This window comes from Jeongeupia chitinilytica, from assembly GCF_014652315.1.
GTDB lineage: Bacteria > Pseudomonadota > Gammaproteobacteria > Burkholderiales > Chitinibacteraceae > Jeongeupia > Jeongeupia chitinilytica.
In genome coordinates this window covers 113355-213558 of sequence record NZ_BMYO01000009.1, presented here as the reverse complement: position 1 = coordinate 213558, position 100204 = coordinate 113355, and the positions used below count along the sequence as shown (strand labels likewise).

Annotated in this window: 99 protein-coding genes, 2 tRNA genes, 1 pseudogene and 1 riboswitch (1 of these 103 running past the window's edge); of the genes and pseudogenes, 49 read left to right on the top strand and 53 right to left on the bottom strand. The window is 66.9% G+C overall.

The window, feature by feature from the left end; translation table 11 throughout:
* The coding region (locus IE097_RS16725; RefSeq protein ID WP_229797637.1) for a pyruvate kinase at nt 1–359 on the bottom strand (359 nt) is incomplete at its 3' end.
* A 453-nt stretch (nt 360–812) separates the two neighbouring features.
* Here IE097_RS16725 and IE097_RS16720 point away from each other — a divergent pair.
* Nucleotides 813–2975: a hypothetical protein gene (locus IE097_RS16720; protein ID WP_189462000.1), complete on the top strand. Its 2163-nt coding sequence runs from the start codon at nt 813–815 to the stop codon at nt 2973–2975.
* A 44-nt stretch (nt 2976–3019) separates the two neighbouring features.
* Here the strand turns inward: IE097_RS16720 and IE097_RS16715 are convergent.
* The 3 genes from IE097_RS16715 to IE097_RS16705 form a co-directional block, all read right to left on the bottom strand.
* Nucleotides 3020–3095, bottom strand: a tRNA-Ala gene (locus IE097_RS16715).
* Nucleotides 3096–3149: 54 nt separating this feature from the next.
* Nucleotides 3150–5888 (bottom strand): preprotein translocase subunit SecA, encoded by a 2739-nt coding sequence (gene secA / locus IE097_RS16710; protein WP_189461999.1) that lies wholly within the window; start codon nt 5886–5888, stop codon nt 3150–3152.
* A gap of 149 nt (nt 5889–6037) precedes the next feature.
* Nucleotides 6038–6922 carry a M23 family metallopeptidase gene (locus IE097_RS16705; RefSeq protein ID WP_189461998.1) on the bottom strand — a complete coding sequence of 295 codons (885 nt, stop codon included), beginning with the start codon at nt 6920–6922 and terminating at the stop codon, nt 6038–6040.
* Nucleotides 6923–6947: 25 nt separating this feature from the next.
* Here IE097_RS16705 and IE097_RS16700 point away from each other — a divergent pair, with 25 nt between their 5' ends.
* Together IE097_RS16700 and IE097_RS16695 are read left to right on the top strand one after the other, a co-directional pair.
* Nucleotides 6948–7394 (top strand): DciA family protein, encoded by a 447-nt coding sequence (locus IE097_RS16700; protein WP_189461997.1) that lies wholly within the window; start codon nt 6948–6950, stop codon nt 7392–7394.
* 295 nt (nt 7395–7689) lie between these two features.
* Entirely contained in the window at nt 7690–8514 is an 825-nt protein-coding gene (locus IE097_RS16695) for an undecaprenyl-diphosphate phosphatase (RefSeq protein WP_189461996.1), read from the top strand.
* A gap of 59 nt (nt 8515–8573) precedes the next feature.
* Here IE097_RS16695 and cyoE read toward each other — a convergent pair whose 3' ends face one another.
* From cyoE to IE097_RS16675, 4 genes are read right to left on the bottom strand one after another with little or no spacing between them, the layout of a single operon-like run.
* Nucleotides 8574–9473 carry a heme o synthase gene (cyoE, locus tag IE097_RS16690; RefSeq protein ID WP_189461995.1) on the bottom strand — a complete coding sequence of 300 codons (900 nt, stop codon included), beginning with the start codon at nt 9471–9473 and terminating at the stop codon, nt 8574–8576.
* Nucleotides 9436–10452, bottom strand: coding sequence for a COX15/CtaA family protein (locus IE097_RS16685; protein WP_189461994.1), 1017 nt, complete (start codon nt 10450–10452; stop codon nt 9436–9438). The genes cyoE and IE097_RS16685 overlap by 38 nt, the downstream gene beginning before the upstream one ends.
* A complete protein-coding gene (locus IE097_RS16680; protein ID WP_189461993.1) occupies nt 10437–10940 on the bottom strand; it encodes a hypothetical protein in 504 nt (167 codons plus the stop codon). The genes IE097_RS16685 and IE097_RS16680 overlap by 16 nt, the downstream gene beginning before the upstream one ends.
* Entirely contained in the window at nt 10937–11638 is a 702-nt protein-coding gene (locus IE097_RS16675) for an SURF1 family protein (protein ID WP_189461992.1), read from the bottom strand. The genes IE097_RS16680 and IE097_RS16675 overlap by 4 nt, the downstream gene beginning before the upstream one ends.
* Between IE097_RS16675 and IE097_RS16670 the strand changes: the two genes are divergently transcribed.
* Nucleotides 11622–11819, top strand: coding sequence for a DUF2909 domain-containing protein (locus IE097_RS16670; protein WP_189461991.1), 198 nt, complete (start codon nt 11622–11624; stop codon nt 11817–11819). The two genes, IE097_RS16675 and IE097_RS16670, sit on opposite strands and share 17 nt — an antisense overlap.
* 21 nt (nt 11820–11840) lie before the next feature.
* Here IE097_RS16670 and IE097_RS16665 read toward each other — a convergent pair whose 3' ends face one another.
* Genes IE097_RS16665 through coxB form a run of 6 tightly spaced genes read right to left on the bottom strand, consistent with a single transcriptional unit; the run spans nt 11841 to nt 16255 of the window.
* Entirely contained in the window at nt 11841–12710 is an 870-nt protein-coding gene (locus IE097_RS16665; RefSeq protein ID WP_189461990.1) for a cytochrome c oxidase subunit 3, read from the bottom strand.
* Nucleotides 12707–12892 carry a DUF2970 domain-containing protein gene (locus IE097_RS16660; protein WP_189461989.1) on the bottom strand — a complete coding sequence of 62 codons (186 nt, stop codon included), beginning with the start codon at nt 12890–12892 and terminating at the stop codon, nt 12707–12709. The genes IE097_RS16665 and IE097_RS16660 overlap by 4 nt, the downstream gene beginning before the upstream one ends.
* A complete protein-coding gene (locus IE097_RS16655) occupies nt 12889–13392 on the bottom strand; it encodes a cytochrome c oxidase assembly protein (RefSeq protein WP_189461988.1) in 504 nt (167 codons plus the stop codon). The genes IE097_RS16660 and IE097_RS16655 overlap by 4 nt, the downstream gene beginning before the upstream one ends.
* Nucleotides 13389–13490, bottom strand: a complete 102-nt coding sequence (locus tag IE097_RS19415; protein ID WP_229797636.1) for a cytochrome oxidase small assembly protein — start codon at nt 13488–13490, stop codon at nt 13389–13391. Before IE097_RS19415 ends, IE097_RS16655 begins: the two co-directional genes overlap by 4 nt.
* Nucleotides 13483–15126, bottom strand: coding sequence for a cytochrome c oxidase subunit I (gene ctaD / locus IE097_RS16650; RefSeq protein WP_189461987.1), 1644 nt, complete (start codon nt 15124–15126; stop codon nt 13483–13485). The genes IE097_RS19415 and ctaD overlap by 8 nt, the downstream gene beginning before the upstream one ends.
* Before the next feature lie 28 nt (nt 15127–15154).
* Nucleotides 15155–16255, bottom strand: coding sequence for a cytochrome c oxidase subunit II (coxB, locus tag IE097_RS16645; protein ID WP_229797635.1), 1101 nt, complete (start codon nt 16253–16255; stop codon nt 15155–15157).
* A gap of 224 nt (nt 16256–16479) precedes the next feature.
* Here coxB and IE097_RS16640 point away from each other — a divergent pair, with 224 nt between their 5' ends.
* Nucleotides 16480–17247: a DUF2189 domain-containing protein gene (locus tag IE097_RS16640; RefSeq protein ID WP_189461986.1), complete on the top strand. Its 768-nt coding sequence runs from the start codon at nt 16480–16482 to the stop codon at nt 17245–17247.
* A gap of 103 nt (nt 17248–17350) precedes the next feature.
* On the opposite strand, the gene IE097_RS16635 is transcribed toward IE097_RS16640, so the two are convergent.
* From IE097_RS16635 to IE097_RS16615, 5 genes are read right to left on the bottom strand one after another with little or no spacing between them, the layout of a single operon-like run.
* Nucleotides 17351–18640, bottom strand: coding sequence for an NAD(P)/FAD-dependent oxidoreductase (locus IE097_RS16635; protein WP_189461985.1), 1290 nt, complete (start codon nt 18638–18640; stop codon nt 17351–17353).
* A gap of 11 nt (nt 18641–18651) precedes the next feature.
* Nucleotides 18652–20112 (bottom strand): NADP-dependent succinate-semialdehyde dehydrogenase, encoded by a 1461-nt coding sequence (gene gabD, locus IE097_RS16630; RefSeq protein ID WP_189461984.1) that lies wholly within the window; start codon nt 20110–20112, stop codon nt 18652–18654.
* Nucleotides 20113–20151: 39 nt separating this feature from the next.
* Nucleotides 20152–21438, bottom strand: coding sequence for a 4-aminobutyrate--2-oxoglutarate transaminase (gabT, locus tag IE097_RS16625; protein ID WP_189461983.1), 1287 nt, complete (start codon nt 21436–21438; stop codon nt 20152–20154).
* 25 nt (nt 21439–21463) lie between these two features.
* Nucleotides 21464–22792, bottom strand: a complete 1329-nt coding sequence (locus IE097_RS16620) for a glutamine synthetase family protein (RefSeq protein WP_189461982.1) — start codon at nt 22790–22792, stop codon at nt 21464–21466.
* Nucleotides 22789–23553 (bottom strand): gamma-glutamyl-gamma-aminobutyrate hydrolase family protein, encoded by a 765-nt coding sequence (locus IE097_RS16615; protein WP_189461981.1) that lies wholly within the window; start codon nt 23551–23553, stop codon nt 22789–22791. The genes IE097_RS16620 and IE097_RS16615 overlap by 4 nt, the downstream gene beginning before the upstream one ends.
* Nucleotides 23554–23827: 274 nt before the next feature.
* On the opposite strand from IE097_RS16615, the gene IE097_RS16610 reads away from it, so the two are divergent.
* From IE097_RS16610 to IE097_RS16600, 3 genes are all read left to right on the top strand, one after another.
* Nucleotides 23828–24373, top strand: coding sequence for a cupin domain-containing protein (locus tag IE097_RS16610; protein ID WP_189461980.1), 546 nt, complete (start codon nt 23828–23830; stop codon nt 24371–24373).
* Between the two features lie 47 nt (nt 24374–24420).
* Nucleotides 24421–25905 carry an aldehyde dehydrogenase gene (locus IE097_RS16605; protein ID WP_189461979.1) on the top strand — a complete coding sequence of 495 codons (1485 nt, stop codon included), beginning with the start codon at nt 24421–24423 and terminating at the stop codon, nt 25903–25905.
* Nucleotides 25906–26042: 137 nt separating this feature from the next.
* Nucleotides 26043–26118, top strand: a tRNA-Met gene (locus tag IE097_RS16600).
* Nucleotides 26119–26199: 81 nt separating this feature from the next.
* Here IE097_RS16600 and msrA read toward each other — a convergent pair.
* The 13 genes and pseudogenes from msrA to IE097_RS16535 all read right to left on the bottom strand — a co-directional run bounded on the left by msrA (nt 26200) and on the right by IE097_RS16535 (nt 37478).
* Complete coding sequence (msrA, locus tag IE097_RS16595; protein WP_189461978.1) at nt 26200–26697, bottom strand: peptide-methionine (S)-S-oxide reductase MsrA; 498 nt, start codon at nt 26695–26697, stop codon at nt 26200–26202.
* Nucleotides 26697–27134 (bottom strand): annotated as a pseudogene (msrB, locus tag IE097_RS16590) (peptide-methionine (R)-S-oxide reductase MsrB); the annotation flags it as partial. The gene msrA and the pseudogene msrB, both read right to left, overlap by 1 nt.
* 97 nt (nt 27135–27231) lie before the next feature.
* The gene (locus tag IE097_RS16585; protein ID WP_189461976.1) at nt 27232–27966 is read right to left on the bottom strand and encodes a LytR/AlgR family response regulator transcription factor; all 735 of its coding nucleotides are present in this window, start codon (nt 27964–27966) and stop codon (nt 27232–27234) included.
* Complete coding sequence (locus IE097_RS16580) at nt 27963–29015, bottom strand: sensor histidine kinase (protein ID WP_189461975.1); 1053 nt, start codon at nt 29013–29015, stop codon at nt 27963–27965. The genes IE097_RS16585 and IE097_RS16580 overlap by 4 nt, the downstream gene beginning before the upstream one ends.
* Before the next feature lie 4 nt (nt 29016–29019).
* The gene (locus IE097_RS16575; RefSeq protein ID WP_189461974.1) at nt 29020–30273 is read right to left on the bottom strand and encodes a hypothetical protein; all 1254 of its coding nucleotides are present in this window, start codon (nt 30271–30273) and stop codon (nt 29020–29022) included.
* Nucleotides 30270–31046 (bottom strand): outer membrane lipoprotein-sorting protein, encoded by a 777-nt coding sequence (locus IE097_RS16570; protein WP_189461973.1) that lies wholly within the window; start codon nt 31044–31046, stop codon nt 30270–30272. The genes IE097_RS16575 and IE097_RS16570 overlap by 4 nt, the downstream gene beginning before the upstream one ends.
* A complete protein-coding gene (locus tag IE097_RS16565) occupies nt 31036–31215 on the bottom strand; it encodes a LiaI-LiaF-like domain-containing protein (RefSeq protein ID WP_189461972.1) in 180 nt (59 codons plus the stop codon). The genes IE097_RS16570 and IE097_RS16565 overlap by 11 nt, the downstream gene beginning before the upstream one ends.
* Nucleotides 31216–31242: 27 nt before the next feature.
* A complete protein-coding gene (locus tag IE097_RS16560; RefSeq protein ID WP_189461971.1) occupies nt 31243–32637 on the bottom strand; it encodes an ABC transporter permease in 1395 nt (464 codons plus the stop codon).
* 18 nt (nt 32638–32655) lie between these two features.
* Nucleotides 32656–33045 carry a DUF2306 domain-containing protein gene (locus IE097_RS16555; protein WP_189461970.1) on the bottom strand — a complete coding sequence of 130 codons (390 nt, stop codon included), beginning with the start codon at nt 33043–33045 and terminating at the stop codon, nt 32656–32658.
* Nucleotides 33042–33743 (bottom strand): ABC transporter ATP-binding protein, encoded by a 702-nt coding sequence (locus IE097_RS16550; RefSeq protein WP_189461969.1) that lies wholly within the window; start codon nt 33741–33743, stop codon nt 33042–33044. The genes IE097_RS16555 and IE097_RS16550 overlap by 4 nt, the downstream gene beginning before the upstream one ends.
* Nucleotides 33744–33896: 153 nt before the next feature.
* Nucleotides 33897–34739: a methylated-DNA--[protein]-cysteine S-methyltransferase gene (locus IE097_RS16545; RefSeq protein ID WP_189461968.1), complete on the bottom strand. Its 843-nt coding sequence runs from the start codon at nt 34737–34739 to the stop codon at nt 33897–33899.
* A 147-nt stretch (nt 34740–34886) separates the two neighbouring features.
* Entirely contained in the window at nt 34887–37214 is a 2328-nt protein-coding gene (locus IE097_RS16540) for an extracellular solute-binding protein (protein ID WP_189461967.1), read from the bottom strand.
* A 36-nt stretch (nt 37215–37250) separates the two neighbouring features.
* Nucleotides 37251–37478 carry a hypothetical protein gene (locus IE097_RS16535; protein ID WP_189461966.1) on the bottom strand — a complete coding sequence of 76 codons (228 nt, stop codon included), beginning with the start codon at nt 37476–37478 and terminating at the stop codon, nt 37251–37253.
* Nucleotides 37479–37491: 13 nt separating this feature from the next.
* On the opposite strand from IE097_RS16535, the gene pncB reads away from it, so the two are divergent.
* Both pncB and IE097_RS16525 read left to right on the top strand, forming a co-directional pair.
* The gene (pncB, locus tag IE097_RS16530) at nt 37492–38700 is read left to right on the top strand and encodes a nicotinate phosphoribosyltransferase (RefSeq protein WP_189461965.1); all 1209 of its coding nucleotides are present in this window, start codon (nt 37492–37494) and stop codon (nt 38698–38700) included.
* A 127-nt stretch (nt 38701–38827) separates the two neighbouring features.
* Nucleotides 38828–39595: a pseudouridine synthase gene (locus IE097_RS16525; protein ID WP_189461964.1), complete on the top strand. Its 768-nt coding sequence runs from the start codon at nt 38828–38830 to the stop codon at nt 39593–39595.
* Between the two features lie 91 nt (nt 39596–39686).
* Here IE097_RS16525 and IE097_RS16520 read toward each other — a convergent pair whose 3' ends face one another.
* Nucleotides 39687–40277: a Maf family protein gene (locus tag IE097_RS16520; RefSeq protein WP_189461963.1), complete on the bottom strand. Its 591-nt coding sequence runs from the start codon at nt 40275–40277 to the stop codon at nt 39687–39689.
* A gap of 254 nt (nt 40278–40531) precedes the next feature.
* Between IE097_RS16520 and IE097_RS16515 the strand changes: the two genes are divergently transcribed.
* A complete protein-coding gene (locus IE097_RS16515; protein ID WP_189461962.1) occupies nt 40532–40906 on the top strand; it encodes a hypothetical protein in 375 nt (124 codons plus the stop codon).
* Nucleotides 40907–41077: 171 nt separating this feature from the next.
* On the opposite strand, the gene rlmH is transcribed toward IE097_RS16515, so the two are convergent.
* Nucleotides 41078–41548 carry a 23S rRNA (pseudouridine(1915)-N(3))-methyltransferase RlmH gene (gene rlmH / locus IE097_RS16510; RefSeq protein WP_189461961.1) on the bottom strand — a complete coding sequence of 157 codons (471 nt, stop codon included), beginning with the start codon at nt 41546–41548 and terminating at the stop codon, nt 41078–41080.
* 54 nt (nt 41549–41602) lie between these two features.
* Here rlmH and IE097_RS16505 point away from each other — a divergent pair, with 54 nt between their 5' ends.
* Nucleotides 41603–42331, top strand: coding sequence for a pseudouridine synthase (locus tag IE097_RS16505; protein ID WP_229797634.1), 729 nt, complete (start codon nt 41603–41605; stop codon nt 42329–42331).
* 96 nt (nt 42332–42427) lie between these two features.
* Nucleotides 42428–44389, top strand: coding sequence for a glycoside hydrolase family 19 protein (locus tag IE097_RS16500; protein ID WP_229797633.1), 1962 nt, complete (start codon nt 42428–42430; stop codon nt 44387–44389).
* A gap of 66 nt (nt 44390–44455) precedes the next feature.
* Here the strand turns inward: IE097_RS16500 and IE097_RS16495 are convergent, their stop codons facing one another.
* Nucleotides 44456–45637, bottom strand: coding sequence for an MFS transporter (locus IE097_RS16495; RefSeq protein ID WP_229797632.1), 1182 nt, complete (start codon nt 45635–45637; stop codon nt 44456–44458).
* Nucleotides 45638–45738: 101 nt separating this feature from the next.
* On the opposite strand from IE097_RS16495, the gene IE097_RS16490 reads away from it, so the two are divergent.
* The gene (locus IE097_RS16490; protein WP_189461959.1) at nt 45739–46623 is read left to right on the top strand and encodes a LysR family transcriptional regulator; all 885 of its coding nucleotides are present in this window, start codon (nt 45739–45741) and stop codon (nt 46621–46623) included.
* Nucleotides 46620–47189 carry a bifunctional adenosylcobinamide kinase/adenosylcobinamide-phosphate guanylyltransferase gene (gene cobU, locus IE097_RS16485; RefSeq protein WP_189461958.1) on the top strand — a complete coding sequence of 190 codons (570 nt, stop codon included), beginning with the start codon at nt 46620–46622 and terminating at the stop codon, nt 47187–47189. The genes IE097_RS16490 and cobU overlap by 4 nt, the downstream gene beginning before the upstream one ends.
* 69 nt (nt 47190–47258) lie before the next feature.
* Here cobU and IE097_RS16480 read toward each other — a convergent pair whose 3' ends face one another.
* The 7 genes from IE097_RS16480 to IE097_RS16450 form a co-directional block, all read right to left on the bottom strand.
* Nucleotides 47259–47687 carry a GNAT family N-acetyltransferase gene (locus IE097_RS16480; protein ID WP_189461957.1) on the bottom strand — a complete coding sequence of 143 codons (429 nt, stop codon included), beginning with the start codon at nt 47685–47687 and terminating at the stop codon, nt 47259–47261.
* 76 nt (nt 47688–47763) lie between these two features.
* Nucleotides 47764–48405, bottom strand: a complete 642-nt coding sequence (locus tag IE097_RS16475) for a M15 family metallopeptidase (RefSeq protein WP_189461956.1) — start codon at nt 48403–48405, stop codon at nt 47764–47766.
* A gap of 73 nt (nt 48406–48478) precedes the next feature.
* Entirely contained in the window at nt 48479–48742 is a 264-nt protein-coding gene (locus IE097_RS16470; RefSeq protein ID WP_189461955.1) for a DUF7683 domain-containing protein, read from the bottom strand.
* A gap of 29 nt (nt 48743–48771) precedes the next feature.
* Complete coding sequence (cobS, locus tag IE097_RS16465; protein WP_189462010.1) at nt 48772–49515, bottom strand: adenosylcobinamide-GDP ribazoletransferase; 744 nt, start codon at nt 49513–49515, stop codon at nt 48772–48774.
* Nucleotides 49515–50114 carry a histidine phosphatase family protein gene (locus tag IE097_RS16460; protein ID WP_189461954.1) on the bottom strand — a complete coding sequence of 200 codons (600 nt, stop codon included), beginning with the start codon at nt 50112–50114 and terminating at the stop codon, nt 49515–49517. The genes cobS and IE097_RS16460 overlap by 1 nt, the downstream gene beginning before the upstream one ends.
* Complete coding sequence (gene cobT / locus IE097_RS16455; RefSeq protein WP_189461953.1) at nt 50111–51163, bottom strand: nicotinate-nucleotide--dimethylbenzimidazole phosphoribosyltransferase; 1053 nt, start codon at nt 51161–51163, stop codon at nt 50111–50113. The genes IE097_RS16460 and cobT overlap by 4 nt, the downstream gene beginning before the upstream one ends.
* Nucleotides 51164–51213: 50 nt before the next feature.
* Nucleotides 51214–51465: a hypothetical protein gene (locus IE097_RS16450; protein WP_189461952.1), complete on the bottom strand. Its 252-nt coding sequence runs from the start codon at nt 51463–51465 to the stop codon at nt 51214–51216.
* 77 nt (nt 51466–51542) lie between these two features.
* Nucleotides 51543–51754: riboswitch (cobalamin riboswitch) on the top strand.
* Nucleotides 51755–51891: 137 nt separating this feature from the next.
* On the opposite strand from IE097_RS16450, the gene IE097_RS16445 reads away from it, so the two are divergent.
* Nucleotides 51892–53712, top strand: a complete 1821-nt coding sequence (locus IE097_RS16445; RefSeq protein ID WP_189461951.1) for a TonB-dependent receptor domain-containing protein — start codon at nt 51892–51894, stop codon at nt 53710–53712.
* A gap of 55 nt (nt 53713–53767) precedes the next feature.
* Here IE097_RS16445 and IE097_RS16440 read toward each other — a convergent pair whose 3' ends face one another.
* Entirely contained in the window at nt 53768–54370 is a 603-nt protein-coding gene (locus tag IE097_RS16440) for a GGDEF domain-containing protein (protein WP_189461950.1), read from the bottom strand.
* An 82-nt stretch (nt 54371–54452) separates the two neighbouring features.
* Here IE097_RS16440 and waaC point away from each other — a divergent pair, with 82 nt between their 5' ends.
* From waaC to IE097_RS16400, 8 genes are all read left to right on the top strand, one after another.
* Nucleotides 54453–55415: a lipopolysaccharide heptosyltransferase I gene (waaC, locus tag IE097_RS16435; protein WP_189461949.1), complete on the top strand. Its 963-nt coding sequence runs from the start codon at nt 54453–54455 to the stop codon at nt 55413–55415.
* Nucleotides 55412–56677, top strand: coding sequence for a lipid IV(A) 3-deoxy-D-manno-octulosonic acid transferase (gene waaA / locus IE097_RS16430; protein ID WP_189461948.1), 1266 nt, complete (start codon nt 55412–55414; stop codon nt 56675–56677). Before waaC ends, waaA begins: the two co-directional genes overlap by 4 nt.
* 176 nt (nt 56678–56853) lie before the next feature.
* Entirely contained in the window at nt 56854–59418 is a 2565-nt protein-coding gene (locus tag IE097_RS16425; protein ID WP_189461947.1) for a bifunctional diguanylate cyclase/phosphodiesterase, read from the top strand.
* Nucleotides 59419–59446: 28 nt separating this feature from the next.
* Complete coding sequence (locus tag IE097_RS16420; RefSeq protein ID WP_189461946.1) at nt 59447–59800, top strand: 2Fe-2S iron-sulfur cluster-binding protein; 354 nt, start codon at nt 59447–59449, stop codon at nt 59798–59800.
* Nucleotides 59801–59889: 89 nt separating this feature from the next.
* Entirely contained in the window at nt 59890–60903 is a 1014-nt protein-coding gene (locus tag IE097_RS16415) for a sulfate ABC transporter substrate-binding protein (protein ID WP_189461945.1), read from the top strand.
* Nucleotides 60904–60956: 53 nt separating this feature from the next.
* Nucleotides 60957–61592 carry a peroxiredoxin gene (locus IE097_RS16410; RefSeq protein WP_189461944.1) on the top strand — a complete coding sequence of 212 codons (636 nt, stop codon included), beginning with the start codon at nt 60957–60959 and terminating at the stop codon, nt 61590–61592.
* 114 nt (nt 61593–61706) lie between these two features.
* On the top strand, nt 61707–62519 hold the full coding sequence (locus tag IE097_RS16405; RefSeq protein WP_189461943.1) for an EAL domain-containing protein: 813 nt from the start codon (nt 61707–61709) through the stop codon (nt 62517–62519).
* Nucleotides 62519–63109 carry an RBBP9/YdeN family alpha/beta hydrolase gene (locus tag IE097_RS16400; RefSeq protein ID WP_189461942.1) on the top strand — a complete coding sequence of 197 codons (591 nt, stop codon included), beginning with the start codon at nt 62519–62521 and terminating at the stop codon, nt 63107–63109. The genes IE097_RS16405 and IE097_RS16400 overlap by 1 nt, the downstream gene beginning before the upstream one ends.
* Nucleotides 63110–63198: 89 nt before the next feature.
* Here IE097_RS16400 and IE097_RS16395 read toward each other — a convergent pair whose 3' ends face one another.
* A complete protein-coding gene (locus IE097_RS16395) occupies nt 63199–64677 on the bottom strand; it encodes a methyl-accepting chemotaxis protein (protein ID WP_189461941.1) in 1479 nt (492 codons plus the stop codon).
* A 238-nt stretch (nt 64678–64915) separates the two neighbouring features.
* Here IE097_RS16395 and ssuE point away from each other — a divergent pair, with 238 nt between their 5' ends.
* The 8 genes from ssuE (at nt 64916) to IE097_RS16355 (ending at nt 72080) form a co-directional block, all read left to right on the top strand.
* On the top strand, nt 64916–65512 hold the full coding sequence (gene ssuE / locus IE097_RS16390; RefSeq protein ID WP_189461940.1) for an NADPH-dependent FMN reductase: 597 nt from the start codon (nt 64916–64918) through the stop codon (nt 65510–65512).
* Between the two features lie 39 nt (nt 65513–65551).
* Nucleotides 65552–66484, top strand: coding sequence for a sulfonate ABC transporter substrate-binding protein (locus IE097_RS16385; RefSeq protein WP_189461939.1), 933 nt, complete (start codon nt 65552–65554; stop codon nt 66482–66484).
* A gap of 5 nt (nt 66485–66489) precedes the next feature.
* On the top strand, nt 66490–67419 hold the full coding sequence (locus tag IE097_RS16380) for a sulfonate ABC transporter substrate-binding protein (RefSeq protein WP_189461938.1): 930 nt from the start codon (nt 66490–66492) through the stop codon (nt 67417–67419).
* A gap of 23 nt (nt 67420–67442) precedes the next feature.
* Nucleotides 67443–68594, top strand: coding sequence for an FMNH2-dependent alkanesulfonate monooxygenase (gene ssuD / locus IE097_RS16375; protein ID WP_189461937.1), 1152 nt, complete (start codon nt 67443–67445; stop codon nt 68592–68594).
* A gap of 9 nt (nt 68595–68603) precedes the next feature.
* Entirely contained in the window at nt 68604–69371 is a 768-nt protein-coding gene (gene ssuC, locus IE097_RS16370) for an aliphatic sulfonate ABC transporter permease SsuC (RefSeq protein WP_189461936.1), read from the top strand.
* Nucleotides 69372–69961: 590 nt separating this feature from the next.
* Nucleotides 69962–70765, top strand: a complete 804-nt coding sequence (locus IE097_RS16365) for an ATP-binding cassette domain-containing protein (RefSeq protein WP_189461935.1) — start codon at nt 69962–69964, stop codon at nt 70763–70765.
* A 108-nt stretch (nt 70766–70873) separates the two neighbouring features.
* A complete protein-coding gene (locus IE097_RS16360; protein ID WP_189461934.1) occupies nt 70874–71089 on the top strand; it encodes a TOBE domain-containing protein in 216 nt (71 codons plus the stop codon).
* A 25-nt stretch (nt 71090–71114) separates the two neighbouring features.
* A complete protein-coding gene (locus IE097_RS16355) occupies nt 71115–72080 on the top strand; it encodes a porin (protein WP_444542877.1) in 966 nt (321 codons plus the stop codon).
* 71 nt (nt 72081–72151) lie between these two features.
* On the opposite strand, the gene IE097_RS16350 is transcribed toward IE097_RS16355, so the two are convergent.
* On the bottom strand, nt 72152–73216 hold the full coding sequence (locus IE097_RS16350; protein WP_189461932.1) for a tetratricopeptide repeat protein: 1065 nt from the start codon (nt 73214–73216) through the stop codon (nt 72152–72154).
* Nucleotides 73213–74613, bottom strand: a complete 1401-nt coding sequence (locus IE097_RS16345) for a GGDEF domain-containing protein (protein ID WP_189461931.1) — start codon at nt 74611–74613, stop codon at nt 73213–73215. The genes IE097_RS16350 and IE097_RS16345 overlap by 4 nt, the downstream gene beginning before the upstream one ends.
* 247 nt (nt 74614–74860) lie before the next feature.
* Here IE097_RS16345 and IE097_RS16340 point away from each other — a divergent pair, with 247 nt between their 5' ends.
* From IE097_RS16340 to IE097_RS16325, 4 genes are all read left to right on the top strand, one after another.
* On the top strand, nt 74861–75862 hold the full coding sequence (locus tag IE097_RS16340) for a sulfate ABC transporter substrate-binding protein (RefSeq protein WP_189461930.1): 1002 nt from the start codon (nt 74861–74863) through the stop codon (nt 75860–75862).
* Nucleotides 75863–75926: 64 nt separating this feature from the next.
* Nucleotides 75927–76760, top strand: coding sequence for a sulfate ABC transporter permease subunit CysT (gene cysT / locus IE097_RS16335; RefSeq protein ID WP_189461929.1), 834 nt, complete (start codon nt 75927–75929; stop codon nt 76758–76760).
* Between the two features lie 2 nt (nt 76761–76762).
* Nucleotides 76763–77641: a sulfate ABC transporter permease subunit CysW gene (gene cysW, locus IE097_RS16330; RefSeq protein WP_189461928.1), complete on the top strand. Its 879-nt coding sequence runs from the start codon at nt 76763–76765 to the stop codon at nt 77639–77641.
* 13 nt (nt 77642–77654) lie between these two features.
* Nucleotides 77655–78701 (top strand): sulfate/molybdate ABC transporter ATP-binding protein, encoded by a 1047-nt coding sequence (locus IE097_RS16325; protein WP_189461927.1) that lies wholly within the window; start codon nt 77655–77657, stop codon nt 78699–78701.
* 149 nt (nt 78702–78850) lie between these two features.
* Here IE097_RS16325 and IE097_RS16320 read toward each other — a convergent pair whose 3' ends face one another.
* Nucleotides 78851–79219, bottom strand: coding sequence for a hypothetical protein (locus IE097_RS16320; protein WP_189461926.1), 369 nt, complete (start codon nt 79217–79219; stop codon nt 78851–78853).
* 284 nt (nt 79220–79503) lie between these two features.
* Here IE097_RS16320 and IE097_RS16315 point away from each other — a divergent pair, with 284 nt between their 5' ends.
* Nucleotides 79504–79908 carry a YidB family protein gene (locus IE097_RS16315; protein ID WP_189461925.1) on the top strand — a complete coding sequence of 135 codons (405 nt, stop codon included), beginning with the start codon at nt 79504–79506 and terminating at the stop codon, nt 79906–79908.
* Between the two features lie 47 nt (nt 79909–79955).
* On the opposite strand, the gene IE097_RS16310 is transcribed toward IE097_RS16315, so the two are convergent.
* From IE097_RS16310 to IE097_RS16295, 4 genes are read right to left on the bottom strand one after another with little or no spacing between them, the layout of a single operon-like run.
* Nucleotides 79956–80978 carry a glycosyltransferase family 2 protein gene (locus tag IE097_RS16310; protein ID WP_189461924.1) on the bottom strand — a complete coding sequence of 341 codons (1023 nt, stop codon included), beginning with the start codon at nt 80976–80978 and terminating at the stop codon, nt 79956–79958.
* A complete protein-coding gene (locus IE097_RS16305) occupies nt 80968–81363 on the bottom strand; it encodes a GtrA family protein (protein ID WP_189461923.1) in 396 nt (131 codons plus the stop codon). The genes IE097_RS16310 and IE097_RS16305 overlap by 11 nt, the downstream gene beginning before the upstream one ends.
* Before the next feature lie 13 nt (nt 81364–81376).
* Nucleotides 81377–83416, bottom strand: a complete 2040-nt coding sequence (locus IE097_RS16300) for a DUF2298 domain-containing protein (RefSeq protein WP_189461922.1) — start codon at nt 83414–83416, stop codon at nt 81377–81379.
* Nucleotides 83413–85431 carry a DUF2298 domain-containing protein gene (locus IE097_RS16295; RefSeq protein WP_189461921.1) on the bottom strand — a complete coding sequence of 673 codons (2019 nt, stop codon included), beginning with the start codon at nt 85429–85431 and terminating at the stop codon, nt 83413–83415. Before IE097_RS16295 ends, IE097_RS16300 begins: the two co-directional genes overlap by 4 nt.
* A 211-nt stretch (nt 85432–85642) precedes the next feature.
* On the opposite strand from IE097_RS16295, the gene IE097_RS16290 reads away from it, so the two are divergent.
* From IE097_RS16290 to IE097_RS16265, 6 genes are all read left to right on the top strand, one after another.
* The gene (locus IE097_RS16290; RefSeq protein ID WP_189461920.1) at nt 85643–85903 is read left to right on the top strand and encodes a YkgJ family cysteine cluster protein; all 261 of its coding nucleotides are present in this window, start codon (nt 85643–85645) and stop codon (nt 85901–85903) included.
* Between the two features lie 602 nt (nt 85904–86505).
* Entirely contained in the window at nt 86506–86763 is a 258-nt protein-coding gene (locus IE097_RS16285) for a hypothetical protein (RefSeq protein WP_189461919.1), read from the top strand.
* Nucleotides 86763–87020 (top strand): hypothetical protein, encoded by a 258-nt coding sequence (locus IE097_RS16280; protein ID WP_189461918.1) that lies wholly within the window; start codon nt 86763–86765, stop codon nt 87018–87020. The genes IE097_RS16285 and IE097_RS16280 overlap by 1 nt, the downstream gene beginning before the upstream one ends.
* A 4-nt stretch (nt 87021–87024) precedes the next feature.
* Entirely contained in the window at nt 87025–88575 is a 1551-nt protein-coding gene (locus IE097_RS16275) for a PepSY-associated TM helix domain-containing protein (RefSeq protein ID WP_189461917.1), read from the top strand.
* A gap of 73 nt (nt 88576–88648) precedes the next feature.
* Nucleotides 88649–90763 carry a TonB-dependent siderophore receptor gene (locus tag IE097_RS16270; RefSeq protein ID WP_229797631.1) on the top strand — a complete coding sequence of 705 codons (2115 nt, stop codon included), beginning with the start codon at nt 88649–88651 and terminating at the stop codon, nt 90761–90763.
* Nucleotides 90764–91077: 314 nt separating this feature from the next.
* The gene (locus IE097_RS16265; protein ID WP_189461915.1) at nt 91078–92367 is read left to right on the top strand and encodes an L-cysteine desulfidase family protein; all 1290 of its coding nucleotides are present in this window, start codon (nt 91078–91080) and stop codon (nt 92365–92367) included.
* A gap of 234 nt (nt 92368–92601) precedes the next feature.
* Here IE097_RS16265 and IE097_RS16260 read toward each other — a convergent pair whose 3' ends face one another.
* Nucleotides 92602–94230: an EAL domain-containing protein gene (locus tag IE097_RS16260; protein WP_189461914.1), complete on the bottom strand. Its 1629-nt coding sequence runs from the start codon at nt 94228–94230 to the stop codon at nt 92602–92604.
* 267 nt (nt 94231–94497) lie between these two features.
* Between IE097_RS16260 and IE097_RS16255 the strand changes: the two genes are divergently transcribed.
* The 6 genes from IE097_RS16255 (at nt 94498) to IE097_RS16230 (ending at nt 99890) form a co-directional block, all read left to right on the top strand.
* Nucleotides 94498–95232 carry a MotA/TolQ/ExbB proton channel family protein gene (locus IE097_RS16255; protein ID WP_189461913.1) on the top strand — a complete coding sequence of 245 codons (735 nt, stop codon included), beginning with the start codon at nt 94498–94500 and terminating at the stop codon, nt 95230–95232.
* Nucleotides 95232–95645 (top strand): ExbD/TolR family protein, encoded by a 414-nt coding sequence (locus IE097_RS16250; RefSeq protein ID WP_189461912.1) that lies wholly within the window; start codon nt 95232–95234, stop codon nt 95643–95645. The genes IE097_RS16255 and IE097_RS16250 overlap by 1 nt, the downstream gene beginning before the upstream one ends.
* Nucleotides 95646–95742: 97 nt before the next feature.
* Nucleotides 95743–96639 carry a fructosamine kinase family protein gene (locus IE097_RS16245; protein ID WP_229797630.1) on the top strand — a complete coding sequence of 299 codons (897 nt, stop codon included), beginning with the start codon at nt 95743–95745 and terminating at the stop codon, nt 96637–96639.
* A gap of 48 nt (nt 96640–96687) precedes the next feature.
* Nucleotides 96688–98763 carry a site-specific recombinase gene (locus IE097_RS16240; protein WP_189461911.1) on the top strand — a complete coding sequence of 692 codons (2076 nt, stop codon included), beginning with the start codon at nt 96688–96690 and terminating at the stop codon, nt 98761–98763.
* Nucleotides 98726–99313: a 2OG-Fe(II) oxygenase gene (locus IE097_RS16235; protein ID WP_229797629.1), complete on the top strand. Its 588-nt coding sequence runs from the start codon at nt 98726–98728 to the stop codon at nt 99311–99313. The genes IE097_RS16240 and IE097_RS16235 overlap by 38 nt, the downstream gene beginning before the upstream one ends.
* 70 nt (nt 99314–99383) lie before the next feature.
* On the top strand, nt 99384–99890 hold the full coding sequence (locus IE097_RS16230; RefSeq protein WP_189461910.1) for an outer membrane lipoprotein: 507 nt from the start codon (nt 99384–99386) through the stop codon (nt 99888–99890).
* Nucleotides 99891–99951: 61 nt separating this feature from the next.
* Here IE097_RS16230 and IE097_RS16225 read toward each other — a convergent pair whose 3' ends face one another.
* Nucleotides 99952–100204 carry the end of a Na/Pi cotransporter family protein gene (locus IE097_RS16225; protein WP_189461909.1) on the bottom strand. The gene runs 1436 nt beyond the window's last position, so only the last 253 of its 1689 coding nucleotides appear in the window; its start codon lies off the right edge, out of view; it ends in the stop codon at nt 99952–99954.

Here is a 100204-nt window from a genome sequence, read left to right as displayed (position 1 = left end):
GTGCCCTTGACCGCGTTGACTTCGAGCTGGATCTCGCCGTCGCCGAGCAGCAGGATCGCGCCCGGTTCGACATCGTTGGGCAGTTCCTTGTAGTCGAGGCCGACGCGTTCGGCGTTGCCGAGTTCGCAGGCGGCGTCGAGGATGAAGGGGGTGCCCTTCTTCAGCTCGATCTTGTTCTTCTCGAACTTGCCGATGCGGATTTTCGGGCCCTGCAGGTCGGCGAGGACGGCGACGGCGACGCCGAGCTTGTCGGCGATGGCGCGGACGGTGTTGGCGCCGGCCCGGATCAGCTGTTCGAGGACGGCCGGGTCGGTCGAGGCGGGGCCGAGGGTGGCGACGATCTTGGTACCGCGGGGCATGGAATCACTCCTAGTCATCATCGGGCAATCGGGTCGAGCACTGCCTCTGGCGGGCGTGCGTTCGGCCAGACTGCGGCAAGGCTACCAGTGTCGCGACCGCGCCGCTTTGATCTGGCGTAGAAAAACGCGAGTTTCGCCACGCTCGTTCCACTGCAGGCAAACGGGCGGGTGAGCGGCATGGCCGCTGCCGCCGATTCTTCGTGAATACGGGCTTTCCTGATGTTTTTTGTTGGTTTGGCTTGTAAGCTGTATTAGCTTTCAGAAAACGGTGAATTCAGTAAGCGATGCGACGTGGCCGCTGGCCAAACCCGCTCGATACGCCGTTTTGCTGCACAACCGCTGCGGCTCTGCCTGTGCGGCATCCCGGTTTCGGAATGCACCGCTGCGCACTGTCCGCACCCGTTGGCTGCCGTCCTTGCGGCACGCCGCTGACCTTTTGCAGAAGCGCCGTCCATGAACAAGCATCCCCTGACCCTCTCCGCGCTCGCGTTTGCCCTGGCTTGCGCCTTGCCCGCGGCCAACGCCGCCAGCCCGGTGGCCGAGCAGTTTGCCCGCTGGAGCAGCGAGCCGAACGTCGTCCGCCGGATCACCCTGGCGGATCTCGGCATTACCTCGCCGCTGATCCTCAGTGCCGACAGCCAGCGCAACCTCTACCTGCCGGTTCCGGCATCGGTGGAAGTCCGCAATGCCACGCTGCAGTTCAATGCGAACTACCTGCGTGGCAACGGCGGCCGATCGTCGCTGCTGTTGAGCGCCGATGGCGATCCGCTGCTGTCGAACCGTCTGGTCGACGATCGCGGCGATCTCACCCAGCAACTGGCCATCAACGGCGCTCCGCGCAGCAACGGCTTCGTGCGGGTCGATCTGGCCTGGTCGTCGGTGCTGTCGGATCTGGAGTGCGCCGACCAGCGTGCTCCGGGCAATGTCCTGCGCGTTACACCGGATTCGGCGCTGAGCTACAGCTTCGATCCGCGCGGTGTGCGCGATCTGGCGACGGCATGGACGGCATTGCCGCTGGCGCCGACGCTGCTGGTCAGCCAGAACAAGCTGTCGCAGCCGGCATTCGATACGGCATGGCGGTTGGGGCTGGCGCTGGAACAGGGCGGCAAGCGGGTGAAGATTCGCGCGCTGCCGGCCATTGGCGAAACGATCGATCTGGGGAAGCTGGTCGTCCCCGAACGTCTGCTCGGTATCCCGGCCTTTGCCGCGCTGGCCAAACGGGACGGGCCGTACCGGCTGGGGAGCGATGCCGAACTGGGCGCATTGCTGGCTTTGGGCAGCGCCGGCCCGCTGGCCGCCGATGTCGTTGTGCGTGACGACACGCTGGTCCGGCGGGTCCAGGCCGCATTCGACGCCCTGGGCCAGCAGGTGAAGGCCGTCGCCCCCGATGCGGCGGATGCCTACGCGACTTGGCGCGCGCAGGTGGTGCCGCTGGCGCAGGGACCGTCGATCCGGCTGGCGAGTCTGGGTAGCAATCTGGCGATCGTGGTCGAGCAGGGGAGCGGGGCTCAGGCCGCGGGCCTGTTTGCCACGCAGTGGCGCAGTGTCGCGGTCGCCAAGGCGCTGAACGTGCGCGCGGCCTCGGAGCCGGTTCCCGATGCGGACATGGTGCTGTTGAACCGCTTCGGGACGCTGGCCGGCACCGTGGACGTGTTCGGCCGCAGCGACCGCAGCGTGCTGTTCGATCTGGGGGTGGTCGCAGGCAACAACCGGCTGCCGGTCGAGGTTGGCATCAACGTCACCGCGGCGCCGAACGTTGCCGGCGAAGCACCGGTCGCGTCGATTTTCCTCAACGACTTCCTGATCGGTTCGGCGAACCTCAACCCCGACGGCAAGCCGCAATGGATCCGGGCGGAAATCCCGCGTCACGTGCTGGCGGCGCGCAACGAGGTCAAGGTCAGCTTCCTGCGCCAGCCGACGCAGCTGCGCTGCCATGACCAGCCGATCGGCTATCCGGTGAGCATTCTGCCCGGCAGCTATCTGCGTCTGGCCAAGGGCAGGCCGGCAGCCGACTTCGTCGGTGTAACGGCGGGGTTCGGCACGCGGCAGCAGGTTGCGGTGCCTGCCGCCTGGCTCGATGCTGCTCCGCTGCAGCTGCAACAGCTGATCCGCGTCGCCGGCGCAGCGGGGATGTCGGCACAGCAGGCGCAGCTGCAGGTCGTGCCGAGCGGTCAGGCGCCGAAGTTCTCTGCGCCCTTCCTGGCGATGGACGTGCCGGTCGAGGGGACCGAGCTGACGTCGGTGGCGAACGGCCATCTGGTCATCAACGGCAAGGACCGCTCGCCGGTGCTGGACATAGCGACGCTCGACCATCTGGCCGTGGTCGAGGTGGCGAAGAAGGATGATTTCCTGGGCATCGTCTACCGCAACATCGGCAAGACGCCGCCTGCGCCAGAGCAGGCCTACCGGCTGACTCGCGGCGACGTGGCAGTGATCGGCGATGCGGGATTGATCCTGCAGGTCGACAGCCACGCGGCCGCCGAGAGCGATGCCGCACAGCTGCAACCCTGGTGGCAGCGCTGGCTGACACCGGGCCGGATTGCCCTCGGTGCCGGTGCCTTGCTGGTACTGATCGTCGTGCTGCGCCGCGTGTTCCGCAAGCAGCCCAAGACCTGAGCGCCGGGCAAATGAAAAAGCCAGACGAAAGTCTGGCTTTTTATTGGTGGACCGAATGAGGATCGAACTCACGACCTCCGCATTGCGAACGCGGCGCTCTCCCAGCTGAGCTATCGGCCCAATCGCCGATCAGATTAGCCAAGGCGGCCGGGCAGCGTCAAGCTGCCCGCCGGCTTACGACAGCTGGCCGTGGCAGTGCTTGAATTTCTTGCCCGAACCGCAGGGGCAAGGGTCGTTGCGGCTGACGCCGGCGTACCTGACGTCGGTCGGCGCCTGCGCCGTCATCGCCGCAATTGCGGCCTTGATCTGGTCCTCGTCGCCGCTGGCCAGCAGGGCCTCGATGTCGGCATGCTGGAACTGCAGTGCCGACTCCGGCAGCGCCTGCGGGGCAACGGCGTCGACATCGGCCTGGCTGCGGACTTCGACGTTCATGACGATCTGCACGACGTCGCGCTTGATCCGCGCCAGCAGGTCCGAGAACAACTCGAACGCTTCGCGCTTGTATTCCTGTTTCGGGTTCTTCTGTGCGTAACCGCGCAGATGGATGCCCTGACGCAGGTGGTCGAGTCCCGACAGGTGCTCGCGCCAGTTGTGGTCGAGGTGCTGCAGCAGGACCGAGCGCTCGAACTGGCGGAAGGTGTCGCCACCGGCTTCGGCAACCTTGGCGTCGTACGTACTGCGGGCCAGCTCCTGCACGCGGGCCTTCACGCCGACGTCGTCGAGGGTGCTGTCGGCCTTGAGCCAGTCGCCGACCGGCGCGCTCAGGCTGTACTCGCCCAGCGCCTTCTCCAGCCCGGCGATGTCCCACTGCTCTTCCATCGCCTGATGCGGGATGTACTGGGCGACCAGATCGTCGAAGAAGCTGTCGCGCATCGCGGCAATCGTCGCCGAGATGTCGGTCGATTCGAGCAGCTCGTTGCGCTGCGCGTAGATCGCCTTGCGCTGTTCGTTCGAGACGTCGTCGTATTCGAGCAGCTGCTTGCGGATGTCGTAGTTGCGGCCTTCGACCTTGCGCTGTGCCGATTCGATCGCCCGCGAGACGATGCCGGCCTCGATCGGTTCGCCTTCCGGCAGCTTCAAACGCTCCATCACCATGGCGACGCGGTCGCCGGCGAAGATGCGCAGCAGCGGATCTTCCAGCGACAGGTAGAAGCGGCTCGAACCCGGATCGCCCTGGCGGCCGGCACGGCCGCGCAGCTGGTTGTCGATCCGGCGCGATTCATGGCGTTCGGAGCCGATGATGTGCAGGCCGCCGGCTGCGAGCACGGCATCGTGGCGCTGCTGCCATTCGGCCTTGAGCGCGGCGACCCTGGCTGCCTTGGCGGTCTCGTCGAGCGATTCGTCGTGTTCGATGTCCTTGATGTCACGTTCGATGTTGCCGCCGAGCACGATGTCGGTACCGCGGCCGGCCATGTTGGTCGCGATCGTCACGACACCGGCTGCGCCGGCCTGGGCGACGATGTCGGCTTCACGGGCATGCTGCTTGGCGTTCAGCACGTTGTGAGCGATGCCGTCGTTCTTCAGGATGCCCGACAGCAGTTCGGACTGTTCGATCGAGGTGGTGCCGACCAGCACCGGCTGGCCGCGCGATACGCAGTCCTTGATGTCGGCGATGATCGCGTTGTGCTTTTCGTCGGCGGTCTTGTAGACCTGGTCCTGACGGTCGTCGCGCACCATGGGCTTGTTGGTCGGGATGATCACGGTTTCGAGACCGTAGATCTGCTGGAACTCGTACGCCTCGGTGTCGGCGGTACCGGTCATGCCCGAGAGCTTCTCGTACATGCGGAAGTAGTTCTGCAGCGTGATCGTCGCCAGCGTCTGGTTTTCCTGCTGGATCTCGACGCCTTCCTTGGCTTCGACGGCCTGGTGCAGGCCTTCGGACCAGCGGCGGCCCGACATCAGCCGGCCGGTGAACTCGTCGACGATGACGATCTCGCCGTCGAGCACGACGTAATGCTGGTCGAGGTGGAACAGCGTGTGCGCGCGCAGTGCCGCGTACAGGTGGTGCATCAGGCTGATGTGCTGTGCCGCGTACAGGCTGTCGCCCTCCGGCAGCAGGCCCATTTCGGTGAGGATCTGTTCGACCTTCTCGTGGCCGGCTTCGGACAGCAGCACCGAGTTGGCCTTTTCGTCGACCCAGTAGTCGCCTTCGCCTTCTTCGGTTTCCTGCTTGACCAGCTTCGGCGGTACGGTATTCATCGCCGTGTACATGTCGATGCTGTCGTCGGCCGGGCCGGAAATGATCAGCGGCGTCCGTGCCTCGTCGATCAGGATCGAGTCGACTTCGTCGACGATCGCGTAGCTGAGCTTGCGCTGCACGCGTTCGCTCGCGGCGAACACCATGTTGTCGCGCAGGTAGTCGAAGCCGAATTCGTTGTTGGTGCCGTAGGTAATGTCGCAGGCATAGGCCTGCTGCTTGGCATCGTGCGGCATCTGGCCGAGGTTGACGCCGCAGGAGAGGCCGAGGAAGTTGTACAGCTGACCCATGATGCCGGCGTCGCGCTGTGCCAGGTAGTCGTTGACGGTGATGACGTGCACGCCCTGGCCGGTGATCGCGTTCAGGTAGGCCGGCAGCGTGGCGACCAGCGTCTTGCCTTCGCCGGTCCGCATTTCGGAAATCTTGCCCTGATGCAGCGTCAGGCCGCCGATCAGCTGCACGTCGAAGTGACGCATGCCGAGCGAGCGTTTGGCGCCTTCGCGGCAGACGGCAAAGGCTTCGGGCAGCAGCGCGTCGAGCTTTTCGCCGTTCTGGTAGCGTTGCTTGAATTCCTCGGTTTTGGCCCGCAGCGCGTCGTCCGACAGCGCCTGCGTTTGCGCTTCGAGCGCGTTGATCTGCCGGACGATGGCGCCGTACTGTTTCAACAGGCGGTCGTTGCGGCTACCGAAGACTTTTTTCAACAATGTGGAGATCATTTTCCTGCTACCAGCTGTTCCGCTGCGAGCCTTGCGGCGCACGCGGGCGTGATTTTGTTACGAGAACGGCGGACAGGTTACCCCATCCGCCGTCTGCGTCGTTTAAGGCTTCGCCCAATTGTGGGGACGATGCCGCAGTTTATCCATCCCTAGTCGCTTGATGCGGTACTACTTGCGAGCACATCTTGCGTCGTACTGACAAAACGCAAGGGATTCTGTGCAATCTGCTTGTAGCGGATCTCGAAATGCAGATGGGGACCGGTGGAGCGCCCGGTACTCCCCAGCAAGGCGATCGTCTGGCCGGCCGTCACGCTGTCACCGGGCTGCACGAGAAGGCGGCTGGCGTGGGCATAGCGGCTGGTCAGGCCGTAGCCGTGATCAAGCTCGACCATATTACCATACTGGGGGTGGGCCGCCGCGTAGGCGACCTTGCCGGCCGCGGCCGCCCGGATGGGCGTACCGATCGGGCCGACGAAGTCGATGCCTTCGTGGAAAGTCTGTCTCCCGGTGAACGGATCGAGGCGCCAGCCGAAGCTCGACGACTGCAGGCCGCTCTCCATCGGCGCCCGTGTCGGCAGCGTGTCGCCGGCCGGTGCGGCCAGCCGGAGTTGCGCCAGCGAGAACTGGTCGAGGTAGGCGTCGGCACGGGTGTCGCTGTCGCCGAGCAGACGGGCAAGCTCGCCGGCGTCGAGGGCGCGGCCGGACTGGGCCAGCCCGCCACGTGGCGCCGGTTTGTCGGACAGGAACGGTGAGACGTCGATGCCGGTGCGACTGCCGAGCTGCTTGGCGAGGCCGTCGAGCCGCGTCAGTTTGGCCTGCAGCTCGCCCAGCCGCACGGCCAGCGCGTCGACATTGGCGTGGACCGGCCGGGCCAGGGGCCAGCGCGGTTCGATTCGTTCGCTGCGGGCCAGCAGCGTCATCCCTGCACCGGCGGCCAGGCCGAGGCCGAGCATGCCGAGCAGGGTAAGCACCATGGCGGCCGGACCGAGCGAAATTGCCCTCGCGAAGCGGCTGGAAACCAGAATAATATTCATATGTCCCCTGAATCCGGAGTCCGGTATGTCTTTGTTCGGCCATTCGGGCTTTGTCGGCAATGACCGCGAGCTGTTGCGCCTGGCCGCGCGGGTCAGCGAGCTCAATCATCTGCTCGACGCCGTCCGGCGGCACGTGCCGCAGGAACTGGCGTCGTCGTGCGTGTCGGTGGCCTGGGGGCCGGAGCAGGTGCTGCTGGTCGGCGTGCGCTCGTCGGCCGCTGCTGCGCGCTTGCGTGTTGCGGCGCCGCAGCTGCGTGACGCGCTGAACGCTGCGGGATGGCAAGCTAGCGCAATCCGTCCGCGGGTGCAAGTTGCGCTGCAGCAGGAAAAATCGAGAATCAACAAGGACTTGCGGCTTTCTGATTCGGCCTGTGCGGCATTCGAACAGCTGGCCGATACGCTGGACGCCGGGCCACTCCGTGATGCGGTGGCGACGCTGGTGGCGCACCAGCAGCAGCGCAAGACGCGCTGAATTCGTCCGTCGCTGATTGTCGGCGCCATACCGGAAGCGGGCAAAAAAAAACGGGCGCCTTGGTCGCGGCGCCCGATATCAGGGAGGAGATGAGCAAAATGCGCGTCGTCGCTAGACGTCCATCGCATAGTGGATCAGAGCCCCGCCGGCGCGTCTAGTTCCCGGCATGACGGAAAAATTGTTTGCGACCGACAGGCGGCGCGTGCTGTCGACGCCGTCCGTTAATCCCTCGTTAAACCTGCGATAGCTATAATGCGCGCTCTTGCCGACCTGCACACAAGGGCATTGCCACCGTATGGACATCGTTCTGCTGCTCAAATCGCTGATCATGGGCGCCGTCGAAGGGATCACCGAGTTCCTGCCGATTTCGAGTACCGGCCACCTGATCCTGACCGGGGACCTGCTGAACTTCCTCGCCAAGGACAAGCGCGACGTTTACGAAATCTTCATCCAGCTCGGTGCGATGCTCGCGGTGGTCTGGGAGTACCGTGCCAAGATCGGCGAAACGCTGAGCGGCGCAGTGCGCCCCGGCGCGGCGCGGAATCTGGCGCTGGCCGTCGTGATCGGCTTCATTCCGGCGGCGATCATCGGGCTGCTGCTGAACAAGACGATCAAGGCGCACCTGTTCGCGCCGATTCCGGTTGCGACGGCCTTCATCGTCGGCGGCCTGATCATCCTGTGGGCCGAGAAGCGTCAGCACACGGTGCGGGTACAAACGGTCGACGAGCTGAGCCTGAAGGATGCGCTGATTGTCGGTTTTGCCCAGTGCCTGGCCCTGATTCCGGGGACCAGCCGTTCCGGTGCGACGATCATCGGCGGGCTGTTCCTCGGCCTGTCGCGCAAGGCGGCAACCGAGTTCTCGTTCTTCCTCGGTATTCCAACGCTGGGTGCGGCGTCGATCTACAGCCTGCTCAAGTACCGCCACGCGCTGGAAATGGCCGATTTCGGCGTGTTTGCCGTGGGCTTCTTCGCCGCGTTCGTGTTCGCATTCATCGCGGTTCGTGCGCTGCTGCGCTTCATTTCGACGCATACCTTCATTCCGTTCGCCTGGTACCGGATCGCGTTCGGCCTGATCGTGCTTGCAACCTGGTACACCGGCGTCGTCGACTGGACGGTCTGATCGGGGTTGGCAGGTGAAAAAAAGCGCCCGGGCAGGGCGCTTTTTTTATTGCGGATTGCTCACCAGAGCCATTGCACGACCCGATCGGCGAGCAGTGCGGCGAACAGCCAGGTGAGGTAGGCGATCGAGAAGCGGAACAGGCCGCGGGCCAGTGCATCGCCTTGTGCGTCGTCCGCGCGATACAAGCGCCAGGCGCGCAGCGCAAAACCGGCGTTGAGCCAGAGCGCCGCAGCCAGATAGAGCCAGCCGGACAACCGGATCACGAACGGCAGCAGCGTGACTGCGAACAGCATCAATGAATAAAGCAGGATGGACAGGCGTGTGAAGGCCGCGCCGTGCGTGACCGGCAGCATCGGCAGTCCGGCGCGCGCGTAGTCGTCGCGCCGGTACAGCGCCAGCGCCCAGAAATGCGGTGGCGTCCACGTGTAGATGATCAGGAACAGCACGGCTGCTTCGGCCGGAATCGTCCCGCTGACTGCTGCCCAGCCCAGTACCGGCGGCATCGCACCGGCTGCGCCGCCGATGACGATGTTCTGCGGCGTCGCCGGCTTGAGCCAGCGTGTGTAGACCACCGCATAGCCGAAGAATGTCGCCAGCGTCAGTCCGGTCGCCAGCGGGTTGGCAAACTGCAGCAGCAGCCAGAGGCCGCCGACCGTCAGCGCTGCGGCGTAGCCGGCGGCCTCGAACTGGCCCAGCCGCCCCCGCACCAGCGGACGGGCCGCGGTACGCCGCATGACCGCGTCACGATCACGTTCGAACAGGCAGTTGGCTGCGGCTGCGCCCATCGCGACCAAGCCGATGCCGCAGAGCGCCAGCAACAGGCGCGGCCAGTCAGCCGGTGGCGGTGCGGCCAGCAGGATACCGACGGCGGCGCAGAAAACGATCAGGGCAACGACGCGCGGTTTGCCGAGTTGCCAGAAATCAGCGAGCGAAGGAAAGGTGAGCGAGCGGCTCAACATGGCGGGTCTCCTGACGGCAACGAACGACAAGGGTGGTCAGTACGCTCAACAACAGTGCTGCGCCGCCGTTGTGGGCGACAGCCAGCGGCAGCGGCAGGCCGAGTTCGACGTTGGCGATGCCCAGTGCGGCTTGCAGCAACAGCGTGGCCATCAGCAGTGCGGCGTGCTTCGGTGCCACTGGCCAGGCGCGCCAGACGGTCAGCCCGACGGCCAGACTCAGCAGCAGTGCGCCGAGCCGGTGCAGCCAGTGGATGGCGGCAAGGTGATCGATGCTCAGCGCTGTCCCGTCGGCGGTCAACCCCAGTGCGCGATCCGGCCGGAGCGCTTCGAGCAGACCCGGCGGTGGCGAGAAACCGCCCCTGCACGCGGGAAAACCGTCGCAGGCCAGTGCCGCATAGTTGGTGGAGACCCAGCCGCCCAGCGCGATCTGGCCGATGCAGAGCAGCAGGGTCAGTCCGGCTAGCGCGGTGAGTCCGCGGCGGGTTGGCAGTGCCGGCAGGGTGGTGCGTGCAGCCAGTGCGGCCAGCAATGCAATCAGGCTCATCCCGCCGAGCAGATGGGTGGTCACGACGACGGGCATCAGCTTGAGCGTGACGGTCCACATGCCGAGCAGCGCCTGGAAGACCAGAATGGCGAGCGGTGCAAGCACCAGCCAGACCGGCAGCGCGTACCGGCGGCGCTGGCGCCACAGTTGCACACAGGTCAGCAGCAGCAGCAGACCGTAACCGCCAACGGCGTAGCGGTGAATCATTTCCTTCCAGCCCTTGTCCGGATCGACGTCGCCACCGAAATGGCGCTCGGCATGGGCAATTTCATGCGCAGCCTCCGGCGGCGTGAGACGACCGTAGCAACCGGGCCAGTCTGGGCAGCCCAGCCCGGCGTCGTGCAGCCGGACCCAGGCGCCCAGCATGACCAGGGCCAGCGTCCACGCCAGGCTCAAGAGCAGCAGCGCACGGGTGAAATTCAGGTGCTTTGCCATGCGTCCTTCCCTCCGAGACCGCGGTTCTGCTTGAGCAGCTTGCCGATTTCCTGCAGCGCGCGCTTCCGGCCGACGGCATCGGCCAGTTGCTCGGGCCGGTAACGCAAGACGGCGTTGCCGTTCGGATCGATCAGGTACAGGCCGGCCTCGGTCAGCAGCGGGTGGTCGCCGAGCGTGATTGTCGATGCGCACGGCGCAGTGGTTGCGGTCTCGATTCGGGTCGCGGCTTCGCCCTGCGCGCGCTGGAGTTGGCCAGCCGAGAACAGCAGCGAGCGTGTCCGCGCACCGCAACCGTCGGCGCCAACGGCGGCAAGCCGCCAGCGTGCGGCATTGCCGGTGACCGGGCTGGCGATCAGTTCGCCGAAACTCTCCCCGCCGGCGGGGCGCCAATGGTCGTAAACGAGCTGGGCCGCGACGATGGGCAGTGCGCTCATGGCGAGCAGGGCCAGCAAGACACGGCGTCCGTGCCGTTGACGGTTCGGCTTCATCGGATCCCCTTTCGAAAGCGCCACCACAGTGCGGCCCCGGCCAGCGTCATGCCCCACCAGCTGGCCATGTAGGCGAAATGCCGTTCGGCATTGAGATAAGGCTGCGGAATGTCGACCACCAGCCCGTCTGATGCGACCGCATAGGCGTAACCGACCGGCCTGTCACTCCCAGCCCAGTGCGCGTAGGCCTCTGCGTCGACATGCTGGAAGCGGTTCCCCTCGGGCGGTGTCGGGCCGAGCGTGATGAAACGCGGCCAGTCGGCGACCTCGACCACCGGTGCTGCCGGCAGCCGGACCGGAAGCGCCCGGCCCTCGGCCTGCCAGCCGCGATTGACGAGCAGGGTCCGGCCATCGGCGAGCCGGAACGGTGTGACCACTTCGGCGCCGGCCTGTCCGTTCCGCGGGCGCGGCGTCACCGTGAAGGTCAGGGCCGGCAGCCAATGACCGGCCAACAGGGTCCGCGTTCCGGGTGAGGGGACCGCCGCCGCTGGCCAGGTTCCGATCGGTTGCTGACGTGCTTCGGCGACGGCGCTGGCCAGTTGCTGCTTGGCCAGTCCGCGCCGGCACTGCCAGATGCCCAGCGCCAGAGTCAGCAGGACCAGTGCGCCAAGGACGAGCAGCGCCGCACTGTGACGTCGTGTGCTAACGTCAGTGGATTGCGTTGCGTGCGCCGGAGAGTTCATGAAGGTCGTTGCCATCGTGCTGTTGCTCGTCATCCTGCTGGTGCTGGGTCGTGCCATGCTGCAGCTGGTCCGCGGTCCGGCCGGATCGCCGAAGCTGGTGCGTTCTCTGACCTGGCGCGTGGCCCTGTCGGTCGGACTGTTCGTGCTGCTGTTGATCGGCTACCACTTCGGCTGGTGGCGGCCCCATGGCGCGTGATCCGAAGGGGGGCCACCGGTCCTAGAGCCAGTAGACGAAGACGAACAGCAGCAGCCAGACCACGTCGACGAAGTGCCAGTACCAGGCGGCAGCTTCGAAACCGAAGTGGTGCTCGGCATTGAAGTGGCCGCGCAGGACGCGGACCAGCATCGTTGCCAGCATGATCGTGCCGACCAGCACGTGCATGCCGTGGAAGCCGGTCAGCATGTAGAACGTCGCACCATAGGCGCCCGAGGCAAGCGTCAGCCCCATCGTTTCCCAAGCGTGGTGGTATTCGTAGGCCTGGAGGCACAGGAAGATCGCTCCGAGCAGCACGGTGAACGCCAGACCGAGCTTCAACTGGGTCCGGCGGTTTTCCACCATGCCCCAGTGCGCCCAAGTCAGCGTGATGCCGGAGCTGAGCAGAATCGCGGTGTTGGTCGCCGGAATGCCGACGGCCTCCATGGCCCGGTAAGGCGCGTCGAGTTTCGGGGCCGTCGCGGCGGGCCAGTCTGCGGAAAAACCGGGCCACAGCAGCTCGTGCGTACCCGAAAAGAAACCGAGTTCGGGCACCGAGATCACCCGGGTGTAAAACAGCGCGCCGAAAAAGGCGGCAAAAAACATCACTTCGGAAAAGATGAACCAGCTCATTCCCCAGCGGAACGAGTGGTCGACCTGCAGTCCGTAGGAGTGCGCTTGCGATTCGCGGATGACGTCGCCGAACCAGCCGAACAGCATCCATGCGAGCACGATCACACCGGCCAGCAGCGCCCAGTTGCCACCGGGTACCTTGTTCATCCAGAACGCTGCGCCCAATGCCATCAGGAACAGTGCCAGCGAGCCGACGATGGGCCAGCGCGATGGCGCCGGCACGAAATAGTGCGCGTCGTGCACCCCGTTTTCGACGTTCATCCTCCACCTCCTTGGCTTGCCACCAGTACGCGGACCAGCAGCAGAATCAACAGGATCATCACCAGCGCGACGATCAGGGCCGTTGCAATCACGGTGCCCGGTTTGAGCTTGGCCGACTCGGCGCCCTTGCGACCCCGGACACCGAAAAAGCCGGCCAGAACCGCCTTGATCGCCGCTTTCATGCCGGCTGCAACGTATAGGAAAGCGTGGCTGCACCGAGTTCTTCGGGCAGCGTTTCCGCGACCAGCAGCACGACGGTGACGTCGCGTGTTTCGTGCGGTGCCAGCTTGAGCGCATCGAAACAGAAGCACTCGAGCTTTTGCAGCAGGCCGGCGGCACGCACCGGTGCGAAGCTCGGAATCGCGCGAATCGTCAGTGGCTGGTCGCCAGTGTTCGCAATGCGGAAACGGGCCTTGACGAGGCTGCCTGCCTTGGCCGCGACGACGCGGTCGAGCGTGTCGATCGTGACCGGCAGTCCGTCGGCGACATTGGTGTCGAATTCGAGCCGCAATGCGGTCGGAATCGCGGTGGCGAATTCGGGGCGGGCCCGGTCGAGACCGATGGCCCGGCACAGCACGTCGTAGAACGGCGCCAGCACGTAGCCGAAGCTGAACATGGCCAGCGCGACGAGTCCGAGGCGGATCGCCGTGCGACGGTTGGCGCCGTGCGCGACGGCGTTCATCCCGGCAACCCGTACATGAGCTGCCGGACGATCACGGCCACGAAGAAGGCCAGCGCCAGCGCGGCAAGCCAAAGCGCGGTACGGACGTTCTTACTCATGATCCTGATCCAGCAGTTGCGCCCGCAGGCCTTTCTTCACCAGTGCTTCGTCGGGCGGCGTTTCCCAGGTGTGATGCGGTGCCGGCGAAGCGACTTCCCATTCGAGCGTATGGGCGCCCTCCCATGGCCGTGCCGGCGCACGACCTGCGCCGCCGCGGATGGTATTGATGACGTTGTAGAGGAAGAGCAGCTGGCCGAGGCCGAAACAGAACGCCCCGACACTGGCGACGCTGTTGAAATCGGTGAACTGCAGCGGATAGTCGGGAATGCGCCGCGGCATGCCGGCCAAGCCGAGGAAGTGCATCGGAAAGAAGGTGACGTTGAACCAGATCATCGACCACCAGAAATGCAGCTTGCCGAGCTTTTCGTTGTACATGTGGCCGGTCCATTTCGGCAGCCAGTAGTAGGTGGCGCCGAACAGGCTGAACAGCGCGCCGGCGACCAGTACATAGTGGAAATGGGCGACGACGTAGTAGGTGTCGGTCATCTGGATGTCGATCGGCGCGATCGACAGCACGAGGCCGGAAAAACCGCCGACGGTGAACAGGCAGACGAAGCCGATCGCGAACAGCATCGGCGTTTCGAACGTCATTTCGCCTTGCCACATCGTCGCGATCCAGTTGAACACCTTTACTCCGGTCGGCACCGCAATCAGCATGGTCATGAACATGAAGAACAGTTGCGCGGTGGCCGGCAGGCCGACGGCGAACATGTGGTGGGCCCAGACCATGAATGACAGGATGGCGATCGAGCACACCGCATAGACCATCGACACGTAGCCGAACAGCGGCTTGCGCGCGAAGGTCGGCAGGATCTGGCTGACGATGCCGAATGCCGGCAGCGCCATGATGTAGACCTCGGGGTGGCCGAAGAACCAGAAGATGTGCTGGAACAGGACAGGGTCGCCACCGCCGGCGGCCTTGAAGAAGTGGGTGCCGAAGTGGCGGTCGGTCAGCAGCATCGTGACGGCGCCGGCGAGCACCGGTGCCACGGCGATCAGCAGATAGGCGGTGACCAGCGAGGTCCAGGCGAACATCGGCATCTTCAGCAGCGTCATGCCCGGTGCACGCATGTTCAGCACCGTGGTGACGATGTTGATCGAGCCCATGATCGACGACAGTCCGAGCAGGTGGATGGCGAAGATCGCCAGATCCATACCCATGCCGGCCTGGATCGACAGCGGCGGATACAGGGTCCAGCCGCCGGCGGGGGCGCCGCCGGGGACGAACAGCGAAATCACCAGCAGCGCGGCGGCCGGTGGCAACAGCCAGAAGCTCCAGTTGTTCATCCGTGCGAACGCCATGTCCGGGGCGCCGAGCATCAGCGGCAGCATCCAGTTCGCCAGACCGGTGAACGCCGGCATGATCGCGCCGAACACCATGATGATGCCGTGCAGCGTGGTCAGCTGGTTGAAGAACTCCGGGTGCCAGAACTGCAGTCCCGGCTGGAACAGCTCGGCGCGGATGCCGAGCGCCATGGTGCCGCCCAGCAGGAACATCGTGAACGAGAACCACAGGTAAAGCGTGCCGATGTCCTTGTGGTTGGTCGCATACAGCCAGCGACGCCAGCCGTGGGCACCCGAGTGCGCCTGATGGTCGGCGTGCTGCAGGTGCAGCGTTTCGGTCGAGGCGGTCATTACTCTCTCCATCTGGGTCACGGTGCGCCTACTTCCGGGCGAGCTTCACGTCCTTGGGCTGCAGCAGATCGCCTACGTGGTTGAAGTGATTGCGTTCATAGGTGATCACTGCCGCGATCTCGGTATCCGACAGCCCCTGCCACGCCGGCATCGCGTTCTTGCCGTGCAGCACGATGTGCAGGTGGCCCTGTACCGGACCGGTGGCGATCTTCGAGTTCACCAGTGCCGGGAACGGACCGCTGCCCATGCCGCTGGCCTGGTGGCAGGCCTGGCAGTTGGCCTCGTAGACCTTCTGGCCGCGGGCAACGAGGTCGGCCATCGCCCAGATCTTGTTCGGATCGTCGGCGTTGGCTTTGGCCTGGGCCTGTTTGTGCGATACGTAGTCCTGGAACTGGGCGGCGCTGACGACCTTGACGACGATGGGCATGAAGCCGTGGTCCTGGCCGCAGAGTTCCGAACACTGGCCGCGGAACGTGCCTTCGCGTTCGGCCTTGAACCAGGTGTCGCGGATGAAGCCGGGGATGGCGTCCTGCTTGACGCCGAAGGCCGGCATCGCCCACGAGTGGATGACGTCGTTGCTGGTGGTCAGGATGCGCACCTTCTGGCCGACCGGCACTACCAGCGGCTCGTCGACTTCGAGCAGATAGTGCGGATCCTTGTCCTGGGTGTTGTCGATCTGCTTGCGCGGTGTGGCGAGCTTGCTCTTGTAGCCGAAGCCGTAGTCGACGTAGTCGTAGCCCCAGAACCACTGGTAGCCGGTGGCCTTGATCGTGATCGTTGCGCCACGGCTGTCCTTCTGCGCCAGCACGACCTTGGCCGCCGGCCAGGCCATGACCGCGAGGATCAGTGCCGGGATCACCGTCCACAGCACTTCGACGGTGGTGTTCTCGTGAAAGGGGCGTGCCTTGTGACCGAGCGATTTCCGGTGGCGGAATACCGCGTAGAACATCACGCCGAAGACCGCGACGAAGATCACGATGATGATCACCATGATCCAGGTATGCAGGTCGACGATGTCCTGGGCGATCAGGGTTTGCGGGGTCTGGAAGCTGATACGGCTGTCCGATGCCTCTACGCCGCGCAGGACCAGCGAACAGGCCAGCGCGGCAAGGGTGCGCATTGCACGCATGTGTATCTCCGTGGCGGGTCCACACCGTTTGCACGCCGTCAGGCTTGCCGGTGTATCGATGTTTGCTTTTCAACGTAGCAAAGAAAACCGCAGAGACAAGCAAGACTGCGCGCGCATATCGGGTCCGGACCGACCATTCATCGGTCCGGCTATCGTAGTCGCTGGCTCCTGACTACATCGAGAAGTACCCGTGGAGAACTGCATCAAGCAGCAAGGAGGACCAAATGGACATGCATCTGAACGGTCTGGACGACCATTTTTCGCTGCCGCGCACGCGCAAGGTCGAGGCCTTCCGTGCGTTTTCGTGGATCGCGCGCGGCTGGCAGGATCTGGCTGCCCATCCCTTGCCCAGCCTTGCGCACGGCCTGCTGATCACGCTGTTCGGCTGGCTGGTGTTGTCGCTGGCGTCGCAGTACGCCCATCTGTTCACCACGTCGATCACCGGTTTCCTATTGCTCGCTCCACTCGGTGCCGCCGGGATCTACGAGCTGACCAGCGAGCGTGAAGACGGCAGGACGACATCGTTCGTACAGTCGATCCGCGACCTGATGAAGAACGCCAGCCAGCTGGCCTACTTCGGCGTCGTGCTGTTCATGATCGCGATCGCATGGGAGCGGCTGTCGGCGATCCTGTTCGCGCTGTTTTACGGTGGCGAGGCGATCACCCTGCACAACTTCTTCGGTTCGCTACTCGGCGAATACGCCGGCTTCACGATCGCCTGGGTGATCGGCGGCTTCCTGCTGGCCTGTCTCGTGTTTGCGCTGACGGCGGTGTCGATCCCGATGTTGGCCGACCGAGAGGTCGACACGGTGACGGCGATGATGACCAGCCTGCGTGTCGTCGCCGAGAACCTGCCGGCGATGATCGTCTGGGCTGCACTGATCGTGCTGCTCACGGCGGTCGGGTTTGCGACCTATCTGGTCGGCTTCGTCGTGCTGTTCCCCCTGCTCGGGCATGCCACATGGATCGCCTACAAGGATCTGGTCGAATAGTCGGCGGATTTTTCGGGCGTTGGCACCAGCCGCTTGCGCAAATCCAATCGTGACAACACCCCCGGAATGGGGGTGTTTTGCGTTCGGGGCTGCGACGCGTCAGCTACACGCCCAGACGGTCGCGCAGGTCGTAGTACCACGCCCCAAGGGCGGTGAACGGTACCCGCAGCAGTTGCCCTCCCGGGAAAGGCAGATGCGGCAGCCGGGCGAACGCATCAAAGCGTGCGGCCTGGCCTTGCAGTACTTCGGCCAGCAGCCGTCCGGCGAGATGCGTGAAGGTGATGCCGTGGCCACTGCACCCTTGCGAGTAATAGACATGGTGATCGATCCGGCCCATCTGTGGCATCCGCGACAGCGTGAGCAGGAAATTGCCGGTCCATGCGAAGTCGATGCGGGCATTGGCCAGCTGCGGGAAGACTCTCAACAGCTTGGGCATGATGATGGCTTCGATATGGGCCGGATCGCGCGCGCCATAGACCACGCCGCCGCCGAACAGCAAGCGCCGGTCGGCGCTGAGACGGAAGTAGTCGAGCAGGTAGTTGCAGTTCTCGATGCAGTAATCCTGGGGCAGCAGCGCATCGGCGAGTGCGCCGAGCGGTTCGGTTGCGACGATCTGCGTACCGCAAGGCATCGATTTTGCCGCCAGCTCCGGGACCAAACCGCCCAGGTAGGCGTTGCCGGCGACGATGACGAAGCTGGCCGTCACGGTACCGTGCGGCGTATGCACGACCGGCCGGACGTTGCGTTCGATCCGGATGGCCGGTGAGTGCTCAAAAATGCGTCCGCCAAGCGATTCGAAGGCGGCTGCCTCGCCCAGTGCCAGATTCAGCGGGTGGAGGTGTCCGCCGCTGAGGTCGAGCAGCCCGCCGCAGTAGCGTTCGCTGGCAACCACGTCGCGTGTGTCGTTGTGGTCGAGCAGACGCAGCTGCGTGTGGCCGTAGCGCTGCCACAGGGCTTGCTGTTTCCGCAGGTGGGCAAACTGCCCCGGCGTGATCGCGGCGAAGACGCCGCCGTCCTTCAGGTCGCAGGCAATGCCGTAGCGGGCGATGCGTTCGCGGATGATCCGGCCGCCCTCGAACGCCATGTCGCCAAGGGCGCGTGCGGTGTCTGTGCCGTAGCGGGCCTCGATCACGTCGAGGTCGCGCGAATACGAATTGACGATCTGGCCGCCATTGCGCCCCGACGCCCCCCAGCCGACACGTGCGGCCTCGACGATCGCCACGCTGAAGCCGGCTTCGGCCAGGTGCAGCCCGGCGGAGAGCCCGGTGTAGCCGGCGCCGATGATGCAGACGTCGACGTCGAGTGCCGCGTCGAGCGCGGGCCGCTGCGGTTGCGGACTGGCGCTGGCGGCGTAGTACGACGGTGCGTGGTCGGCAGACGTCGGTTTCGACATGGCGTTCCTGTCTAGCGGTCGATTCCGCCGATGCACAGATACTTGAGTTCGAGATAATCGTCGATGCCGTACCTTGAGCCTTCCCGGCCCATTCCGGATTGCTTGATGCCGCCGAACGGCGCCATTTCGCTCGAAATCAGCCCGGTGTTGATGCCGACCATGCCGTATTCGAGCGCTTCGGCGACGCGCCAGATCCGGCCGATGTCGCGGCTGTAGAAGTAGCTGGCAAGGCCGAATTCGGTGTCGTTGGCCAGTGCGATCAGTTCGTCCTCGGTCTCGAAGCGGAACAGCGGCGCCAGCGGACCGAAGGTTTCCTCGCGCGCGACCTTCATCCGCGCATTGGCGTGCTTGACGATGGTCGGCTCGAAAAAACCGTGGCCGAGTGCATGGCGCCGGCCGCCGAGCACGACTTCACCACCGTGCGCGATCGCATCGGCGATGTGTTCCTCGACCTTGCGCACGGCATTTTCGTCGATCAGCGGACCCTGCGTGACGCCGGGCTCGGTGCCGTTGCCGACCTTCAGCTTCGCGACCGCAGCGGCGAGCCGGTCGGCAAAGGCATCGTAGACGCCGGCCTGTACGTAAAGCCGGTTGGCGCAGACGCAGGTCTGTCCGGCGTTGCGGTATTTCGATGCGATGGCCCCGTCGACCGCCGCGTCGAGATCGGCGTCGTCGAACACGACGAAGGGCGCGTTGCCGCCGAGTTCCATCGACGTTTTCTTCACGGTGGCCGCGCACTGCGCCAGCAGGGTCTTGCCGGTCGCGGTCGAGCCGGTGAACGACAGCTTCGCGACGAGCGGGTTGCCGGTCAGCTCGGCGCCGATGTCACCGGCCGAGCCGGTCACGACGCTGAACAGCCCGGGCGGCACGCCGGCGTCGACGGCGAGCGCCGCGAGCGCCAGCGCCGACAGCGGCGTCTGCGACGCGGGCTTGAGGACCATCGCGCAACCGGCGGCCAGCGCCGGGCCGACCTTGCGGGCGATCATCGCGTTCGGGAAGTTCCACGGCGTGATCGCCGCGGTCACGCCGACCGGCTGCCGGATCACGATGACGCGCTTGTCGGCGCCGTGACCGGGCAGGGTGTCGCCATAGACGCGTTTGGCTTCCTCGGCGAACCATTCGAGATAGCTCGCGCCGTAGGCGATCTCGCCGCGGGCTTCCGCCAGCGGCTTGCCCTGTTCGGCGGTGAGGATGGCGGCCAGGTCGTCCTGGTTGGCGAGCAGCAGTTCGTACCAGCGCCGCAGCACCGCGGCACGTTCCTTGGCGGTCCGGCGCTGCCAGTCCTGCATCGCGGTTTTCGCCGCGCCGATCGCCCGGCGGGTCTCCGCCGCCCCCATGCGCGGTACGGCGGCGATCGCTTCCCCGGTCGCGGGGTTTGTGACGTCCATCGTGCTGCCGTCGTCGGCATCGGCCCAGACGCCGGCGATCAGGCATTGCCGGCGCAGCAGCGCCGGGTTGTTCAGTTGCAGCATGTTCGGTGTCCTGGTGGCGCCCGCCGGGGCGGGACGGAATTACTCGTGCAGTGCGGCGTCATGCAACGAGGTGTCGACGATGTCGAGTGCCTCGTCGAGCACGGCGTCCTCGATCGTCAGCGGGCAGAGAAAGCGCACGACATTGCCGTGGCTGCCGCAGCTCAGCAGCAGCAGTCCGCGTGCGTGCGCGGCAGCCCGGACCCGCGCGGTAAACGCCGGCGACGGCTGGCCGTTCTCGAAAAACTCGACCGCAACCATCGCGCCGGTACCGCGCACTTCGGCGATCTGCGGCACGTCGGCGCGTAGCGCGTTCAGTCTGGCCGTGATTCTGTCACCGATGACGACCGCGCGCTGGCACAGCCCTTCGGCGTCGATCACGTCGAGCACCGCCAGCGCTGCGGCAATACCGATCGGGCTGCCGCCGTAGGTGCCGCCCAGTCCGCCGGGCTCCGCCGCATCCATGATCCCGGCGCGACCGCAGACACCGGCCAGCGGAAAGCCGCCGGCCAGCGATTTGGCCATCGTGATCAGGTCGGCCTCGACATCGTGGTGTTCCATTGCGAACAGTCTGCCGGTGCGGCCGAAGCCGGTCTGGATCTCGTCGGCGACCAGCACGATGCCGTGGATGTCGCAGAGCTGCCGCAGTGCGCGCATGAAGCCGGCCGGTGCCGGGTAGAAGCCGCCTTCGCCCTGTACCGGTTCGACGATGATCGCGGCGACCCGGCCTGCCTCGATCGAGGTCTTGAACAGGCCCTGCAGCCCGGCAAGCGCGTCGTCGACGCTGATGCCGTGCAGCGGGTTCGGGAACGGCGCGTGATAGATCTCGGCGGGGAAGGGGCCGAAGCCGAGCTTGTACGGCGCGACCTTGCCGGTCAGCGCCAGCCCCAGCAGCGTTCTGCCGTGGAAGCCGCCGGCAAAGGCGATCACGCCGGACCGGCCGGTATGGATGCGGGCAATCTTGACGGCATTCTCGACCGCCTCGGCGCCGGTGGTCACGAAGAAGGTCTTGGTCGGTCCGGCAATCGGTACCCGTGCGTTCAGCTTTTCCGCCAGTTCGACATAACCGGCGTACGGCACGACCTGGTAACAGCTGTGCGAGAACTGCGCGAGCTGTGCGGCCACGGCGGCCTGGACCTTCGGGTGCAGATGGCCGGTGTTGAGTACGGCAATGCCGCTGGCGAAGTCGATGTAGCGGCGGCCTTCGACGTCCCAGAGCTCGGCGTTGCGCGCACGCGCGGCGAAAACGGCAGTCCCGACGCCGACGCCGCGCGGGGTGGCCGCCAGCCGGCGCCGGTCCAGTTCGGCATTCGATTCGTTGCTGGGCATGATGGTCCTCTCGTTGGCGCAGGGCTCAGACGTGCAGCAGCAGGTGGCGACGTTCCCACGGGCTGATGACGCGGGCGTACTCGAGGTACTCGGCCTGTTTGACGGCGCAGTATGCGGCAATGAATTCGGCGCCGAGCACGCCGGCAATCGCCGGATCGCGGCCCAGCGTGTCGATCGCGTCGTCGAGGCCGTGCGGGAAGGCAAAAGGCAGGCCGTAGGCGTTGCCGCTCAGCGCCGGCGTCGGATCGAGCTGTTCGACGATGCCGAGGTAGGCGGCGGCCAGTGTGCCGGCCAGCGCCAGATACGGGTTGCAGTCGACGCCGGGCAGGCGGTTTTCGATCCGCCGCGCTTGCGGCGTCGAATGCGGCACGCGGATGCCGCAGGTGCGGTTGTCGAAGCCCCACTGCACGTTGATCGGCGCGGCGGTGTGCCGCACCAGCCGGCGATAGCTGTTCACATAGGGCGCGAACAGCGCGATCAGCCTGGGAAAGTACCGCTGCATGCCACCGATGCAGTGGTGGAACAGCGGGCTCGGGCTGCCGTCGTCGTTCGACAGCACGTTGGCGCCGGTCTGCTTGTCGACCAGGCTCATGTGGATGTGCATGGCCGAGCCGGGTTCGTTCTCCATCGGCTTGGCCATGAAGGTCGCGTACATGTTGTGGCGGATCGCCGCTTCGCGCACGGTGCGCTTGAACAGGAAGACCTGGTCGGCCAGATCGAGCGCGTTGCCGTGCAGGAAGTTGATTTCCATCTGGCAGGCGCCGACCTCGTGGATCAGCGTGTCGATCTGCAGGTGCTGTGCGTCGCAGTAGTCGTAGACGTCCTCGAACAGGTCGTCGTACTCGTTGACCGCGTCGATCGAGTACGCCTTGCGGCCGGTTTCGGGCCGGCCGGTCCGGCCCACCGGCGGCTGCAGCGGCACGTCCGGGTCGCGGTTGACGTCGACGATGTAGAACTCCATTTCGGGCGCCACCACCGGCACCAGTCCGCGCGCCTCGAACAGCTGCAACACCCGGCGCAAGACGTAGCGCGGTGAAATCTCCACCGGCCGGCCATCGTGGTAGAAGCAGTCGTGGATGACCTGCGCGACCGGGTCCTTGGCCCACGGGACCAGCCGGATGCTGGCGGGATCGGGCATCAGCACCATGTCCGGATCGGTGGCCGGGGTGATGTTTTCGGCATATTCGCCGGTCACCGTCTGCACCAGCACCACCTGCGGCAGGCGCATGCCTTCGTCCTCGCTGAACTTCTCGCGCGGAACGATCTTGCCTCGGGCGATGCCGGTGAAGTCCGGCGTGATGCACTCGACTTCGGTGATCCGGTATTCGCGCAGCCAGTCGCTCAGGGTACTCATGCGGGCCTCCGTCCGGGCTGGTCGTGCCGGGCCTGCTGGCGGCGGCAGGCGGCGCCGAACGCCGCAAACAGCGCCCGTGAGGCCGGGTTGTCCGCAAACCGCCATTCGGGATGCCATTGCACCGCGACGGCGAAATCGGCATCGGCGACGCGGAAGGCTTCGATCAGGCCGTCCGGTGCATGCGCTTCGGCCACCAGACCCCGGCCGAGCGTGGCAATGCCCTGCTTGTGCAGCGAGTTGACGCGGAGCTCGTCCTCGCCGATCAGCCGGTGCAGCAGGCCGCCCGGCACCAGCGTCACCGGGTGCGCCGGGCCGTAGCGGACGTCGGCCGCGCCTTTGGGCTCGCGATGATCGAGCAGGCCGGGGCTGTCGTGCAGCGCCGGGTTCAGGCTGCCGCCGAAGGCGACGTTGATTTCCTGGAAGCCGCGGCAGATCCCGAGCAGCGGCACGCCGGCGTCGATGGCGGCACGGATCAGCGGCAGCGTTGTCGCGTCGCGCTGTGCATCGTTGAAGTCGCCGTCGACCGGCATGCCGCCATAGCGCTGCGGTTCGATGTTCGACGGGCTGCCGGTCAGCAGCAGGCCGTCGACACGGGCCAGCCACTCCTGCGGGGCGACCGTCTCGCCGAGTGCCGGGATGAGCACCGGCACACCGCCGGCGCCCAGTGCGGCCGCGATGTACTTTTCGGTGACCAGATGAAAGAACTGGCTGTCGTTCATCCACCAGCGACAGCAGGGAATACCAATGACGGGATGTGCCATATGCATCGTCCAAACGCGTGCGTCCGGGCCCTCGTTTGTCTGCCGGGGCCGCGATCGAAAGGCGGGCCCGATGATTCACTCTAGGAAACGTCAAAAATATTTGACAAGGGCCGATGCGGGTCTATTCCTGAGGACAGGGTGCGGCCTGCCCGTGCCGGGCTGATTTGTTGCTCCGCACCAAAAAGTGGCCCCGGATCAGCCACTTGAACCAAGGCTGTGCCGATGCGGCCGGATTGGCGGTTGTTGAATATTCTTGATGGTGGTGGAGGACGGCATGGACGTTGGCGAACGCCTCAAGCTGGTGCGGTCCCGTCAGGGACTGTCGCAGCGCGAGCTGGCCAAGCGTGCGGGCGTGACCAACGCGACGATTTCGCTGATCGAACAAAACCGCGTCAGTCCGTCGGTCAGCTCGCTGAAAAAGGTTCTCGAAGGCATCCCCATGTCGCTGGCCGAGTTCTTCACCTTCGAGCTGCCTGCCGCGGCGCCAAGCTATGTGTATCGCAGCACCGAGCAGCCCGATCTGGGCCGGCCGGGAGTGCAGATGCACCTGATCGGCTCCGGCCAGCGCGACCGGCAGATCGGTCTGCTCCGCGAACGCTACGTGCCCGGCGCCGACACCGGCGAAACCATGCTGCAGCACGCGGGGCAGGAATGCGGCGTGGTGGTGTGCGGCGAAGTCGAGCTGACCGTCGACGGCCGGGTCCATCTGCTGCATCCCGGCGACGGCTACTACTTTCCCAGCACGCTGCCGCACCGTTTCCGCAACCCCGGCGCCGAGGCGGCAGAGATCGTCAGCGCCAGTTCGCCGCCCGTTTTCTAGTCCGCAGATCGACTGCACCGTCGATTGCACCGTTTCCGGAGAGCCGCATGCCCCGACTTACCCACCGTGACTGGCAGACACTGGCGACGACGCTGCGCATCGAAGGCCGGGCGTTCATCAATGGTCGCCACGTCGATGCCGCCCGCCGGTTCGATACCGTCAACCCGGCGACCCGCCAAGTGCTGGCCCAGGTTGCCGAATGCGGTACCGCCGAGATCGATGCCGCGGTGGCCGCGGCCCGGGCGGCGTTCGACGACGGTCGCTGGGCCGGCCGGTCGCCGGTTGAGCGCAAGACGGTGCTGCTGCGTTTCGCCGCGTTGTTGCGCGCCAATGCCGACGAGCTGGCCCTGCTCGAGAGCCTCGACACCGGCAAGCCGGTGGCCGATGCGCTGGGTGTCGACGTTGCCGCCGCCGCCTATACGGTCCAGTGGTGCGCCGAAGTGACCGACAAGGTCGGCGGCGAGGTCGCTCCGCTGGCCGGCAACCTGCTCGGCATGGTGATGCGCGAACCGGTCGGCGTCGTCGCGGCGGTGGTGCCGTGGAATTTTCCGCTGCTGATGGCCAGCTGGAAGTTCGCACCGGCGCTGGCCGCCGGCAATTCGGTCGTGCTCAAGCCGTCGGAGAAGTCGCCGCTGAGCGCGATCCGCATTGCCGCGCTGGCGCAGGAGGCGGGCATTCCGGACGGCGTGTTCAACGTCGTTCCGGGCGGCGGCGAGGCCGGCAGGCTGCTGGGGTTGCACAGGGAGGTCGACTGCATCAGCTTCACCGGGTCGACCGCGACCGGCCGGCAGATCATGCAGTACGCGGCACAATCGAACCTCAAGCGCGTCTGGCTCGAACTCGGCGGCAAATCGCCGAACATCGTCCTTGCCGACTGCCCCGATCTGCAGGCGGCCGCGCGCGCCGCTGCCGGCGGCGTGTTCTACAACCAGGGCGAAATGTGCTCGGCCGGTTCGCGCGTGCTGGTGCAGCGCGATCTCTACCCGGCCTTCGTCGAAGCGCTGACCATTGCCAGCCGTGATTACGTGCCCGGCGATCCGCTCGACCCGGCGACGCGGATGGGCGCCATCGTCGACGAGATCCAGTACCGGCGCGTCCTCGATTACATCGCCGCCGGGCGGATCGAATCGACGCTGCTTGCCGGCGGCGAGCCCCTGCATGCCGAGACCGGCCTGTTCATCGAACCGACGATCTTCGCCACCGAGGCACACCACCGGCTGGCGCGCGAGGAAATCTTCGGCCCGGTGTGCTCGGTGATCGTCTTCGACACGCTGGCCGAGGCCATTGCCATCGCCAACGACAGCGACTACGGCCTCGCTGCGGCGGTGTGGACGCGCGACCTGAGTACCGCACATCTGGCGGCGCGGCAGCTGCGCGCCGGTACCGTCTGGGTCAACTGCTACGAGGAAGGCGGCGACCAGAACCTGCCGTTCGGCGGGTACAAGCAGTCCGGCAACGGCCGCGACAAATCGCTGCACGCGCTGGAGAAGTACACCGAACTCAAGTCGACGCTGATCAAGCTGCACGATTGAGGGCGGCAACGCCGCCGCCCGTACGCATGTCTTACTGACGCATCCCCCGGCGCTGCCGGCGTGTGCCGGACTGATGGAACATTTTTTGCTAAAGCCGTTGACAGCAACGAAGGGCTGAAATATACTGGCTTCTCTGTCGCGGGATGGAGCAGTTGGCAGCTCGTCGGGCTCATAACCCGAAGGTCACAGGTTCGAGTCCTGTTCCCGCAACCAGAATACTCGACAAAAAGCCCAAGCAAACGCTTGGGCTTTTTGCTTTCCGGCACCCGCCGGCGCAAGGCCGGCATGCTGCGATCACCTTTGCCGCGGCAGCACCCAGTCCGGGCGAGGAAAGTGGCAGGTGTAGCCGTTCGGGAAGCGTTCGAGGTAGTCCTGGTGCTCGGGTTCGGCCTCCCAGAAGTCGCCGGCGGGGGCGACTTCGGTGACGGCCTTGCCGGGCCACAGGCCCGAGGCGTCGACATCGGCGATCGTCGCCAGCGCCTCGGCGCGCTGGGCGTCGCCGATATAGAAGATCGCCGAGCGGTACGACGTGCCGCGGTCGTTGCCTTGGCGGTTCGGCGTGCTCGGGTCGTGGATCTGGAAGAAGAATTCGAGCAGCCGGCGATAGCTGATCTTTTCCGGATCGAAGACGATCTCGATCGCTTCGGCATGGGTGCCATGGTTGCGGTAGGTTGCGTTGGCGACGTTGCCGCCACTGTAGCCGACCCGGGTTGCGGTCACGCCCGGCAGCTTGCGGATCAGGTCCTGCATGCCCCAGAAGCAGCCGCCGGCCAGAATTGCGGTCTCCGACATCAGATGTCCTCCACTTGATCCAGATAATCGCCGTAGCCCTGGGCGACCATGTCCTCGCGCGGCACGAAGTGCAGCGAGGCCGAGTTGATGCAGTAACGCAGCCCGCCACGGTCGCGCGGGCCGTCCTCGAACACGTGGCCGAGGTGGCTGTCGCCGTGGGCCGAACGCACCTCGGTACGGATCATGCCGTGGCTGGTGTCGCGCAGTTCGGTGACGTTGGCAATCGGTCGGGTGAAGCTGGGCCAGCCGCAGCCGGATTCGAACTTGTCCGACGAGGCGAACAGCGGCTCGCCCGAGACCACGTCGACGTAGATCCCGGCCCGGTGGTTGTGCAGATATTCGCCGGTGCCGGGTCGTTCGGTGCCGTTCTGCTGGGTCACACGGAACTGTTCGGGCGTCAGCCGTGCCAGCGCTTCCGGGGTCTTGCGGTACATGGCCATCCTCCTAGCGTTGAAGACGAGTATGTGGGGGCCGTGGCGGATTCGACAATGCCCGCACCCAGCATAGTCGGCACCCGCTGCAAAACATGACGGCTCACATCAGCTTGAACTGGTGCGCATAACTGCGCGACAACGGCAGCACCGCGTCGTGCAGCTTCAGGTGCACCTGCTGCCGGCCGAGCAGGTCGCGCTGGATGTGGGCGACGGCACCGAGGTTGACGATGATGCCGCGGTGGATCTGGGCAAAGCGTGCCGGATCGAGCTGGAGCAGCAACTCCTTCAGCGGCGTGCGGATCAGGTGCCGTTCGCTGCGGGTGACCACGTCGGTGTATTTCTGGCTGGCCTCGAAGTACAGCACCTCGTCGAGCGCGACCAGCCGGGTGGTGTCGCCGTGGCCGACGGTCAGCCAGGACAGTGCCGGTGCCGTGGCCCTGGGGGCGAGTGCCGCCAGCGCGGCGGCAAGGTCGGGTGGTGCGGCGGTCTGACGCTGCAGCCGGCCCACGCATTGCGCCAGCCGGGCGTCGGTGACCGGCTTGAGCAGGTAGTCGATCGCGGCGTGCTCGAACGCGTGCAGTGCGTATTCGTCGTAGGCGGTGACGAAGACGACGCGGGTGTCGCGCGCCGCCTGTGCCACCTGCAGGCCCGTGAGTCCGGGCATGCGGATGTCGAGAAAGGCCAGGTCCGGGCGCCGGGCATGCAGCGCGGCAACGGCCTCGACGCCGTTGGCGGCGATGGCCACGATGTCGAGCCCGGGCCAGAGCGCCCGCAAGCGCTCGGCCAGATTGGCGGCGAGCAGCGGTTCGTCGTCGGCGATCAACGCGGTCGTCATGCGTGTTCCTCCTCCCTGTGCAGCGGCAGCATCAGCTCGGCGATCACGCCCCGCGGCGAATTCGGGTACAGCGCCAGCCGGCCCTGTTCGCCGTACAGGCTGGCGAGGCGCTGTCGCACGTTCGCGAGGCCGACACCGTCGCCATTGGCTTCGGCGGTGAAACCCAGCCCGGTGTCGGTGACGCTGAGCCGCAACAGCCCTTCGGCGCTCACCTCGGCGCGGACGACGATCTCGCCGCCGTCGATCGCGGCCTCGATGCCGTGCTCGAGTGCGTTTTCGACCAGCGGTTGCAGCAGCAGCGGCGGCAATACGGCGTCGTGCAGCGTCTCCGCCACGTCGACACGGTAGCGCAGCCGCGCCTGCAGCCGGATCGCCGCAATCGCCAGCAGTGGTTCGACGATCTGCAGCTCGTCGGCGAGCCGTGCGCGCGGCCGGCGGGTACGGCCGAGACTGGCACGCAGATAGCCGTTCAGGTGATCGAGCATGGTCTGCGCCAGCGGCGGGTTCGCGACGATCAGGCTGCGGACGTTGGCCAGCGTGTTGAACAGGAAGTGCGGTTCGATCTGCGCCTGCAGCAGGGCCAGTTGCGCCGCGGTTTCGGACTGGCGCGCGTCGGCGCTGCGACGCTGTTCGGCGGCCAGCTCGGCACGGAAATTGAGCGCGCGGAAATACAGCACGATCACCACGGTCGCGGTGCCGGCCAGCAGCAGGCAACTGACGATCAGCCGCCAGTTGGCGAGCGGGTCGGCCAGCCGGCCGCTGATGTCGGCGACACCGAACAGCGCGGCCAGCTTGAAACCGCCCCAGATGCCGACGGGCACCGCAATGACGTGGCCGAGCAGTTTGGGCAGGCCCAGCCAGCTCAGCAGCTCGTACTGGGCCCAGATCAGCACGCCGATGGCGTTGGCGATCACCACATTGTCGAACAGGCTGCCCGGGCCGCCGAGCGTGGTCAGCAGCAATGCGACGACCTGATTGACGACGAACAGCAGCGCCAGCTCGTGGCGCAGCGGCCGGTTGAATTCGCAATGGCGACGGAAGACGGGCATGGGATCAGAAATAATGGGTCAGCAGGGCCTGCCAGATCTGCCGCTGCGGCAGACCGCCGTAGTTGCTGCGGGCGTCACCGGCATCGTACTGCCATTGCAGCGCGATGTCGGTGCTGTCGCCGCGCCAGCGCGTTTCCAGCCACGACAGCCGGCTGTCGTCGATCAGGTCCTGACGGACGAAACCGCTGAGGTCGACGCGCGGGATCAGTGCGTCCTGCCATTGCGCGTACAGCATTGCAGCGTGGCGGGTGGTCAGGTCCTGGCGTTGTGCCGCCCGTTGCCGGTAGCCGAGGTAAGGGCCGACCGGACCGGTGCGCAGCGCGCTCCAGCCGGCGTCGTCGAGTGCGGCGCCGTCGTACTGGTATTCGAGCGTCAGCGTCAGCTTGGTCGCGGCGGTCCAGCTCAGCCCGGTGGCAACGGCGTTGCGGAACGCGCTGTCGTCGACACCGGCGACACGCCCGGCAACGCTCGGTTGGCGGCCTCCGGCCCATTCGACGTAGACGATGGTCGCGTCGCCGAGCAGCACGCTCCAGTTCAGCCCGAGCTGGGTGGTGTCGCTGTCGTGGTACAGCAGCCATTGCGGGTTGAGGTTGTCGCAGCCGCTTGCACACAGGGACTGGCTGAGCGTCAGCAGCCAGCGGTCCTGCGGGTTGCTGGCGCCGAGGTCGAGGCTGAACGCGTCGTCGCTGGGCGTATCGGCGAGCTTGGGCGAATACATCGCCGTCAGCGACCCGCCGTCCCACAGCGTCTGGCCGCGCAGCATCACGCTGCCGAGGCGGTTCTCGCGCAGGCTGGCCGGGTTGACCGAGGTGACCGAGCGCAAGGCGCCGACCTTGAAGAAGTCGGTCGGGTTGTAGCCGAAGCCGGCGCCGTAGCGGGTGTTGATCCGGCCCAGATCGAAGAGCAGGTCGGTGTCCGGCTGCCAGCCCAGATAGGCCTCTTTCAGCGTGTTGATGCTGGTCTGGTGGCCGCCGCTGCTGCGCAGGTCGAGCCGGTCGGCGAGCACGAAGCGCCAGTCGTCGTGAAAACGCCGGTCGATCCGGCCGTCGAGCGACAGCCGTGCTTCGGCAGGCTGGTCGTTGAAGCGGTACTGTGCGTCGGCACCGGCCAGCTCCGCGAGAAAACGCCAGTCGCGGGCCGCTTCGACCCGGTCGGCGGTCCGGTCGGCCAGTTGCAGCGCCGCGTCGTCGTCGGCCATGGCGGCAGCCGGGAGAAGGGCACCCAACGCGACGAGCAGCCACGGTCCCGGATGCTTCATTGCGGCTTGAACCTCGGCAGGAAGTCGCGCTGCAGCCAGCTCTCCGGAACGTCGCGCCAGGCGTAGCCGGAAAAGCGCATCACGGTGACCCAGTTCGGGTCGAGGCCGTCGATGATCACCGTCTCGGTCGGCCGGTTGGTGCCGAGCTGCGACTGGTAGCGGCGGTAATACGCGGTCTTGAGCAGGCTGCCGCTCTCGGCGTAAAAGCGCGCCTTCACCGGCTGCTTGTTCGCCGCATCGATCCACATCTCGATCCGGTGGTAGGTGACGTCGGGCGTCTTCGCCTTCAGCTCGAGCCTGTACGTGTGGCGCTGCTGCTTGTCGCCGTCGCTGACGTCCTCCTCGGCGGCGACGCTGGCGCTGTAGTCGCCGGCCAGGTTGACGGTGACGACATCGCCGTTGGCCGCCTGGCCGAGCAGGCGCTGTTGCGGCGAGATGCGGATCGTCGCCTTGCTGGCCGGATCGTAGAACCACAGGTCGTTGCCGCTCTTGAGCATCAGCTTGTCGGCGTCGCGCGCCGGCGCGACGAAGCGCAACAGGCTGCGGAACTGGCCGCTGTTCGCATCGGCCCGCGAATACACGGCCAGCGTACTGGTATCGGTCTGCTTGCCGTTGCGGTATTCGACCAGCGTCGTCGTCAGCCCGAACGGCTTGTCCGGATTGCGGACGGCGTCGCTGGCGGCGAGCAGGGCCTGCGCGTCGACGGCCAGCGCCGGCGCTGCCAGCAGGCCGCCGAGCAGGACCGGAAGCAGGTAGCGCAGGTTACTTCGCATGGTGGCAGCCGTAGTGCGGCCGGAGCAGCCGGAATGCGCCGAAGGCGACCAGCAGCAGCGGCCAGCCGGCGTGCAGCACGGCATCCAGTTGCGGCAGCACGCCGAGATTGCGCAGGAACAGGGCGGTGCCGATGACGATCAGCAGGACGGGAACGAACAGGCGGAACATGGCGTTTCTCCTAGGTGACGATGGCGGTCAGACATGGCGCAGCGCGTCGACGATTTCGAGTCTGGCGGCCCGCCTTGCCGGCCACCACGCCGAGACTGCGGCGATCAGGCTCAGGCCGATCGCGGTCAGCACGATCATGCGCGGCTCGCCCCAGACGCGGACGGTCAGCGGCACCGGTTCGACATTGCCCGGCGGCAGCCAGGTCAGGCCGGCGTGGTTGATCAGCCAGGCCAGCGCCAGCGCGACCAGCACGCCGAGACCGCTGCCGACGAGGCCGAGCAGCAGGCCCTCGAGCACGAACAGCCGCCGCACGCCGCCCCGGCGCAGGCCGATGGCGCGCAAGGTGCCGATCTCGGTGGTGCGTTCGATCACCGCCATGCTCATCGTGTTGCCGACGGTGAACAGCACGATCACGCCGATCAGGAGCGCGATGAAGCCGAAAATCGCGCCGAACATGCCGACGATCTGGCCGTAGCTCGGGTTCAGCGTCGCGAAGTCGAGCACCGCCAGCGGCTGGTCCGGTGCCAGCTGCCTGAGCACGGTGGTCAGCCTTTGCTGCGCGGCCGGCAGGTCGGCCGTATGCTTCAGCTGCACGACGATCGCCGTCGCTTTCGGTGCGTCGGCACCGTAGATCAGCCGTTGCGCCGCACCGAAATGCAGCTGCACGTACAGGTCGTCGAGTTCCTTCACCCCCTGCGCCTCGGCGGCGACGACGTCGAGCCGGGCGACGTTCGGTGCGCCGTGGGCGTTGGCGGCGAGCAGTTCGACCTGGTTGGCCGCGCGCGGCGATCCGGTGTCCGATGCCCCGCCAGTGTCGGCGGAGAGTGCGGCGATGTCGGCCGGTGCGTCGGCGCCGTCCTGTTTCGCCGGTTGCGGCGACGGGCAGTTGGCGACCTTGAGCGGCCCGCACAGCTGCAGCACGCGGGCGACGCCGCGGCCGATGACCGCCGCCTGTTCGGGCGTGCCGGTGAGCTTGAGCGTTTTCGGCGTCAGCACGAAGCCGTAGTCGTTCCAGCGCCGCATCACGTTCTGGTCGTCGATGACGACGCCGTTGCCGATCACCGTGCGCGATACGCCGGCGGCGTAGTTGCCGGCAATGCCGCCGAGGCTCAGCGTCGGCGTCACCACGGTGACCAGCGGTGCCAGCACCGGGTCGGCCTTGATCGCCGCGATCAGCCTGCCGTAGTCGGCGATGCCGTAGGCCGCCGGGTTGCCGGTGCCGAACAGGAAGTAGTCCTTGTGCTGCACCTGCAGGTGGCCGCTGCGCTGGACGAAGCCGGTCTGCAGGCCGAGGTCGATATTGCGGGCATAGCCGCCGAACAGCAGGATGGCGATGGCGCCGACGATCATCGCGAACAGCGTGGTGATCGAGCGGCGGCGGTTGCGGGCCAGATTGCGCGCCGCCAGTTGCAATGTGTTCATCTGTGGTCTCGTCGGCAATCAGAGGGCAAACAGGGTGTGGTGCAGCCAGCGGTCCGGGCCGAAGACCGCGAACAGCCCGGCAACGATGGTGCCGATGTAGGCGCCGATCACGTAGCGGCGGTGCGCGGCGATGTGGCCGGCGCGTACCCGGACGATCGCGGCCCACAAGCACCACAGCACCCACAGCGACAGCAGGTGGATGGGGCCGAAGCCGAAGGCCCGGCCGGGCGCGGCACCCAGACCGAACGACGACAGCGCGACGACCAGCATCGCCAGCACCCAGCTGCGTCCGAGCCAGCGGTGCCGGTCACCGCCCTTGGGTAGCGCCAGCTGCACGCCGCCGGCAAGCATCGCCCAGCTGGCGGTGACGAGATGGAGCCCGCCGATCGGGGTCAGGATCGCGCTCATGCCGCGGCCCCCTGCAGGTTGCGCACGACCCGGGTAATCACGCCGTCGCGGATGTGCACGGCGTCGTCGGCCTGCGCCAGCACCTGCGGGTCGTGCGACGAGAACACGAAGCTGGCCTGATAGTCGCGCTGCATCTGCCGCATCAGCGCGAGGATCGCCGCGCCGGTATGGCTGTCGAGGTTGGCGGTCGGTTCGTCGGCGAGCACCAGCCGCGGGCTGGTCGCCAGCGCCCGGGCGATCGCGACGCGCTGGCGCTGGCCGCCCGAGAGCTGGTTCGGCCGGCTGGCGGCCTTGTCGGCGAGGCCCACGGCCGAGAGCAGTTCGTCGACGCGGCGACGGCGCTCGGGCTTCGCTGCGCCGGTCAGCAGCAGCGGGTACTCGACGTTCTCGAACGCCGTCAGCACCGGCAGCAGGTTGAAGTTCTGGAACACGAAGCCGAGCCGGCGGGCACGGAAATCGGACAGCGCGTCGTCGTCGAGCTGCGCCAGATCCTGGCCGTCGATGACCACCCGGCCGTCATCGGGCCGGTCGATGCCGCCGATCAGGTTCAGCAGCGTGGTCTTGCCGCTGCCCGACGGTCCGGACAGCACGGTGAAACGGTTGGGGTGGATCTCGAGATCGATGCCGGTCAGCGCGGGGATGTCGACCTGACCGAGCCGGTAGCGCTTGCCGACGCCATGCAGCACAACGGGATTCATCACGGTTCTCGCAGCGGTGGATTGGCTTCAATCTAAACGCTGGGCGACGGGATTACATTGTCATGTGACCGGCCGCCGCCGGCTGCGACGAAATGCGGCCGGCGGCGACGGGTTGCCCGGGCGCCGCTGGCGCAAAGCCGGAGACAATCACGGTCAGCCGGCCTGCAGCGCTTCCCGATCCAGCAGCGCTTCCTTGCGCGCCAGTCCCCAGCGGTAACCGCCCAGACCGCCGTCGCTGCGCACGACCCGGTGGCAGGGGATCGCCACCGCAAGCGGGTTGGTGCCGCAGGCGTTGGCGACGGCGCGCACCGCCGCCGGCTGGCCGATGCGCTCGGCGATCTCGGCATAGGTGGCCGTGTCGCCGGGCGGAATCGCCCGCAGTGCCTGCCACACGCGCTGCTGGAAGGCGCTGCCGCGGATGTCCAGCGGCAGGCTGGCGCCGATTTCCGGCGCGTCGATCAGGCCGACGACGCGCGCCATCCAGCCCTCGAATTCGGCGTCGCCGCCGATCAGCGTGGCTTTGGGAAACACATCCTGCAATCGCTGCAGCAGGGTGTCGGCGTCGTCGCCGAGTTCGATCCGGCAGATGCCGGCACCGGTGGCGGCGACCAGCAGCGCGCCGAGCGAGCACTGGCCGATGCCGAAGCGGATCTCCTCGCCGCTGCCACCGGCGCGGAACCGCTGCGGCGCCATGCCGAGCGTGGCTTCGGCACCGGCGTAGAAACGGCTGGTGGCGTTGAAGCCGGCGTCGAACACGGCGTCGGTGACCGATCGGCCGGCCGCCAGCGCGGCCTGGACCCGGCGGGTGCGCTGCGCGGCGGCGTAGGCCTTCGGCGTGACGCCGGTCAGCGCCTTGAACTGCCGGTGGAAGTGCCACGGACTCAGGCCCGCTACTGCCGCCAGCTCGGCCAGCGGCGGCGGCGTTTCGGCAGCATCGATCTGCCGGCAGGCGGCGGCAATCAGGGTTTCGATGGCGGACGACACGTTGGCGGACATGGGGGGCTCCGGGGCGGATACGACGCTTATAGCATCGCGCGGCCGGGTGCTGCGCGCTTCCCGGTTCTTGCGGCCGGATCGCGGCCAAAGAAAAACCCGTCCGGAGACGGGTCTGAAAGCAGTGCGGGGTTGTTAACTGCTTGTTGTTCAGCGGCGCGCTGCGTCGGCCAGCCGGCGGGCGGCGTCGGCGGCGCTCATCCGGTCATCCTTCCAGTACGCCTCGATCACGTCGAAGAAGCCGAGGCGGACGTTGTCCTGCATCGCCATGTTGTGGGCCCACGACGGCACCAGCACGCCCGACTGCGCAGCGCTGGCAAAGTCGCGTGCCGACTGGCGCGAGTAGTCGTCGAAGCGGCCGAGGTCGACGTCGGTGCGCGCCGGAATGTTGCCCTTGTGGAAGTTGAACGCTTCCTGGCCTTCGCGGCTCATCAAGAGCGACACGAAGTCGCGCTGCGCGGCGGCGCGGCGCGGGTCGGTCTGCTTGAACATCGTCAGCGTGTCGGCGGCGAAGCACCAGTCGCCGCTGTTGGTCGGCGCCGGCCAGCACAGGTAGTCGGTCCCCTGTACCTTGCCGCCCTGGGTGAACTCGCTCTTGGCCCAGTCGCCCATCAGCTGCATCGCGGCGCGGCCGTTCATGACGTCGGCAGTGGCAAGGTTCCAGTCGCGGCCGACCGAATCCGGCGTGATGTACGGTTTGAGGCGCTTCAGCGTTTCCAGCGCGGTGATCATCTGCGAGCCGGTCAGCGCGCTCGGGTCGAGCTTGCTGAACGCCGACAGGTAGAACGGCGTACCGCCGGTGCCGAGCGCGACGGCTTCGAACACGGTGCCGACCTGCCAGCTCTGTTCCGAGTGCGCCAGTGCCGGGATGCCGGCGGCCTTGAGCTTGTCGGCCATCGCGAAGAAGTCGTTCCACGTGCGCGGCGCGGTCAGGCCGAGGCGTTTGACGATGCCGGCGTTGACCCAGAGCATGTTGGTGCGGGCGACGCCGAGCGGCACGGCGACATAGCGGCCGTCGTGCTGGATCATCGCGTCGAATACCGCCGGCAGCGAGCTGGACCAGCGTTCGTCGCGGGCGACGCCGGTCAGGTCGGCGCAGACGCCGTCGCGCGCCCAGTTCTGGATCTTCACGCCACCGATGGCCGCCGCAGTCGGCGCGTCGCCCTGGCTGATGCGGCGTTGCAGCGTTTCGGTCGGGTTGGCGCCGCCGCTGGCGTCCTTCCAGTGGTGGCCCTGTGCGTTGAGCAGCGCCTTGATTTCGGACACCGCGCGGGCTTCGCTCGACGCCATCCAGCCGTGCTGGACTTCGATGTCGGCCAGCTGGAAGCGGCCGACGATCTCGAGCACCTTGGCCGCACGTTCGTCGAGCGCGGTCAGCGACTGGCTGGCGTTGTGCAGCGCCGAGTCGGTCGCCTGCGCCATGCTGTTGATCTGCTCGGCCGACTGCGCCATCGTCGTCGTGGCCGACGACTGTTCGCGCGTCGCGTCGGCGATCTCGCGCACCACGTCGACGACGTGGTTCATCCGTTCGGCGATCTGCAGCATGTGGCTGCGGGCTTCGCCGGCACGCTCGACGCTCTGGCCGACGCGCTGCGAGGTGTAGGCCATGTTGTCGACGGCGCTCTGGGTTTCCTTGCCGACGGTTTCGATGCGCTTGGCGATCTCGATCGTCGCCTGGCCGGTGCGTTCGGCCAGCTTGCGCACTTCGTCGGCGACCACGGCGAAGCCGCGGCCGGCTTCACCGGCGCGGGCTGCTTCGATTGCGGCGTTCAGCGCCAGCAGATTGGTCTGGTCGGCGATGTCGCGGATCACGCCGATGATGCTGCCGATTTCCTGCGAGCTCTTCGACAGGCCGTTCATGGTCGTGCCGAGCGAGGCCATCGCTTCGGCGACGTGGCCGACTTCCTCGGTCACGCGCTCGACCGCGTGGGCGCTGTCGGCTGACTGCCGGCTGGTGTCGGCGACGGTGGTGTCGACGTCGTTGGCGTGTTCGGCAATGTGGTTGATGCTGACGGTGATTTCCTCGACCGTCGCCGCCGACGACGCGGCGAAGTCGGACTGCGTCCGGGTGTCCTTGGCCATCTGGCCGGTCAGCGCGGTCAGCTCGTGCAGGCTGATCGCCAGCGCTTCCATCTCGCGTTGCGCTTCGCGCAGCGCGTTCTGCTGGCGGGTGACGAACTGGTTGAACGCCGCGGCAATCTCGCCCGCGTCGCCGGCGCCCTCGGGCGCACGAACCGACAGGTCGCCGTCGCGGTTCAGCGCGGTCAGCGCATCGCGCAGGCCGGCGACCGGGTTGAGCATGCTGCGGGCAAGCCAGAAGGTGACGCCGCCGAGTGCGGCGAGTGCGACGACGGCAATCGTCCAGGCGATGCCGTCCGGCTGGCTGCCGCCGGCAATGCTTTGATAGCCGAGCAGGATGCCGAACCCGGCGATCCCGATGGCGCTGGCGACGCCGGCAATGCGTTGGCACATCGACATGGTGCTTCCTCCCATTCGTCCTTCACCGGACGAATATCAATCTCTGCTTATGCGATTCATTCTAACCCTGTGTTTTGCCGTGGCGCTCAAGGATGTAAGCAATGTTGCGAGAATGTGACCTTGATCTAACTCAAACAGCATAAAAGCGCCGAAATGGTGCGCATTTTGTAAGATTTTTGAAATTAATGCCGCAAAATCAAGACCCTGCACCGGCTTGGCCGTGGCGATCGCAGGGCGGGCGGCATAAAATCCCTGCTCGCCCACACCAGGACTGCCGATGACTGCGCCGGTGATTGTCTCGCTGCTCGACACCGATCTGTACAAGTTCACCATGATGCAGGAGATCCTCCATCATCAGCCGGAAACCCGTGCCGAGTACGGTTTCAAGTGCCGCAACGTGCCCGAAGTGCCGCTGTCGCGCTTCAAGGCCGAGATCGATGCCGAGCTCGACCACCTGTGCACGCTGCGCTTTGCCGAGGACGAGCTGGCCTTTCTCGGTGCGCTGCGCTTCATCAAGGCCGACTTCATCGATTTCCTGCGGCTGTTCCAGCTGCAGCGGCATTTCATCACCGTTTCGGTGCCCGACGGCGATGCGGACGGGCTGGCGATCTCGATCAAGGGGCCGATGCTCCATTGCATGCTGTTCGAGATCTACTGTCTGGCTATCGTCAACGAGGTGTATTTCCGCCATGTCGATCCGGTGGCGGCGCTGGCGGTCGGGCGGGCGCACCTTGCCGCCAAGCTGGCGCTGCTGGGCGAATTCGCCCGCCAGCCGGCGCAGCGTTCCGATTTCGTGTTCTACGACTTCGGTACCCGGCGGCGCTTTTCGCGCGCCTGGCACGAGGAAGTGGTCGCCACGCTGGCGCGCGAGGCGCAGCCGTACTTCCGCGGCACCAGCAACGTGCTGCTGGCCAAGCGCCACGGGCTCACGCCGATCGGCACCATGGCGCACGAATACCTGCAGGCCTTCCAGTCCTTCGGGTCGAGGCTGCGCGATTTCCAGCGCAATGCGCTCGAACACTGGGTGCACGAGTACCGCGGCGACCTCGGCATCGCACTGACCGATGTCGTCGGCACCGATGCCTTCCTGCGCGATTTCGACCTGTACTTCTGCAAGCTGTTCGACGGACTGCGGCACGATTCCGGCGACCCGTTCGTCTGGGGCGAGAAGGCGATCGCCCACTACCGGAAGATGAAGATCGACCCGTGGACCAAGCAGCTGGTGTTCAGCGACGGGCTGGACCTGCCGCGCGCCTTTGCGCTGTACCGGCACTTTGCCGACCGCGCGCTGACGAGTTTCGGCATCGGCACCGACCTGTCCAACGACTGCGGCCACACGCCGCTGCAGATCGTCATCAAGCTGCTGTACTGCAACGGCCAGCCGGTTGCCAAGGTCAGCGACAGCCCGGGCAAGGGCATGTGCGAGGACGTGAATTTCCTCAACTATCTGGGCGACGTGTTCAGCCTGCCCGGCCGCGGCCAGTAGGACCGCTGCCGGCGGCCGGACTCCTGCGGTCGTGGCCGGTGCCTCGCGCGCTATCCATGCCGTTCCGCCGCCGTGTTACCGTTCGCATTTTCCTGCCTTGCCGACCGGCGCTTCGCGCGCCTGCCCCATGCCTGCCCCGATCAAGCCACGTTCCGTTCCCGTCCCGACCTTCGGTCTGGCCCGCACCTTGTCCAAGCTCGGCTTCTGCTCGCGCAGCCAGGCCGAAGCGCTGGTGCTCGAGAAGCGGGTCTCGGTGAACCGCAGGATCGTCACCGACCCCGAGCAGCGCGTGCGTGCCGACGACGAGTTGCGCGTCGACGGCCGGCAGGTCGCGGCCAGGCAGCACGTCTACCTGATGCTGAACAAGCCGCGCGGCCTTGTCACCACCGCGGCGGACGAGGCGGGCCGCGACACGGTCTACCGGTGTTTCGAGGGTGCCGCGCTGCCTTGGCTCGGCCCGGTCGGCCGGCTCGACAAGGCCAGCGAGGGGCTGCTGCTGTTCAGCAACGACACCGGCTGGGCGGCCGGACTGACCGATCCGGCGTCGCACCTCGACAAGACCTATCACGTGCAGATCGACCGGCTGCCGGACGAGGCGCTGCTGGCAGCGATGCGTGCCGGCATCGTCGACAAGGGCGAGAAGCTGGTCGCGAAACGTGTTGACGTGCTGCGCAGCGGCGAGAAGCACGCCTGGCTCGAGGTCGTGCTCGACGAAGGTCGGAACCGGCACATCCGGCGGTTGCTCGAGGCACATGGCGTCGGCACGCTGCGGCTGATGCGTGTCGCGATCGGCACACTGCAGCTGGGCGACACCGCCAAGGGCCGGTGGCGGATGCTGACCGAGGCCGAAGTGGCGATGCTGACCGTGTCAACCAAAGGCCGGCCGGCGCGTTAAGCGCTGACGAACACAGCGGGACGTTGTGTTGAGCAGAGTTGCGGGCGACCTACCGGGTCGCCCTTTTTTCGTCCGTACCGTGCGTGGAGGCTCAGCCGGCCAGATGCCCCAGGCCGTGACGGCCGAGCAGCAGTGCCGTGTCGTGCAGCGGCAGGCCGACGACACCGGTGAAGCTGCCGGCCAGGTCGGCGACGAACAGTCCGCCCAGCCCCTGGATGCCGTAGGCGCCGGCCTTGTCCATCGGCTCGCCGCTTTCCACATACCGGGCGATCTGCGCGTCGTTCAGCGTCATGAAGGTCACCCGGCTGGCCGAGACGATCACGTCGACGCCCGCGCCGGTGCGCAGCCCGACGCCGGTGAGCACGTCGTGCGTGGTGCCCGACAGCAGCTTCAGCATCCGTGTCGCATCGGCGGCATCGGCCGGCTTGCCGAGGATGGCGTTGCCGAGTGCGACCGTGGTGTCGGCCGCCAGTACCGGTCGCGGGGCGAGCCCCTGCGCCAGCATCGCCGCCCAGCCGGCCTCGGCCTTGGCTGCGGCCAGCCGCCGGACGTAATCGTGCGGGTTCTCGCCGTCGAGCGGGGTTTCGTCGATCTCGGCGCCGATGCGCTCGAACGTCACGCCGGTGTGGCCGAGGAGTTCACGGCGGCGCGGGCTGCCGGAGGCGAGGTAGAGGTCGGTCATGCGGTTCCTGAGGGCGGCGCGGGGGAGGTGCGGGCGGGCCGATGGTAGCAAACTTTCGAACGCAATTATATTTGAAAGTTAGAATGGGCTTCTCAATTGATGGATGATTCATTTCCGATAATTGGCAGGGCAATACCAATTGATGCCGAATGGCATTCGCCGGGTCGTGTACTAGAGTGGTTTTGCCGGGAATTGACCGGGCATTGTCCGGCCATTCGAACCGTGCATCTTGATTGACTCGATTGGAGATCGTCATGAGTGGCAGAATCACTTTCTGGGAAGGCAATGGCGCAACGCAGGATCAGGTCGGCAATACGCTGAGCGGTGGCCGGAGTTACAGTATCGACTGCAAGAACGGCGATCAGGGTTTCTCGAACGACGAGGCCCGGTCGATGAAGCTCGAAAGCATTCCGGGCATGACGCTGATCAAGGTTTACGACAGCCCGTCGGCCAGCGAAGGCGACGACTGGTCGAAGATCCTGATCAAGGGACCGATTTCCGGCACGGTTGTCGTGCCGAGCTTCAATAGCAGCGGCAATTACGACAACGGCAATGTCGTTGTTACGACGAAATACGTCAATGGCCTGGACGGCAAGATTTCCAGAATCATGATCGACTATCTGGAATAGCGGCGATTGGCCGATTGTGTCAGACAATTGCCGCGGCCGGATATTAAGTCCGGTCGCGGCTTTGCACGGGTCGATCCGGTTTGTACGGCGTTTTGTATGGGGCGCCAATTGCCCGCGGTATTCCGCGTGCCGATTCCGTGACCGGATGAACCGGATTGCTGTCGGCGTGCCTTATTCCCGGTGGTAGGGATGGTTGTGCAGGATCGAATAGGCGCGGTACAGCTGCTCGGCCAGCAGCACGCGCACCATGCCGTGCGGCAGCGTCATTGCCGACAATTGCAGCAACTGGTCGGCGCGCTGCTTGACGCTGGGGTCGAGGCCGTCGGTGCCGCCGATGATGAACACCGTGTCGCGGCCGTCGACGTGCCACGCCTTCATCTTCTCGGCCAGTGCCATCGTCGTCCAGTTGGCGCCGCGCTCGTCCATCGCCAGCACGCGCGCACCCTGCGGAATCGCGGCGAGGATGCGCTCGGCTTCCTCGGCCATCACCTGCTGCGGGGTCTTGCTGCCAGCGCGCTTGTCGGGCTTGAGTTCGACCAGCTGCAGCGCGAACTCGCGCGGCAGCCGCTTCTGGTATTCGCCGAATCCGTCCTCGATCCAGCCGGGCATCTTGTGGCCGACCGCGATGATGATGAGCTTCATGGCCGTGTTCCGCCGGTAAAATGGGCCGATTTTACGCCTTGCGAGTGCCCGCCGGTGAACCCTGCCAACGAACCGGCCGAAGCCGGACCGACTGCCCTGACCCCGCCCGATCCGTGGCAACCGGCCGTGCTGCACGCGGCGGCCGATTTCATCGTCGCCTACAAGCCGCCCGGCCTGCACTTTCACCGCGATGGTGACGTTCCCGGTCTGGTCGAGTGTGTTCGCGATCTGTATGGCGCGGCGCTGTGGCCGGTGCACCGGCTCGACGCGATCACTTCGGGGCTGATCGTGCTGGCGACTTCAAACGATGCGGCCAGCGCGTTCGGCGAGCGCTTTGCCGCGCGCGAGATGGACAAGCTGTATCTGGCATTGTCCGACCGCAAGCCGGCGAAGAAGCAGGGCGAGATCCGGGGCGGCATGGCCGCCGGGCGCGGCGGCAACTGGCGGCTGACGCGCGAGGATGCGCTGTTCGCCAGAACCCGCTTTGTCAGTGCCAGCGTCGTGCCCGGGCTGCGCCTGTTTGCGCTCAAGCCCTACACCGGCCGCACCCACCAGTTGCGCGTGGCGATGAAAAGCATCTCGGCGCCGATCCTCGGTGACAGCCGCTACGGCGGCAGCGCGGCCGACCGCGGCTATCTGCACGCCACGCTGCTCGGCTTCGACTGGGACGACGGCGCCCATGCCTTCTACTGTCTGCCCTGCGCCGGCGAGCTGTTCGTTTCGGACGCATGCCGCACCGCACAAGCTTCGCTGGGTACCTTACAGCGCATTGGGACCGACTAGGCCGGTTGTCAGCGACGAGCGTTTCGTCCTCCGCCTGCGCATATGCTCGCCGGCATGCCGCCGTACGAGCGGCGCCCAGACAAGAGGATGGAGACGATGCAATTCAACCGTATTGCGGCCGCGCTTGCGGTCGTCGCCACGGCGCAGGCCTATGCCGCCTACCCGGCATGGCAGGAAGGCCAGACTTACAGCGCCGGCACGTACGTGTCTTACAGCGGTAGCGACTATCAGGCGCTGGTGACCCATACCGCCTACGTGGGCGCCAACTGGAACCCGGCATCGACGCCGACCTTGTGGAAGAAGGTCGGCAGCGGCACGCCGACCCCGACGCCTGTGCCGACCCCGGCTCCGACCCCGACGCCTGCGCCGACCCCGGCTCCGACCCCTGCGCCAACCCCTGCGCCGACCCCGGCTCCGACGCCTGTACCGACGCCTGCACCGACCCCCGCGCCGACCCCCGCGCCGACCCCGGCCGGCAGCTGCACTGCCGCAGCCTGGAACGCCGGCACCGCCTACAACGGCGGTGCGACCGTGAGCTACAACGGCCGCAACTACTCGGCCAAGTGGTGGACGCAAGGCAACGTACCGTCGAGCAGCACCGGCGAAGGCCAGCCGTGGACCGATCTCGGCGCCTGCTCCGGCACGCCGACCCCTGCACCGACGCCTGCACCGACGCCTGCACCGACGCCGGCACCGACGCCTGCACCGACGCCTGCACCGACGCCTGCACCGACGCCTGCACCGACGCCCGCGCCGACGCCTGCACCGGCGTCGTACAAGCCGCAGGTGACTTTCATCGCCGCCCCGGCCGGTTATCCGACCGATGCGCAGTTCACCGCCGCCGAGAACGCGCTGGCGTCGCAAGCCGGTACCGATTCGGCCGCGATCGCCCGCATCCGTGCCGCGCTGGCCGTGCTGCCGGACTCCGAAGTCGAAGCCGTCGTGCCGGGCCGCGCCGCCAATCCGGCCAACGTCCAGCGTGTCGAGCGCGTACTCGGCGAAGCGAAGTTCGATTCGTTCTTCCCGGTGCGCAACGTCGCCTACACCTACGTGAACTTCCTCCGTGGCGTCGCCAAGTTCCCGGCGTACTGCGCGACCTACAGCGACGGCCGCGACAGCGATGCGATCTGCAAGAAGCTGCTGGCGACGTCGTTCGCCCACTTCGTCCAGGAAACCGGTGCCAACTGGCCGGCGCTGACCCCGGCGACCGCGCGCACCTACCCGGCGCAGAACAACCCGGTGCTGGCGACGATGGACCAGAACACCGCGATTCCGTCGTACAAGCAGGCGCTGTGGTACCTGCGCGAGAACGGCTACAACGAAGGCTCGGCGGTCGGCGCGTACCAGGACTGCTTCCGCGGTGCCGGCAGCTCGATCTTCTCGGTCTTCTATCCGTGCTCGCAGAACGCGTCGGGCCAGACGATCGACTATTTCGGCCGCGGTTCGAAGCAGCTGTCGTGGAACTACAACTACGGCCCGTTCAGCAAGTCGCTGTACGGTGACGTCAACGTGCTGCTCGACAATCCGGGCCGCGTTGCCGACACCTGGTTGAACTTCGCCTCGGCAATCTGGTTCGCGGTCTACCCGCAATCGCCGAAGCCGCCGATGACCTGGGTCGTCGACGGTACCTGGCAGCCGAACGCGGTCGACGTCGCCAACAACATGAGCCCGGGCTTCGGTGCCACGGTGTTCATCATCAACGGCGGGATCGAGTGCGGTGGCGGTGGTGCCGAGAAGTCGCAGGTGCAGAACCGGATCGCGGCGTACCGATCGTTTGCTTCGGAACTGGGCGTGCCGGTGCCGGCCAGCGAGCAGCTCGGTTGCGCGGCGATGAAGGGCTTCCAGTCGGGCTCGGCGGCGGCGACCAAGACCTACCTCGACAAGAACTGGGGCTACAACGCCAACAACCCGGGCGGCGTGTCGTGGGCGTGCCAGCTGGTCGACTACCAGATGCCGTTCTCGCTGGCCAACCCGGGCGACTACAAGCAGTGCGTCGACTACATGTTCCGTGGCCAGGTGAAGTACAACGGCCAGGTGGTGATCGACAACACCAAGTGATCCGCTGCGGCGGACGTGCAAACGGCGACCCTCGGGCCGCCGTTTTTCATTTGCAGTGCAGAACGGTCAGGCAGCGACCGGTGCACGCCGTGCCGCCAGCAGCCAGACCGCCAGCGCACTGGCGCTCAGCGCGGTGCCGAGCACGACGACGCCGGTCCAGCCGCTGTGCGCGTAGGCCCAGGCCGACAGCAGCGAGCCGCTGGCACCGCCGATGAAGTAGCAGGTCATGTATGCCGACGTCAGCCGGCTGCGCGCTTCCGGACGCAACCGGTAGATGGCGCTCTGGTTGCTGACGTGCACCGCCTGGACCGCCAGGTCGAGCACGAGGATGCCGATGATGAAGGCGATGACCGACGATTCGGCAAAGGCGATCGGCAACCACGACAGCAGCAGCAGTGCGAGTCCGTACAGCGTGGCGTGGTCGCCGCGACCGCGGTCGGCCAGTCGTCCGGCCTGCGTGGCGGCGAGCGCACCGGCGGCGCCGACGAGGCCGAACAGGCCGATGCTCACGTCGGAATAGTGATAGGGCGCACCCGACAGCAGGAAGGCCATCGGCGTCCAGAGCACGCTGAAGATCGTGAACGACAGCGCGCCGAGCAGTGCGCGCAGTCGCAGCACCGGTTCTTCGGCGAACAGCCGGAACACCGACGCGAGCAGCTGCGGGTAGGGCAGGGCCGCGTTCTCGTGGTGTTTGGGCAGCGCGCGCCACAGCGCCAGCGCCGTCAGCACCAAGAGCGGTGCGGCAACCCAGTACACGGTGCGCCAGCTGCCGATGCCGGCGAGCACGCCGGCGACGGTCCGCGCCAGCAGGATGCCGAGCAGCAGCCCGCTCATGATGGTGCCGACGACCCGGCCGCGCTGTTCGGGTGCCGCCAGTGTCGCCGCAAACGGCAGCAGCACCTGCGCCACCACCGAGAACAGCGCCGTCAGCGCGGTGCCGAACAGCACCATGCCGATGTGCTGCGCGCTGGCGGTAATCATCAGCCCGACCGCGCCGAGCAGGGTCATCGACACGATCAGTCCGCGCCGCTCGAGCAGGTCACCCAGCGGCACCAGCAGCACCAGGCCGATCGCGTAGCCGAGCTGGGCGGCGGTGACGATGAAGCCGGCAAGGCCGACCGATACGCCGAAGGTTTCCGACAGCGTGTGCAGCAGCGGCTGGGCGTAATAGTTGCTGGCGACGGCCAGGCCGGTGGCGAACGCCATCAGCGCGACCAGCCCCGGCGTCAGGCGGGCATGTGGGGTCATGGTTTCATCCTGAATCATTCAATTGGCAACCAGTATCACACTGGCATCTTCAATCACGCCAATGTATTGTTTTGATCAAATTGATCGATTTTTGTCATGCAATGAATCTGCGCCAGATCGAATACGCCGTTGCCGTCGCCGAGACCGAACATTTCACCCGCGCGGCCGAGGCCTGCCACACGGTGCAGTCGGCGTTGAGCCACCAGATTGCCCGGCTCGAGGACGAGCTCGGTGCGCCGCTGTTCGAGCGCACCTCGCGCCGGGTGCAGCTGACGCCGGCCGGCCGCGCCTTCCTGCCCGCAGCCCGGCAGTTGCTGCACGATGCGCAGCGCGTCCGCGACGAAGTCGCCGCCGCGACCGGGCAGATCCGCGGCAGCCTGGCCGTCTCGGTGATTTCGGCACTCAATGCACCCGACGCCGTGGCACTGCTGGCCGAATTCCACCGTCGCCATCCGCAGGTCGACATCCGGCTCAATTCCGGCATGAGCGAGGTCATGCTGGCCGACGTGCGCGAGTACCGCGCCGATGCGGCCTTCATCGGCCTGTGGCCCGGCGAGGAGATTACCGGCCTGAACGCGCTGCAGCTGTGCGACGAGGCGCTGGTGGCCGTGTTGCCGCTGGCGCATGCGCTGGCGTCGCGGCCGCGGCTCGACCTGCAGGACATCGCCGGCGAGCACTGGGTCGACTACCGTGCCGGCAGCAGCGCCCGGCGCCAGACCGACGAGGCGTTCGCCCGTGCCGGGCTTGCCCGTCATGTCGGCTTCGAGATCGACCACATTGCGCTGCTCGAGCGCTTCGTCCGTCAGGGACTCGCCATCGGCATGGTGCCGGCGAGCTCGGCCGCCGGGCTGAGCGGCGTGTGCGTGGTGCCGGTGCGCGACGCGCCGGCCCGGCGCGTCTACTGCATCTGGGCCCGCCAGCCGACGCCGGCGGCACAGGCCTTCGTCGAACTGGTCGCCGGTGCGACCCGGGAGGAAACGCAATGAGTGCCACCCTGATCCTCGGCGGTGCGCGTTCGGGCAAGAGCGCGCTGGCGGAACGGCTGGCGATGGCTTCCGGCCGCGATGTCGTCGTGATCGCCACCGCAGCGGTACGCGCCGGCGACGCCGAGATGGCTGCGCGGATTGCCCACCACCGCGAGCGCCGTCCGGCGACGTGGCTGACCGTCGAGACGCCGCTGGCGCTGGCCGACGCGATCCGCCGCGCAGCCGCACCCGGGCGGCTGGTGCTGGTCGACTGCCTGACGGTGTGGCTGGCCAACCTGCTGTTCAGCGACGGTGCCGACCACCCCGACACCGGCGTGATCGCGCTGCCGGCGCGCCTGAACGACGAGCGCGAGGCCTTGCTGGCGGTACTTGCCGAAGTGGAGGGCGATCTCGTGCTGGTCGCCAACGAAACGGGCCTCGGCATCGTACCGCTCGGGGCGATCAACCGGGCATTCGTCGACGAGGCCGGCCGGCTGAATCAGGCGGTGGCCGCGGCGTGCGACAACGCGGTCTTCGTTGCCGCCGGCCTGCCGCTGGTGCTCAAGGGAACGCTGCCGCCGGTTTGAGTCGGCCGGCGCGGCCGGGAGCAAGGGAGTGCCGGCCGCCGTCGCGACCGGCGGTGCGCGGCGAGGCGTTCAGCGCGCCGTGTAGGCGTCGGACACCATGATTTCCATCATCGTGTCCGGACGCGCCGGCGCTGCAAAGCCGTAGTGCGCGTAAAGCCCGTGTGCGCTGCTGGTGAACAGCATGAAACGGCGCAGTCCCTGCAGGCGCGGATGCACCATCACGGCCTCCATCAGCCGCCGGCTGTAGCCGTTGCCGCGATGCGGTTCGAGCACGAACACGTCGAGCAGGTAGGCAAAGGTCGAATAGTCGGTGACGACACGGGCGTAGCCGACTTGCGCGTCGTCGACGAACAACCCGAAGTTCAGCGAATTGGCGACCGACTCGCGCACCAGCGCGAGCGGAATGCCGCGCGCCCATTTCGATTCTTCGGCGAGAAAGCGGTGGATGACGGCAATGTCCTGCTCGGCGGGGTCGGTGGTTATGCGCGGGTTGGGCATGAAACTGGTCGGCTAATCAATCGAATTGGGAAGTTCAATCACGAGCGTTCGCGTAAACATCGCGCTGGTGGAGTCATCAAATGGCGGTGTGTGCTGCAGCGATGATCATCGCCTCGGGACAAGGGCCATAGATTGCATGGGTGTTGCCGGTGAATGTCGCCCAGTGCAGATCGCCGTAGGAAAAGTGCCACCATTCATGGCTATAGCTGGCAAAGCCTTCTTGTGTCATTGCCACCGCGAGCAGTCTGCGATTCGAGGCCGCTTCATCGGAGATATCCGGACACATGGGATCGCAGAGCTTGGGGTCCACGTTGGCCCAATCACCGATCTCCATCGCGAAGTCGATCACCTTTCCGGATTGATCGACGATCTCCACGTCTACGGCGCCACCGGTGCTGTGAGGCGGAATGTTCATGCTCCCGTCGAAATGGGTGACAGGGGCGACGAGGCGCGCTGCGGCGGCATGCGTTTCGCTTGCCGGCGCGTGGGGCATTCTCGAGCGCACTCGTGCATGTTCCTGCTCGAAGAGCCGCGCTTGCACGGCCAGGCTTCGGAGTCCTTCGTACAGCCGCAGGTAGTAGCCTTGAGGCAGCGACTGCTGTACCCGGAGCAGTCGCTGGTAGACGTCGCGCCGGAGCAGACAATAGTGTGGTGCCGTTTCGGGGCATTCTGGAGGCGGGCCATAGCGCAGGGCCGTGCCTTTGCGGATATCGACCAAGGGGTCGCCGCACTCCCGGACCAGAGGCGTTGTGGCGGCGAACAATCCCGGTCCCGCACTCTCGGCACGATGCTCAGTAATCCGGTTCGCCGTGCGCACTCAGGATGTAGTCGTAGCGCGTCGGATCGAACTGGTCGGCGACGTAGGGCTGCAGCGCGGCGAAGTGGTCGGCGTTGAGGATGTAGGAGAGCTGCATGTAGGGATCGGGCTTTTTCTGTTCTTTGGCGAACAGGCCGAGCAGGAAGGTCGTCGAGATGGTGTCGGCGACCGGCAGTTCGCCGACGAGGGCGCCGTCGAGGCCCTTTTCCCAGACTTCGATGATGCGGACGATTTTCATGGCGGCTTCCTGTTTCAATGAGGCGGCGATTATATCGCCAGACCATGCAGAAGAACGGCGAGTACGCCGAGCAAGAGTAGTGCAGTTTCGGTGAGTTCGACGCCGGCGCCGAGACAGTCGCCGCTGACGCCGCCAAGCCGGCGCTTCAACCAGTACCGGTAGGCCCAGACGATCACCGGCGCGGCCAGCAGTGCCGGCGCCAGCAGCAGCGACATGGCCAGCAGCAGGCCGGTCCAGAACCACTCGGCGTTGCCGCGTTGCCAGCCGAACTGTTCGGCCATGCCGGGCGCCAGCGGTGGCAGCGTCTGCCAGCGGAACACGCCCCAGCGCGCCCACGCCGGGGCGAGGACCAGCAGCCACCAGTGGCCGAGTCGCGCGATCAGCATCAGCAGCACCAGCTTGGCGGCGCACTGCAGCAGCAGCGTCAGCACGCCAAAGCTGCCGAGGTGCGGATCCTTGACCACGGCGAGGAAGCGTTCCGGGTCGCGGTGGGCGGCACCCAGACCGTCGGCCAGGTCGGCGAGGCCGTCGAGGTGCAGACCGCCGGTGATCCATGCCCAGCCGACCAGCCCGACCAGTGCGGCCAACCACGGCTGCAGGGGTGCCAGCAGGGCGACCGGAATCATCAGCAGCACGCCGATCAGCAGGCCGACCGCCGGAAACCAGCCGACGGCCCCGGCGAGCAGTTCGGGCCTGAAATCGCGTACCTGTGGCGTCGGCAGGCGGGTGAGGAACTGCACGGCGAGTACCGGCCTGCGCCAGTCGAAGCGCATCACGGGGCCTCCAGTCGCAGGTCAAGCAGCACCGGCGGCCAGTCCGGATCCCACCAGACGCTGATGCTGGCGGCGTGGCCCGGCCAGAACTGGCCGTGCCGGGCCGGCGGCAGGCCGAGCCAGTGCAGCAGCAATGCCTTGATCACGCCGCCATGCGTGACCAGCACATGGTGACCACCGGCGCCATCGCCGGCCAGCCAGCGCCGCAGACCGGCGTCGATGCGTGCGGTGAAGGCGGCCCAGTCCTCGCCGCCGGGCAGCGTGTTGGCCGGGTCGGTCTGCCATTGCTGCCAGGCGCGCGCGTCGGCGGCGCCGAGCGCCGCGGGATTGCGGCCGTCGAGTGCACCGCAGGCGAGCTCACGAAACGCCATGTCGATATGGCACGCCATCGGGGTGGCCATGCCGGTGGCGAAGTCGCGGCAGCGGGCGAGGTCGGACGTTGCGATCGCGCGGACCGGATCGACCGCATCCAGCTCGCGCCAGCGTTGCTGCATCTGCTGTCGGCCGCGTGCCGACAACGGTGCGTCATGCTGGCCGAGCAGGCCGGAACTCGCGGTTTCGCCGTGGCGCAGCAGGGTCAGCCGGTGGCTGCCGCTCATTGCGCCGCGCTGCCACCGTCGCTGACGCCGGCACTCGCAAACGTCGCCATCTCGCGGTGCAGCGCCAGTGCGCTCTGCAGCAGCGGCAGCACCAGTGCGGCGCCGCTGGCTTCGCCAAGACGCAGGCCGAGGTCGACCAGCGGTTCGAGCTGCAGGGCGGCCAGCAAGGCACGGTGGCCGCGCTCGTGCGAGCAATGGCTGGCCAGCAGCCAGTCGGCCACACCGGGGTCGTCGCGCACGGCGACCAGCGCGGCGGCGGTGCTGATGAAGCCGTCGAGCACCACCGGTACGCCGGCGTGGGCCGCCGCATTGTAAAAGCCGGCGAGTGCGGCGATTTCCAGCCCGCCGACTTCGGCCAGCCAGTCGCGCGCGCTGTTCGCCCCGGCGGCCCGGGCACGGGCGACGGCATCGGCGACGATGGCGACCTTGTGGACGCGGCGGGTGTCGTCGATGCCGGTACCGCTGCCGACGGCCTCGTCGGCGCCGATGCCGGCCAGCGCAACCGCAAGGCAGGCGGCTGCGGTGGTGTTGGCGATGCCCATTTCACCGCCGATCAGCACGGTTTTGCCGCGGCCGATGGCTTCAAGTGCGGTTTCCCGGCCGATATTCCACGCCAGTGTGCATTCGGCGACGCTCATCGCCGCTTCGCGGCGCAGGTTGCGCGTACCGCGGGCGACCGGGGTCCGGAACAGCGGCGCGACGGGCTGGGCCGGGAAGGGATAGTCGTGGGCCACGCCGACGTCGACGATGCTAAGGCCGGCACCGGCTTCGCGCGCCAGCACGTTGATGGCCGCACCGCCGGTGACGAAGTTCGTGACCATCTGCCCGGTGACTTCGGCCGGGAACGCCGACACGCCCTCGGCCGCGACGCCATGGTCGGCGGCGAAGACGACGATGGCCGGTTGCAGCCTCGAGGGCACCACGTTGCCCTGGCGCGCGGCGAACCAGACGGCCAGTTCCTCCAGCCGGCCGAGACTGCCCGGCGGCTTGGTCAGCGTGTTCTGGCGGGCGAGTGCGGCGGCGGTGACGGCGGGATCGATCTTGGACATGGCGGCAGCGATGGGAAGCGGTGAAGCCGACAGGCTAGCATGCTGCGCCGTCAGGCGCGGCTGGCGACGCCGATGGCTTCCTCGAGCCGGGCCCGTGCCGCAGCCAGATCGGCCGGGTCGTGCGAGCGCGCGGCATCGGCCAGCGCACCGTAGGCCGCGTCCCACAATTCGTACAGCGGGCCGTCGCTGTTTTCGCGCTTGATCAGGGTGTAGTCGAGTGCGGCTTCGATGCTGTCGAGCTGCTTGTGCAGCCCGCCGGTCTCGAAAGTCGGGATGCTGGTGCCGAGGGTCGTGACGCTCATGTCGTACTCCGGAGTCCTGACTACCCAGTGTAGCCGCTTGCCGCGATCCGTCCGGCAGCATGCCCGCTGCATGCTACAATCCGCGCGCTTTCGCAAGGTGTCCTCCCAGTGTCCGTTGACGCTGCCGGGAGGATGAAACGGGAATCAGGTGAGGAGTCGTCTCCGAGGCCTGAGCTGCCCCCGCAACGGTAAGCCGCATTGAACGCGCCCATCACGCCACTGTTCACGCAACGGGAAGGCGGGCGCCGGAGCGGCAAGCCCGGAGACCGGCCTGCGGATTCGACGAAACGGAAGGCCCGGGGTGCGGCCATCGTGGTTCGCGGCGCGCCTGCGCCGTGCGACATCGCGTGCCTTCCGTACCCAAAGCCTTGAGGCGGTGCCTGCCGCCATTGCGTTCGCGTGGGGCGAATGCTACGGAGTGATGTGATGTTGCAAGCCAAATTGCGGTGCCTGCCGCTGTTCCTGTCCGCCGGTTTCGCCTGTGCCGCGGATGTTCCCAGTTTCGAAGCCGACCCGGTCATTGTCACCGCAACCCGCGTGGCCTCGCCGCGCTCGTCGCTGTCGAGCGATACCACGGTGATTACCGCCAAGGAGCTGCAGCAGGCCGGCAGCCAGTCGCTCGGTCAGGTGCTGTCGCGCGTGCCGGGCGTCGAATTCGCCCGCACCGGCGGCCTCGGCCAGCCGGCCAGTCTTTACCTGCGCGGCGCCAACGCCAACCAGACGCTGGTGCTGCTCGACGGCCAGCGCCTGGCACCGGGCGCCGACGGTTCGAGCGCCTTCGACACGATCCCGGTATCGATGATCGACCGGATCGAAATCGTTCGCGGTTCGGCCTCGGGCCTGTACGGTGCGGATGCGGTCGGCGGCGTGGTGCAGATCTTCACCAAGAACGGCAAAGGCGCGCCGAGCGGCAGCGTCAGCGTCGATGCCGGCACCTACCGGACCTTCGGCGGCAGCGCCAACGTCGGCGGTGTCGTCGGCGACACGCGCTTCTCGGTCTCGGTCGATGCGCACAACAGCGATGGCTTCAACCTGACCAAGCCGACCAGCCCGTACTACGAGGCCGACCGCGACGGCTGGCAGCAGCGCAGCAGCAATGCCAGCCTGAGCCACTTCTTCGGCGACAACGTCGAAGTCGGCATCCGCGGCACCTACGTCGATACCAAGGCCGACTACGACGGCGGCGCCTACGACCGTGATCCGCTCAGCCACCGCACGCAGTCGACCGGCGCGGCCTTCGCCAACGTCAAGGTCAACGACTGGTGGCAGAGCAACTTCCTCGCCGGCGTCGGCCGCGACCGCTACGTCACCGAGAGCAGCTATCCGAGCAACACCGCAACGACGCAGCAACAGTTCCAGTGGACCAACACGCTGCAGAGCGGCATCGGCCAGTGGCTGATCGGCGCCGAATACCTGCGCGAATCGCTCGACAGCACCACCGACTACGACAAGACCACGCGCTACAACAGCTCGGTGCAGGCCGGCTGGCAGAACGACTTCGGCCCGCACCACCTGCAGGGGAACGTCCGCTACGACGACAACAGCCAGTTCGGCGGCAAGACCACCGGGGGCGTCGGATACGCCTGGCGCTTCGTCGAAGGCTGGCAGCTGTTCGCCAATGCCGGCACCAGCTACCACGTGCCGTCGTTCGTCGACCTGTACTACCCGTCGTGGCCGGGCTTTGCGCCGGCGTCGAATCCCAACCTCAAGCCCGAGGAAGGCCGTTCGGTCGACGGCGGCCTGCGCTGGCAGGCCGGCAGCTGGCGCGCCGATGCCACGGCGTTCTACAACCGCATCGACAACCTGATCACGCTCGACGCCAACTACACGCCGCAGAACGTCAACGCCGCGCGCATCCGCGGCCTGACGCTGAACGGCAACGGTGCGCTCGGCGCGTTCGAGCTCGGCGGCAACGTCACCTGGCAGGATCCGGAGAACGAGGACACCGGCAAGCAGCTGGCGCGCCGTGCCAAGGTCTACGGTGGCCTGACGCTGGCGCAGACGATCGGCGACTGGCGCTGGAACGCCAACTGGCAGGCAGCCGGCAAGCGCTATGACGACCTGGCCAATACCAAGCCGCTCGCCGGCTACGGCAAGCTCGATCTGGGCCTCGAGTACCAGATCGCCAAGCAGTGGCGTGCCGGTGCGCAGCTGCTGAACGCCTTCGACCGTGATTACGAGCTGGCACGGGGTTACGAGAACGGCGGCCGGATGTGGTTCGTCAATCTGCGCTACGACGGCGCGTAAGCGTCGGCGTCGCACAGGGACAAAGGCCGGCATTGCCGGTCTTTGTCGTTCCGGTTCAGGTGTCCGCCACTTGCGGCATCTGCCCCAGTGCGATGTCGGCGGCGATCAGCAGGTCGTCGGCGGTATCGGTTTCGTTTTCGAGCGTCGCGATCCCGATCGCCACCGTCACCGGGACGACGCGGCCGTCCTTGAGCGTGATCGAGTTGGCCGTGATCGCCGCTTCAAGCCGCGCGGCGGCGACGTGCGCATCGGCCAGCGTTGCGTCGGGCAGCAGGATGGCGAACTCCTTGTTCGAGAAGCGGCCGATCAGGTCGAAATCGCGCACGCAGCTCAGACAGGCCGCGGCGACATGGCGCAACAGCCGGTCGCCGCCGTCGTAGCCGTAGTGCTGGTTGAACCAGCGCAGCCGGCCGGTATCGATCAGCAGCACCGACAGCGGGTGGCCGGCGCGCTGGCTGCGGTTGACCTCGCGCGCGGTCGCCTCGATGAAGCGGGCGCGGTCGGGCAATCGGCTCAGCGGGTCGATGCCGCCGTTCGGCGGTGCGGCGTCGGGCACGCTGCGGGCGCGGGCGCGTTGCCACGCGAGCACCAGCAACAGCGCGACGAACCAGCCAAGCGCGGCGATCCCCCACGCAAGGGCGGTCCAGCTTTCGGTCATGGCGGTGCTCCGGACTGTACTTGGATCAAGTGTAGACAACGCCGGGGTGCAGCCCAGGCTTACAGCCTCTACAATGCCGCCCATGTCGAAAATGCTTCTCGTACGCCTGTCCTCGATGGGCGACATCATCCACACACTGCCGGCGCTGACCGATCTGGTCTGCGCCCGTCCGGGCACGACGCTCGACTGGATCGTCGAGGAAGGGTTTGCCGAACTGCCGCACCTGCATCCGGCGGTCGGCAAGGTGATTCCGTTTGCGTTGCGGCGCTGGCGCCGCAGCCTGCTGTCGGCAACGACACGCGCTGAAGCCGGTGCGCTGCGGCAGTCGCTGGCCGACGCGCACTACGATTGCGTGATCGACGCGCAGGGACTGATCAAGAGTGCGCTGGTCGCCCGGCAGGCCGGAGCGCCGGTGATCGGCTACGACTGGCGGAGTGCGCGCGAATCGCTGGCGACGCTGGCCTATGCAGAACGCTATCCGGCGCCGTGGTCGCTGCATGCGGTCGAACGTGCCCGGCGCCTGTTCGCCGGTGCCTTTGGCTATACGCCCGACACACCGCCCGATTACGGCATGGCGGTGCCGGCGGTCGAACTGCCGTGGCGCCCGTCCGGCGCCTACGCGGTGTTGCTGACCGCAACCAGCCGTGCCGACAAGGAATGGGCGGAACCGAACTGGGTCGCCCTGGCGGCCAGGCTGGCGGCCGAGGGCATTGCCTGCGTGCTGCCATGGGGCAGCGACGCCGAGCGTACCCGTGCCGAACGGCTGGCGGCGGCGATGTCGAATGCCGTGGTGGCGCCACGGCTGGATCTGACCAGCGCCGCGCGCCTGCTCGCCGACGCGCGCGTCGTCGTCGGTGTCGATACCGGACTGGCGCATCTGGCCGCCGCCGTGGCAACGCCGGTCGTCGCGATCTTCTGCGCGTCCGATCCGGAACGGACCGGCGTGCTGGCCGGCACGTATGCGGTCAACCTTGGCCGCCGTGGTGCCGCACCCGACGCCGAAACTGTCTGGGCTGCGGTGCGGCAAGGACTGGCGGCGCGATGAGCCGCTGGCTGTACTCGATCCTCGTCTGGCTGGCGACGCCGCTGATCCGCGCCTATCTTCGCCGGCGCGCGCGCAAGCAGCCCGCCTATCTCGAACACTGGGACGAACGCTGGGCACGCTATACCGGCCTGGCACCGAAGCCGTACGACTACTGGCTGCACGCGGTCTCGGTCGGCGAGATGCGTGCCGCGGCGCCGCTGATCCGGGCGCTGCGCCAGCGCGAGCCTGAGCTGCGCCTGCTGCTGAGCTGCATGACGCCGACCGGACGCGATACGGCGCACGAGCTTTACGGCGACATTGCCGGCATCGTCTATCTGCCGTACGACCGGCCGGCGGCGGTCCGGCGTTTCCTGGCGCGGTTTTCGCCGCGTTGCGGCCTGCTGCTGGAAACCGAGCTGTGGCCCAACCTGATCCACGGTTGTGCCGATGCCGGCGTGCCGTTGCTGCTGGTGAATGCACGGTTGTCCGCCAGATCGGCACAGGGCTATGCGCGGGTGCGCTGGCTGATCGAGCCGGCGCTGGCACGGCTGGCGGCGGTGCTGGCGCAGGGGGCCGACGACGCCGAACGGTTGGCCTTGCTGGGCGCGCGCCACGTCAAGGTGTGCGGCAACCTCAAGTACGACAACCAGCCCGATGCTGCCGTGGTCGCGCGCGGGCGGGACTGGCGTACGCGGTTCGGCGACCGGCCGGTGGTGCTGGTCGCGTCGAGTCGCGAGGGCGAGGAAGCGCTGCTGCTCGATGCGCTGTCGCTGCTGCCGGCGGACACGCTGCTGGTCATCGTCCCGCGTCATCCGCAGCGTTTCGACGACGTGGCGGCGATGATCGCCGCCCGCGGGCTGGCGCTGCTGCGGCGTCGCGACTGGCAGGCCACACCGGTGCCGCCGGACACGCGCGTCCTGCTCGGCGACAGCATGGGCGAGCTGGCCGCGTGGTATGCCTGTGCCGACGTCGCGCTGATCGGCGGCTCGATCCTGCCATTCGGCAGCCAGAACCTGATCGAGGCCTGTGCACTGGGCTGCCCGGTCCTGCTCGGACCGTCGACGTTCAATTTTGCCGATGCGGCGCGCGAAGCGCTGGCGGCCGGAGCGGCCTGGCAGGGGGATGACGCCGGCGCGCTGCTGCGCGAAGCCGCGGCCCTGCTGGCCGACGCACCGCGCCGTCAGGCGATGGGGCAGGCGGGCACGGCGTTTGCCGAACGGCACCGGGGCGCGACCGCACGCGTGCTCGATGCGCTGGACCGGCAGCCGGTTTCGCCACGCTGAAGCGTTGTCAAACGAAAGCGGTCCGGTCTTTTCTGGATTGCTTAGTTGACTATCTTCAGCAACGATAAAGCCTGACGGCCTCATTTTTGAGATTGTCACTTTCTTGAACCTGACTCGATCCGAGACAAGGGACGATGCAGTCGTTATTTGCTCCGCGTACACGTCAGGACTGGCACATGGTGACGCTGCTCGGGCTGGTGTTGTGCATCGGCGCGGTCGTGTTGCTGGTGTGGGAAAGCTGGGGCGATTACACGCAGAGCGAGCGCGAGACCGAGCAGCGCGTCTACAGTGCCGCCGGCATGATCGAAGCGCATTTCGGCGTGACCTTGCAGCAGAGCAAGGCCAGCATCGACAGCGTGGCCACGGCGCTGCTGTGGAAGCGCCAGTCGGGCCCGATTGCCGGGGCCGACTACATGGATGCGCTGCGCAACGCGATGAGCTTCGATCCGCAATCGAATTCGCTGTTCGTGCTGGCCGGCGACGACGTCTGGATGGTCGACGACCGGGCCCGTATGGAAGGCAGCCTGCAGGTGCAGCAGCGCTTGCGCGATGCGCTGGCCGCCTCGCCCGGACAGATCTTTGCCGCACCGATGCAGCGCCACGGCGAGTGGCAGGTCCCGATGTCGTACCGCTACACGCTGCGCGACGGCAAGACGATGACGGTCGGTGCGCTGGTGCCGTATGCCAATCTGCAGCGCATTTCGGCGTGGATAGACCGGCACGCCGGCGCGATCGGCATCTTCCGCGCCGACGGCCTGCCGTTGATGTGCGCGCCGGACATGAACGGCCATACCAACGCCCCGGTCCAGCCGCTGCCGGCGGTACGGAACGGCATCGGCAGCGCTGATCAGGGCTTGTGTCAGGGGCCGTCCCGGCAGGACCACGACGTCGTGTTCGCGCTGGTCGGATCGCGCGATTTTCCCTTTGTCGCTTATTTCGGTGTTCCGAAAGCGAGCTACACCCAGCCCTGGGTCGAACGGCTGGGCTGGCGACTGTCCTCCTTCCTCGTCTACGGGCTGGTCATCGCCCTGTTCGTGGCCGGCCTGCGCCGTATCGTGCGCCATCTGGTCGACGACAAGCGCTTCTACCGCGAACTGTTCGATACGGTGAACGACGGCCTGCTGATCGTCGAGCACGGCCGGATCAGCAGCGCCAATCCGGCTGCGTGCGCGGTCTTCGGTGTCCGCGACGCCGGAGAACTGGTCGGCCTGACGCCCTCCGCGCTGTTCCATCCCGAGCTCGACGAGGACGCCTACCGCGCGCCGGGCGTCGAGCGCGACCTTGCGTCGAGCGGCGGCTGGGGGCGCTTCAGTGCGCGGATGCGCCGGCGCGACAACGGCGCGATGTTCGATGCCGAGGTGCGCGGCGCGGCGCTGCCGCATACCGCCACCCAGCTGCTGGCGATCCGCGATGTCTCCGAGGAGCGCCGGTACCTTGCGCAGCAGGAGTTCCTGGCCAGCCACGATCCGCTGACCGAGCTGCCGAACCGCTATGCGCTGATGCACCGCATCGACAGCCGTATCGCCACGACGCCGGGGCCGTCGTTCGCGGTGTGCGTGCTGGACCTGAACCGCTTCAAGGAAATCAACGATACCCTCGGCCACGGCGTCGGCGACCAGGTGCTGCAGGCCATCGGCGAGCGGCTGTCGCAGTGGGCGCACGGCCGGGATGCCGAGGTGGCCCGGCTCGGCGGCGACGAACTGGGTCTGCTGGTGCCGGGGCTGATGCTGTGCGTCAACGAAGTGGCCGAACTGTGTGCCAGCCTGAGCGCACGCGTCGGCCTGCCGCTGCCGGTCGAGGAAATGCAGCTCGAAGTGTCCGCCAGCATCGGTGTCGCGTTCTATCCCGAGCACGGCCGCGAAGCCAGCGAGCTGCTGCGTTGCGCCGATGTCGCGATGTACGACGCCAAGCAGCGGCGGGTCCCGCACCGCGTGTACGACGCCGACCTCGACCACCACAGCCGCGAGCGGCTGGCCTTGTATACCGAACTGTCGCACGCGATCCGCGATGGCGGGCTGACGCTGTACTACCAGCCCAAGCAGAGCCTGCGCGACGGCCGCATCGTCGGCGTCGAGGCCCTGCTGCGCTGGCCGCATCCGCAGCGCGGGCTGATGCCGCCGGGTGCCTTCGTGCCGCTGGCCGAGAATTCCGAACTGATCCGGCCGATGACCGCCTGGGTGATCGGCGCCGCAATCCGCCAGCTGGCGGCCTGGCAGCGCGAAGGCATCGTGCTTTGTTGCGCGATCAACCTGTCGGCGCGCAACCTGCTCGACCCGGGCCTGCTGGAGACCATCGAGGCGGCGCTGCTGCGCTACGGCGTGACGGCCGAGTCGCTCGAGTTCGAAGTGACCGAGTCGACGCTGATGGAGGACCCGCACATCGCGCTCGAGCGCCTGTCGCGCATCCACGCGCTCGGTGCCCGGCTGTCGATCGACGACTACGGCACCGGCTATTCGTCGCTGGCCTATCTGAAACGCCTGCCGGTGCAGGCGCTCAAGATCGACCGGACCTTCGTTTCGCAGGTCGCCAACAGTCCGCCCGATGCGATCATCGTGCGTTCGACGATCACGCTGGCACACAACTTCGGCCTGACCGTGATTGCCGAAGGCGTCGAGCATGCCGCAGACCGCGATGCGCTGGCCGCGCTTGGCTGCGACGTGATCCAGGGATATCTGCTGGCCAGGCCGATGCCGGCGGCGGCGCTGTCCGAGTGGCTGGCGCTGCGCGAGGAAACCCGCTGACGCCGGTCGGGCGTGTCAGAATCGGGGCATGGACCAGCCCGTCACGCTCACCTTCGTCATTCCTGACGCCGCGCCGCTCGTCGTCGCCGTCCTTCCGGGCGGGCGGCTGATCGATACCGTGCGCGAGCTGACCCGCGATGGCGCGCTGCCGCTGGCGTGGCGTTGCGCCAAGGGCACCTGCGGTGCCTGCCTGGTTCATGTCGAACATGCCGGCAGCGGCGGCATGCTGATGCTGGGCGGCATGGAGCGCAATGTGCTGGTGCGCCAGGGCTGGCTGGCCAGGGACACGCCGCGTGAACAGCCTGATACCGCCGCAACGCCGCGGCTGGCCTGTCATGTCGATGTCTTACATGACATGATCGTATATATCCAAATGCGCTAATTTAAAAAAACAATATTATTTCTGGCGATGAAGTAACGCTGGCAGACTGGCTTCCGTTCACTCTTATTCCAAAGAAACGGGAGCCGGTCATGTCTTATCGCCAGAAGTTTATTGCTGTCGCCCTTGCCTTCGCCGTCACGACGCCGGCCTGGGCCGCGTCGGTCGAGTTGCTCAATGTGTCGTACGACCCGACCCGCGAGCTCTACCAGGACTACAACAAGGCGTTCGCCAAGTACTGGAAGGCCAAGACCGGCGATGACGTGACGATCAAGCAGTCGCATGGCGGCTCGGGCAAGCAGGCCCGCTCGGTGCTCGACGGCCTCGAGGCCGACGTGGTGACGCTGGCACTGGCCTACGACATCGACGAGCTGAACACCAAGGGCAAGCTCCTGAAGGCGGACTGGCAGAAGAAACTGCCGGACAACGCCAGCCCGTACACCTCGACCATCGTTTTCCTGGTGCGCAAGGGCAATCCCAAGCAGATCAAGGACTGGGCCGATCTGGTCCGCAACGACGTCAAGGTGATCACGCCGAACCCGAAGACCTCGGGCGGTGCGCGCTGGAACTTCCTGGCTGCGTGGGGCTGGGCCAAGAAGACCTACGGTTCGGACGAGAAGGCGCGTGACTACGTGCAGAAGCTGTTCCAGAACGTGCCGGTGCTCGATACCGGCGCGCGCGGCGCGACGCTGACATTCACGCAGCGTGGCCAGGGCGACGTGCTGCTGGCGTGGGAAAACGAGGCGGTGCTCGCGGTCAAGGAACTCGGTCCGGACAAGTTCGACATCGTCGCGCCGAGCCTGTCGATCAAGGCCGAGCCGCCGGTTGCCGTCGTCGACAAGACCGTCGACAAGAAGGGCACCCGCAAGGTCGCCGAGGAATACCTCAAGTACCTGTACAGCAAGGAAGGCCAGGAAATCGCCGCGCAGAACTACTACCGGCCATTCGACAAGGACGTCGCCGCCAAGTACGCCAAGCAGTTCCCGAGCGTGAAGCTGTTCGACATCGACGAAACCTTCGGCGGCTGGACCAAGACGCAGAAGGTCTATTTTGAAGACGGCGGCGTCTTCGACCAGATCCAGGTGTCGATTGCCGCCAAGCGTTGACCGACCGGGCGCCGGCCGGCGCCCGTCTTCCCCCCTGACTGGAGAGTGATCCGATGAGCTTGCGTCTTGGCGATACCGCCCCCGACTTCACCCAGCAATCCTCCGAAGGCGACATCCGCTTTCACGACTGGGCCGGCGACCAGTGGGTCGTGCTGTTCTCGCACCCGGCCGACTTCACGCCGGTGTGCACCACCGAGCTCGGCAAGACCGCCAAGCTCAAGGACGAGTTTGCCAAGCGCAACGTCAAGGCGCTGGCGATCAGCGTCGATCCGCTCGAGTCGCACCTGAAGTGGATCGACGACATCAACGACACCCAGCAGACGACGGTGAACTTCCCGATCCTCGCCGATGCCGACCGCAAGGTGTCCGAGCTCTACGACCTGATCCACCCGAATGCGTCGACCACGGCGACGGTGCGTTCGGTGTTCATCATCGACCCGGCCAAGAAGATCCGCCTGACGCTGACCTATCCGGCCAGCACCGGCCGCAATTTCAACGAAATCCTGCGCGTGATCGATTCGCTGCAGCTGACCGAATACCACAAGGTTGCCACGCCGGCCGACTGGCAGCAGGGCGACGACGTGGTGATCGTGCCGTCGTTGCAGGACGAAGCCGAGATCGCCCAGCGCTTCCCCAAGGGTTATGTCGCGGTCCGGCCCTATCTGCGGCTGACCCCACAGCCGGGCTGAGCCCGCACCGTGTCGGCCTGTTCGCCGACCCGGGGGTTCGACACGCTGTGACCGTTTCTTGTCTCCTCTTGTCTGTGCCGGCTCTGCCGGCCTCTTTTTTCTGAAAGTGATGCGATGAATTCTCCGCTCGAGTCCTGGTTCAAGCGCCTGCCGGTACCGGTCAGCGTCCGCGAGGACTGGCCCGGTGCCAGCTTCGGCATCGAAGCCGGTCGCGGCGTCGTGGTGCGGGCGCTCGGGCTGTCGCTGTCGAGCGTGTTCCAGGCGATCCACGCGCCGAACGGCCGGGTGATCGGCGAGGAGGCGCTGCTGCGCGCATCGGTCCGCCACAAGCCGTGGCCGCCGCTGTCGGCGTTCGAGCACGCCGAGTCGCAAGGCAAGCTGGTCGCCTTCGACCGGCTGTGCCGGACGCTGCACCTGCTCAACGACGCCGGCCACGCCGACCGGGCCGAAACGCTGTACCTGAACGTCCACCCGAAGCTGCTGACCGAAGTTAGCGACCGGCACGGCGAGGTGTTCCAGGACATTCTCGAGCGGCTGGATTCGAAGCCGTCGCGCATCGTGCTCGAGATCGGCGAGGACGAAATTGCCGAATCCGACATCAACCGTGCCCGCGCCGCGCTGCAGAGCTACCGCTCGCGCGGCTACCGGATCGCGATCGACGATTTCGGCCGCCGCCATGCCAACCTCGACCGGCTGTGGCAGCTCGAACCCGACGTGATCAAGCTCGACCGCAGCCTGATCGCAGAGGCCGAAGCATCGCCCCGGCTGCGTCGCGCCCTGCCCAAGCTTGTCGACCTGCTGCACGAACTCGGTGGCCAGGTCGTCGTCGAGGGCATCGAAACCGAAACCCAGAAGCAGATGGCCATCGACGCCGGCGCCGACGCGCTGCAGGGCTTCCTGCTCGACGAACCTCGCTGGAGAGGCTGATGGATCCGATCGAAAGCTGGCTGGCTGCCGGCAACAGCATCGTCGTCGTACCCGGCTGGCGCGATTCGGGGCCGACACACTGGCAAAGCCGCTGGTGCGCGCGTTTTCCCGGCTTTGCACGCGTGGTCCAGCACGACTGGCACGTGCCGAGCGCGCGCGACTGGGTCGCCGGGCTCGAACGCACTGTCGCGCAGGCGCCGGGTCAGGTGATCATCGTGGCGCACAGTCTTGGCTGCGTCACGCTCGGCCACTGGGCGGTGCTGTCGCAGCATGCGTCGCGCGTGGTCAGCGCCATGCTGGTGGCACCGGCCGACGTTGCCCGCGAGGACGCGCCGGCGTCGTTCGCCACCTTCCTGCCTTTGCCGGCAACCCGGTTGCCGTTTGCCAGCGCGGTCATCGCCAGCGACAACGATCCGGTGTGCAGCTCGGGCCGGTCGATGACCCTGGCGCGCGACTGGGGCAGCCGCTGCGTCGTGCTGTCCGGGCTCGGCCACATCAATGCCGATTCCGACCTCGACGACTGGCCGCTGGGTCTCAAACTGCTGAGCCAGCTGGTCCCGCCGGCCGTACCGCAGCGGCTGGCGGCATGAGTGCCTCCGCCGGCTGACAGGTCCGGCCGCCATCCGGGCGGCACGCCTGTCGTGTCCGGCAATGCCGGTCGTCCAGTGGCCGCCGGGGCTCAGCCTGCGGCGCGGTGCAGCGTGGCGTTGAGGCGCTGGACCGCCGCATCGAGCGTGTCGACGGCACCGGCAATGGCGGCGCTGGCATCGCGGCCGGTTTCGAGATCGGTACGCAGCGCGCCGAGATCGTCGGCCAGCCCGCCGACCCGCTCGGCCTGCGCCGTCTGCACTCGGGCGACGTCGCCGGTCAGCGCCGCGAGCGCCGCAGCGCGGTGGCGCAATGCCTTCATCTCGCGTTCGGCATCGACGGCGCGTGCGCGGCTTTCGTCCAGCCGCTGCGTACCGGTGCGCATCGCGGCCACCGCGTCGTCGGTGATCGTGATGATGGCGGCAATCTGCCGGCCGATGTCCAGCGTGGCGCCGCCGGTCCGCTCGGCCAGCTTGCGTACTTCGTCGGCGACGACGGCAAAGCCGCGGCCCGACTCGCCGGCGCGGGCGGCTTCGATCGCTGCATTCAGTGCCAGCAGATTGGTCTGGTCGGCAATGTCGCGGATCACCGCGATGATCTGGCTGATCTCGCCGCTGCGGGCGCCGAGCGTTTCGATGGCCTGCGCCGACCGTGCGACGACGTCGGCGGCATCGTTGAGCCGCGCCAGCGCGTCGCCGACCGCGGTGCTGCCCGCCTGCGCCTGGGCACCGGCGGCGCCCGCTTCGTGGGCGGCGGTCTGCGAATGGGTCGCGGCATCGCCCGCGAGCCGGGCGACGTCGGCGACCACGCCGGCCATCTGTGTGCCCCGGCCGGCCTGATGCACCATGGTGGCGTGAATGGCCTGACTGCGGCCACTGATCGCCGCCGATTCGCGCGATGCGGCATCGACCGCCTGCGTCGCCTCGCCCAGCATCATTGCCAGCGCGGTGCGGCCTTGCTCGGTGTCCTGCCGCGCTGCCTCGATCTGCGCCAGGCTTTGCGCCTTGGTCGATTCGAACAGCCACGCAATCGCCGCAAGTACGACGGTAAGGCCAAGCAGCGAGCGTGCCTGCAGCCCGGCGTGCAGGCTGGCGGGCAGCGGGCTGGCCGGCAAGGTCCAGCCCTGCGCATGCGCGGTGGCGAACACGGCGACACCGGCCAGCGTGGCGGCACTCCATGCAAGACCGGTCACGCGTCCGCCGACAAAGGTCGCCGCAACCGGCACCAGCAGGAACCACGGCACCGACGACGACTCGATGCCGCCGTTGACCCAGCACATCCACGCGACCATGCCGAAGAACACCGCGATGACTGCTTCGCGCACCAGGGCGAGCGGTGCACCGAGTTTCATCAGCAGGGCCACGCCGCACATCAGCGCACCGGCGGTCAGGATGCCGGCACCCATGGCCGGATGGCCGATGCGGAAGTAGTGGATCGAGAACACCGGCACGATCAGCGCGGCGAGCACGGCCATGCCGGCGACATTGCGTGCCCGGCTCCACGCCAGTGCCGTCTGCCGCAGCGTGTCAGGAATGAACCATTCGAACAGCCTGCCGAACCACGCACCCATTGTCCGCTCTCCCGGTGGAATCGCCCGAGTGTAGGCGAGCGGTGGTGCCGGACCATCAGGGCTAGACCTGACAGGGCAGTTGGCCCGGTCAATGCCAGGGGCATGGTGCTTACATCCTGACGTCGTTGTTGTTTTCCGGTTATCAGTGGCTAACCAAATTGTATTTTTGGTTATAAGTTAGTCAAGTTAAATTCCTTCTGGTTAATAAGAAATGGCGTCAACGCCAGAAGGAAGCACGATGTCGACCATCGTCACTTTGTCAGGCAGCCCGAGTGCGAAATCGCGCTCGCATGGCCTGCTGATCCGGGCCTCGCGCCTGCTCGAGTCCTACGGCATCACGATCCGGGCGTTCACGCTCGGCGATTTCGATGCCGAAGCGCTGTTGTACGGCAAGTTCGACGATCCGGCGGTGATCGCCTTCCAGAAGGCGGTCGCCCAGGCCGAAGGGCTGATCGTTGCCACGCCGGTCTACAAGGCCGCATACAGCGGTGCGCTCAAACTGCTGCTCGACCTGCTGCCCGAACGTGCGCTGCACCATCACGCGGTGCTGCCGCTGGCGACCGGCGGCAGCCCGGCGCACATGCTCGCCGTCGATTACGCCTTGCAGCCGGTGCTGACCTCGCTGAAGGCGCGCCACATCGTCGGCGGCATCTATGCGACCGAACGCGAACTGGCGTGGCGCGACGACGGCTACCTCGAACTGAACCACGACATCGAACAGCGCCTGACCCAGGCGGTGTCGCGGCTGCTGGCGCACCTGCCCGATCCGGGCCAGGTGCTGCTGCATCCGGACCAGCTCAATCAGCAGATCCGCGAAGCCCGCATCAGCTTCTAGTCCGCCCCTGAAAAGACCGATACCAACAAGGAGAACACCATGAAACGACTGCTCGTCACTGCCGCCGCCGCACTGGCCGCCGCGACCCTGTCGACCACCGCGCTGGCCGAAACGCTGCGCATCGGCTACCAGAAGTCGGCCAGCCTGTTCATGCTGCAGAAAAGCCAGGGCACGCTGGAGAAGAAACTCGCGCCGCTCGGCGCGACGGTGAAATGGGTCGAGTTCCCGGCCGGCCCGCAGCTGCTCGAAGGCCTGAACGTCGGCGCGATCGACGTCGGCTATGTCGGCGAAGCGCCGCCGATCTTCGCCCAGGCCGCCGGTGCGCGCTTCGTCTACATCGGCAACGATCCGGCGGCGCCGGCGGCCGAAGCCATCGTCGTGCCCAGGGGCTCGGCGATCAGGTCGGTGGCCGAGCTGAAGGGCAAGAAGGTCGCGCTCAACAAGGGCTCGAACGTCCACTACCTGCTGGTCAAGGCGCTGGAAAAGAACGGCCTGAAGTACGGCGACATCCAGCCGGTGTTCCTGCCGCCGGCTGATGCGCGTGCGGCGTTCGAGCGCGGTTCGGTCGACGCCTGGGTGATCTGGGATCCGTTCCTCGCCGCGGCGGAAAAGCAGATCGGCGCCCGCGTGCTCGCCGACGGCCGCGACACCGTCAACAACTTCGCCTTCTACCTCGCCGAGCGCGGCTTTGCCGAGAAGAACCCGCAGATCATCAAGGCGCTGTTCGAGGACACCGTCGCGCAGGGCCGCTGGCTGCAGGACAACCGCGGTCAGGCCGCGGCGATCATCGCGCCGCAGCAGGGGCTGACGGCCGACGTGGTCGAACTGGCGCTCTCGCGCTACCGCTACGGCGTGACGCCGCTGACCGCACAGGTCGCCGCCGAGCAGCAGAAGCTCGCCGACGTGTTCTACGAACTCAAGCTGATTCCGAAGCCGATCAAGGTCAAGGAAGCGCTGGTTTCGCAGAAGTGACCGCCATGCTGAACAAACTCCTGTCGCTCGCGCTCGCCGGACTGGTCGCCGCCGGCAGCGTGCAGGCCGCCGAGCTGCACATCGGCTACCAGAAAAGCTCGTTGAACCTGATCGTGCTGAAAAGCCGCGGCACGCTGGAAAACAGGCTCGCCGCCCAGGGCCATACGGTCAAGTGGACCGAGTTCCAGGCCGGACCGCAGCTGCTGGAAGCGCTGAACGTCGGCAGCGTCGACTTCGGCATGACCGGCGATACGCCGCCGATCTTCGCCCAGGCCGGTGGTACGCAGCTCGTCTATGTCGGCTTCGAGCCGCCGAAGCCGCAGGCGTCGGCACTGCTGGTCCCGGCCGTTTCGGCGGTCAGGACGCTGGCCGACCTGAAGGGCAAGCGCATCGCGCTGCAGAAGGGCTCGAGCGCGCACTGGCTCTTGATTCGTGCGGTCGACAAGGCCGGACTCAAGTGGGACGACATTCAGCCGGTGTGGCTGACGCCATCCGACGCCCGTGCCGCGTTCGAGTCGGGCAAGGTCGACGCCTGGGCAATCTGGGACCCGTATTACGCCGCCGCCGAAAAGGCGCTCAAGCCCCGCGTGCTGACCACGGGGCAGGGACTGGTCGCCAACCAGAGCTTCTATCTGGCGTCGAAAACCTTTGCCGAGCGCCAGGGCAAGCTGCTGCAGACGGTGTTCGACGCGCTGTCGGACAACGACGATTTCCTCGAGCAGAAACCGAAGGAAACCGCGCAGATCCTCGCCAAAGCCGTCGGCCTCGACGCCGCGACTTTCGACACCGTGGTGCAGCGCCGGCCGAGCTTCAGGGTCACCTGGCTCAATCCGCAGGTCGTCGCCGAACAGCAGCGCATTGCCGACCGCTTCGCCGATCTGAAGCTGATTCCGAAAACCGTGACCGTCAAAGACATCGTACTTGCGCCGCAATGAGCGGCGCAGCTGGAGAACACATCATGAAGTTGTTCTGGTTCCTGCCGACCCACGGCGACAGCCGCTATCTCGGTACCACCATCGGTGCCCGCACCGTCGACCATGCCTACCTGAAGCAGATCGCCCAGGCCGCCGACCAGCTCGGATTCGAAGGCGTGCTGATCCCGACCGGACGCTCTTGCGAGGATTCGTGGGTCGTCGCGTCGTCCTTGGCGCCGCTGACCGAGCGGCTCAAGTTCCTCGTCGCGATCCGCCCGGGCATCATTTCGCCGACGGTGTCGGCGCGGATGGCGGCGACGCTGGACAGGATCTCCAACGGTCGCCTGTTGATCAACGTCGTCACCGGTGGCGATCCGGACGAGCAGCGCGGTGACGGCAGCTTCCTCAACCATGCCGAGCGCTACGAGGTGACCGACGAGTTCCTCAACATCTGGCGCGGCGTCGCCGCCGGCGAGACGGTCAACTTCAGCGGCAAGCATCTGACGGTCGAGAACGCCAAGGCGCTGTTCCCGCCGGTTCAGACACCGCATCCGCCGCTGTTCTTCGGCGGATCGAGTGAGCCGGCGATCGCGCTGGCGGCCGAGCACGTCGATGTCTACCTGACTTGGGGCGAGCCGCCCGAGGCGGTGGCCGAGAAAATCGCCCAGGTCCGCGCCGCCGCCGAGGCACAGGGCCGGACCGTGCGCTTCGGCATCCGCCTGCACGTGATCGTGCGCGAAACCAGCGAGGAAGCGTGGCAGGCCGCCGACAAGCTGATCTCGCACGTCACCGACGACACCATCGCCGCGGCGCAGCAGGCGTTTGCGCGCTTCGACTCGGTCGGCCAGCGCCGGATGGCCGAGCTGCACGGCGGCCGGCGGGACAAGCTCGAGATTGCACAGAACCTGTGGGCCGGCGTTGGCCTGGTGCGCGGCGGTGCCGGCACCGCGCTGGTCGGCAGCCCCGACGAAGTCGCCGCGCGGATCCGCGAGTACGCCGATCTGGGCATCGAGCACTTCATCTTCTCGGGCTACCCGCACCTCGAGGAGGCGTACCGCGTTGCCGAACTGCTGTTCCCGCTGCTGCCGCTCGATCATGCGAAACCGGCCGGCAAGGTCAACCTGACCGGGCCGTTCGGCGAAGTGATCGCCAACGACATCGTGCCGCCGGCCCCGAAGCTGGTCGCGCAGAGCTGAGGAAGCACCATGACGATTGCTGCCATTTCGCGCCGTTTGGCGCCGTGGGCGGTACCGGCACTGCTGCTGCTGGCGTGGCAGTGGTTCGCCACCCACGGCGTGCTCACGAGCCGCATCCTGCCGGCGCCGAGCGCGGTGTTCGACGCTGCGGTTCGACTGGCCGAATTGGGCGAGCTGTGGGCGCACCTGAAGGTGAGCTTCTGGCGCGCCGCGGTCGGCTTCGGCATCGGCGGCGGCCTCGGGCTGCTGCTCGGGCTGGTCACCGGTCTGTCCAGACGCGGCGAGCTGCTGCTCGACACCACGGTGCAGATGGTCCGCAACATCCCGCCGCTGGCGCTGATCCCGCTGGTGATCCTGTGGTTCGGCATCGACGAGGCCGCCAAGCTGTTCCTGGTCGCGTTCGGCACGCTGTTTCCGGTCTACATCAACACCTATCACGGCATCCGCTCGGTCGATACCGGTCTGGTCGAGATGGCGAAAAGCTACGGCCTGCGCGGCTGGCCGCTGTTCCGCGACGTGATCCTGCCCGGCGCGCTGCCGAGCATCCTCGTCGGCGTGCGCTTTGCGCTGGGCTTCGCGTGGATCCTGCTGATCGTCGCCGAAACGATTTCGGCCAGCTCGGGCATCGGCTATCTGGCGATGAACGCGCGGGAGTTCCTGCAGACCGATGTGGTGGTGCTGGCGATCCTGCTGTACGCGGTGCTCGGCAAGGGCAGCGACGTGGCGGCGCGGGGGCTGGAGCGGGTGTGGTTGAGGTGGCATCCGGCGTATCAGTAAGCGGGTTTGGGCGTTGCTGAGCGACGGGTTTCAGCGCCAGCGACGCTGGCGTCTGGATTGCCGGTTTCGCCCGGCGGACGAGGTCCTTTCTTTTGTTCGCCAAAAGAAAGGACCCAAAGAAAAGGCGCCCCCGCATTCGCGCCCCTTCGGGGTTCCCTGCGCTGCCCAGTCGCCACGGCGGGAATCGCAAACTCGCTTCGCTAAAACAGGGATCCCCGACTGCCCCGCGTCGACTTGCGCTGCTCGGCGCTTCTGAGGGGATCGGGGCGGGATGCAACCGGCAGTGAGCAGAACGTGGTCAACCAAATTGCGGTGAACACTGCGCCGCCTTTCATTCCCGTTCGCCAGCGCCGAGGAGTGGAGCGAGACGAGCCGGTTTCACGGCTTGGCTCGCGACCGATCGAGGGCAGCCTGGACGGCCGCAGAGCGCGGGGCGCCTTTGGGGTGAAGGGGGCTTTGGCGAGACAAAGCGCTCTTCCCGTACGCGCGGAGGAACGCGCATCAAAGGCTTTTACTCGCGCCGCAGGCGCAGAACCAAGTAAGTCCTCAAAAATGCAGAGATCGCCGGCAAACCGGCACAGGAGCAACCCATGACCCAAACCCACCTCGAACCCGCCCTCGGCGTCGCGCTGACCATCCGCGGCCTCACGCGCCGCTATGGCGAGCAGACCGTGCTCGACCACCTCGACCTCGACATCCGTGCCGGCGAGTTCGTCGCCGTCGTCGGCCGTTCCGGCTGCGGCAAATCGACCCTGCTGCGGCTGCTGGCGGGGCTCGATACGCCGACGTCGGGCGGGGTGCGCGCCGATGGCAGTCCGCTCGATACCGGTCATTTCGATACCCGGCTTATGTTCCAGGACGCACGCCTGCTGCCGTGGAAGACCGTGCTGGCCAACGTCGGCCTCGGCCTCAAGGGCGACTGGCAGCCGCGCGCACATGCGGCGCTGGCCGAAGTCGGCCTGTCCGAACACGCCGGCAAATGGCCGAGCCAGCTTTCGGGCGGACAGCGGCAGCGCGTGGCACTGGCGCGGGCGCTGATCCACGAACCGCAGCTGCTGCTGCTCGACGAACCACTCGGCGCGCTCGATGCGCTGACCCGGATCGAGATGCAGCAGCTGATCGAGCGGCTGTGGCGTCGGCACGGCTTCACCGTGTTGCTGGTGACGCACGATGTCGAAGAGGCGGTGGCGATCGCCGACCGGGTACTGCTGGTCGAGCAGGGTCGGGTCGGTCTCGACCTGGCCGTGCCGCTGGCGCGGCCGCGCCGGCGCGGCGACGTGCACTTCGCGCTGTTGCAGGAGCGGCTGCTGTCACGGGTGCTGCAGCAGCCCGATGCGCCGCTGCCCGAACCGCTGCCGCCGATCGCACCGGCTGCACTGCGCTGGGCGTTGTAAGCCTGACGGAGTTTGTGTTTGTTCTGGAATAAAAAACAAAAATGAAATTACTTTGAGTGATATTGCGCTCACGTTAATCTGACATCGTCATTTACCAAGGAGACCATCATGAGCATCCAGTCGATCAATGTCCGCAACCAGTTCCGCGGCACCGTGCGCGAAATCATCGAAGGTCCGGTGCTGTCGGAAGTCGACGTTGCCACGCCGGCCGGCATCGTCACCTCGGTGATCACTACCCGCTCGGTCAAGGAGCTGAAGCTCGCACCGGGCAGCGAAGTCATTGCCTTCGTCAAGGCGACCGAAGTGTCGATCGCCACGCTGTAATGCCGGATACGTATGGCCGCTCGGCATGCCGGCGGCCGTACGACAAAAACAGGGAGACCCAGAAAATATGAAACGCACCGTTCTTTCGGCCTTGCTGGCCGCGACTTTCCTCAGCGCCGGCGCGGCGTATGCCGAGGTCACCNCCTCGGGCAACGGCGGCACCGGCAACACCACCTGGGGTGGCCGCAACACCTTCGGCGGCTGGCAGGGCGACTGGGGTACCGTGCGCTTCGGCAACTACGACAGCGCCTACAAGACCCTGCTGACCTCGTCGGACCTGTCGAGCCTGTTCGACAACTTCGCCGACACCGCCGACTACAAGGGCAAGGGTGCCGTGTTCGCCCAGCTCAACAGCCGCCTGCAGAACTCGGTCAGCTATGATTCGCCGGTATTCAGCGGCTTCCAGGTCCGCGGTTCGTGGGGCCTCGACCAGAACGCCCAGAACGGCGGCGAGTCGCCGATCTATGCCGCTTCGGCCCTGTACAGCGGCTACGGCTTCGTCGGTGGCCTCGGCTACTACTACGCGAAGAACCGCACCTTCACTCAGGCAACCGGCCTGGCATCGGCCGACCAGGCGGCCAACACCACCAGCGGTGCGTCGACCTGGGCGACCAACCTGGCACTGGGCTACAAGTTCGACTTCGGCCTGCAGCTGGGCGGCGGCTGGGAACACGTCAACAGCGACGACAGCAAGGCCGGTCAGGACTGGGACAACTACGCCGTGGTCGGCAACTACAAGTTCGGCCAGTTCGAAGTCCAGGGCGTGTATGCCTGGTCGCAGGACCAGCTGGGCGTGAGCGACAACAGCGGCCAGCAGGCTTCGCTGGGTCTGGTCTACTACGCCACCAAGCAGACGCGTTTCTACACCTACCTGGTTGACGTCAACAACGACAACAAGGGCAAGTTCAGGAACAACTCGGGCTCGCTGACGCCGGATTACGCCAGCCAGGACGGTTTTGCCTGGTCGGTCGGTTTCCGTACCGACTTCTAAGCCGGACCAGCGTCTTCCTAGACTTCAGAACCGGGCACATCGTGCCCGGTTTTTTTCGTTGCGATCGTGGCTCAGGGGAGCAGGCCGAGCCGGACTGCGCCGATCCGGCTGCGCGTCTCGAGGGCGACCAGTCTGGCGAGCTGGCCGCGGTTCCAGCGTGCCGAGGTGTCGGGCATCGTTGCCGTGTCGAGGGTGTCGAGTTCGCGCAACCAGCCGAGTGCGGCCGGCATGTCGCCGCCGGAGCGGGCCAGTGCCGCAAGCCGGCGCAGCAACTGCTGGTGCAGCGCAATCAGCCCGGCCCCCCGCACCAGCGCGCGGGCGGCCAGATAGCAGGACTCCGCCGGCTCCGTCTGGCCGGCCGCTTCGTGTGCCTGCGCCAGGGCGTAGTACGCGTGCGCCTCGCCCCAGACGCTGTGATTGGCTGCATGCGCGCGGCGTGCGGCGTCGAGCGCACCGCAGGCGGCGTCGACGTCACCGTTGGCGAGCCAGACGAGGCCGCGGTAGTAGGGTACTTCGGCGGCCCAGACCCGGTTGGCGACCTTGGTCTGCAGCAGCGCATCGGCCTCGGCCAGCGCGGTCAGCGCCCGTTCGCCCTGTTGCAGCCGGTAGGCATCGCCGCCGACATTGATCAGTGCTTCGCAGGTCAGCCGGTCGTGACCGAGCGGTCGCGCGAGCGACAGCGCCAGCTCGTGATAACGCAATGCGCCGGCATGGTCGCCGAGCGCCACGCAGGCCTGGCCGACGCCGAGGCAGACCCGGGCGCAGTGGTCGCCGTCGCCGTTGTCGTGCGCCAGCGCCAGACATTGCGACCAGGTGTCGAGCGCCGCAGCGATTTCGCCGGCGGCGTAGCGGGCGCGGCCCAGTTCGATCAGCGCCTCGATCTGGCCACGGGTATGACCGTGGTCGTGGAAGCGCGCGGCCGCATCGCGAAACGCTTGCTGGGCGGTGCGCAGGCGGCCGACATGCTGCCAGGCGTGCCCCAGCGTCACCATCGCAAGGGCTTCGAGCCGGGCGTCGCCGACGGTACGGGCGCGGGCCAGCAGCGCTTCGACTTCGGGCGGTGGTGGCGGCGAGCCGTTCTCGGCAGCGATGGCGACCGGTTCGAGATCGGCAAGCAGTGCGTGTCGGTCGTTCATGCCGCAACCCCTTCGGCGTTGCTGACGCAGTTGCCGCCGCCACGCTGTGCCAGATAGCGCGCCAGATCGGCGCGGAACAGCAGGATGTCCGCCGAGTCGCCGGGCAGACAAGCGACGGCACCGACGCTGACGCTGACCGAGAGCGCCGGGTGTAGCGCGGTCCAGTCGTACTCGGCGATACGGCGTCGCACCGCTTCGGCGGCCCGCCGGGCCGCGTCGGCGTCGGCGCCGGGCAGCGCCAGCAGGAATTCGTCGTCGCCGATGCGTGCCAGCAGGTCGCCGGCCTCGCGGTCGAGCCGCAGCAGCGCGGTCACCGTACGCAGCACGTCGTCGCCGACATGCCGGGCGCGCTGGGCGCGGATCTCGCCGAAGCGGTCGACGGCAATCTGCAGCATGCCGAGCGGTACCCCGTCGTTGGCGGCGACGATCAGCGCAGGTAGACGGGCATTCAGTGCCGCGCGGCTCAGACTGCCGTCGGCGCGGTCCTGGCCGCTGTCCCGGGTCGTCCGGTCGCGCAGCTGCGAAAGTTCGATCCGGGATGCAAGCAACTGCAGCCGCATTGCCACACTGCTGATTCGGCGGCTTGGCACGTGTGCGACCGGCGGCCGGGGGGCCAGTGCGGCGTCGAGATGCGTGACGGCCAGGGCCAGCTCGCCGCTGGCCTCGAACAGGTCGGCAAGTAGCCGGTGCTGTGCCCGGTCGAGCCGGTCCGGGGCCAGGCCGGTCGCAAGCCGTGCCGCGCGGTGGCGGTGTTGCGGATCGTCGTCGAGCATCGCCAGCTGCAGGCAGCAGCGCAGCTCGCCGAGCGGGGCGCCGTTGGCCCGGTAGCGTTCGGCCGCAGCCATGCAGAAGGTGCGTGCCTCGCCCGCACGGCCGGCAAGGGCGAGCAGCGTCGCGATCTGTTCGTTCGGCCGCGCTTCCTGCAATCCGGCGAGGCCGGGATGGGCCAGCGCGTAGTCGAGTGCCGCGTCGGCGCCGGCTGCGTCGCCCAGCGCATACAGGTCGGCGGCGGTGGCCAGGGCGGAGCGGGCGTGCAGCGCGGTGTCTTCGGTGCTGCGGGCGAGTTCGGCGGCATGCTGGTCGAGCCGGAGCGCCAGTGCCGCGTCACCGTGCTCGCGGCCCAGCGTGGCCAGTTCGAGCCACAGCGATGCGGCGATCCGCGCCTGCCCGCCGGACAGTGCCGATTCGAGCGCGGCCAGCCAGGCTTCGATCGCTTGCGGCAGCAGCGATTCGAGCAGCAGACTCAGGCCCAGCCACAGGCCGATCTGGGCGAAATGCCCGGCTCCGGCGCGGCCCTGTATCGCACGCAGCAGATCGCTGTCGGCCTGTTCGCGGGAGACCGACGCCTGCGCTTCGACGAATTCGGCGTGCCAGGGAGAGGGGGCGGTGGAAGGCATGGTTGGAGCGGGGGTGGAGCGATGTCGTCATCGTGCCAAGTGCCGCCGCGCAGGGCAAGTTTGCTGACGGCTTGTGTAGCGCTGTGTTGGCCTATCGTCATGGTTGCCGGTTGGCGCTGCGACGGGTTCAAGGCTGAATCTTGCTTATGCAAAAACGACCGATATTTATTAACGGATTATTCTTTGGTGGTATATGGCGGTCGGGTGATAATCGCCCGATCGACCTTACTGTCCAACGGACCCGACCATGCGCAAACTGATCCCCGCCTTGCTGCTTTCCGTATTTGCCGCCGCTCCGGCGCTGGCCGACGTGACCCTGCTGAACGTGTCGTACGACGTGATGCGCGACTTCTACAAGGATTACAACCCGGTCTTCGCCAAGCACTACCAGGCCAAATTCAACGACAAGGTGACGATCCAGCAGTCGCACGGCGGTTCGAGCAAGCAGGCGCGTTCGGTCATCGACGGCCTCGAGGCCGACGTGGTGACGATGAACCAGAGCACGGACATCGACGCGATCGTCGACAAGGGCCGGCAGATCAATGCCGGCTGGGAAAAGAAATTCCCCAACGAGGCCGCGCCGTTCAGCTCGCTGCAGGTACTGATCGTCCGCAAGGGCAACCCCAAGGGCATCAAGGACTGGAACGATCTGGTGAAACCGGGCGTGCAGGTGATCGTGCCGAACCCGAAGACCTCGGGCAACGGCCGCTACACCTTCCTCGCCGCCTGGGGTTACGCGGCGAAACTGCCGGGCGGCAACGATGCCAAAGCGCGCGAGTTCGTTACCGGCGTGTTCAGGAACGTCCCGGTGCTCGACGCCGGCGGCCGCGCGGCGACGACGACCTTCATGCAGCGCAATATCGGCGACGTGCTGGTGACCTTCGAGAACGAGGCCGAAATGATCGCCCGCGAATTCGGCCGCGGCGGTTTCGAGGTCGTTTATCCGAGCGTGTCGATCGATGCCGACCTGCCGGTTGCGGTGGTCGACAAGGTCGTCGACAAGAAGGGCACGCGCAAGGCGGCCGAAGCCTACCTGCAGTACCTGTGGAGCCCGGAAGGCCAGGAAGTCGCCGCGCAGAACTACCTGCGTCCGCGTGACAAGGCCGTCGCCGCCAAGTACGCCAAGCAGTTCCCGGCGGTGAAGCTGTTCGGCATCGACGAGTTCGGCGGCTGGAAGGTCGCGCAGAAGAAATACTTCGACGACGGCGGCATTTACGACCAGGTTGCCGCGACGATCGCGAAGAAGTAATTCCGCATCGGCCGGTGCTGCAGGGGCACACCGGCCGGCGACACAATAAAAACAGGGGGAAGGCATGGCCTTCAAACAACACAGCGTGCTGCCGGGCTTCAAGCTCTCGCTCGGCTACACGCTGCTTTATCTTTCGCTGATCGTGCTGCTGCCACTGGCGGCACTGATCATCAAGACCTCCCACCTCGACTGGGCCGCGTTCTGGTCCATCGTCACCGAGCCGCGTGTCATGGCGTCGTACAAAGTGACCTTCGGCACATCGCTGCTGGCGGCGCTGATCAACCTGGTGTTCGGGCTGCTGATCGCCTGGGTGCTGGTGCGCTACCCGTTTCCGGGCAAGCGCCTGGTCGACGCGCTGGTCGACCTGCCGTTCGCGCTGCCGACCGCCGTCGCCGGTATCGCGCTGGCGACGATCTACGCGCCGAACGGCTGGATCGGCCAGTGGTTCGAGCCGCTGGGACTGAAGATCGCGTTCACGCCGCTCGGCATCGTGCTGGCGCTGACCTTCATCACCCTGCCCTTCGTCGTCCGTACCGTGCAGCCGGTGCTGCAGGATCTGGAAAAGGAGCTCGAGGAAGCCGCAGCCAGCCTTGGCGCGACGCGTGGCCAGGTGTTCTACAAGATCATCGTGCCGACGATCCTGCCGGCGCTGCTGACCGGTTTTGCGATGGCGTTCGCCCGGGCGATCGGCGAGTACGGCTCGGTGATCTTCATCGCCGGCAACATGCCCTACGTGTCCGAAATCACGCCGCTGATGATCATTTCCAAGCTCGAGCAGTACGACTACCTCGGCGCGACGGCGATTGCCTGCGTGATGCTGGCGGTGTCGTTCGCGCTGTTGCTGGTGATCAACGGCCTGCAGTGGTGGACGGCAAAACGACTCGGACGGAGGAAATAATCATGGCGGGTGGAGTCAACAACGCGCCGCGTTCGATCGTGACGACCGAAACGCGCCCGGTCCGCATCCTGCTGACCGGTATTGCCCTGGCCTTCATCGGCCTGTTCCTGGTCGTGCCGCTGGTGTCGGTCTTTGTCGAAGCGTTCCGCCAGGGCTGGCAGCTGTACCTGGCGGCACTGGTCGAACCCGACGCCGTCTCGGCGATCAAGCTGACGCTGATCACCGCGGCGATCGCCGTGCCGCTGAACCTCGTCTTCGGTCTGACCGCCGCATGGGCCATCGCCAAGTTCGAGTTCCGCGGCAAGAGCTTCCTGATCACGCTGATCGACCTGCCGTTCGCGGTGTCGCCGGTCGTTGCCGGCCTGATCTACGTGCTGCTGTTCGGCGCGCAGGGCTGGTGGGGACCGTGGCTGGCCGATCACGACATCAAGATCATCTTCGCCGTACCGGGCATCGTGCTGGCGACCGTGTTCGTCACCTTCCCGTTTGTCGCCCGCGAACTGATCCCGCTGATGGAAGCGCAGGGCAGCGACGAGGAGCAGGCGGCGATGGTGCTCGGCGCCAGCGGCTGGCAGATGTTCTGGCGCGTGACGCTGCCGAACATCAAGTGGGGTCTGCTGTACGGCGTGATCCTGGCCAATGCGCGGGCGATGGGCGAGTTCGGCGCGGTGTCGGTGGTATCCGGCCACGTGCGCGGCCAGACCAACACGATCCCGCTGCACGTCGAGATCCTTTACAACGAATACAACTTTGTCGCCGCCTTTGCCTGCGCCTCGCTGCTGGCCCTGCTGGCACTGGTGACGCTGGCGCTGAAATCGTGGGTTGAATGGCGTACCGAAAGACTCGCCGCCGAAGACCGCCGTCACGCGACCGAAGAGTAAGGACTGAAGAACCATGAGCATTGCAATCAACGCCATTTCCAAGCGCTTCGGCGATTTCGTCGCGCTCGACAACCTGCAGCTGGACATCGCTTCGGGCGAACTGCTGGCGCTGCTCGGTCCGTCGGGCTGCGGCAAGACGACCCTGCTGCGCATCATCGCCGGTCTCGAAACGCCGGATCAGGGCCAGATCCTGTTCCATGGCGAGGACGCGACCGATACGCATGTGCGTGAACGCCAGGTCGGCTTCGTGTTCCAGCATTACGCACTGTTCCGCCACATGACGGTGTTCGAGAACGTCGCCTTCGGCCTGCGCGTCCGGCCGAAGAAGACCCGGCCGAGCGAGACCGAGATCAAGCGCAAGGTGCACGAGCTGCTGAGCCTGGTGCAGCTCGACTGGCTGGCCGACCGTTATCCGGCACAGTTGTCGGGCGGCCAGCGTCAGCGGATCGCGCTGGCGCGGGCGCTGGCGGTCGAACCCAAGGTGCTGCTGCTGGACGAGCCGTTCGGTGCGCTCGATACCAAGGTGCGCAAGGAGCTGCGCCGCTGGCTGCGCCGGCTGCACGACGAAATGCACATCACCAGCGTGTTCGTGACCCACGATCAGGAAGAGGCGCTCGAAGTGGCCGACCGCGTCGTGGTGATGAACAAGGGCAAGATCGAGCAGATCGGCACGCCGGAGCAGGTGTACGACGCGCCGGCCACGCCGTTCGTTTACCAGTTCCTCGGCGACGTGAACCTGTTCCACTCGCGCGTGCACGACGGCTGGGCCGAAGTCGGCGCTGCGCGTTTTGCCGCCGAAGCCGGCGACAGCGACAAGGCGGTCGTCTATGTTCGTCCGCATGAAATCGAGCTGTCGCGCGTCGCGACCGACAAGGCGATTGCCGGCGTGATCAGTCATTCGCGCCTGCTCGGCGCCACCGTCCGGCTTGAAGTCGACGTCAAGGATGCCGAGGTGGTCGAGGTCGAGCTGACGCGCGAGCGCTACCAGGAAGGCGGCTGGCAGGTCGGCGAGCCCGTCTGGCTGAATCCGCGCGAGGCCCGCGTCTATCCGGCGGCCTGATCAGGCTGCTGTAGCCGGTATTTCGCCCGACACGACAACGGCGGACCTGCAAGGGTTCGCCGTTGCCGTTTCGGGGACCAAAAAAAAGCCCCGCCAGAAGGCGGGGCTCGAAGCCGGGAGGGCACAGGGGGCCAAGCCCTCCGGAGCAGTTACTTGGTCTTCACAGCCGATGCGGCCGAGGCGTGCTTCTTCGCCTGGGCCTTCTGGGCCGACGACGCAGCCGAAGCGTGATGCTTCTTGGCCTGTGCCTTCTGCACGGCCGATGCCGACGAGGCATGCTTCTTCTTTGCCTGGGCCTTCTGGGCCGACGACGCAGCCGACGCGTGGTGCTTCTTGGCCTGCGCCTTCTGCACGGCCGATGCGGCCGATGCCTTCTTCTTCGTTGCGGCTTTCTTGTGATGCTGGACGTGGGTGGCTGCAGTACCCGATGCCGCGACGGCCTCGGCGAACGACGGGGTGGCGATCATCAGGCCGGCGGCGGCGATGACGGTGGCGAGCGATGCGGTCAGCTTGTTCATGTCGGTTTCTCCGGTTCTTCTGCCGCAATCGTTGCGGCGACAGGTCCAGCATCGCACCGCCCGGTGCGGTCGTCTGTGAGCCTTGTGCTCGCCTGTGTTTCCCTTTGTTGGTGATGTCAACCGATTGCAAATCCCGGCGTTGCGGCCTGTCGCGGATCGGTCACGCGGCCGGCATGTGCTCCGTCTATCATGTACGGAGCAGCGGCACGGCTTGCCGTCGCTGCACTTGGCTAGGATGAAACGATGGGCTGCATCATGCGGCCGGACCAATACGGGAGAAAGGCATGGGACTTCTGGATCAACTGACCGGTGCGCTCGGTGGCGGCAATCAGGAAGAAGGCGCGGGCGGCCTGCTCGGCGCACTCGGTCCCCTGCTCGAACAGCAGGGCGGCATTTCCGGGCTGGTGGAGAAATTCCAGCAGGGTGGTCTGGCCGAAGTCGCGCAGTCGTGGATTTCGACCGGCCAGAACCTGCCGGTTTCGGCCGAGCAGATCCAGTCGGTGCTCGGCAGCGATGCGGTGTCGCAGATCGCATCCAGGCTCGGCGTCGATCTGCAGCAGGCCGCCGGACAGATTTCCGAGGCGCTGCCGCAACTGGTCGACCAGCTCACGCCGAACGGCGAGGTGCCGCAGGGCGGCGACCTGCTGGCGCAGGGACTGAACCTGCTCAAGGGCAAGCTCTTCGGCTGAGGGTCCACCGGCAAAAGACAAGGACGCCCGTGGGCGTCCTTGCCGTTTCAGCGCCCGTCGATCAGGCTGCCGCGTTCCTCGTACGGCAGTTGCCGCGGCGGACTGACCGGCTGGACCTCGTCGACCCGCGACGGCCTTAGCGCCTGGGTGAAGTACAGCGGCCGCTGCTTGGTCTCGTTGAAGATCCGGCCGATGTATTCGCCGAGTACGCCGGTAAAGAACAGCTGCACGCCCCCGAGGAAGAGGATGGTCACCATGATCGTCGGATAGCCGTGGACGCGGTCACCCCAGATCAGCGTCTTGGTGATGATCCACGCGCCGTAGCCGAAAGCGAACAGCGCGGTGGTCAGGCCGAGATAGGTGGCAACCTTGAGCGGGCCGATCGAGAATGCCGTGATGCCTTCGAGCGCGAAATTCCACAGTTTCCAGTAGTTGAATTTCGACACGCCGGCGGCGCGCGGATCGCGGCGGTATTCGATCGCCTTCGTCTTGAAGCCGACCCAGGCAAACAGGCCTTTCATGAAACGGTGCTGCTCGCGCAACTGCAGCAGCGCGTCGACGGCACGCCGGCTCATCAGCCGGAAGTCGCCGGTGTCGCGCGGGATGTGCACCCGGCCGGACATCCGGTTCATCGTCCGGTAGAACGCCGCCGCGGTGGCTTTCTTGACCCAGCTCTCGCCGTCGCGCACGGTGCGTCTGGCATAGACGACGTCGTAGCCGCCCTCCCATTCGCGCAGCATGTCGCGGATCAGCTCGGGCGGGTCCTGCAGGTCGGCATCGATGATGACCACCGCATCGCCGCGCGCGTGGTCGAGCCCGGCGGTCATGGCGATTTCCTTGCCGAAGTTGCGCGACAGGTCGATGCCGGCAACGCGCGGATCGGCATCGCACAAGCGGTCGATGATCGCCTGCGTGCGGTCGCGGCTGCCGTCGTTGACGAAGACCATTTCGCAGCGGTATGCGGGCAGGCTGTCGAACAGCGCACCCATCCGGGCGTGGAAGGCTTCGAGTACGGCTTCCTCGTTGTACGCCGGCACGACGACCGACAGCAGCGGCAGATCAGTGTTCATGTCTATGCTCCCGGAAGGCCCAGAACCGGCTGCCGCCGAAATTCCAGACCAGTCCGATCCCGGTGGTGATGATCTGGGCCACGAAGTACTGCCAGCCCAGCGTGTGGACGAACAGCGTCATCAGCGCGGTATTGAGGCACCAGCCGACGCCGACGATGGTGAAATACTTGCTCGCGGCTTCCTTGTGCGATTTGCCGCTCTTGAACGTGTACTTGTAGTTCAGCGCGTAGTTGGCGAAGCAGCCGAGCACGTAGCCGACCGCCGACGCCACCGCCGCCTTGAGGCCGAGGTGCTCGACGCCGAACCACAGCGTCAGGTACTGGATGCCGGTGCCGGCAAGGCCGACAGCGGCGAAGTGCAGGAACTGGTGGTGAAGCTTCTTCATCAGGCTGGTCCGGTTATCGGCGACGCACCCACAGCCCGACCGGCAACTGGCCGGCGGCACTGGTCGGCTGCCAGCTGTAGCCGGCGGCGATCGCCTGCTGCAGCTGCGACCACGCCTGCGGATTCTGGGCATCGCGCGGAGTCCAGACGATATACCGGACGTTCTTCTGCGTCAGCCAGCCGAGCGGGTCCGCCTGCGTGCCGGCGTAGAACGTGCGGATCTGGTCGCGGGTGATCCAGACTTCGGGTGTGTTGCCGTGCCAGGTGATCAGGTGCGACGGCCAGCCGAGCAGCGACGGTTTGGCGGTGAAGGCGGCGAAGATGTTGCTGTCGGTGTAGGCGTCGCCATAGACGTTTTCGAGCACGATGCCGTCGGGCTGGCGGGCGAGCAGTGCCAGCAGGTCGCGCGCGGCCGGGTCCTGGGTGTAGACGGCGGTGGCGTCGAGGCGGCCGCGGTCTCCCGGGCTGGCGTTGGCCAGATAGCGCAGCGTGTCCCAGCCGTAGCTGAGCGTGATCAGTGCCAGCGACGCGGCAACGGCGACCTTGATCCAGCGGCGCGACTGGCCGAGCAGCAGGGCGCCGAGTACGGTCAGGCCGCCGGTCCAGATCCAGCCCCACCATTTCATGACCGTGTTGGTGCGCTCGAAGCGGCCGCCGGACGGATCGTCGACGAAGACGAACTCGGACAGCAGCAGCAGCGCGCCGAAGGCCAGCGCCGCATACAGCGTGAAACCGCGTGTGCGCCGCTGTGCCGCGCCGGCGACGAGGCCGAGCGCGATCAGCAGCAGCAGCGGCCATTGCAGCGTCAGGTACTGCAGCAGCGGGGTGTGGTCCATCGCCGCAACCAGCCGGATCGGCGTCGACAGCGACTTGCTGGCGAAGCCGGCGAGGAAGGGGTAGAGCAGCAGGAAGGCGACGGTACCGCCGGCGACCAGCGCCGGCCAGTCGGTGCCGGGCGCGGTCGGCACATCGGCCGGGGGATCGGCGGGCGCTCCAGAGGCGAGGGGCCGGCGGTGGCGCCACGCGGCCCAGCCGGCGACCAGCAGCGCCTGCAGCGGGAAGACCCAAGCATTGGTCGCGATCGTGACCGGTACGGTCAGTCCGATCAGTGCGGTGTTGATCCGGCGCGAGCCGCTGCCGGTTTCGACCATGGCCATCAGCGCCAGCGCCAGCAGCAAGAGGAAGAAGCCGCCGAGCGGCGGGTGGTAGTCGCCGACGAAGTACTGGTAGCCAAAGTTTTCCAGCGGCAGCTCGCGCGCTTCGAAGCGGGTTTCTCGCGGGTACAGCGACTGGGCGAGTTCGGTGTCGAGACGCTGGTCGTACAGGCCGACGAAGCGGGCGCTGGCCCACATCCGGTCGTTGACCTCGGCGTTCGGGTTGTTGACGTCGCCCTGGCGTACCAGATGCACCATCGGGCTGGCGCCGGTGGCGCCGAGCACCAAGGTGACGACGAGCAGGACTTTCAGTGCGCGGCCGGCAATGAAGCGGCTGGCGATGTCCCACGCCAGCGTTGCGCTCATGGCCATCAGCAGCGGCATCGCCAGGTTGTAGGTCAGGCCCGGCCGGATCGCGAACAACCGCCCCATCAGCGCGGCGCCGTAGTGCTGGAAGGCATAGTAGAAGTCGAACACCCGTGGCGGGAACCAGTGGTCGGGCGGCGGTAGTGTTGCGCCGGGCAGGTAGTTGCCGATGAAAAAGAGGTCGGTGACGCGTTCGCTGGTCGGGTAGATCGACGGGTAGAACCACTTCCACATCAGCCCGTAGCCGACGAAGGCCCAGAACAGCGCTTCGCTGCGCACGAAGCCGGCGGTCCTGAGCCGGTCCTTGTCCCACCAGAGCGCCAGCAGCGCGATAGCGGTCGTGAACGGCCACACCCCGGCGAGCCGGCCCCAGCCGTGGAAGTGCTCGAGGAAGAAACAGGCCAGCGTGATGCCGAGCACGCCGGTGGCGCGGGCGACGTGGAATGACGGAATCAGCCGCGAAACCACGGCCGACACGGCGGCGAAATGGACGAGGATCAGTGCCAGCGTCAGTACGTAGTAGATCAGGGTCATGGTTGAACGGTCTCGTGGGGCGTGCGGACGAACACGCCGTACTCGTCGGTGCCGGCCTGCCAGAGCGGCTGCCATTGGTAATCGGGGGCGAGGGCGGCTTTCAGCTGCGCCAGCACGACCGGGCCGCGGGCAGCGTCGAAGCGGCTCCACACGAGGTAGTCGACGTGCTGGCCGACAAGCCAGGCCCCGGCCGCCGGATGCGCGCCGGCGTAGATCGCCCGGGCGGCATCGGCGCGTTCGCCGACGTACGCCGGGTTGCCGCGCCATTGCGCGACGTGCGCGGGCCAGCCGAGCATCGACGGTTTGCCGGCGAACAGCGCGAAGGCGCTGCTCGGGCTGTACGCGGTGCGATCGGTGTTTTCGAGCACCAGTCCCTGCGGTTGTGCCTTGAGCCAGCCGAGGATGGCCTTGTTGGCGTCGTCGTCCTTGAGCCATGCGTCACCGGCGATCTGCCCGGCGTGCGGGCGCGGGCTGTGCCACCAGAACTGCAGCTGCGGCAGCACGAAGGACAGCGACGCCGCCAGCGGCACGACCGTGGCGATGCGGCGCCAGCGCACCGCGCTGCCGAGGTTGATCGCGCCGAGCCAGACGATGGCGGCGGGCCACAGCCACGACCACCACTTGAGCACGGTATTGAAGCGCTGCAGCCGCTCGCCGAGCGGATCGTCGACCGTGACGAGCTCGGACAGCGCCAGCATCGCCAGCACGCCGAGCGCGCTCCACCATGCCAGTCGAGCGCGCGGTCCCTGGCTCAGTGCCAGCACGACGAGCAGCAGCACCGGCCACCACAACAGCAGCCATTCGTTCAGCGGCGAATATTCGAACGGTTTGGTCAGGACGATCGGCGTGTGCAGGCCGGCCAGCGCGAAGTAGCTCAGGAAAGGGTAGAGCAGCGCCAGTGCGGCGGCGACGCCGGCGGCGGTCGGCAGCACCAGGCAGGCGACCTTGCCGCGCCAACGGTACAGCAGCCAGCCGGCGACCAGCAGCGCCATCGGCGGCAGCACCCAGGCATTGGCGGCGATGCTCAGCGTCACGGCAGCACCGACGGCTGCGGCGGGTGCGCGGACGTCACCGGTTTCGCCGCCGTTCTCGTCGGTGGCCGGGCGCTCGATCCGCGCGATCAGGCCGAGCACGAACAGCAGCAGCACGAAGCCGGCCAGCGGCGGGTGCACGTCGCCGAGATACAGCAGGTAGGACGGCGTCTCGAGCGCCAGTTCCATCGCCGGCGGCTCGTTCGGCGGGAACAGCTGCTGGCCCGGTACCGAGTTCGACAGCCGGTCGTAGAGGCCGATGAAGCGGGTGTTCGCCCACAGCCGGGTGATCGCCGCCGATTGTGCCGAGGCCGGGCTGGCATCGGGCGCGACGTAGAGGACGTTCAGCAGCGGCGCGACACCGGTGCCGCCAACGATCACCGTGGCGACGATCAGGCCGCGCAGTGCGTTCGACGCAACGAAACGCCGTGCCACCGACCACGCCAGACTGCCGATCAGGCCGAACAGCATGGCACTGCCGAGATTCATCGCCTGGCCGGCGGCGAGGTTGAGCCAGCGGCCCATCAGCGCGACCGAGTAATGCAGAAAGGCGTAATAACAGTCGAACACCGCGCCGGGCAGCCAGCGGTCCGGCGGGGGCAAGGTGTCGCCGCTCAGATAGTTGCTGATGAAATACAGGTCGGTCAGGTGTTCGCTGGTCGCGTCGATGTCCGGATAGCCCCAGCGCCACGCCAGTGCGACGAGGAAAGGCAACACGAACGGCAGCTGTGCCAGCCAGAAGCCGCGCTGCTGCGCCGGCCGCCAGACCAGCGCGACCGACAGCGCCGTCGACACCGGCCACAGCCATGCCAGCCGGCCGAGGCCGATGAAGTGCTCGGTGAAGAACAGCACGAGGCACAGCGCGAGCACGCTGCCGGCGCGCGCCAGCTGGACGTCGGGCAGCCAGCGGCGCACGAGGCGTGCCAGCCCGGCCAGATTGACGAGCAGCAGCGCCAGCGTCAGCGCAAGGTAGATCAGACTCATCTCTTCCATCCCTGGCACGGGTCATGGCCCGGCCTGTTTAGCGCGGCCGACGCGGCCATTTGAGGGCCGGCGCATGTCAGCTGCTTTTGTCGTAGCGGTCGTTGCTGCCACTACGTTGGAAGCGAGCTTACAATCAATCGCGTGGCCGCAACAGCCCGCCGCCCGGCAGGACCGCTTGCCCGCGACAGGCGGCTGCGGTTCAATCGCGGCCATGCCGATTTCCTGCCGTCCCGCCTGTGCCGCGTGTTGCATTGCACCGTCGATCACCAGCCCGATTCCGGGCATGCCCGACGGCAAACCGGCCGGTGTACCGTGCATCCAGCTGACCGACGATCTGCGCTGCGCGATCTTCACCGATCCGGCGCGCCCGGCCGTGTGTGGCGGGCTGCAGGCCGAGGCCGCGATGTGCGGTCCGGACCGCCTGCATGCGCTGGCCTGGCTGACCGAACTCGAGCACGCGACCGCACCGTGAGCGGCCGACACCCCCCGTGAATAAAGACCGCCTTCGGGCGGTCTTTTCGTTGGCACGGACGAGCGTACCGCGTTGCGGCAGGCTGCGCGGCATCCGGAGCGCCGCCCCATGGCGCCGCCGCCCCTGGATTGGCGTGTGTCCGGCTTGCTACGGCCTCGTCGAACGGCGGCTTCAACTCGCGGGCGGTGCGCACCACGGTTTCACGGTCGCACAGCCGGATTTCAATCATCGCGTTCGCACCGGGGCCCTCGGCTTCCCTCTCCCTTGCAAGCCGGTTGAAGGTCACGGCGCGACGCCGGCGTGCTCCTTCCGCCAATCCGGCCTGACCGGCCGTCAGCAGCAGCCATCGGGCGCGGCCGGGCGCGCGAGTGCGCTCGGCGATGTCGCCACGTGCCAGCCGCAGCGCCCTGTACCGGGCTTCGAGCATCGTGTGCTGCGCGCCGAGCCTCGGCCCGTTCGCCTTCTGCGGAAGGGACGGGCGGTCCCGATGCCTGCAGGCTGCCGTGCTGCGTCAGTGGCTGCTTACAGCCTAGAAATGTTAATGAGAATCGATCGTGTTAGCATTCGCATTCGATCCTGTATTGAACTTTCTTGCCAACATCATGTCCGCACTCGCTTTCCTGTTGTGCCTGACCGCCGCGTCGCTGGCTTACCTGTCGTCGCCGCAGCAGCGGCTGCTCGCCGTTCGGAGCGCCGGCCGCCGTTCGCGCCGCCTGGCCGTGCTGCTGGCAATCGCGGGGACCGGCGTCTGGATGGGCGCCGCCGACGTCGCGTCCGGGCTGGTCGCCGCACTGCTGGTGATGATGCTGACGAGCGTTGCGCTGCCCTACCTGGCGCTGCTGGTGCCGGAGCGCCGCTGATGTGGGGCAAGCTGATCGCCGCGACCGTGCTCGGCCTGCCGCTGTCCACCTTTTCCGTCGGTGCGGTGCTGTACGCCTGGCCCGGGCCGTGGCAGGACGGCATGGTGCCGGGAATGCTGGCGATCCTGCCGGTCTGGCTGGCCGTGGTCGCCGCCAGCCCGCTGTTCCGCAGCGCGCCGCGCGCCTGGGGCTCGCTGGCGCTGGCGACGCTCGCGGCGTTCGCCGCATTGAGCGCCGCGCGGACGCTGGGAGGCTGAGCCAATGAAATCCGCTTCGCTGCGTCTGTACAAGCAACTGCACACCTGGAGCGGCATCATCGCCGGCTTTGCACTGTTCATTGCGTTTTACGCCGGTGCGATCACCGTGTTCCACGAGGAGCTCGCCGTCTGGCAGACGCCGGCCATGCGGCAGGCCACGGTCGAGCGCATCGACGACGCCGGCGCGCGCATCGCGGCCTTCCATGCTGCCCATCCGGAACTGAAGGGCCAGTTCGCGATGATGCTGCCGTCCGCGCACGATCCGGCACTGACTGCGTGGTGGTTCGATGCGCCGGCCGGTGCATGGCAGCACCGTGCACTGGCGGAGATCGGACGCGGCAGCGCCGTCGCGCCGCAGTCCGACCTCGCCGAGTTCGTCAACACGCTGCATTTCTCGCTCGGCCTGCCGGTCGCCGGCATCTGGGTGATGGGCATCGTGTCGCTGCTGTACGGGCTGGCGCTGGTGTCGGGGCTGATCGTGCACCTGCCGGTGTTGCTGAAGGACCTGTACGCATTGCGGCCGGGTGCAAACCTCAAGCGCTTCTGGCAGGACGCGCACAACGTCATCGGCGTGCTGAGCCTGCCCTTCCACGTGATGTTCGCGATCACCGGCGCGCTGTTCTGCCTGTACGGCTTCGTGTTCGCGGTCTTTGACCAGGGCGTGGCCGGGGGCCGGCTGGCGGGCGAGTTCGAGACCGCAACCAGTGCTGCCGTCACGCGGGCGCCGGCCGGCCGGCCTGCGGCCATGCTGTCCCCGGTTGCACTGCTGGAAAAGATACATGCGGTGGCGCCGGACATGGAGGCCAACTGGCTGCGCTTCATCAACTACGGCGACCGGAATGCCACGGTCGAGATCCGCGGGGCGTCGCCGGGTACGCTCGGCCCCTATGGCGGCATCGGCCTCGACATGGTCACCGGCGACGTCCTCAAGCTCGAAGTGCCGGGGCAGCGCACGGTCAACCAGGCGGTGCTCGGTGGCGCCTACGGCGTGCATTTCGGCAGTTTCGGCGGCGTGCTGGTGCAGTGGCTGTATTTCGTGCTCGGCCTTGGCGGCGCCTTCCTGTTCTATTCGGGCAACCTGCTGTGGATCGAGGCGCGACGCAAGCGCCAGACGCCGGCGCAGCCGCTGAAGGCACGGCGCATGGCGCAGGCCACCGCCGGCGTGTGCATCGGCAGCTGCGCGGCCATCTCGGCCGCCTTTGTCGCCACCATGGCGGCCCATGCGGCCGGTGCCGATCCGGCCGTCTGGGCGCGCGCGGCCTGCTTCGCCACCTTCGCACTGTTGCTGGGCTGGTCCTTCCGTCGACCACCGGCGCAGGCCGCGATCGATCTGCTGAATGCCGCGGCCGTGCTGTCGGCGGCGATTCCGCTGGCCAACGGCATCGCCACCGGCGACCACCTGTTCGTGACCGCCGCGCGCGGCGAATGGGCGGTGTTCGGCGTCGATGCCATGGGGCTGGTGCTCGCGGCCGGCTTCGTCGCGCTGGCCCGCGCCTGCCGGCGGCGTGCACGGCAGGGTCAGCCCAACAGCGTCTGGACGCTGGCCGCGGCGTGACCGCACGGATTCGTTTTCAGCCGCCCGCAGAGGCGGCCTTCATCACTGCAATCCCAGGGAAATGAGCTTCATCATGAATCGTACACAGACACTGCGCCCGCTGATCGCGGCGATGGCGCTGGCATTTGCCGCGGCCGGGGTTCGGGCCGAGGAAACCCGGCTCGATACCGTCAGCGTCAGCGCCAGCGCGCTCGAAGACGCCCAGGGCCCGGTATACGGCTACGTTGCCAAACGCAGCCGCACCGGCAGCAAGACCGACAGCCCGCTGGTCGAGATTCCGCAATCGGTGACGGTGATCACCAAGGAGCAGCTGCAGGATCAGGCGGTGTCGGGCATCGACCAGTCGCTGCGCTACAGCTCGGGGGTCGTCGGCGGCGCCTATGGTGCCGATGCCCGCAGCGACTGGCTGCTGGTGCGCGGCTTCACGCCGGCGTTCTTCCTCGACGGCATGACGCTGCCCAACGGCGCCTGGACCGGCCAGTCCCGGGTCGAGCCGTACGGGCTCGAGCGCGTCGAAGTGCTCAAGGGGCCGTCGTCGGTGCTGTACGGCCAGCTGCCGCCGGGCGGCATGGTCAACATGGTCAGCAAGCGGCCGACCGACGCGGCCACGGGCGAAGTCGGCGTCGAAATCGGCAGCTTCAACCACAAGCAGGCGACGGTCGACCTGAGCGGCCCGCTCAACGCCGAGGGCACGTGGCTGTACCGGCTGACGGCGCTGGCGAGCGACAGCGACACCAGCATCGATCACGGCGAGGACAAGCGCTATTTCATCGCGCCGGCGCTGACGTGGAAGCCCGATGCCGACACTTCGCTGACCTTCCTCGCGCGTTACCAGAAGGCCGAAACCGGCAATCCGGGCGGCTTCCTGCCGGCGCAGGGTACGCTGCTGTCCAATCCCAACGGCTCGATTTCGCCGTCGTTCGACCCGGGCGAGCCGGATTACGACCGTTACGACAAGGAAATGAAGTCGATCGGTTACGAATTCGCCCATGTCGTCAACGACACCTGGACGGTGCGGCAGAACCTGCGCTTTGCCGAAACCGACGTGCTGCACGACATGGTCGGCGCGAACGGCCTGCAGGCCGATCTGCGCACGCTGAACCGCTATGTCTACACGCCGCACGACAAGACCAAGATGTTCGGCGTCGACAACCAGGCCGAGGCACGCTTCAGCACCGGCACGCTGCAGCACGTGGTGCTGGCCGGTCTCGATTACCGCAAGACCAACGACCACGCGACCTCGGGCTTCGGCGCTGCGCCGCCGATCGACGTGTTCGATCCGGTCTACGGTGCCGACATCGTCACGCCGGCCAACAGCAGCGACGTCACGCAGAAGCAGAGCCAGCTCGGCCTTTACCTGCAGGACCAGATCAAGCTGGACCGCTGGGTACTGACCCTGAGCGGTCGTCAGGACTGGGTCGACACCGACGTGCACGACAATCTCAGCGGCAAGGACAGCTCGCAGGACGACCGGGCGTTCACCGGTCGCGCCGGGCTGAACTACGTGTTCGATTCGGGGCTGGCGCCGTACGTGGCCTACTCGACCTCGTTCCAGCCGACGCTGGAACGCTCGTTTGCCGGCGAGGTCTTCAAGCCGACCACCGGCGAGCAGTACGAGGGCGGGATCAAGTACCAGCCGACCGGTACCAACCACATGGTCACCGCCGCGCTGTACCAGACCACGCAGGAAAACGCGCTGACGGTCGATCCGGACCATGCGTTCCATTCGGTGCAGCAGGGCGAGATCCGGGTGCGCGGCTTCGAATTCGAAAGCAAGTTCAACTTCCGCCCCGGCTTCAACGTCATGGCGTCGTACACCTACAGCGACAGCGAAGTGACCAAGAGCAACGATCCGGCGACCTTGGGCAAGGAGGTGGCGCTGCTGCCCAGGCACCAGGCGGCGCTGTGGGCCGACTACACGCTGCAGGGCGGCAACTGGGCCGGTCTGGGCTTCGGCGCCGGCGTGCGTTACGTCGGCTCGAGCTACGGCGATGCGGCCAACCAGTGGCAGGCCGATCCCTACACGCTGGTCGACCTGTCGGTGCACTACGACATCAAGGACTGGCGCATGCAGCTGTTCGTCAGCAACCTGACCGACAAGGAATACATCACCGCGTGCAACAGCATCAACTGGTGCTACTACGGCTACGAACGCACGATCACCGCATCGGCCCGCTACCGCTGGTAAGAGGTCGCAGACGAAAAAGACCGCCTCCGGGCGGTCTTTTTCATTGGATGGCGGGATGACGGCGCCGGACGCACGCCGCCTTCGCGCAGCCAGGTGCCGGCCACGTCATCCGGTGCGGGGACGCGGGCCGCCCGATTGCCGGCGATCGCGGCAAGTATTCACGGTCACGGCCAACAGGTTGCATTGGGCAACATAATGACTGTCGATGGACGACGGTTCCCGATCCGGTGACGGTGCGAACCATCGCCTCGCTAGTTTCCCTGATTGCCGCACGCCGGCAAACAGTCAGACTCGTCGGTAACAAGGAGCCTTGCATGAATACGCATCTGTGGCCGGACCTGCTCAAGGCCGTCCGGCACGAAGTCACCCCGGCGCTGGGCTGTACCGAGCCGATCTCGCTGGCGCTGGCCTGTGCGATTGCGCGGCGCGAGCTCGGCGCCGTTCCGGAACGGATCGTGGCGAAGGTATCGCCGAACCTGATGAAGAACGGCATGGGCGTGACCGTGCCGGGTACCGGCACCGTCGGCCTGCCGATTGCCGCCGCTGTCGGCGCGCTCGGTGGCGATCCGGACGGGCGGCTCGAAGTGCTCAAGGGGCTGGACGCCGGGACCGTCGCCGCCGGCAAGGCCATGCTGGCCGCGCAGCAGGTCGGCGTCGGCATCGCCGACGTGCCGAACATCCTTTATGCCGAAGCGCGGCTCGAGGCCGGCGGCCACTGGGTGCGCGTGTGCATCGCCGATGCACATACCCACGTCGTGCGGATCGAGAAGGACGGCGAAACGCTGTTCGAGGCGGAGTCCTGTCGCGGCGACGACGAGGTGGCGTACTCGCTCACCGGCGTCACCGCCCGCGACGTCTACGATTTCGCGACCACGGCACCGTTCGACGACATCGCCTTCATCCTCGAGGCTGCGCGACTCAACGACGCGCTGTCGGTCGAGGGCATGGGCGGCGACTACGGCCTGCACATCGGCGCCACGCTCAAGCGGCAGATGCACAAGGGCCTGCTGTCCGACGACCTGCCGACGCAGATCCTGATCCGTTCGACCTCGGCATCGGATGCGCGCATGGGCGGCGCGACGCTGCCGGCGATGAGCAATTCGGGCTCGGGCAACCAGGGCATTGCCGCAACGATGCCGGTGGTGGTGGTCGCCGAACATCTCGGCGTCGGTGACGAAACACTGGCGCGGGCGCTGATGCTGTCGCACCTGATGGCGATCTACGTTCACGACAAGCTGCCCAGACTGTCGGCGCTGTGCGCGGTGACGACGGCGTCGATGGGCGCCGCTGCCGGCATCGCGTGGCTGCTGCGCGGCGGTTACGACGCGGTGGGCATGGCGATCTGCAGCATGGTCGGCGACATCGCCGGCATCATCTGCGACGGGGCGTCGAACAGCTGCGCGATGAAGGTCTCGACCTCGGGCTCCGCCGCGTACAAGGCGGTGCTGATGGCGCTCGACGATTCGCGCGTCACCGGCAACGAAGGCATCGTCGCCGACGATGTCGACGCGTCGATCGACAATCTGTGCGCGCTGGCCTGCGGCAGCATGGTGCAGACCGACCGGCAGATCATCGAGATCATGGTCAAGAAGAACAACTGCTGACGCGCTGCCGGCCGGTTTTCGGTACGGGCCGGCGTCGCCGGGACCACGGTCTTCGTCCGGTATCCGGTGCGCTGTGCGGGTTCGGCCCCTTTCCGGCGCGCAAGGTGTCGAAGTGGCGCGGCGCACCCCGAGGATGCATGCCGGAATCGTGGCGAGCGCCGGTGCCAGAACCGGCGTGGTGGAAGTAAAAAGGGATGGCCCGGGCCATCCCTTTTTGCACGCCGTCGGCACCGCTCAGACGTGGTCGACGGTATCGCGTACGGCATTGCGGTGGTGGCGCAGTGCCGGCATGAATTCGTGGATCGGCATCGGCCGGCCGAAGTAGTAACCCTGCAGGTAGCGCACGCTGAGCGCCCGCAGGTAGTCGCGCTGGGCCGCGGTTTCGACGCCCTCGGCGACCAGATCGATGTCGAGCCGGGTGGCGAGCTCGACCAGCGTGTCGAGCAGGTGGCCCGACAGCGTGTCGGCACCGATGCGCTTGACGAAGCTCTGGTCGATTTTCAGTGCGTCGACGGTGAAGCGCTGCAGGTAGTTGAGGCTGGCATGGCCGATGCCGAAGTCGTCGATCGCCACCTTGACGCCGATCGCATCGAGCTGCTGGAACAGCAGGTCGGTGTCCTCGGTCGGCTCGATCAGTTCGCGCTCGGTCAGTTCGAGCCACAGCTCGACGGTACCGGGCGGAAACGCGGCAAGGAAGTCGCGGCAGTCGTCGAGCAGTTGCGGGTCGCGGCAGTGCGCCGCGCTGATGTTGAAGCCGATGTGGCAGCACGGCGGCAGTTCGGCCGCGTGTGGCGCCAGTACGGTGGCGACCTGCTGCATCAGGTCGCGGGTCATCGGCAGGATCAGCCCGGTCCGCTCGGCCATCGGAATGAACAGGTCGGGCCGGATCAGCCCTTCGCCGGGCAGGTGCCAGCGCATCAGCACTTCGGCGCCGATCCAGCGGCCGTCGCGCGCATCGACGATGGGCTGCAGGAAGGGTTCGAACTGCTTCGCTTCGAGTGCGCGCCGCAGGGTGGCGCGTGGCGAGCTGGGCCGGCCGAGCAGCCGGTAACAGATCAGCCCGGCCAGCAGGCCGACGAGGACGGTCAGGACCAGTAGCGGCAGGTTGTAGTTGAACAGGTGTGTTTCGATCGATCCTTCACGGGAGCCGGCAATGATGGTGTAGGGATGTCTGGCGGATGTCCGGCGTGTGAACGCATCGTCCATGTACGGAATCGGCGTGTCGCTGACGTTGCCGCTCAGGTCCATGTGCAGCTTGCCGACGACGAAGTACAGATCGCTTTCCTGCACCGACAATTGCAGTGCCGCATGCAGGTAACGGCCGTCGATGACCGACAGCACCGAGCCGTCGGCGACCGGGGTGCGGACGACGAGCAGCGGCACGTCCGGCGTCGTGGTGTTGCCGGCCATCAGCAGCAGCCGGCCGTCGACATAGTTCTGCGGTCCGACATCCTGACTGACCGGGCCAAGCAGCGACGTGCAGTAGAGATGGCCGTGCATCGCCAGATTGACCGAACGGACGAAGGGAACCGTCGCCACCTGCCATTGCAGGGCACTCTGCACATTGTTGTCGCACGGCGCGCCGACCCGGAACCGGACCGCTTCGGCGGCCTGTCGGCCGTTGTCCAGTATCTGGTCCAGCCGCTTGATCGCCTGGGCAACCGACAGGTCGGCTTCGTGCTGCAGCTGCCAGCGGGCCTGGAGGATGCCGATGCCGAGGCCGAGCAGCGGCAGCGTCAGCGCGACCAGGGCCGAGATGAGCAGGCGCGACCAGATCCGGCTGCGGGTCGGCTCCGCCTGGGGGAGGCCGCTGCCGGTGTTCGTCGGGTTGCGGAACAGCAGATGGGCAATTCGTCGTGGCATGGACTGGGGGGTACCGGACCTCGGGGCAGGTGCTTTCATCGTAGGCAAAGATCAGGGGATGCTTGATTTTAGGTCGCCATCACCGGCCCGGATTGGCAGCATTTGGCGTGCGGCAATTGTTCGGCCTCCTGCGCGATGCACCCGGAGGACGGTTGCGGCCCCCATCATTGCGCAACCTGTTGAGGATGATAACAATTCTCGTTAATATGGCGGACTGAAGGGCCGCGCCTGCGTTCGCGGCCGAACGAATCGCACAAAGGAAACGAGATGGAAACCAATCCCTACGGCATCGCCGCGCTCTGGGCGCAGGGCGATTTCGTGACCCGCAGCGTGGCCATCCTGCTGCTCGTGATGTCGATCGCCTCGTGGTGCGTGATCCTGGTCAAGGCATGGCGCCTGGTGAAGCTCAAGCGCCAGGCCAGCGCGGCCAGCAACGATTTCTGGCACCAGCGCGATTTCGCCGCCGGCCTGACCGTGCTCGGTGAAACCCGTGCGGCGAACCCGTTCCGCCATCTGGCCGAGGAGGGCGCCGATGCGGTCGCCCACCACGCGCACAACAAGAACGACCTGCACGGTGCGCTCAACGTCAGCGACTGGGTGACCAGCAACCTGCGCCGCGCGATCGACGACGCCCAGCAGTCGATGCAGTCGGGGCTGTCCATCCTCGCGTCGGTCGGCTCGACCGCGCCGTTCGTGGGCCTGTTCGGCACGGTCTGGGGTATTTACCACGCGCTGGTCGGCATCGGCGTGTCGGGCCAGGCGACGATCGACAAGGTCGCCGGTCCGGTCGGCGAGGCGCTGATCATGACCGCCTTCGGCCTCGCGGTCGCGATCCCGGCGGTGCTCGGCTACAACGCGCTGGTGCGCGGCAACAAGGCGGTGGCGATGCAGCTGTCGCGCTTTGCCCACGACCTGCACGCCTACTTCGTCACCGGTTCGCGGGTCGGCAGCACGGCCGCGTCGCCGGCCCCGGCGCTGAACGTCGTCAACGGGAGCAAGTGATGGCGTTCGGCAGCCTCGACGACAATGAAGACGTGATGAGCGAAATCAACATGACGCCGCTGGTCGACGTCATGCTGGTGCTGCTGATCATCTTCATCATCACCGTCCCCGTGATCAACCACGCGGTGAAAATGGACCTGCCGCGTGCGGCCAACCAGCCGCAGGAGGTCAAGCCCGAAAACATCGCGCTGTCGATCGACGCCGGCGGCCAGCGTTTCTGGCAGGGCGAGAAGATCGACGAGACGGTGCTCGAAGAGCGGCTCAAGTCCGCAGCGGAGAAGAAGCCGCAACCCGAGCTGCACCTGACCGCCGACCGCAACGTGCGTTACGAGGTTGTCGCCCAGACGATGGCGGCCGCACAACGCAGCGGGCTGGAGCGCATCGGTTTCGTCACCGACCCCAAGGCGCAGTAAGCGCACCGTCCGGCCACCGCAACGCCCGCTTCATGCGGGCGTTGGCGTTTTTTTCAAGGCCAAGCGTTTACGCTGCGCGATCCGGCCGTCATCGGGCATGCTGGGCACACTGGCAGAAACCGACCTGGAGAACGCGATGTGGAACGACATTGCCGCTGCGATCCGTGCCGCCGGGGCCACGGCCGGCGAATCCGGCGTGGCGCGTCCGGTGGGCGGCGGCGACATCAACGCAGCGTACCGCTTCGAAACCGGGACGCACCGCTATTTCGTCAAATGCAATCGCAGGCCTGCACGCCCGATGTTCGATGCCGAGGCCGCCGCGCTGACCCAGCTGGGTGCGCGCATCCGCGTGCCCCAGCCGGTCTGCACCGGCGTGACCGGCGATACGGCCTTTCTGGTGCTCGAGTGGCTCGACCTCGCACGCCACGGCGACGATGCGCGCCTGGGCGAGGCACTGGCCGACGTGCACCGGCTGACGATGCCGCGCTACGGCTGGGACATCGACAACACCATCGGCAGCACGGCACAGGCGAACGGCTGGCTGGGCAACTGGGCCGATTTCTGGGCGCGGCGCCGGCTGGCCCCGCAGCTGGCGCTGGCCGCCACCCGAGGCGCGCATTTCCATGAGGGCGAGACGCTGCTGGCGCAGCTGCCGGTGCTGTTCGACGGCCATGCGCCGGCGGCCTCGCTGCTGCACGGCGACCTGTGGTCGGGCAACGCGGCCTTCCTCGCCGACGGCATACCGGTACTGTTCGATCCGGCCAGCTACTTCGGCGACCGCGAGACCGATCTGGCGATGACCGAGCTGTTCGGCGGTTTCTCGCCGCGCTTTTACGACGCCTACCGTGCGGCCTGGCCGCTCGACGCCGGCTACGCGGTGCGGCGTACGCTGTACCAGCTTTACCACGTGCTCAACCATTTCAACCTGTTCGGCGGGCACTATCGTCATGAGGCCGGGTCCATGATGGGACGCCTGCTGGCCGAACTGCGCTGACGGCCGCTGCCGCTGCGATAAAATCGACAAAACACCACTGGATACCGAATGGAAGCCATTCTGCGAACGATGGTCAGCGCGTCGACCGACCGCGCCTTCGACCTGTTCCGCGAGCTCGTCGACACGATGCGCCCGCGCGATCATGCCGACGCCGTTGCCGCCAACAATGCGGTACAGGCGCTGGCCTACCTGCTCGAACAATCGGGCGACTTCCGTGCCGCCTTGCGGCGCCACCTGCTGCACCTGCTGTCGACGCGCAAGCAGGTCCAGCTCTACACCGACACCGGCATCCTCTCGAACGAGACCTTCTACACCGCGCTGACCCGCCGCATCGGTTACCGCCTGTTGCCGCCGGTGTTCAACCGCTATTCGCTCAAGGACGTGTTCGGCGCGCTCTTCCACAAGAAAACCGACTACGTCTGGCTCGAGTCGATCAGCCGCGACGCGTGGCTGGCGCTCGGCCGGGCCATGCATTTCCACGACGAAACCGACCAGGCCAGCATCAACAAGACCCGCCTGCAGGTGCTCGAAGCGATCCAGGTGCTGTCGTGCCGGCTCTCGGCGATCGGCCTCGAGCCCGAGCTGGTGCGCAACAACCCGGACATCGAGCGCTTCGAGTCGTCGTTCGTGCGCCAGAACGTCGAAACGCTCGCCTACATCGAGCACTATCGCCAGTCGATGATCGACGAGGCGCTGCCGGACGAGGACGTCCGGCCCATTCTCGTGCTGCTCGACCAGTGCGAGGAGTGGCTGACCCGGGCGAGGAAAAGCGCGGCGAAGAACGGCATCTCGGTCGGGCTGACCTACCATCTGGTGCGGATCTACCAGCACGTCGAGCGCATGCGCATGCTGTTGCTGCTGATCGACCCGGTGCCGAATCCGGACAAGGCCGAGCTGGTGATCGACGGCCTGGTCGCGCTGGTGCGCGCCGAGAACCGCAAGTACCGGATCCGCGATGTCTTCGCCGACAACACGTCGCTGCTGGCGCTGCAGGTGACCGAACACGCCAGCCACACCGGCGAGCACTACATCGCCGAAACGCGCAGCGAGTGGCGCGACATGTTCAAGTCGGCCGCCGGGGCCGGCGTCATCGTCGGCTTCATGGCGCTGCTCAAGCTGCTGACCGCCAAGGCGCACATCCCGCTGCTGCTCGAGGCCATCCTGTTCGGCCTGAACTATGCGCTCGGCTTCATGCTGATCCACATGCTGCACTTCACCATCGCGACCAAGCAGCCGGCGATGACGGCGGCGAAAATTGCCGCGACGATCCATGCCGGCAGCAAGCGCAACAAGCAGCGCATCGATCTCGACGAACTCGCGGGCATGATCGTCAAGGTGGTGCGGACGCAGTTCATCGCCATCGTCGGCAACGTGGCCCTGGCGATGCCGGTGGCGCTGCTGATCGCGATGACGTGGAACTGGTATTTCGGCGTGCCGCCGGTCGATACCGCCAAGGCCGACCACCTGCTGCACGACCTGTCGCCGATCGCCAGTCTGGCGGTGTTCCACGCGGCGATCGCCGGTTGCTGCCTGTTCCTGGCCGGGCTGATTTCGGGCTACTACGACAACAAGGCGATCTACAACCGCATTCCGGACCGGGTCGCGGCGCTGCCGTGGCTGAACTGGCTGCTCGGCGAATCGCGTGCCAGGCGGCTGGCCAAATACATCGAGCACAACCTTGGTGCGCTGGCCGGCAACTTCTACTTCGGCATGATGCTGGGCATGATCGGCACCGTCGGCTTCCTGCTCGGCCTGCCGATCGACATCCGCCACATCACCTTTTCGTCGGCCTATCTGTCGTTTGCCGCCGTGGCGTACAACTTCCAGCTCGACTGGCACGTCGTCGCCATCTCGGTGCTCGGGATCGCGCTGATCGGCATGACCAACCTCGCGGTCAGCTTCGGCCTGGCGCTGTGGGTTGCGCTGCGTTCGCGCAAGCTGACCTTCGAGGCGACCAAGCCGCTGCTGGGCAAGCTGGTGCGCCGCTTCCTGCGCCATCCCGGCGAATTCTTCTTCCCGCCGGCGGCGGCCAGGCCAGTGGCGGCCGAGCCGCTGCAGGCGTTGCCCAACCATCAGGAGACCGTACGTGAATGGGTACGATTGCGTCGCCAACGCGCTGGTTGAGACCGGCTGGTGCGTGCTGCCGGGCTTTCTGAGCCCGGACGAAGTCAACGCGCTGGTCGCGGCGTCGCGGTCGCGCCGGGACGACTTTGCACGTGCAGGCATCGGCCGGGCCGGCGGTCACGCGGTCAACGCGACGATCCGCGGTGACGAGGTGCTCTGGCTCGACGACGGCGATCCGGCCGCGGCGGTTGCGCTTGCGCGGCTCGACGCGTTGCGCGGCGAGCTCAACGCCGCGCTCTATCTCGGTCTGGCCGAACTCGAGTGCCATCTGGCGGTCTACCCGGCAGGGCACTTCTACACGCGCCATCTCGACCAGCACCGCGGCGAAGACACGCGGGTCGTCACCATCGTGCTGTACCTGAATCCCGAATGGGGCGAGGACGACGGCGGCGAACTTCGGCTGTATCTCGATGACGGCAGCCACACCGACGTCGCGCCGCACGGCGGTACGCTGGCGGTGTTCATGTCCGACCGCTTCGAACACGAGGTAAGGCCGGCGCGGCGCGAGCGCTGGTCGCTGACCGGCTGGTTCCGCCGCCGTGGCTTGTGACTTGCTGCACAGCGGCGGGACGTTGCCGCGATTAAAATATGGGCAACCCAAACCCTCAGGAGGCAGGATCATGACGACCCGCCGCATGCTCGGCGCGACCACGCTGGTCGCTGCCGCACTGTTCGCGACCGGCTGTGCCAACACCTCGTCGAACGTCTACAACCGTGACCAGATGATGCAGGCTGCAACCGTGCAGTCCGGCGCGATCGAGAATATCCGCTCGGTGAAGATGGAAGACTCGACCGGTGTCGGCACCGTGGCCGGTGGCGCGATCGGCGGCATTGCCGCCGGCGGCAACATCGGTGGCGGCAACGGCCAGATCGTCGCCGGCATCCTCGGCGCCATCGTCGGCGGCCTGGCCGGCAACGCGATCGAGAAGGGCGTGACCCAGCAGGATGCGTACGAAGTGACGGTCAGGCTCGACAACGGCCAGCGCATGGTCATCGTGCAGAAGGCCGACGCGCCGCTGGCGGTGGGCCAGCGCGTCGACATCCTCACCGACCACAAGAGCACCCGCGTGGTCCCGGCCGGCAGCGGCATCGTTCCGCAGGGGGCACCGCAAGCAGCTCCGATGTGACCGCGGTACGCAGCTGAACTGAACGGAGCGGCCCCTTGCGGGCCGTTCTGCCGTTCCGCGCTCAGGCCTGGCCGGTGACGCCCTGCCAGCGCTTGGTCTCCGCGGTGCGACTCCGCACCGTGCCGGATTCCGGCGCTTGCGCTTCGAGGACCGGATAGGCGATCGCGCAGACGTGCGAGTGGATGCGCCGCAGGTCGCGCAACACGTCGAGGTGCAGCGAGCTCGAGGCGATGCTTTCGGGCACGCCGTCGCGCAACCGGGCCAGATGCGCGTCGGCGGCGAGCCGGCCGAGTTCGCGCACGTTCGGCTTGCCG

Coding starts and splice junctions, on each gene's coding strand:
- IE097_RS16470 (WP_189461955.1), bottom strand. CDS start 48,742: ATGAAAATCGTCCGCATCATCGAAGTCTGGGAAAAGGGCCTCGACGGC.
- IE097_RS16445 (WP_189461951.1), top strand. CDS start 51,892: ATGTTGCAAGCCAAATTGCGGTGCCTGCCGCTGTTCCTGTCCGCCGGT.
- IE097_RS16525 (WP_189461964.1), top strand. CDS start 38,828: ATGCCTGCCCCGATCAAGCCACGTTCCGTTCCCGTCCCGACCTTCGGT.
- cysW (WP_189461928.1), top strand. CDS start 76,763: ATGGCGGGTGGAGTCAACAACGCGCCGCGTTCGATCGTGACGACCGAA.
- IE097_RS16560 (WP_189461971.1), bottom strand. CDS start 32,637: ATGAACACATTGCAACTGGCGGCGCGCAATCTGGCCCGCAACCGCCGC.
- waaC (WP_189461949.1), top strand. CDS start 54,453: ATGTCGAAAATGCTTCTCGTACGCCTGTCCTCGATGGGCGACATCATC.
- cobS (WP_189462010.1), bottom strand. CDS start 49,515: ATGCGCTTCGACTGGCGCAGGCCGGTACTCGCCGTGCAGTTCCTCACC.
- gabT (WP_189461983.1), bottom strand. CDS start 21,438: ATGCCCAGCAACGAATCGAATGCCGAACTGGACCGGCGCCGGCTGGCG.
- rlmH (WP_189461961.1), bottom strand. CDS start 41,548: ATGAAGCTCATCATCATCGCGGTCGGCCACAAGATGCCCGGCTGGATC.
- IE097_RS16410 (WP_189461944.1), top strand. CDS start 60,957: ATGAGCTTGCGTCTTGGCGATACCGCCCCCGACTTCACCCAGCAATCC.
- IE097_RS16570 (WP_189461973.1), bottom strand. CDS start 31,046: ATGCGAAGTAACCTGCGCTACCTGCTTCCGGTCCTGCTCGGCGGCCTG.
- IE097_RS16385 (WP_189461939.1), top strand. CDS start 65,552: ATGAAACGACTGCTCGTCACTGCCGCCGCCGCACTGGCCGCCGCGACC.
- IE097_RS16610 (WP_189461980.1), top strand. CDS start 23,828: ATGGACGTTGGCGAACGCCTCAAGCTGGTGCGGTCCCGTCAGGGACTG.
- IE097_RS16440 (WP_189461950.1), bottom strand. CDS start 54,370: ATGACCGAAAGCTGGACCGCCCTTGCGTGGGGGATCGCCGCGCTTGGC.
- IE097_RS16545 (WP_189461968.1), bottom strand. CDS start 34,739: ATGTCCGCCAACGTGTCGTCCGCCATCGAAACCCTGATTGCCGCCGCC.
- IE097_RS16400 (WP_189461942.1), top strand. CDS start 62,519: ATGGATCCGATCGAAAGCTGGCTGGCTGCCGGCAACAGCATCGTCGTC.
- IE097_RS16695 (WP_189461996.1), top strand. CDS start 7,690: ATGGACATCGTTCTGCTGCTCAAATCGCTGATCATGGGCGCCGTCGAA.
- IE097_RS16350 (WP_189461932.1), bottom strand. CDS start 73,216: ATGAACGACCGACACGCACTGCTTGCCGATCTCGAACCGGTCGCCATC.
- IE097_RS16365 (WP_189461935.1), top strand. CDS start 69,962: ATGACCCAAACCCACCTCGAACCCGCCCTCGGCGTCGCGCTGACCATC.
- cobU (WP_189461958.1), top strand. CDS start 46,620: ATGAGTGCCACCCTGATCCTCGGCGGTGCGCGTTCGGGCAAGAGCGCG.
- IE097_RS16680 (WP_189461993.1), bottom strand. CDS start 10,940: ATGAAGCCGAACCGTCAACGGCACGGACGCCGTGTCTTGCTGGCCCTG.
- IE097_RS16550 (WP_189461969.1), bottom strand. CDS start 33,743: ATGAATCCCGTTGTGCTGCATGGCGTCGGCAAGCGCTACCGGCTCGGT.
- IE097_RS16580 (WP_189461975.1), bottom strand. CDS start 29,015: ATGCCCGTCTTCCGTCGCCATTGCGAATTCAACCGGCCGCTGCGCCAC.
- IE097_RS16285 (WP_189461919.1), top strand. CDS start 86,506: ATGTCCGCACTCGCTTTCCTGTTGTGCCTGACCGCCGCGTCGCTGGCT.
- gabD (WP_189461984.1), bottom strand. CDS start 20,112: ATGCTGCAACTGAACAACCCGGCGCTGCTGCGCCGGCAATGCCTGATC.
- IE097_RS16425 (WP_189461947.1), top strand. CDS start 56,854: ATGGTGACGCTGCTCGGGCTGGTGTTGTGCATCGGCGCGGTCGTGTTG.
- IE097_RS16295 (WP_189461921.1), bottom strand. CDS start 85,431: ATGAGTCTGATCTACCTTGCGCTGACGCTGGCGCTGCTGCTCGTCAAT.
- IE097_RS16250 (WP_189461912.1), top strand. CDS start 95,232: ATGGCGTTCGGCAGCCTCGACGACAATGAAGACGTGATGAGCGAAATC.
- IE097_RS16325 (WP_189461927.1), top strand. CDS start 77,655: ATGAGCATTGCAATCAACGCCATTTCCAAGCGCTTCGGCGATTTCGTC.
- IE097_RS16555 (WP_189461970.1), bottom strand. CDS start 33,045: ATGAGCGCGATCCTGACCCCGATCGGCGGGCTCCATCTCGTCACCGCC.
- IE097_RS16395 (WP_189461941.1), bottom strand. CDS start 64,677: ATGGGTGCGTGGTTCGGCAGGCTGTTCGAATGGTTCATTCCTGACACG.
- IE097_RS16495 (WP_229797632.1), bottom strand. CDS start 45,637: ATGACCCCACATGCCCGCCTGACGCCGGGGCTGGTCGCGCTGATGGCG.
- IE097_RS16340 (WP_189461930.1), top strand. CDS start 74,861: ATGCGCAAACTGATCCCCGCCTTGCTGCTTTCCGTATTTGCCGCCGCT.
- IE097_RS16460 (WP_189461954.1), bottom strand. CDS start 50,114: ATGAGCGGCAGCCACCGGCTGACCCTGCTGCGCCACGGCGAAACCGCG.
- IE097_RS16685 (WP_189461994.1), bottom strand. CDS start 10,452: ATGGCAAAGCACCTGAATTTCACCCGTGCGCTGCTGCTCTTGAGCCTG.
- IE097_RS16420 (WP_189461946.1), top strand. CDS start 59,447: ATGGACCAGCCCGTCACGCTCACCTTCGTCATTCCTGACGCCGCGCCG.
- IE097_RS16260 (WP_189461914.1), bottom strand. CDS start 94,230: ATGCCACGACGAATTGCCCATCTGCTGTTCCGCAACCCGACGAACACC.
- IE097_RS16490 (WP_189461959.1), top strand. CDS start 45,739: ATGAATCTGCGCCAGATCGAATACGCCGTTGCCGTCGCCGAGACCGAA.
- cyoE (WP_189461995.1), bottom strand. CDS start 9,473: ATGTTGAGCCGCTCGCTCACCTTTCCTTCGCTCGCTGATTTCTGGCAA.
- IE097_RS16270 (WP_229797631.1), top strand. CDS start 88,649: ATGAATCGTACACAGACACTGCGCCCGCTGATCGCGGCGATGGCGCTG.
- ssuD (WP_189461937.1), top strand. CDS start 67,443: ATGAAGTTGTTCTGGTTCCTGCCGACCCACGGCGACAGCCGCTATCTC.
- IE097_RS16405 (WP_189461943.1), top strand. CDS start 61,707: ATGAATTCTCCGCTCGAGTCCTGGTTCAAGCGCCTGCCGGTACCGGTC.
- IE097_RS16310 (WP_189461924.1), bottom strand. CDS start 80,978: ATGAACACTGATCTGCCGCTGCTGTCGGTCGTCGTGCCGGCGTACAAC.
- IE097_RS16360 (WP_189461934.1), top strand. CDS start 70,874: ATGAGCATCCAGTCGATCAATGTCCGCAACCAGTTCCGCGGCACCGTG.
- IE097_RS16245 (WP_229797630.1), top strand. CDS start 95,743: ATGCTGGGCACACTGGCAGAAACCGACCTGGAGAACGCGATGTGGAAC.
- IE097_RS16520 (WP_189461963.1), bottom strand. CDS start 40,277: ATGACCGACCTCTACCTCGCCTCCGGCAGCCCGCGCCGCCGTGAACTC.
- IE097_RS16255 (WP_189461913.1), top strand. CDS start 94,498: ATGGAAACCAATCCCTACGGCATCGCCGCGCTCTGGGCGCAGGGCGAT.
- IE097_RS16665 (WP_189461990.1), bottom strand. CDS start 12,710: ATGAACGTCGAAAACGGGGTGCACGACGCGCACTATTTCGTGCCGGCG.
- coxB (WP_229797635.1), bottom strand. CDS start 16,255: ATGCGTGCAATGCGCACCCTTGCCGCGCTGGCCTGTTCGCTGGTCCTG.
- IE097_RS16320 (WP_189461926.1), bottom strand. CDS start 79,219: ATGAACAAGCTGACCGCATCGCTCGCCACCGTCATCGCCGCCGCCGGC.
- IE097_RS16700 (WP_189461997.1), top strand. CDS start 6,948: ATGTCTTTGTTCGGCCATTCGGGCTTTGTCGGCAATGACCGCGAGCTG.
- IE097_RS16675 (WP_189461992.1), bottom strand. CDS start 11,638: ATGGCAACGACCTTCATGAACTCTCCGGCGCACGCAACGCAATCCACT.
- IE097_RS16500 (WP_229797633.1), top strand. CDS start 42,428: ATGCAATTCAACCGTATTGCGGCCGCGCTTGCGGTCGTCGCCACGGCG.
- secA (WP_189461999.1), bottom strand. CDS start 5,888: ATGATCTCCACATTGTTGAAAAAAGTCTTCGGTAGCCGCAACGACCGC.
- IE097_RS16300 (WP_189461922.1), bottom strand. CDS start 83,416: ATGACCCTGATCTACTACGTACTGACGCTGGCACTGATCCTCGTCCAT.
- IE097_RS16515 (WP_189461962.1), top strand. CDS start 40,532: ATGAGTGGCAGAATCACTTTCTGGGAAGGCAATGGCGCAACGCAGGAT.
- IE097_RS16290 (WP_189461920.1), top strand. CDS start 85,643: ATGCCGATTTCCTGCCGTCCCGCCTGTGCCGCGTGTTGCATTGCACCG.
- IE097_RS16565 (WP_189461972.1), bottom strand. CDS start 31,215: ATGTTCCGCCTGTTCGTTCCCGTCCTGCTGATCGTCATCGGCACCGCC.
- IE097_RS16280 (WP_189461918.1), top strand. CDS start 86,763: ATGTGGGGCAAGCTGATCGCCGCGACCGTGCTCGGCCTGCCGCTGTCC.
- ssuE (WP_189461940.1), top strand. CDS start 64,916: ATGTCGACCATCGTCACTTTGTCAGGCAGCCCGAGTGCGAAATCGCGC.
- IE097_RS16380 (WP_189461938.1), top strand. CDS start 66,490: ATGCTGAACAAACTCCTGTCGCTCGCGCTCGCCGGACTGGTCGCCGCC.
- waaA (WP_189461948.1), top strand. CDS start 55,412: ATGAGCCGCTGGCTGTACTCGATCCTCGTCTGGCTGGCGACGCCGCTG.
- ctaD (WP_189461987.1), bottom strand. CDS start 15,126: ATGACCGCCTCGACCGAAACGCTGCACCTGCAGCACGCCGACCATCAG.
- msrA (WP_189461978.1), bottom strand. CDS start 26,697: ATGTCGGAGACCGCAATTCTGGCCGGCGGCTGCTTCTGGGGCATGCAG.
- IE097_RS16635 (WP_189461985.1), bottom strand. CDS start 18,640: ATGTCGAAACCGACGTCTGCCGACCACGCACCGTCGTACTACGCCGCC.
- pncB (WP_189461965.1), top strand. CDS start 37,492: ATGACTGCGCCGGTGATTGTCTCGCTGCTCGACACCGATCTGTACAAG.
- IE097_RS16265 (WP_189461915.1), top strand. CDS start 91,078: ATGAATACGCATCTGTGGCCGGACCTGCTCAAGGCCGTCCGGCACGAA.
- IE097_RS16305 (WP_189461923.1), bottom strand. CDS start 81,363: ATGAAGAAGCTTCACCACCAGTTCCTGCACTTCGCCGCTGTCGGCCTT.
- IE097_RS16655 (WP_189461988.1), bottom strand. CDS start 13,392: ATGAACGCCGTCGCGCACGGCGCCAACCGTCGCACGGCGATCCGCCTC.
- IE097_RS16575 (WP_189461974.1), bottom strand. CDS start 30,273: ATGAAGCATCCGGGACCGTGGCTGCTCGTCGCGTTGGGTGCCCTTCTC.
- IE097_RS16720 (WP_189462000.1), top strand. CDS start 813: ATGAACAAGCATCCCCTGACCCTCTCCGCGCTCGCGTTTGCCCTGGCT.
- IE097_RS16275 (WP_189461917.1), top strand. CDS start 87,025: ATGAAATCCGCTTCGCTGCGTCTGTACAAGCAACTGCACACCTGGAGC.
- ssuC (WP_189461936.1), top strand. CDS start 68,604: ATGACGATTGCTGCCATTTCGCGCCGTTTGGCGCCGTGGGCGGTACCG.
- IE097_RS16450 (WP_189461952.1), bottom strand. CDS start 51,465: ATGAGCGTCACGACCCTCGGCACCAGCATCCCGACTTTCGAGACCGGC.
- IE097_RS16605 (WP_189461979.1), top strand. CDS start 24,421: ATGCCCCGACTTACCCACCGTGACTGGCAGACACTGGCGACGACGCTG.
- IE097_RS16640 (WP_189461986.1), top strand. CDS start 16,480: ATGGACATGCATCTGAACGGTCTGGACGACCATTTTTCGCTGCCGCGC.
- IE097_RS19415 (WP_229797636.1), bottom strand. CDS start 13,490: ATGAGTAAGAACGTCCGTACCGCGCTTTGGCTTGCCGCGCTGGCGCTG.
- cobT (WP_189461953.1), bottom strand. CDS start 51,163: ATGTCCAAGATCGATCCCGCCGTCACCGCCGCCGCACTCGCCCGCCAG.
- IE097_RS16315 (WP_189461925.1), top strand. CDS start 79,504: ATGGGACTTCTGGATCAACTGACCGGTGCGCTCGGTGGCGGCAATCAG.
- IE097_RS16660 (WP_189461989.1), bottom strand. CDS start 12,892: ATGAAAGCGGCGATCAAGGCGGTTCTGGCCGGCTTTTTCGGTGTCCGG.
- IE097_RS16240 (WP_189461911.1), top strand. CDS start 96,688: ATGGAAGCCATTCTGCGAACGATGGTCAGCGCGTCGACCGACCGCGCC.
- IE097_RS16585 (WP_189461976.1), bottom strand. CDS start 27,966: ATGACGACCGCGTTGATCGCCGACGACGAACCGCTGCTCGCCGCCAAT.
- IE097_RS16230 (WP_189461910.1), top strand. CDS start 99,384: ATGACGACCCGCCGCATGCTCGGCGCGACCACGCTGGTCGCTGCCGCA.
- cysT (WP_189461929.1), top strand. CDS start 75,927: ATGGCCTTCAAACAACACAGCGTGCTGCCGGGCTTCAAGCTCTCGCTC.
- IE097_RS16415 (WP_189461945.1), top strand. CDS start 59,890: ATGTCTTATCGCCAGAAGTTTATTGCTGTCGCCCTTGCCTTCGCCGTC.
- IE097_RS16705 (WP_189461998.1), bottom strand. CDS start 6,922: ATGAATATTATTCTGGTTTCCAGCCGCTTCGCGAGGGCAATTTCGCTC.
- IE097_RS16615 (WP_189461981.1), bottom strand. CDS start 23,553: ATGGCACATCCCGTCATTGGTATTCCCTGCTGTCGCTGGTGGATGAAC.
- IE097_RS16620 (WP_189461982.1), bottom strand. CDS start 22,792: ATGAGTACCCTGAGCGACTGGCTGCGCGAATACCGGATCACCGAAGTC.
- IE097_RS16540 (WP_189461967.1), bottom strand. CDS start 37,214: ATGTCGATGTGCCAACGCATTGCCGGCGTCGCCAGCGCCATCGGGATC.
- IE097_RS16480 (WP_189461957.1), bottom strand. CDS start 47,687: ATGCCCAACCCGCGCATAACCACCGACCCCGCCGAGCAGGACATTGCC.
- IE097_RS16345 (WP_189461931.1), bottom strand. CDS start 74,613: ATGCCTTCCACCGCCCCCTCTCCCTGGCACGCCGAATTCGTCGAAGCG.
- IE097_RS16670 (WP_189461991.1), top strand. CDS start 11,622: ATGAAGGTCGTTGCCATCGTGCTGTTGCTCGTCATCCTGCTGGTGCTG.